Genomic DNA, 113,202 nt, shown 5'->3' on the forward strand with positions numbered 1-113,202 from the left:
GCCGGTGGTCGCCCGCCGGCCGAGGCCGGGCGGCGCGGCCCGCATCGCGGGCCGCCTTGATTCTTAAGAGGACTATTGGGCAACTTCGTGCGGCCGCCCGTGGTTCCGGCTGAACTCGATAACCGCCAGGGCCTTGTCGTCGTGGCGCTTACTCCTGGGCCACCGCCGCCCATCCGGGTCGCCGGCCTCGGTGTCGTGCACGAAATCCACGAGGCTACGGGGATCGGTGCGGGCTAGGTCCATCGCTGCCTGCCAGTCTGGCGGCTGGTGGTAGCGCTGCACTCCAGCGGATACCCCATCGGTCATCACGACGACCGCTTCAAACTCGTCTCTGCGCCACTGCGCCCGGACGGCCTGGTGTGCTGCGGCTGGGGCAGCTTCCGCGATCCAGTACCCACCGGGCCGGTTGCGGTGGGCGCGTTCCTCGTCGACAAGCTGCCGCCACTGGTTGCCGTCGCCAAAGCCGAACCCACCGCGTTCGGCGATGCGTTCCCGTTGCTGTCGGGCTACCTGCTTGAGGCGGTCGTCTTCGACGCGGCGAATCCTCCCCTCGCGGGTAAGACCGATGACCGGGCTGTCGCCGAGGACGAGCACGTCTACGGCCTGGTCGTCCCACCGAACGATGCTGACCGTGGTGGAGGGTGCCTGTCCGGGGATCAGCTGATGCCGTTCGGCAACGGCGCTGATGGCGTCGGCAAGCAGCTGCCGAAGGCCGCCGCCCTGGTGCCTCAACCGGTGCGCAATCTCCCGGCCCAGGATTTCGGCAATCCATCCCCCGTCGCGCTCGGCCGCCTCGGGTTGGGAGGCTCCGTCGAGGACCACGACAGCGTGCGGAAGCGTGAAGACCCGGTCCTCACTCGGGCGGTCCGGGCCTGGTCGCTCCGCAGTACGGACGGCTACTGGTGCACTCGCGGCGGACATAGCAGCTCGCTCCTGGTCACCGTTTCGCCGTCATGGTCGCTGATGACGACCATGGAGAACGGCCGGGTGCCGACTTGGGCATAGAGGTCAGAAAGGTTGCGGGCCAGGTAATCGACGGCGCCAGCCGACCCCAGGGCGTGCACACCGGCCACGACAAGGAACAGGCGATCAGAGCCGGGCACGGGCAGACGGCCGACGTGGGCAACGCCGGACCATCGTTGTTCGCCGGCCAGGTCCATCGGTGACTCGTAGACACGCCCTCCGTCGCGCTCACGGATGGTCCACCCGGTGGGCCGGGTGGAGGCTTTCATGCTCGGCCGGGGGTGAGCCCGCCCCAACGAGATCGCGATCATCGATCCGACCACGATCCCCGAAGGTGGTCTCCTGCGCTGCGACTCCGTCATGCGCCGGAGCCTAGTGACGCCACGCCACCAACGCTGGTTGATCTCGCCATCCGCCCGCACCAGTGACGCCGAATTCCAAGTGGCATTAGCCCGGCTGGCTGCCGACGGTGAGGCCGTCGACGCTGGAGCGCAGGAACGCTTCGATGGCGACGTACGCGGTGGGTTGGTCGAGCGCGGAGCGGACCTTGGCAACCTGGTTCTCGCGATAGCACGCGAAGGCTCGCCTAACCGATCGGTACTCGCCTTCCGCCGCAGTCCCCAATTGGACCGGGGCGGGAGGCACCAGCGGATTTCGCTTCCGCCGCAGGGCGAGGGCGTCTACTCGTCCAGCGGTTCGTCGCTCCACCGGAACGACGCCTCACCGCCGCGCACATGGAGGACGAAGTCGGCAACCTGCTGACCATCCGGCTTGACCAACGAAACCATCCGGCAGATCCGATCCTGGATGGCCTCCCAGGCTTCACCGTCCAGGTCACCGTCCGAGTCGACCAGCTCGACCTCGCGTTGGAAGAGCGGTGCCAGGTCCGCGAAGCCCAGTCCCGCCTCGAACTGCCCGGTGGACCAGGGCTGATCGACGCTGTGCACGCGGATTTGGGCGACGATCTCCTCTCCCCGGCGGAGATGCCAGAGCGAAACGTCCTTGTGGTCATCAGACATGGCCGATCCTAAGGGCACGCAGATTCCGAGACCGTTCCGGAGGTTCTTGCGGGGATGCGGTTCGGGTCGCCCTCCTCCGTCGGACAGCTTGGCTGCACAGCCGCCCCTCGTCACGGCAGTTCCAGCTCCCAAGCCTCGAATGGCGGCTCGACTATGTACTCCTGGTCGCAGTAGCGGCGGATGTACTGCGCGGCGCGCCACTCGGCATCATCTGCGTTCGTCACCTGGCCGTGCTCGTCGATGTCAAGCACGCTGGAGAAGATCGTCATGACCTGCTCCAGCGTCGAGCCGAACTGCATCAAAGCAGGCCGGTAGTCAATCCCGTCCAGGAGGTCCAGGCAGAGCGTGCCAACGCATCGGCGGTGCCCCTGCCTTCAAAGATCAAGACTGAGGTCAGCTGGCGTCGGTGGCTGTCGTTGACCTGCTCGTCGTGTCGTCGTCGGCCTTCCTGCGTCTGCGGGCCGTCTGCCGGTGTCGTTACTGATTCACACGCCGACGCGCGGGGTGGGGTGTGGGTTGCTGGCCGGCTGACTTTCCGCCCCGGCCCCATCGGGGCCGGGGCGGCGGCTCCGGAGGAGCCGGTTGCCGCGCCCCGCCCCGCGCCGCGCGGAGCGCGCTTGATCTCAGTACAGAACAATTCGGCAACGCGTCCCCGTGAGCCCAGCAGGGAAGGCCAGACAGAACGACGGGTGACCGGTCCCGCTTCACCCCTGCGACCGCAAGGCCCAGGTCACCAGGAGATGCGGGGCAGTGTGCAGACACAAGCAGCCAGCAAGCCCCGGCAGGCAGGCTGCGAGAGTGCGATTGCGCTGGACACTGCCTCTCCGCCGCGCCCTACCTCTTCTTCACCTCATACCTCAGCCCACCAGGGTTTCCGCCACATCTCTCATGCTGCCGACTACCGCGTCGGCCCTGGCGGCCTCGAACTGCCGGTGCTTGTGGGGCTTGTTGGCGTAGCCGATGACCGGCACCCCGGCCGCTGCGGCGCCCTCAATGTCCGACAGGGAATCTCCGACCAGCACACACCTGCCAGGATCAGCGGCAAGTGCCGACACGGCCGACAGGATCACGTCTGGACTCGGCTTCATCTGCTCCGGCTCGGCATGGGCGCGCCCAAAGACCGCGGCGACGTGGCCGGCCAATCGGTGAGCGGCAAGGTAGCTCGCGATCGCCGGAGCGGAGTTGTTGCTGACGATCGCCACCGGCATTCCGGCCTGCTTCGCGGCAACGATGACCTCCCGGCCGTACGGCGTCGGCTCCGAGCTGGCTGCGGCGCGCAGCTCCGCGGCGCACAACGCATCTTCCATGGCGACCACAACCGACGGCTCACCGTTGCTGCCTGCCCAGCGCAGCACTTCCAACGGGTCCGTCTCCTGCGCCACCTCGGCCGGCACGTCGACATCCAAGCGGTGAAGCAGCTCGACCAGCTCGGCGGCGATACGCGGTGCCGGGTAGCCGGCAAAGATGTCGCAGACCGGGCCGTCGAAGTCCAAAAGCAGGGCCGTGCTCCTGGCGAGGAGCTCCCCAAGCCGGGTGTTCATCTGTCGTACCGGTAGGCGATGGTCGTCCAGATCGAGTCGAACCACTGCCGGGACGCCTCGATGAACTGATTGCCGTGTGAGGCGTCGTCATCGGTCACGGCGTAGTGGAACAGCGGCACGTCCTTGCCCATCAGGTCGTAGATCGCTGTGGGCTCGCCCTTGATCGTCACGGTTCGCTCGACGGCGGGATAGAAGCCGAAAAAGACTTCCTCCCGGTTGAGCAGGTAGAGCTTGAATTGCGGTGACGTGCGGTGCATCCGCACCTCGACGCTGGCGGCCGGCACCAAGCCGAGGTCGGCCAGCTCGGTGACCTGGTCAATGATGCCTTCCACCGCTCGCCGGGTGATGCGGTCCGCCCGGTCCCGCACGGCCGGGTCATCGGCTTGGGTCTCGGCACGGGCCGGAAGCGCCATCGGCGCCGCCGTGTCCGACACCAACACGCGGATTGCGATCGACTCCGGAGCGAGTCGGCCGGCGCGAACCTTGTCCAGCACCTCGGCCAGGGCATCGCGCAGCGTCTCGCCGGAGAAGCCGGCGAAGTCGATGGTGACGTGCGGCCGCTCGAACGCGGCTTCGATGTGCGGGCGCAGCTCCACGGGCCGCTGCGTCTGAGCGCGGACGAACGCACCACTTCCCTGTCGGGTGATGATCAGCCGCTCTGAGCGTAGGGATTCCAGTGCGCGCTTGACGGTCTCCCTGGCCACTCCGTAGCGGGCGGCCATCTCGGGTTGCGACGGCAGTTTGTCGCCCGGCGCCAACCGGCGCGTGAGGATCGCCGCGCGGATCTTGTTCGCGATCTGCTGGGACGCCTGCTTGGGGTCGTCCGGGTCAAGTTCGCCCAGGTAGTCCAGCTTGTCAGCCACCCATCCAGGCTACATCTGGCTAGCCAAGCAAGGAAAGTTCCGTCCTTGTGGTTGACTTGGCTAGCCAAGCTGGCCTAATCTTCATCTGCGCCTACATGGCTAGTACGGCAGCCACCGACGCCGCTGTGGGCGGGGTGGACGCGAGGCGGCCGTGCGCTTCGCGCGCCGCTCGGCGCTGCCCAGCAGCACGGCGCCGGCGGCGCGCGATCCCGCCTGTGGGCGGCACAACGGCGTGCCGCCCACAGGCGGGATCGCGCATTGATCTGCCGGTTCGGTCGGGCGCGAGTCCGGTCGGCTCCGGCGCTGGCATCACGAGTTGGTCCTGCTGCCGTACTCGCCGCTCGGCTGCGGTGGCAGGGCCGGGTGGTCCTGCCGACACCCGCACGGCAGGACCACCCATCCATCTGGCACCTGAACGAGAAAGGCGGAACCGATGCGCAACCTGCTCCGACGGATCTTTCTCCGCTCCGAGGGCAACCGACCAGGACCACTCGAAGACCTCGCCCAGCACGCCGACGCCTGGTCACCACACGCCAGCCGGTGGGCCGAGAGCGGCCCAGCGGTCGGGCACGTGCCGGCGGCGGACACCCGTAAGCCGCCGCGTCTGCCACTGCTGCCCTGGCAGGTACGCCACCGGCGCTTCTCACCGACCCGCTGGGGACGGCAGGGCGTCGACCCGGCAGAGGTGGACGCCTTCCTCCAGCGGATCGCCGACGACCTCACCACCATGTACGCCCAACTCGCCAACAGCCGCGACGAAACCCTGCGAATCAAAGACGCCCTGCGCGACTGGCAGAGCCGCCAAGCCCGCAACACCTACGAATACGCACGCCGATGACCGACCCAAACACCCGCTGGGTAATCCACCTCCCCGTCACCGCAACAGACCTACCGCGAGCCCGCATCCTCGCCCGTACCGCAGCCCGCGCCCTGTCATTCCTGGCCGAACTCGACCCCGGCGAAACAACCGTCTCCGCCGAAGACACCCAGAGCGAACACCACCGCGCCTTCTGCGACCAACTACTCCCCGGCGGCCGACGCTGCATCCTCCGCGCCGAACACCTCCACCCCTGCACCGACCGCCCACCACGCCCAGCCCACAACGGCCGCCCATACGGCACCCCGCGCCACCGCTGACCGCCCTCAAAGCAATTGAGACAGCCCATCGCGTCGCAGATCTGATGCTTCCCCGGGTTTCGGAGCCGTGTTGGTTGGCGTCAGGCCACGGATAGGTTGGCCGGGTGGAGCCTCTGTCTGTTGAGGATGGTCGGGCAGGATGCCGGGCATGCAGGTGATCACGGCTGCCCGGGCCGGAAGCGTCATCGGTGCCGCCGTGTCCGACACCAGCACGCGGATTGCGATCGACTCCGGAGCAAGTCGGCCGGCACGGACTTTGTCCAGCACCTCGGCCAGAGCATCGCGCAACGTCTCGCCGGAGAAGCCAGCGAAGTCGATGGTGACGCGGCCGCTCGAACGCGGCTTCGATGTGCGGGCGCAGGCACAAGACGCTACGGGTCACCCTGGAGACGTACGTGCACTGGTGGTTCAAGCGGGACCGGCCGCGTGGCCTCGTCGGAAAGGCTCTCCAGGCGGCTGCAGCCAAGCCGAATCAGGGCGCCATCCCGTTTCAAGATCAAAAGCTAGCTTGTACTGACGATGTACCAGTTGATCACGCGGGAGGAAGAATGCCCGGTAGGGGCGCGTAGTGAGTGGAGCCGAGGGGACTCGAACCCCTAACCCCTGCCTTGCAAAGGCAGTGCTCTGCCAGTTGAGCTACGGCCCCTCAAGCGGACGGAGCCGCCGGGTTCTGACAGTGTGACGCGAGGGCGTCGGAGGTGAACGTCTAGCGCAGGTCGGGGGCGCTGGTCGCCTCGGTCCAGAGGGCGCGCTCGTCGTTCGACTCTTTGACCTTCTTGGCGATGACGGCAGCGACACCGAGCACGCCGGCCACGATCAGAATCTTCTTGAACATCGGGCTACCCCTAGCGCTCGACGACCGCCGGATGGTGCGTGAAGTGGGGCTAGCTGGAATCGAACCAGCGACCTCAGAGTTATCAGCTCTGCGCTCTAACCGACTGAGCTATAGCCCCCTGCGACGGCGCTTACGGTATCGCACCGCCCGAGCCGGTCCCAAATCGGGGTCCGGATCTTGCCGTCTGCCGTCCTCGCCGACGACCTTACCCCCGGCGAGAGCACCGGGGCGACCGTGTTTCGTACGGCCGCCCCGGTGGCCTCGACGTCGCTAGTCGCGCTCCGCGAGGGTCAGCTCGACACCGCCGACCAGGTCGGCGCAGACGTTGTAGACGAACGCGCTGAGCGTGGCGAGGGCGGTGAAGAGCACCACGTTGATCAGGCCGACCAGCGCCGAGGTGCCGATGACGCCGGTGGCGGTGATCGCGAAGCCGCCGCCACTACCGTTGTTGAGAGTGTCGGCCACGGTCGAGTTGACGCTCTCGAAGACGCCCATCGCGTCAAGTGCCAGGTAGAGCACCGACGTTGCCACGATGATCACGAAGAAGAGAACCAGCGAGACCGCGAAGGCGAACTTCATGACCGACCAGGGGTCGATCCGCTTGAGGTTCAGCCGGGCCCGGCGCGGGCCGCGGCCGGCCGCCGAGCCGACCGAGTTGCGGGCCGCGCGGACGGCCTCGGTCACCCGGGCCGCGCCGACCGCAGACGGCGCCGACCCCCCGGAGGAGGGCACGCCCTGCGGCAGTCCGCCGCCGGCGACACCGAAGCGGGTCCCTTCGAACCGGCTGCCGGCCGAACCGACACCCGCCTGGGTGGTGTCCCGCGTCGGCACCGAGGTGCCGGCGGTGGGGCGAGCCGGGGCCGGGGTCGTACCGGCTGAGGGCGCTGCCACGGTCTTCTCGGTCTCCTTCGACGGCTCCCCGGACTGGTCGCTGGGACGGTCCGGCGGCGGTGCCATGCCGGGAGCGCGGGTGAACTTGGGGGCCGGCGCCTCGCCGGGCACCGTGGCACGACCGACGGCCGCCTGCCCGGTCGCGGCGTTACCACCGTCGGCAGAGCTGTCGCCCTGCCCGGAAGCCGCGCCGGGGCTCACGCCCGGCGCCTTGTCAGCGCTGCGCGTGGCGTCGTCGTCCGGCTTGGCCGGGGCCCCCGCGTTCCCCGACTTCGCCTGGGTCTCCGTCATCAACTAGTCCTGTTCGTCAGGCTCGTCGGCATTGCGAGCAATCGCCACGATGGTCACACCCTCTGGGAGGTCCATGAGTTTGACCCCCATTGTGTTCCGATCCCGGGTCCGCCGTACAGGCTCGACGGGCGTGCGGATGACTCCGCCGTTGCTGGTGATGGCGAAGAGCTCGTCGTCCGGGCTCACCACCACGGCGCCGACCAGGCCACCACGGCGCTCCGTGATCTTCGCAGTCAGTACGCCTTTACCTCCCCGGCCCTGGACCGGGTATTCCTCGATAGGGGTCCGTTTTGCGTATCCGCCGTTGGTGGCGACCAGAACGTCCAGGCCCTCCTGGACGACCTCCATGGCGAGCAGTTCGTCGGCCTCGCTGAAGCGCATGCCGATGACGCCGGAGGTTGCCCGCCCCATCGGGCGCAGCGCCTCGTCGGTGGCGTTGAAGCGGATCGCCTGGGCGTTCTTGGAGACCAGCAGGAGATCGTTCTCCGGTGCCGCCAGCACGGCGCCCACCAGCTCGTCGCCCTCGCGCAGGTTGATCGCGATGACGCCGCCCGAACGGTTGGAGTCGAACTCTTCCAGGCGCGTCTTCTTCACCAGGCCGTTCTTCGTCGCCAGCACCAGGTACGGCGCGACCTGGTAGTCCGGGATCTGGATGATCTGCGCGATCCGCTCCTCCGGCTGGAACGCCAGGAGGTTGGCCACGTGCTGACCCTTGGCCACCCTACTTGCCTCAGGCAACTCGTACGCCTTGGCCCGGTAGACGCGTCCCTTGTTCGTGAAGAACAGGATCCAGTCGTGGGTGGAGCAGATGAAGAAGTTGCTGACGATGTCGTCCTGGCGCAGCGTGGCGCCGCTGACGCCCTTGCCGCCGCGACGCTGCGAGCGGTAGAGGTCGACCTTGGTCCGCTTGGCGTACCCGGTGCGGGTGATGGTGACGACCACGTCCTCGCGGGCGATCAGGTCCTCCATCGAGACGTCGCCCTCGAACGGCACGATCTTGGTACGCCGCTCGTCGCCCCAGCGGGCCACGATCTCGCCGAGCTCCTCGGAGATGATCTGCCGCTGCCGCTCCGGCTTGGCCAGGATGTCCTTGTAGTCGGCGATCTCGAGCTCGAGCTTGGCCAGCTCGTCGAGGAGCTTCTGCCGCTCCAGCGCCGCCAGGCGCCGCAGCTGCATGTCCAGGATCGCGGTCGCCTGGATCTCGTCGATCTCCAGCAGCCGGATCAGGCCCTGCCGGGCGTCCTCGACGGTCGGCGAGCGCCGGATCAGGGCGATCACGTCGTCGAGCGCGTCGAGCGCCTTGCCCAGACCGCGCAGGATGTGGGCGCGCTCCTCGGCCTTGCGCAGCCGGAACGCGGTCCGCCGGCGGATCACCTCGAGCTGGTGCTCGACGTAGTACCGGATGAACTGGGCCAGGTTGAGCGTGCGCGGCACCCCGTCGACCAGGGCCAGCATGTTGGCGCCGAAGGTCTCCTGCAGCTGAGTGTGCTTGTAGAGGTTGTTGAGCACCACCTTGGCGACCGCGTCGCGCTTGAGCACGATCACCAACCGCATACCGGTACGCCCGGAGGACTCCTCGCGGATGTCGGCGATGCCGGCGAGCTTGCCCTCCTTGATCAGCTCGGCGATCCGCTCGGCCAGGTTGTCCGGGTTCACCTGGTACGGCATCTCGGTCACGACCAGCGAGGTACGCCCCTTGGCGTCCTCCTCGACCTCGATCACCGCGCGCATCCGGATCGAGCCACGGCCGGTCCGGTACGCGTCCTGGATGGCCTGGGTGCCGACGATCAGACCGTAGGTCGGGAAGTCGGGGCCCTTGACGATCTCCATCAGCGCGTCGAGGGTGGTCGCCTCGTCGACGTCCGGGTTCTCCAGGCACCACTGCACGGCCGCCGCGATCTCCCGCAGGTTGTGCGGCGGGATCTTGGTGGCCATGCCGACGGCGATGCCCTCGGAGCCGTTGACGAGCAGGTTCGGAATCCGCGACGGCAGGATGCTGGGCTCCTTGGCCCGGCCGTCGTAGTTGTCCTGCATGTCGACGGTGTCCTCGTCGATGTCACGCAGCATCTCCATGGCGAGCGGGTCGAGCTTGCACTCGGTGTACCGCATCGCCGCCGCCGGGTCGTTGCCCGGCGAGCCGAAGTTGCCGTTGCCGTCGATCAGCGGGTAGCGCAGCGACCAGGGCTGCGCCATCCGGACGAGGGCGTCGTAGATCGCCGAGTCGCCGTGCGGGTGGAACTGGCCCATCACGTCGCCGACGACCCGCGAACACTTCACGTAGCCGCGGTCCGGGCGGTAGCCGGAGTCGAACATCGCGTAGAGGATCTTGCGGTGCACCGGCTTGAGGCCGTCCCGCACGTCCGGCAGCGCCCGGCCCACGATGACGCTCATCGCGTAGTCGAGGTACGAACGCTGCATCTCGACTTCGAGCCCGACCGGTTCGACCCGGTCGTGCGTGACGACCGCGGCGATTTCCTCGGGGACCTCAGGATCGTTGGGGGAGGTGCCGGGTGTATCGGTCACTGTTAACCCTTATCAGACTCAACGCCGCTTCTCGGCTGTGGATAACGGCTGTGGAAAGCGCTGTAGCTGTGGATAACTCTGTGGAAATCGCGACCACGCGACCGCCGTCAGATGTCCAGGAAGCGGACGTCCTTGGCGTTGCGCTGGATGAACGAGCGACGTGCCTCCACGTCCTCGCCCATCAGCACGCTGAAGAGCTCGTCCGCGGTTGCCGCGTCGTCCAGGGTGACCCGGCGCAGCGTGCGGCTGCCCGGGTTCATGGTCGTCTCCCACAGCTCGGGGTAGTTCATCTCCCCGAGGCCCTTGAAGCGCTGGATGTCGTCCGGCTTGGCGTTCGGCTTCTTCAGCTGCCGCAGGGCGATCAGGCCGTCGCGCTCCCGGTCGGAGTACGCGTACTGGGCGTCGTCGCCCTTCCGGTTCCACTTGATCTTGTAAAGCGGCGGGGCGGCCAGGTAGACGTGGCCGAGCTCCACCAGCGGACGCATGAAGCGGAAGAGCAGCGTCAGCAGCAGCGTCTGGATGTGCTGGCCGTCGACGTCGGCGTCGGCCATCAGCACGACCTTGTGGTAGCGCAGCTTCTCGATGTCGAAGTCGTCGTGGATGCCGGTGCCGAGCGCGGTGATCAGCGCCTGCACCTCGGCGTTCTTCAGCACCCGGTCGATGCGGGCCTTCTCGACGTTGAGGATCTTGCCGCGGATCGGCAGGATCGCCTGGGTCCGCGGGTCGCGCCCCTGCTTCGCCGAACCGCCGGCGGAGTCACCCTCGACGATGAAGACCTCGGACTCGCGCGGGTCGGTCGACTGGCAGTCGGCCAGCTTGCCCGGCATCGAACCGGACTCCAGCAGCGACTTGCGCCGGGCCAGCTTGCGCGCCTGCTGGGCGGCGATCCGCGCCCGGGCCGCCTGGCTCGCCTTCGTGATGATCTGCTTCGCCTCGGCCGGGTTGCGGTCGAACCAGTCGATCAGCCACTCGTTGCAGACCCGCTGCACGAAGCTCTTCACCGGGGTGTTGCCGAGCTTGGTCTTGGTCTGCCCCTCGAACTGCGGGTTGGCCAGCTTCACGGAGATGATCGCGGCCAGCCCTTCCCGGATGTCCTCGCCGGAGAGCTTCTCGTCGTGCTTGAGGAGCTTCTTGTCGGCGCCGTACCGGTTGACGACACCGGTCAGCGCGGCGCGGAAGCCCTCCTCGTGGGTGCCGCCCTCGATCGTGTTGATCGTGTTCGCGAAGGTGTAGACCGACTCGCCGTACGACTCGTTCCACTGCATCGCGATCTCGACGGACATCCCCTCCTCCTCGGAACCGAACTCGACCACGCTCTTGTGGATCGGGTTCTTCGAGGCGTTGAGGTGCCGGACGAAGTCGGCGATGCCGCCCTCGTAGCAGAACGTCACCTCACGCGGCTCGCCGTCGTCCTCCTGGACCCGCTCGTCCCGCAGCACGATCTTGAGGCCGCGGTTGAGGAAGGCGTACTCCTGGATCCGGCGGTAGATCGTCTGGAAGTCGAAGTCGACCGTCTCGAAGATCTCCGGGTCCGGCCAGAACGAGACCATCGACCCGGTGCGGTCGGTCGGCTCGCCCTTCTCCAGCGTCCCGGGCTTGGAGTAGTCGTAGCGCTGCCGCCAGACGAAGCCGTCCTTGTGGATCTCGACCGCCATCCGGGTCGAGAGGGCGTTGACCACGGAGACGCCGACGCCGTGCAGACCACCGGAGACCGCGTACGCCTTGCCGTCGAACTTGCCGCCGGCGTGCAGCACGGTCAGCGCGACCTCGACACCCGGCTTCTTGAGCTTGGGGTGCAGGTCAACCGGGAATCCGCGGCCGTTGTCGGTGACCTGGACACCGCCGTCGGCGAGGAGCACCACCCGGATGGTGTCGCAGTGACCGGCCAGGGCCTCATCGACGGCGTTGTCGACGACCTCCCAGACCAGGTGGTGCAGACCCCGTTCACCGGTCGAGCCGATGTACATACCGGGGCGCTTGCGTACCGCCTCCAGACCTTCAAGAACGGTAATCGAACCGGCGCCGTACTCCTGGTTGTTCTGCCCTGCCACCCTCGGCCACTTTCTCGCGTCTCTCAAGGCGCGCGTGAAGCGCGCCGGGCGCGGGTTCGGCGGGACGGTCCGCGACGTCGGCAGAGGGGCTGCCACCAGCGGCTTTCCCGCCGGTGCGGCACTTCTGCCGGGCGCCGCGGTCGCCCGCGGATCGCATTCGGCTTGGACCCGGCCCGAACACTGGACCCGGGCGTTGCCGCCCGTGTCGTCGTTCGATGTCGAATCTTCAGTCTCTGCGGTCAATCCTACTGTGCCGGGACGACCAAACTGCCACTCGGCACCCCATCTGCCGGGTCTCAGACGTTCGTAGCGGCCCGAACCGCTCTCCCCGCGAGTCCCCCTACACGAGCCGAGGGCTTCCCGTACCTTTCCGGTCCCGGACGGGTCACTGCCCGCAACCGCTGCCGCCAGACCCGACATGGACTTTCGTTAACCGGTACGGTGCCGTAGTTTGTCGCCCGCCGTCCGGTCCGGCCAAGATCAGGTGCTGGCGCGCCTCGGTTCCCCCGGCTCGGCAGCGGGCGGCCCGCCTCGGGCTCAGCCGGCTCGGCACACCGGACGATCGACCGCACCCGGTTCGACAACACCAGGAGAGGTGACCTGCGATGGGGCTGGACAATGTCGCCGTACGCTGGCCGCGCACCGGCGAGCGCTATGAACCGGTCCCGCCGGAGGAGTTCGCCGACTTCGACGAGATCGCCCAGATGCCGACGGTGCCGCCGGCCACCGCCGCCCTTGCCGTGGCGATCGCCCGCAGCTCGACCGTGCGGGCCACCCCCTACAGCCGCCTGGTCGACCTGCTTCTCGGCCTGGAGAACGTGCTGCACGCCACCGATGCCGACGCCGACGCCGAAGACCCGGTGATCGACCCGGACGGCTGCGGCTGGATCGCCGACGGGCTCGAACGCTTCGCCGTCGCCCACCGCGCCCACGGCGAGATCGTCACCTTCGACTCGGTCGGGGAGGTGCTGCGCGCATCGCTCGCCGACGGACGCCTCGCCGAGCAGCAGTTGCGCTGGCTCGACGCGCGGCTGCACGCCCTGCGCGACGCCGTCGGCAACCCGCCCGGCTGGAACTTCGCCCGCACCGAGATCAGCGTCCTGGGCGCCTTCTACCGCCGCTGCGCCGACTCCGGCTTCGCCGTCTACGCCAGCCGACCGTCCGCGTAACCCTCCGCGAGCCGGCTGCGGCGGGCCGGGCGGATCGGGTCAGCCGTACGTGTCGCGGGGGCCGCGGCCGCGTACCCGGCGTGGGCCGCGCGACCAGGACGGCGCCGCCGGGCCGTGGATGTTGAGCCGGGTGACCACGTTGTGCCCGACCTCGCGGGCGATCTTCTGCAGCAGGGCGGCGCTGAGCAGCCGCAGCTGGGTGGCCCAGGCGGTCGACTCCGCCTCGACGGTCAGCACGCCCTCCTCCAGCTTCACCGGGCGGCTGTGCGTGGCGATCTCCGCGCCGACCACCCGTCCCCAGGCGCCGAAGACCGTCGCCTCCGCCGTCGGCTGCTGCCAGCCCCGGGCCTTGACGATGCGGGCCAGCACGGCACCGAGCAGTTGCGGGTCGCGCGGATCCGGTCCCGGCCCGGAGTAGCCGCGCAGACGGCGCTCACCGCCCTCGCCGCCACCGCGCGTCGTACGCCGTCGCGGTGCGGCTGCCTGGCGGCGTGCCTTGGCCGCGTCCAGTACCGCCCGGGCCAGCTCCGGCCCCGCCTGGTTCCCGTCGGCAGTCGCCCCGGCTGCGGCAGCTCCGGCCTCGGGTGAACCTGGCGCCGGCGATCCTGGCGCGGATCCGCCCCGCCCGGACGAATCCGCGGCGGCCGCATTCCCTACGGAGGCGCCTGTCCTGGAGGCGCTTGGTGCCGGGCCGCCCCGGGTCGTCCGGTCGGCGGCTGCGCCGGGGGTGTCGGCGTCGCGGCGCGGGCGCCGCGCCCCGGTGGCGTCATTCGACACGGGTCACCGTCCCCTGCTCCACCTGGTAGCGGGTGCCGCGCAACGCCACCGGCAGGTCGTCGTCGACGGCACAGGTCACCAGCAACTGTGCCGCCCCGCCGACGAGCTCCGCCAGCCGCTCGCGCCGGCCGGCGTCCAGCTCGGCGAAGACGTCGTCCAGGGCCAGCACCGGCTCGATGCCGTCGGCCCGCAGCAGGTCGTACGCGGCCAGCCGCAACGCCAGGGCGAAGGACCAGCACTCGCCGTGACTGGCGTACCCCTTGGCGGGCAGCGGACCGAGGGTGAGGGTCAAGTCGTCGCGGTGCGGGCCGACCAGGGTGGTGCCCCGGTCGATCTCCGCGCTGCGCGACTGGGTCAGCGCCGCCGCCAGGCCCGCTTCCAGCGCCGCCCGGTCGCCGCCGACCGGCTCCAGCTCGAACGAGGGCCGGTAGGCGATCCCCGCCGCCCCCTGCCCGGCAGCCACCGCGTCGTACGCCTTGGCGACGTGCGGCGTCAGGGCCGTCACCAGCTCCAGTCGCCCGGCGAGCAGCTCGGCGCCGTACCGGGCCAGCTGGGCGTCCCAGACGTCCAGGGTCGAGAGGTCACCACCGCGCGTGCCGCCGGTGCGGCGCGCCAGGTACGACGTGCGCAGCAGCGCGTTGCGCTGCTTGACCACCCGTTCGTAGTCGGCGCGCACCCCGGCGTAGCGGGGCTGGCGGGTCACCAGCAGCTCGTCGAGGTAGCGGCGCCGCTCAGCCGGGTCGCCGCGGACCAGCTCCAGATCCTCGGGGGCGAAGAGCACCATGCGCAGCGCGCCGAGCACGTCGCGGGCCCGCCGGGCCGGGGAGCGCCCGATCCGTGCCCGGTTCGCCTTGCCGGGCACGATCTCCAGCTCGACCAGGAGCTCCCGGCCCTCGTGGGTCACCGCGCAGCGGATCACCGCCGCCGTGGCGCCCATCCGCACCAGCGGCGCGTCGGTTGCCACCCGGTGGCTGTCGAGGGTCGCGACGTACCCGAGCGCTTCGATCAGGTTGGTCTTGCCGACCCCGTTGGGCCCGACGAAGACGTTCGGGCCGGGTTCGAGCTCCAGCGACACCCGCTCGTAGGAGCGGAAGTCGACCAGTTCGAGCCGGCGAACGTACACGCCGGGGTCAGTGCTTGGTGACGGCGTGGCCGCCGAACTGCTGACGCAGCGCGGCCACCGCCTTCATCGCCGGGGAGTCGTCCTGGCGGGAGGCGAAGCGGGCGAAGAGGGCGGCGGCGATGACGTTCATCGGCACGGCGAGCCGGACCGCCTCGTCGACCGTCCAGCGACCCTCGCCGGTGTCCTCGGCGTAGCCGCGCAGGCTCGCCAGCTCCGGGTCCTCGTCCAGGGCGTGGTCGAGCAGGTCCAGCAGCCAGGAGCGGACCACGGTCCCCTCCCGCCACGACTTGAAGACCCCGGGTACGTCGGTGACGAGCTCGGACTTGGCCAGCAGCTCGTAGCCCTCGGCGTAGGCGTGCATCAGGCCGTACTCGATGCCGTTGTGCACCATCTTGGCGTAGTGCCCGGCGCCGACCGGCCCGGCGTGCACGAAGCCGAACTCACCCGCCGGCTTGAGCGACTCGAAGATCGGCATCAGCCGTGCGACGTGCTCGTCGGAGCCGCCGACCATCAGGGCGTAGCCGTTGTCCCGGCCCCAGACCCCGCCGGAGACACCGGCGTCGAGGTAGCCGATGCCCAGAGCGTCGAGCCGCTCGGCGCGCGGGCCGTCGTCGCTGAAGCGGGAGTTGCCGCCGTCGATGATGAGGTCACCGGGCTCGAGCACCGCGCTGAGGGCCTCGATGGTCTCGTCGGTGACGCCGGCCGGGACCATCACCCAGACGGCGCGCGGCGCGGCGAGCTTCTCGGCCAGCTCCGTGAGGGTGGCGACGTCGCTCACCTCCGCGTTCTGGTCGAAACCGACCACCTCGTGGCCGGCCGTGCGCAACCGCTCGCGCATGTTGCCGCCCATGCGGCCGAGGCCTACGAGACCGAGCTGCATCTGTCTTTCCTCCGTGTCGGGTGGTGGATCAGCGGGTGACCCGGATCGGCATGATCAGGTAGCGGTACCCGGGAATGACCACCCCATCCTCGCCCGCGGGAGAAATCACCGCGGGCTTGAACGCGTCGACGAAAGAGAGCTGCGCGTACGCCGCGCCGAGGTTCTGCAGACCGTCGATCAGGTACTGCGGGTTGAAGCCGATGGTCAGCGCCTCGCCGGTGAAGGTGGCGTCCATCGCCTCGCTGGCGCGCGCCTCCTCGGTGCCCCCGGCTTCGACGACAAGTCCGTCCGCGCTGAAGCTCAGCAGCACCGGGGTGGTCCGCTCGGCGACCAGCGCGACCCGCTTGACCACCTCGATCAGACCGGCGACCGGTACCCGGGCCTCGGCGTTGTGGGTGGCCGGGAAGAGTGAACGCACCGGCGGGTAGTTGGCGCCGTCGAGCAGCCGGCTGGTGGTGCGCCGGGTCCCGCCGGAGAAGCCGATCATGCCTTCGCCGGCGGCCCCCTGGGCGAGGGCCATCGTCACCTCGCCGCCGAGCGGCCCGAGGGCCTTGGCGGTGTCGTTCAGCGTCCGGGCCGGCACCAGGGCGTTCAGGCTGATGTCGGGGTCGTCGGGGCTCCACTGCATCTCGCGCAGTGCCAGCCGGTAGCGGTCGGTGGCGAGCATCGCCAGCGTGCTGCCGGTGAGTTCGATCCGCACGCCGGTCATCATCGGCAGCGTCTCGTCGCGGCCGGCGGCGACCGCGACCTGGGCGACGGCCGAGGCGAACGCGACGGCGTCGATGGTGCCGGCGCTGGCGGGCATCTCCGGCAGGCTCGGGTAGTCCTCGACCGGCATGGTCGGCAACGTGAAGCGGGCGCTGCCGCAGACGAGTTCGAGGCTGGAGCCGACCGCGGCGATGTCCACGGGCTTGGCGGGGAGCGCCTTGGTGATCTCGGCGAGCAGCCGACCGGAGACCAGGGCGGAGCCGTCGGCGTCCCCCTGCACCTCGACGGTGACCTGGCTGGAGACCTCGTAGTCGAAGCCGGAGACGTGCAGGTTGCCCTCGGCGACGCGGAGCATCACCCCGGCGAGCACCGGGATGGAGGGGCGACTGGGCAGGCTCTTGGCCGTCCACGCCACCGCATCGGCGAGCGCGTCGCGTTCTACTCGGAACTTCATGCTTGCCTCCGCCTTGACGTCGACGACAACTCTCTCATGCCGGCGGCCACCTGACCGATCCCCCGGACAGCGTGGGTCACCCTGGAACCTTAGGGCGCGTGACCGGCAGCCGTGTGCCCGGCCCCGGTGCTGCGGGGTCCGCCGGGCCCACGGCGGACCGTGCGACCGGCAATCCACAGAAAGCCCAACGGTGATGATTGGTTTTTGTTTCTTTAGAAGATAAAACTCATCGTCTTCATAGCTGCTGTGCAAACTGTGGAGAACCCGTGTTCGTGCAGGCCAGCGGGTTATCCACCGGTGGTTTACCTGTGGAGAAACATGGGAAAAACTCGGTGGTTGGTCCACAGGCGCCGCCGCCGCCGCGGTTGTCCACCGCTGTCCACCGGTTATCCACCGGTTATCCACCGGGTTTCTCCCCAAGGCTGTGGACACGTGAGTCGGGCTTCCGACGCGTTGTCCCCAGAACCTTCAACAGGATGTCCACACCCGACCTCGCGCCGGTGGACAACGCAATGCGGATCGAGCAACTTCCACAGGCTTGTCAACAGGACTTCTCCACATCTTGTGGATAAGTGTCGCTGTCTGAGACCGGATATCCACCGGTGGGGAAAACCACCTGTGTACAAGCTGTGGATATGTGGACGGGCGCAAGAGCGTTTTTGGGGGCCGACAGGCCGCGAAGCACCTGCTCACAGCGGGAGATGGCCGCTGCGGCACCCGGTCGGCCGGCCTGTGGATCTTCACATCCCGGGTTCCGCCACCGTGCCAGCGCGGCTCGGAGCCGTCCCGACGTGTCGGGGATCTCCTGCGTTGACGGACACCGTGTGCGCCGATGACGGCTGCTTGGTCCGCAACGACTCACGCCCGACCACCGGACAATCGCCGGGCGGGGCCCGGGGCGACCGCGGACGAGCCATGGAACGACCACAGGCCCGGCGGGCGGCCGGGCCTGTTCGGGACGTGCGGACCTCCGCGGTGGACCTACCGGAGGCCGGAGGATCAGGAAGTCTGCTTTATGCGGTTGGTCAGTTCGGCGATCTGGTTGTAGAGCGAGCGCCGCTCCGCCATCTGCTGCCGGATCTTGCGGTCGGCGTGCATCACAGTGGTGTGGTCGCGACCGCCGAATGCCTGCCCGATGCGGGGCAGCGAGAGGTCGGTGAGCTCCCGGCACAGGTACATGGCGACCTGGCGGGCGTTGACCAGCACCCGGGAGCGGGAGTGGCCGCGCAGATCCTCCAGGCTCACCCCGAAGTACTCGGAGGTGGCCGCCATGATCTGGTCGGCGTTGATCTCCGGTCCGGAGCCGTCCGGGATGAAGTCCTGCAGGACCTCCTCGGCCAGCGACAACTCGACCGTCGAGCGGGTCAGCGACGCGAACGCGGTGACCCGGATGAGGGCCCCCTCCAGCTCCCGGATCGAGTTGGAGACCCGCGAGGCGATGAACTCCAGCACGTCCGGCGGCGCGTACATCCGCTCCTGGGCTGCCTTCTTCTGCAGGATCGCGATGCGCGTCTCCAGGTCCGGCGGCTGGATGTCGGCGAGCAGCCCCCACTCGAAGCGGGTCCGCATCCGGTCCTCGAGCGTGGCGAGCTGCCGGGGCGAGCGGTCCGAGCTGATCACGATCTGCTTGTTCGCGTTGTGCAGCGTGTTGAAGGTGTGGAAGAACTCCTCCTGCGTCCGCTCCCGGGTCTCCAGGAACTGGATGTCGTCGATCAGGAGGATGTCCACGTCCCGGTAACGGCGCTGGAAGGCGCTGGTCTTGTCGTCGCGCAGCGAGTTGATGAAGTCGTTGGTGAACTCCTCGGTGGAGACGTACCGCACCGACTTCGCGTTGCCCAGCGTGGTGGCGTAGTGCCCGATCGCGTGCAGCAGGTGGGTCTTGCCCAGCCCGGAGTGCCCGTAGATGAAGAGCGGGTTGTACGCCTTGGCCGGCGACTCCGCCACGGCGACCGAGGCCGCGTGTGCGAAGCGGTTCGACGATCCGATGACGAAGGTCTCGAACATGTACTTCGGGTTGAGCTGATTGCCGCCGCCGCCCGTGGGCCGTCGCTCCGGAACGCGGTGATCCCCGGGTACGGAGAGCCGCCCCGGACCACTGTCCCCGCTGCGCGTCGGCCGCTCGGCCATCGGCCGGTCGCGGCCCATGGCGTGCGCCGGGTTGTGATCGTCCTGCCGGTAGCGCGCGGAGGGCTCGGACTCGGCAGGCTCGCGCCGGGGTGGGGTGGGGCGCGAGGGATAGGCCGGGTTGAAGAGTGTCGCCTGGCCCTCCCGGCTGGCGGGGATGAGACCGGGCCGTACCTGCTCCTCGATCAGATCCGGGCGGCGGTTCGGCTGCGGCTCGTGCTCGGCCGGGGGTCCTTCTCCGCGGGGGTGTTCCTCGCCACGGGGCCGGGCGTACCCCGGGGCGGGGTACTCGTCGCGCCGCGCTTCGTCGAAGCGCGGGCGGGCGGGAGGCTCGGCTGCCGCGGGCCCACCGGTGTAGTCGTACTCGGCGGTGGGTTCGGGGTAGCCGCCGGCCACGCCGTTGTAGATCGTTCCCGGGCTGGTGCCGGCGCTGTCCTCGGTGGCGCGCACGGTGACCGCGACCTGGATCTCGCGGCCGAGCCGGCGGCTGAGCGCCTCGGTGATGGCCGGGCGCAGTCGCGACTCGATCACGTCACGGGTGAAGGCGTCCGGGACGGAGAGCAGAGCGGTGTCCTCGACGATCGCGCGGAGGCGGGTCAACCGGAGGTAGGCACGCTGCTGGGCGGAGATGATCTCGTCGGCGAGTTCGTCGGTAGTCGCGGCCCACACCGCGGCGAAATCGATCGCTCCGGCCACCGTCCGTGCACCCCCTCGCCCTGCTTCTCGGTCACCGCTGATTCGCCGACCGGCTGCTACGTGTCACGGCCCGCGGGGCGTTGCCGCCTCTGGTCAAGCCTGCGCCGTCCACAAGTTATCCACAACCTGTGCACAGGCCGATTGTGACCGACGACCGACCATGTGTGGGACCCCGCCCCCACCCGAACGACCCGCTGAAGCGCGTTCACCTTCCTGAACGATCCACTGCCCTGTGAGGTCTTGCCCGGCAGCGCCCTGCGTGGTCTTGCCCGGCAGCGCCCTCGCCTCCGGACGCGTACCGCAATCGGGCACGGTAACAGCGTCGGCGGCACCGCTTCAACCGGTCCGATCCTCGGAAACCTGCCGGAAACGGGCCTTTGTCGATCAACCGTCCCCGTTCTCCCGCGCTGCTCACGGTGTCTATCGGCAAAAGGCGCCTCGAGGTGTCGCGTTGACGGTGATTGCTTCGCTGCGTAGGCTTGTGCGGCTGCTCTGTGACCCTCTGCTAGGGTGATGAGTGCTTGCTGCCCCGGACCATCTGAGCTGAACGCACTCGGACCGGCTCTCGACCGCTCAGGACCGACCCCGTCGGATCTGACCGGCCTCAGCCGACCGCGTCAGGACCTCCAGGACGCGTACGGGTCATGCCGACCCTCAGGCGGCTACGGGCAGCGAACAGGCCACCTGTCGAGGTGGCTTGCGAGACCACACAGCTGATCCGGGCGGTCCCACCGCCCGGGGGGTATGAGAAGACGGAGAGCCTGACGTGAGCAAGCGCACCTACCAGCCGAACAACCGTCGGCGCGCCAAGACCCACGGCTTCCGGCTGCGCATGCGCACCCGGGCCGGCCGCGCCATCCTGTCGACCCGTCGTGCCAAGGGTCGCACCCGACTGTCGGCCTGACGCCGACGCCGGGCCGATCCGGGAGACCAAGGCAGTCGTGCTGGCCGCCGCGCAGCGACTGCGGCGCAGCAGCGACTTCGCCGCAGCGTTTCGTGGTGGGCGCAGAGCCGCCCGCGGCACGCTGGTGGTGCACCTGAAATCGGCTGACCCCGGCCTGACGCACGAAGTGGAGCCGGCGCGGAGCGCCGACGTGGAGTACGTCTCCACGTCGCCCCGCGCCGGTTTCGTCGTCTCCAAGGCCGTCGGCAATGCGGTCGTACGCAATCGGGTCCGCCGTCGTCTGCGGCATCTGGTCCGCGAACGGCTCGGCGAACTGAGCGCCGGCAGCATCCTGGTGGTGCGGGCGCTCCCCGCCGCGGCCGACGCCTCGTACCTCCGGCTCGGCGCGGATCTCGACGCCGCCCTCGCCGCAGCCCGCTCCGAACGCGGTCGTGGCCGGCGGTCCCGGTGAGCGGTTCCGACTCGCAGGCCCCGCGGTCGCTCGGTGCCCGCATCCTGATCGGCCCCATCGTCGCGTACCGTCGCTGGATAAGCCCGGCGTTGCCGGCCCGTTGCCGCTTCTACCCCTCATGCAGCTCCTACGCCCTCGAGGCGATCAGCCGTCACGGTGCGCTGCGGGGGACCGCGCTGGCAGGCAGGCGACTGCTGCGCTGCCATCCCTTTCACCCAGGTGGACATGACCCGGTTCCGGAGCCGGGCGGCCGCCGCCGCGTCGACGTGAGTGGAGACCCGAATTGAATCTCGACTGGATCTACACGGCGATCTCGTGGATCCTGCTGCGCTGGCATGACCTCTGGGATCTGATCATCCCGGACCGGGCCGTGCTCGGCACCAACTGGTCGTGGATCCTCTCCATCGTCTTCCTGGTGGTCACGCTCCGGGTCATTCTCTTCCCGCTCTTCGTCAAGCAGATCAAGTCGCAGCGGGCGATGCAGGCGCTCCAGCCGAAGATGAAGGAGCTCCAGGAGAAGTACAAGGACGACAAGGAACAGCTCCAGGCCAAGATGATGGAGCTGTACCGGACGGAGAAGGCCAACCCACTGATGGGTTGCCTTCCGATGTTCCTGCAGGTCCCGGTCTTCCTCGGCCTCTTCTGGATCCTGCGGCGGCTCGATCCGGGCCGCACCGACGCGAACATCACCCTCTACGGCTGGACCGCCGAGCAGTTCCACGACGCCTCGGTCGCGCAGCTCTTCACCGCGCCGATCTCGGCGACCTTCGGCTCCTCGGCCGAGGAGCTGGCGGTGCTGGGCGCCAACGGCACCGTCGTCAAGATCATTGCTGGTGTGCTGGTCCTGGCCATGATGGCCACCACCTTCCTCACCACTCGGCAGATGATCATGAAGACCGGCCGGGCCGAGGACCCGCAGCAGGCGATGATCCAGAAGCTGATGCTCTACGGCATCCCGCTCTCGCTGCTCGTCTCCGGTGCGATCTTCCCGATCGGTGTGGTCATCTACTGGGTCACGAACAACCTCTTCAGCCTCGCCCAGCAGCAGTGGGTGCTGCGCAAGTACCCGCCGCCGCCCACGGCCAAGAAGACCACCGGCGCCGGCAAGTCCGCCCCGGCGGGCAAGGCGAAGAACGGCAAGGCCCAGCCGGCCAAGGCCGGACTGCTCGGCCGCAAGGCCCCGGTGCAGCCGGAGCCGAAGCCGGTGAACAAGGCGCTCGCCCCGAAGCCCGGAGCGAAGCCGGTACGCCCCAATCAGAAGCGCGGATCCACCAAGCGCAAGGGCTGAGACTGCCGTCCGGCCGCCCCACCAGCGGGGCGGCCGGACGTTCTCCGTGAGGCCGGTTCCGCAGCGACGGAGCGCCGAAATCCGGAATCGATCGCGCAGAGTGCGAGCAGGGGCGAAACTGCCCTGACAGACCTGCCCGCGGAGCCGGCCACCACCGTCGGACGCGGGAAACCAGTGGGCCCCCCGGGCCCGCGTCCGAACGAGTACGGAGATGACACCGTGACCGACACCAGCACCCCGCGCGCCGACGACTCCCCCAGCGAGGAGACCGAGGCGATCACGGAGCAGCGCGGCGCCGGCCTGGACTCTGCCGAAGCCGGCGAGATCGAGGAGATCGAGGAGATCGACGCCACGGCTGACGAGGACGACGAGGACGACGACGCGGAGGCCGACGAGGAAGCCGGCACCGCGGCGGCGCCCAAGCGCTCCCTGGCCGAGAAGGACCTCTTCGCGCAGAGCGAGATCGCCGCCGACTACATCGAGGGGCTGCTCGACATCCTCGACTACGACGGCGACATCGACGAGCTGGTCGCCGGTGGCCGCCCGGTCGTCGAGGTGGTCGGTGGTGACGTGGAGGCGCTCGTCGGCCCGCGCGGCGCCACCCTGGAGGCGCTCCAGGAGCTCTCCCGCCTGGCGATCTTCCGGCAGACCGGCTCTCCGAGCCGCCTGCTGCTGGACATCGGCGGCTACCGCGCCGAACGCCGCAAGGAACTCGGTGCGGTGGCGAAGAACGCGGTGGAGAAGGTCAAGGCGCACGGCGAGCCGGTACGTCTGGAGCCGATGTCGGCGTTCGAGCGCAAGTGCGTGCACGACGTCGTCAACGCGATGTCCGGGGTGCAGAGCGAGTCCGAAGGCGTCGAGCCGAACCGCCGCATCATCGTCCGCCCGGCCGACTGACCGCGGCATGACCTACGAAACAACCGCCGTCCCGCCCTCCGACGCCGAGCCGAGCCCCTCGGCGCCGGCCGCGGAGGTTCCCCTGCCGGCGCCGGACACCGCGGACCAGCCGGCCGCCGAGACCGAACTTTCGTCGGCGCAGGCCGAGATCGTGCTCCCGGAGGAGCTCACCGAGGCCGCGCAGGCGCTCTTCGGTGACCGCCTCGAACTGGCTTCCGCGTACGCGCAGCTGCTCGCCACCGACGGTGTGCTGCGCGGTCTGATCGGGCCTCGCGAGGCGCCGCGCATCTGGGATCGGCACCTGCTCAACTGTGCCGCGGTGGCCGAGGTGATCCCGCCGGAAGTCACCGTCCTCGACGTCGGTTCCGGTGCCGGGCTGCCCGGCCTCGTGCTGGCGATCGCCCGGCCGGACCTGAACGTGGTGCTGATCGAACCGCTCGCCCGGCGGACCAGTTTCCTGCTGGAAGCGGTGCAGCAGCTGGGTCTGGCGCGCACGGTGCGGGTGGTGCGCGGCCGCGCCGAAGAGGCCGCGGCCGGAACGACCAACGCCGGTGTGATCACGGGTGACATCGTGACCGCGCGGGCGGTGGCGCCGCTGGACCGGCTCGCCGGGTGGGCGCTGCCGTTGCTGGTACGCGGCGGACGGGTGCTGGCGCTCAAGGGCGCCACCGCGGCCGACGAGGTCGCCGAGCACACCGCTGCGGTGGAACGCCTCGGTGGCAGTGCCCCGGTGGTGCACCGCTGCGGTGTCGGCGTGATCGATCCGCCGACCACCGTTGTGGAGTTCGTGCGCGAACGGATCGTCCACCCGCCCGGTGCACGGCCGGCGAAGAAGTCCCGGGCGAACCGGCGCGGCGCTCCGGGGCGCAACCGCCGCTGACCGACGCCTTGTTGGGCGCTGGGGCGTACGGCATGGCGGTCGTACGATCGGCCCGTCGGCGCAGCGTCGGTTTGCTGGAGTCAAGTACCGGATGCCGGGCACAAGCCTGGCATCCGGTCCGGCTTTCAGGGGACGGGAAGCGTGTTCCGGGTGAGGGCTGGCGGGACACGCAGCCGGCGGTTGCTGCTCTTCCCTGCTGCGGCCGTGGTTGCTTCCGTTTTTACGCGAGAGCCGATCTGTGACCGCAAGTGCGAGCACTATGTGCCGATGCGGCCAGCGTGGAGACCAGGTGGTACTGGCCTCATCGCCCGATGTGTCGTGGACCTGATCCGCCCGTGCGCCGTAGGCTGACCGCGCGTCGATAATGTGGAGCGGGTGGGCAGCGTGATGGTCAGCCCCTCGCCGCTCCTGCCGGACCGGCCGACCATCCGCAGCGGGTAGGGATGACAGGGTGCATCACGACGGTAGATATGACGAGCCAGAACTGACACGCGGCTATTCCCCTCAGGCTTCGGTTTCACGTGAAACCGAAGCCCACCCGGACGCAATTTCCGGTAGCGCCGTCCAGCCGCAGGCCATCGCCGGGGTGCAGCACGCGCCGGCGCCGGAGCAGCGGCTGCCGCCGGACGAGGTCGCCATTTCGGCGCCCTCGGTTGACGAGGCCACGCCGGTGTCGAATACGGCGGGCCAACAATCGGACGCGTACGTTTCACGTGAAACGGAAATGCGTCATGATGATGATCCACCCCTTGCTATGGAGGCGATGCGTGCCGTGCAGATTCTGAATCCCAGCGGCGAGGTGACCATGCCCCGCCCGCAGCGGACTCGCGTCATGTGCGTCGCGAACCAGAAGGGTGGCGTCGGCAAGACCACGACCACCGTCAACCTGGCGGTGGCGCTGGCGCTGCACGGCAACCGGGTGCTGGTGGTCGACCTCGACCCACAGGGCAACGCCTCGACCGGGTTGAGCGTGCCGCACCACACCGGCGTTCCGGACGTCTACGACTGTCTGATCAACGGCATGGCGCTGGAAGAGGTGGCGCAGGGCGTCGAGGGCATCCCGAACCTCTGGTGCGTACCGGCGACGATCGACCTCGCGGGTGCCGAGATCGAGCTCGTCTCTGTGGTCGCCCGTGAGTCGCGGCTCTCCCGCGCCATCGAGGCGTACCCGGGTCACTTCGACTACGTCTTCATCGACTGCCCGCCGTCGCTGGGGCTCCTGACGGTCAACGCGCTCGTGGCGGCCCAGGAGGTGCTGATCCCGATCCAGTGCGAGTACTACGCCCTGGAAGGGCTCAACCAGCTGATCAACAACATCAACCTGGTACGCCAGCACCTGAACCCGCGGCTCGACGTCTCCACCATCCTGCTCACCATGTACGACCGGCGGACACGCCTTGCGGACGCCGTGGAGCAGGACGTGCGCAACCACTTCGGCGACAAGGTCCTGCAGGCGGTCATTCCGCGCAACGTCCGGGTCTCCGAGGCGCCGAGCTACGGCCAGTCGGTGATGACGTACGACCCGGGATCCCGCGGTGCGATGAGCTACTTCGCCGCGGCCCAGGAGATCGCGGAGCGAGGGGCGATGGCACCGGTGGGCCGCAATGCGTAGTGGTGACGAGTCGCTGGGAGGCGTCGTATGAAGAACCGTCCGCGGGGTGGCCTTGGTAGGGGCCTCGGCGCGCTGATTCCGACGGCTCCGGTGCCCGTCGCCGCCGAAGCCGGCGGAGGGGTCGCCACGGCGGAGCCGCCGACCGGCGGACCTGCTGCGGCCTCGGCCTCGGCCTCGGCCTCGGTCCCGGTCGCGGCTCCGGCGTCCCCGGCTCCGGCCGCTCCGCCGGCCGTCGAGACGTTCTCCCCTGCCGAACCGGCCGGAGCGCAGCTCGCCCCGGTGCCGGGCGCGCGGTTCGCCGAGATTCCGGTTTCGTCGATCATCCCGAACCCGAAGCAGCCCCGGCAGGTCTTCAACGAGGAAGCGCTGGAGGAGCTCAAGGTCTCGATCCAGGAGGTCGGTTTCCTTCAGCCGATCGTGGTGCGGGCCCTCGACGACGAGAAGTACGAACTCGTCATGGGAGAGCGACGCTGGCGCGCCGCCCAGGAGGTCGGCCGGGAGACGATTCCGGCGATCGTGCGGGACACCCGCGACGACGCCATGCTGCGGGACGCTCTGCTGGAGAACATCCACCGCGCCAACCTCAATCCGCTGGAAGAGGCCGCCGCCTACCAGCAGCTGCTGGAGGAGTTCGGTGCCACGCACGAGGAGCTGGCCCGGCGAATCGGCCGCAGCCGCCCGCAGATCTCCAACACCATCCGACTGCTGAACCTGCCGCCGCAGGTGCAGAACCGGGTGGCGGCAGGTGTGCTCTCGGCCGGGCATGCGCGTGCGCTGCTGGCGCTGGACGACGCCGCCGCCCAGGAGGAGCTGGCGCGCCGGATCGTGGCGGAAGGACTCTCGGTGCGTTCGACCGAGGAGATCGTCCAGCTGGCGCTCGCAGACGGCCCCGCGAAGACCCCGGCCAAGCGGCGGGCCAAGCCGCACGCTCCGGCGCTGACCGACCTCGCCGATCGACTCTCGGATCGGTTCGACACCCGGGTGAAGGTCGACATCGGCCGCAGCAAGGGAAAGATCACGATTGAGTTCGCGACGGTGGACGACCTGGAGCGGATCGTCGGGCTGATCGGCATCGAGGAGGAGTCAGAGCTGCCCGAGGAGTGATTCCCCGGAGTCGCCTGCCCTGGCAGGTGCGAACTCCGGCAGCGAAGAACGGCGGGCCGCGCAGTCAGATGCGGCCCGCCGTTTCGTCTGCGGGGGCGGGCCGACGCTCAAGCCCGGAATGGCGAGCTTCGGTTTCACGTGGAACCGGGGCGGCGGCATCATTGTGCCGACGCCCGACGCCCGACGCCCGACGCCCGACGCCCGACGCCCGACGCCCGACGCCCGACGCCCGACGGGCTGCGTGCTCCGGCGACAGCGGGGTGATCAGCCGGTCCCGCGCCGGACGCGTTCTTCGTGCGAGCCGGCAGCCACGCACGGCGTTGGTGCCTCGCTCTGGCGATCTCCCGTCTCGCGTCGCCGGTATCACCGGATCCACGCCTGCCTTCGTCGAGCGGGCGTGTCAGTGGCGGAGCCGCGTTTCACGTGAAACGCGGCAGCCTCCGCCCGGTGGCGAGTCGTCGGATCGAACCCGGCCGAGCCGGATCAGCATCGACAGCGCGTATTCCCGCGGAGAGGTCTGGGACGGCAAGCCCTCCCTGCCGGTCAGCCGCACATGGTTCTGCGGCCATACCGGTCCCGACCCCAGGATGCCGGTCAGCCGCGATCGGGCCCCGGCAGAGCCGCGATTCGGCCGGTGGCGTGCGGGCGAAGCAGCGCCTGCGGAGAGCATCGGCGCACCACCGGCCGCCGGAGCTGATTTCCGTCCGATCGAGGGCCGGCGGCCCTGGGAAAGTCCGGCCGGTTTCGGGCTCGCGGCCGCACCGAAGAGGGGTCATGTTCGTTGGATGTTCGGGATCCCCAGCGGCGGCAGAGTTGTCCACACAAGTTATCCACAGGCAGCGTGGTTTCACGTGAAACCCCGCGTGAAAGCGGGTGCGGGCCTGTGGATTACTTCGTGGATTACCGGGTTTTCCGGCGCTCAGGGGCGAAGTTCACGGGCTGAGCGATGGGGACAACCGTCTCCGGCTGGGCTAGGGTCACCTCGTGTCCGACACCCCTCCTCTCCCTGCTTTCAGCACCTGGCCCTCGTTCCCCTTCGAAGGGGATTTCCGCGTCAAGAAGCTCGACGATCCAGTAGCGGTCGAGCCGGACCGGAGAGGCGAGGGAGACCGTGAGTGCCTGAGTTGCCAGACTCCCGACGACGCATACATCTGGGTCGGTGAGCGCTGGCGGGTGCGTGCCATGGACCGCCCTTCCGGGCTGCCGATGGTGCTGATCCTGGAGACCCGGTCCCACTACGATCTGGGCGACCTGCCCAACCTGCTCGCCGCCGAGCTCGGCGTCATGACGGTACGTCTCGAACGGGCGATCCGATCTCTCGACGGTGTGGCGCGGGTACACGTGAACCGCTGGGGTGACGGCTCGGCGCACCTGCACCTCTGGTTCCTCGCCCGCCCGTACGGGCGTCTGCAGCTGCGGGGAACGTTCCTGTCGCTCTGGGACGACATTCTCCCGCCGATCTCCGAGCAGCGGTGGCGTCAGAGTCTCGCCATGGTTGCCGCCTGGCTGGCGGACTTCGAGGGCCGGCCGGTCGCCGAGCCGCCCCGGATCGAGTGGCAGGCGCCGGCGAGTTTCGCGTCGAGGGACGCCGCAGCCGCGACGGATCGCGCCCGGGAAGCGGATCGCGCCCGGGAAGCGGAGGCTGCCGGGGAAGCGGACGCTGCCGGGGAACGGGGAGCGTGGACGGACGCCGGGGTGACGGGAAGCGAGTCGTCGCAGAACGCTCTGCCCGAGCCGGCCGAGAGCGGGCCGGAGGTTCGCATCCCGGCTCAACGCGCCGGCCTGGCCGACGACCCGGTCGACCCGGTCGACCTGGGCGACCCCGAGAGCGTCAGCCCGGACCGGGGCGCTGGTCTGCCCGACCGCGCCTCCGGTTACACCGCGCCGACGCCCCGCAGCGAAGGCTGACAACCGCCAAGAGCTGCCACCGCCAGAACGGCCAACCGCGGAGCGTGCGGACTCGCGGGGCGGCGGCTGCGCCCGGCCGGGACTGTCAGAGGTCCCGGTCGGCGGCCCGCGCCACCATCGTCGCCAGGACCCGGCCGAGGTCCAGCCCGGCGGCCTGCACCGCGAGCGGGAGCAGCGACGTCTCGGTCATCCCCGGCGAGACGTTGACCTCGAGCACGTGCGGTGCCCCGGCCTCGTCGACGATCAGGTCGACCCGGGAGAGATCCCGCAGGCCGAGCGCCTGGTGTGCGGCGAGCGCCGTCTCGGCCACCGCGGCCGCCACCGGCTCGGCGAGCCGGGCCGGTGTGTGCCAGGTGGTGAGGCCGGCCGTGTAGCGGGCCGCGTAGTCGTAGCGGCCGTTGCGGGGAACGATCTCCACGGCGGGGAGCGCCTGCGGTCCGTCGCCGAGGTCGATCACGGAGACGGCGATGTCGACACCGGGCACGTAACGCTCCACCAGGGCGGTCGAGTCGTACGCGAAGCAGCCGACCATCGCGGCGGGCAGGGCGGCGGCGTCCCGGACGACCGCGGCGCCCAGGCCGGAACCGCCCTGGGCGGGCTTGACCATCAACGGCAGCCCGAGGTGGTCGACGATCCGGTCGAGCACGGCGACCGCGCCGAGCTCCGAGAAGCGGTCGTGCGGCAGCGCCACCCAGTCCGGGGTGGGGATGCCCGCCTCGCGCAGCACAGTCTTGGCGGAGGGCTTGTCCCAGGCCCGCCGCGAGGCACGCGCATCGCAGCCGACGTAGGGCACACCGCAGAGGTCGAGCACGCCGCGCAGCGAGCCGTCCTCACCGGCCGCGCCGTGCAGCGCGATCACCACCGCGTCCGGCGGATCGGCGGCCAGCGTCGGCAGGAGCGTCGCGTCCACGTCCCGCAGCTCGGCGTCGATCCCGGCCGAGCGCAGCGCGTCGAGGATGCGACGACCGGAGCGCAGTGACACCTCGCGTTCGTAGGAGAGGCCACCGGCGAGGACCACTGACCGCAGGTCACGCCGCTGTCCGGACGAGTCGTGACCGACGGCGCTGTCGGCGCGGAGAGACTCCGCTGAGGTCGTACCCATGGGCCTGATCATGCCAAGTCGGGACCGGGCACGTCCGCGCCGGCCTGTCCGCGGCGGCCGACCGGGCCCGGCACGCCTCCGAAGACCTGACGCATCGCGAGCTCCTGCTCCATCACCCCGGCGAGGCGCCGCACCCCCTCCCGGATCCGTTCCGGCGAGGGGAAGGAGAAGTTCAACCGCATGAAGCCGTGCCCGGAGCCGTCGGCGTAGAAGCCGGTGCCCGGCACGTACGCGACCCGCGCGGCGATCGCCCGCGGCAGCATCGCCTTGGAGTCCAGTCCGTCCGGCAGACTGGCCCAGATGAAGAGCCCGCCGTCCGGCCGGGTCCACGTGGTCCCCTCCGGCATCAGGTCACCGAGCGCGTCGAGCAGCGCGTCGCGGCGTTCCCGGTAGATCTCCCGGTAGATCTTGAGCTGGTCCCGCCAGGGCATGGTCGTCAGATAGGTGGTGACGGCGGCCTGGGCGTACGCGCTCGGGCAGAGGATCTGCGCCTCGCTGGCGATGACGAGCTTCTCGCGGACGGCGTGCGGCGCGAGGATCCAGCCGACCCGCAGCCCGGGGGCGAAGGTCTTGGAGAAGGTGCTCAGGTAGAAGACGCCGTCGCGGCGCCGGGCCCGCAGCGGCCGGGGCGCGTCACCGGAGAAGCCGAGCTGACCGTACGGGTCGTCCTCCACCACCAGCAGCCCGGCGCGTTCGCAGATGTCGAGCACCCGCTCCCGGCGCTCCTCGCTCAGCGTCACACCGGTCGGGTTCTGGTACGTCGGGATGGTGTACAGGAACTTCGCTCGCCGGCCAGTCCGGGCGACCTCGGCGATCGCGGCCTCGAGCGCCTCGGGAACGAGCCCGTCGTCGTCCATCGGCACGTGCACGACCTGGGCCTGGGCGGCCTGGAACACCCCGAGTGCGCCGACGTAGGTCGGCCCCTCGGCGAGCACCACGTCGCCCGGGTCCAGGAAGAGGCGGGAGACCAGGTCCAGCGCCTGCTGGCCGCCGACGGTCACCACCACGTCCTCGGGCGAGGCGCCGCAGCCGACGTCGATGCCGGAGAGGGACATCACCTCGCAGATGCGTTCCCGCAGCGCCAGGGTGCCCTGGCCGATGCCGTACTGCAGGGTGTCCACGCCCTGTTCGGAGCCGAGGCGGCCGAGCATGTCGCCGACCGCGTCCAGCGAGAGCGCGGCGATGTACGGCGCGCCACCGGCGAGCGAGACGACCTCCGGACGGCTGGCCACGGCGAAGAGGGCCCGGATCTCCGACACCGTCATGCCGCGGACCCGCCGGGCGTACCGGTCGGTGTAGTCGTCGAGCGTCGTGCCGGTCACGGACATCACCTCGAATGCAGGGGGCTGTCGGTCGATGGTAGTCCTCCGATCACGGCGCACGCCCCGGCTATTCGGTCGGAGGCGCAGGTCACGCGGGCCGGTACGACCGTCCGCCCACCTCCTTGGTGCGTCCGCTCCCGGGGTGCCGTGGCAGGGCGTACGATCGCTCGTCGAGGACCGTGCCGGGCGGCCGGCGTCGGCGCGGACGGGTGCTGGATTCGAACCAAGGGTGGCGCGATGTCCCGACGGCTGGTCAGTCTGACCCTCGACACGTTGGAGGATCTGCCGCGTTCCTGCCGGGCCTGCGTCTACTGGGAGCTCGACCCGGTCGCCGCGGATCGTGCCTGCGCGGCGGGTGACCCCGGGCTGGAGAAGGAAGCCTGGGTGTCGCAGACTCTGCTGGAGTGGGGCTCCTGCGGCAAGCTCGTCTACGTCGACGGGATGCCCGCCGGGTTCGTCATGTACGCCCCGCCGGCGTACGTCCCGCGGTCGATGGCCTTCCCGACCTCACCGGTTTCGGCGGACGCGGCGCTGCTGACCACCGCCCACGTGGTGTCGTCGTTCGCCGGTGGCGGGCTGGGCCGGATGCTGGTGCAGGGCGTTGCCCGGGACCTCACCAAGCGGGGCATCAAGGCGATCGAGGCGTTCGGCGACGCCGAGGCCGATGCGGGGAGCGAGGCCCGGGGGCGCTGCCTCGCCCCGGCGGACTTCTACCTGTCGGTGGGCTTCAAGACGGTACGGCCACATCCGCGTTTCCCCCGGCTGCGCCTGGAACTGCGCACGGCGCTCTCCTGGAAGTCCGACGTCGAGTACGCGCTGGAGAAGCTGCTCGGGTCGATGAGCCCGGAGACGCTGCTGCGGCCGGTACGTCCCGCGGTCAGTCCGGCCGGCAGTACGGTCTCCGCCCGCAGCGACTGAGTCGATTCCCTACTCGGCGTGGGTGCCGGCGGTCAGCCGGGCGCGTAGTTCGCTGACGTCGATGGAGCCGGTCGGTACGTCCTGTTCGATCGGGAAGTACATCCGCTGCACGCCGGCGATGATGGACTCCACCACCCGGTCGCGGAACCGGGGGTCGATCAGCCGGGCGCGGTCCCGCGGGGAGGTCAGGTAGCCGACCTCGGCGCGGATGGCGGGCATCCGGGTGAAACGCAGCAGTTCCCAGCTCTTGGCGTGGGTGCGGCAGTCCAGCAGTCCCGTGCGGGAGACGATCTCGCGCTGCACCAGCCCGGCGAGCCGCTCGCCGGTCGCCGAGGTGACGCCGTTGTCCGTGCCGAAGTGGTAGCAGGCGACCCCTTCGGCGTCCGGGTTCGGATGGTGGTCCAGGTGCAGCGAGATGAAGACGTCGGCGCCGACGTCGTTGGCGAGCGCGGCGCGGGCGGCGTCGTCAGGCCCCTCGGCGAGGGCCGGCCCGCGGGTCAGGTGTACCCGCATTCCGGCGGCGGCGAGGCGCCCTTCCAGCCGGCTGGCGAGGTCGTGGACGATCTCGGCCTCGGTCCAGCGCTGCGGCCCGTCGCTGACCACCACTCCGGGATCGCTGCCGCCGTGCCCGGGGTCGATGACGACGACCCGGCCGACGAGGGTGGTGCCGGACTGGCGCAGCGCGTCGGACTCACGCAGCCACTGTGGCCGGCCGCCGATCACCTTGCGCCCCAGCCGGCGGAGCGCGTGCATGGTGTGCGGTCCGCAGGTGCCGTCGGGGGTCAGTCCCACCTCGCGCTGGAACTGTGCCACCGCCCGGGCGGTGCGCATGCCGTAGATGCCGTCGGAGCGGCCCGCGTCGAACCCCATCTCCAGCAGCCGTTCCTGCAGCACCCGGACGTCGTCGCCGGTCAGCGGCGCCGGGATGGCGTGGTAGAGGGTGCGGGCGCCGAGGTGCCAGCGGGCGGCGTCCAGGGCCCGCCAGGTCTCCGCGCCGACCCGGCCGTCGACACTGAGGCCGCGGCTCTGCTGGAAGGCCCGTACGCCTCGTTCGGTGGCGGCGTCGAACTCGTCACCGCCGCCCTCGTCGAGCAGCTGGACGCTGGTGAGGATGCTTCGGATCTCGCGTACCGCGGGTCCTCGGGCGCCGAGGCGGATCGGTCGCACGGAAAACCCCCTCGTGGATACGGATTCGACTCCCCGGCGTGGGACTGCCGCGCCGCTGCGGCTCGGCAGCGGCGAGCAGCAGACGTCGGGATGAGCGTACCGTGACGGCCCGGTTGTCGAGGGTGGTTGCGGGTCGGAGCCCGGGCGTGGGCGGAGTGTCGTCGGACCAGTTGATGGGCCTGCTCCATGGCCGACGTGACCGCAGACGAAAGCACCGGCGCCCGGATCCATCAGGACCGGACGCCGGTGCGGTGCGCGGGTGGCGCTGCCTCGGCGATTCCGCCGAGGGCCGAGTGCGAGGTTGCCCTACAGTGCCGACTCGACCAGCTTGACCAGGTCGCCCTTGGGCTTGGCGCCGGCGATCGACTGCACCGGCTCACCGTTCTTGAACATGGTCAGCGTCGGCACCGACATGATCCGGTAGTTGCGCGCGACCTCCGGGTTCTCGTCGATGTTGAGCTTGACGATGCTGACCTGGTCGGCCATCTCGCCGGCGATCTCCTCCAGCAGCGGAGCGATCTTCCGGCACGGCGCGCACCACTCGGCCCAGAAGTCCACCAGGACCGGCTTGTCGGACTTCAGTACGTCGGCCGCGAAGCTCGCGTCCGTGACCGCCTTGATTGCTCCCACGATTACCCTCCTTGGGGGTACTACTTCGAGTCGTTCAGTCCTGCAGGGTGGCGATGAACCGCTCGGCGTCGAGCGCCGCCGAGCAGCCGGTGCCGGCGGCCGTGATGGCCTGACGGTAGGTGTGGTCGACGACGTCGCCCGCGGCGAAGACGCCCGGCACGCTGGTCCGCGTCGAGGGGGCCTGGACCCGGACGTACCCCTCGTCGTCGGTGTCGACCTGGTCGCGGAAGAGTTCGCTGCGCGGGTCGTGGCCGATCGCCACGAAGACCCCGGTCACGTCGAGGATCTTCTCCTCGCCGGTGCGCACGTTGCGGACCCGTACGCCGGTGACCTTGCCCTCGGCGCCGAGGACCTCCTCGACAACCGAGTTCCACTCGACCTTGATCTTTTCGTTGGCGAGCGCCCGCTCCGCCATGATCTTGCTGGCCCGGAACTCGTCCCGCCGGTGGATGATCGTCACCGAGGCGGCGAAGCGGGTCAGGAAGGTCGCCTCCTCCATCGCCGAGTCACCACCGCCGACGACCACGATGTGCTGCTCCCGGAAGAAGAAGCCGTCACAGGTCGCGCAGGACGACACGCCGTGGCCGAGGTACTCCTGCTCACCCGGCACGCCCAGCGGCCGCCAGGCCGAACCGGTGCTCAGGATGACGGACTTGGCCCGGTACGCCGTCTCGCCCACCCAGACCGTCTGCACCGTGTCGGTGCCCGGCACGCCGGTGTCGACCAGCTCGACCCGGGTCACGTCGTCGGTGACGAACTCGGCACCGAAGCGCTCGGCCTGCTTACGCATGTTGTCCATCAGCTCGGGGCCCATGATGCCGTCCGGGAAACCGGGGAAGTTCTCGATCTCCGTGGTGGTCATCAGCGCGCCGCCGGACTGCACGCCCTCGATCACGAGCGGGTTCAGGTTGGCGCGCGCGGCGTAGACGGCCGCCGTGTAACCGGCCGGCCCCGAGCCGATGATGATCAGGTTGCGGACCTCGTCCACTGCCGTCTCCCGAGTCTCTGTGTGTGGCTACCGGCGAGCGCGCCGGATGCCGGTGGGGTTCACCGATGGTGAGCACCGCCGGTTGACCTCCAGAACGCATCGTACGAATCCGCAATTCCCGGATCGGTCGTCGGTGCGCCATCTCACGCCACGTTCCGGCGGCGATGTGTGGTGTCACCCTACCCGGGCCCGCCGGCGGACGTCGGCGTCAGAACCGAGGCCACAGGCCGGTCCGGTGGCGAAAGCCCAGCGTTCGCCGCGGCCGTCGACGAACTCGACGATCACCGCCGGAGCGCCCTCGAAGTTGGCGTAGTCGACGGCGACCACGGTGACCGCGCCACCGCCGTGTTCCGCCGCGACAGCCGTCAGACAGGAGGCGAGGGCGGCCTGCCCGCGGAGCCGTTCGAGCGGTGAGCCGAAGGTCTGCACGCCGACCGGTGGCTGCGGATCGGCCGGATCCGGTGCGGCGTCCGGACCGAGCGAGGCGCCCTCGGTCGGTCCCGGCGGCACGTCGGCCGCACGGCGGGCGGGCACCCCCAGCGGGAGCGTAGCCGCTGTGTAGTCGCGGCCGGAGGCGATGAGCCGATCGGCGCCGGGTGCCGTGACCTCCGCGGCGGAGCTGGTGGTGCCGGCCGCGTCCTCGCCCGGCCCGCGCAGCTGCCCCAGGCCGAGCCCCACGACCGCCAGCGCCACCACGGCCACCGCCACCGGTGCCGCCAACCGGGCCCGTCGACGCCGGCGGGTGTCCCGTCCTGTCGTGGCGGGGGTGGCACCGACCGGGCGATTCGGCGGACGGTTGTCGGCTGCCCGGCCGATCCGGGCCCCGTCGTGACCGCCCGCCCCGAGCTGCCGGCCGGAGTCGGCCGCCGACGCGGACTCCTGCCCGGCCGGCGTCGCGGTGGTGAGCGGCCCGGCTTCCGCGAGCACGCCGGTCAGCCGAGCGAAGACGTCCGGCGGCATCGGGGGCGCCGACGCGCCGTACGCGGCGAGCTCCGCCGTCACCGCCGCCAGCGCCACGACCGTCTCCCGGTACGCCCGCTGCCACTGCGGATCGTCGCGCAGCAGCCGATCGACCTGCGCCGCGCGCGCGGGATCCAGTGCCCCGCCGGCGTACTCGGCGAGCAGGTCGTGGTCGACCTCGCTGAACCGTCCGGCCGTCACCGGGCCTCCCGACTGGTCTCCTGCGTGTGCTGCTCCGCTGCCGGTTCGACGTCCTCGGCGCCGGCGCGGTTCCCGGCGGTGTGGCCGGTCACGGCGGGCGGCGCCGGCGGGCGGGCCCGCAGGTGGCCGAGACGCACGGCGAGCCGGGCCCGGCCGCGGGCGCACCGGCTCTTGACCGTCCCCTCGGCGACGCCGAGCAGCCGGGCCGCCTCGGCGACCGGGTAGCCGTGCACGTCGACCAGGATCAACGCGGCCCGCTGCTCCGCGGCGAGTTCGGCGAGCGCCTGGCGCACCAGCAGCCCGGTGTCGTGGTCCAGTTCGGGGGCGGCCGGCTCCCGGGCCGGGTGGCCGAAATCGTCGCGCTGCTGCGGCAACGGCACCGTCGGATGGGCCTGCCGTCGCCGCAGACGGTCAAGGGCGGCGTTCACGACGATCCGGTGCAGCCAGGTCGTCACCGCAGACTCGCCCCGGAAGCGGCCGGCGGCGCGGTGGGCCGAGAGCAGGGCGTCCTGCAGGGCGTCGGCGGCCTCCTCGCGGTCACCGGTGGTGCGCAGCGCCACCCCCCAGAGCCGGTCGCGGTGCCGCCGCACCAGCGTCGCGAAGGCCAGCGGGTCGCCGTCGGCGTGCGCCCGCAGCAGCGCCGCGTCGTCCCGAGGATCGTCGGCCGGGGCCGTCGGGACGGCCGGGTCCGTCTGATCAGCCGGCCCGGTCGGGCCCTCTTCGTCCCCGACGATCAATCCACGCTCCTGACCTCGCGGTGCCCGCGCCGGCCGGCGGCGGGATCACTGACCCCGGACGATGATTTCCTGTACGCCGACCTGGAAGCCCCCGTCGGAGGTGGCCGGCAGCTCGGTGAACCAGAGCAGCAGGTAGCGGTACTCCTGGTCCGGGTCGAAGTCGCTGAACGTCATGGTGGTGCCGTCGTGCCGTTCGTACGCGCCGACCGGCGTCTTGCGGTAGCTCTGGAACAGCTCCTGGTCCCCGGCGGTGGTGGAGGGCGGGTTGATGCTGCCGGAGTAGAGCTCGGCGGAGGCGCCGGCGGCGGAGAGCTCCGCGGTGACCGACTTGACCATGCGCGGTTCGCCGAGGTCGATGAAGATGCCCATGCCGGCCTTGACGTTGCCGAACTTCGGGCTGAAGTACTTGTGCGTGAACCAGCCGCCGTCGGTGTCACCGTCGACGACCTTTTCGATGTCGCGCAGCTCGTCGCGGTCGCCGCCCGGCGGGTCGACGACGCGGACCTGGTCGGCGCCGATGGCGATCTGGACGATCTGTGCCGGGCTGCTGTCGCCCGGGGTCTCCGACGGGTCGGTGCCCGCGCTGGTCTGCGCGACCGGTCCCGGTGCCGGGTCGTCGCCGGGGGTGAGCACGGTGACGCCGACCAGCAGCGCGATCAGCGCGGCGGCGACGCCGCCGCCGATGCTCAGCAGCAGTTTGCGGTTACCGAGCTGGCCCAGCGCCGACGGCTCGTCGTCGACGGCCGCCGCGAACCGCAGCGGGCCGCCCTCCGGTTCGGGCTCCTCGGCGAGCGCGTCGAGGCTGCCCAGTTCGGCGGCGAGCGCCTCGGCGGTGGGCTGCGGCGCCTGCGGGTCGAGCAGGGCCGTCGTCAGCTCGTCCAGGTAGGACGGGATGCCGGCGCGTACCTGGCGGGGGGCGGCGGCACTGCCGCTGCCGTCGCGGATCGCGTCGGCGACCGCGGCCCGGCCCTGGCCGGCGGTGGCGCCGAGCATCGGCGCCTCGGCGTACGGCCAGCGTCCGGTCAGTGCGAAGTAGAGGATCCCGCCGACGGCCCGGACGTCGGTCTCCTGGGTGTCGACCACGTCGGAGCGGCCGTCGGCGAGCACCACCCGGCCGTCATCGCTGATCATCACGGTGCCGGGGTGGACGTTGCCGTGCACCATGCTCGTGGCGTGCACCGCGCTCAGGGCGGCGGCGACCGCGTGGGCCACGCCGGCGGCGTGCGCAGGGTCGAGCACGCCCTCGGCGACGATCTCCCGCAGCGACCGGCCGCTGACCCACTCGCGCACCACGTACGCGCGTTCACCCTCGTCGATGGCGTCGTAGACGCCGGCGAGGTTGGGGTGCACGACGCGGCTGGCGGTCACGGCGGACTGGAGCATCGCAGTGGCGGAGTCGCCACCGGGGTAGCGCAGGATCACCGCGACCGGTCGCCGGAGCACGACGTCGACGCCGCGCCACACCTGCCGGCCGGCGCTGTCGTCGTTGATGTGTTCGGCGAGCTCGTACCGCTCGGCGAGGATCTCGCCGACCTCGGGAGCACCGAAGGTCATCAGCGATGGGGCGCTGTCGCCCGCTCCCTGACCTTCGCCGACCTGGGTCACCAGTCCTCCCTCGGTGCTCGTGTCAATCGATGGGCGTCGTGCGACCGGCGCCGGTGCGGCGCCCGTCCGCGGCCTCTCCGGCGCGGCGTTCCCCGACCGACGGTCGGTACTGCCCCCGATCCGTCCAGAGCGACCTTACCCGCGCGGGCCGGATCTCCGACATCCATCTTCGTGCCCATAACGGCGGCGTGCCAGTTGAGCAGCGAGAATGTCGTGTCGGCGGCTTCCGTCAGCGGCCGAGGCGGCTGCGGACCATCCCGATCACCTCGGTGATCTCGCTGATCCGCAGCAGCATGGCGAGGCCGAGATAGGTGAGGCCGACCGCGGCGCCACCGACCAGGATCTGCACGACGGATTCCCAGAACACGGGTGCGTCGCCGCCGGGCAGGAGCTTCACCACCACGGTCCCGACCACCGCCGAGAGGCCGGCGGCGACGATCACCTTGCCGAAGGTCCGGGTGATCTGCCCCATCCCGAGGCTCCCCATCCGGGGTCGCAGCAGCCAGGCCGAGAGGACCGCGGCGGCGACGTACGAGACGGCGTTGCCGATCATGGCCGCGCTGGCGGCGAAGCTCGCGGAGAGGGCGGCGAAGAGCCCGATCAGGACCAGCACCCGGACCACCACCACCGGAATGTTGATCAATGCCGGGGTGCGGGTGTCGGGCAGCGCGTAGAAGGCGAAGGTGAAGAGCTGGCTGATCGCGAAGGGCACCAGCGCCAGACCGGCGATCATCAGCACCGGCACGGTGGAGCGGGCGTCGTCGGCCGTGAAGGCGCCGCGCTGGAAGAGGGCGAAGACCACCGGAGTGGCGAGCACCCAGTAGCAGACCGCGATCGGGGCGAGGACGGCCGTGACCGTCCGGGTGCCCCGCGAGAGGTCGGCGGCGAGGTCGGCGAAGCGGCCGTCCGCGGCGGCGGCGCTCATCCGCGGCAGCAGCGCAGTGATGATCGAGACGGCGACGATGCCGTGCGCCATCATCATCAGCAGATAGATGTTGTTGTAGCTCAGCGCGCCGGCCTCGCCCCGGCCGGTGGCCCGGTTGACCAGGTTGAACACGGCGATCACGCCGATCTGGCTGACCGCGACGTAGCAGAACATCCAGGCGCCCAGGTGGCCCAGTTCCCGCAGCCCGAGAGCGCCGAAGTCGAACCGCCACTTCCAGCGGAAGCCGACCTTGCGCAGCGCCGGGAAGAGCCCCGCGGCCTGGACCGCGACGCCGAGCAGCGTGCCGCCACCGATCAGCACGATCTGACCGATGGTCATCTGGTTCGGGTCCAGCACGCGCGCGCCGTAGACGAGCACGTAGATCCCGCAGACCGCGATCACCACGATGTTGTTCAGGATCGGCGCCCACATCGGGGCGGCGAAGTGGCCGCGGGTGTTGAGCACCGCGCTGATCAGCGCGCTCAGCCCGGTGAAGAAGAGCATCGGCAGCATGAACCGCGACAGGGCGGTGATCAGGTCGGGGTAGTCGCGGGTGGTCTCGTCGCCACCGGCGACCAGCCAGGTCAGAAGCGGGGCGGCCACCACCGCCAGCAGCGCCGCGACGCCGAGCGCCAGCACCGCCAGGGTGAGCAGGCGCTGCATGTACGCCTCACCGCGGTCGGCGTCGGCCTTGCGGCGGCGCACCAGCACCGGCACCAGCACACTGGTCAGCACCCCGCCGAGAAGGAATTCGTAGACCATCCCGGGCAGGATCTGCGCCGAGGTGTACGCGTCACCGATCGCCTTGCCGAGCGCGGCGGTGATCGCCATCGTCCGCAGGAAGCCGGTTCCCCGGCTGACCAGGCTGCCCATCGCCATGACGGCGCTGTTGGCGGCGGCACTGCCCTCGGCGACCTGCTCCGGTGGGGGCGCACCCTCCAGCGCCGGGCTGTTCGGCGGCTCCGCGGAGATGAACGTGGCACCGTCGTCGGGTGGCAGTGGGCCCCCGGCGCTGGCATTGGCGCTGCGGTAGAGACCGCCGCTCATCGAGCCTCCCAGGGTGCACCGATCCGATCGTTGAAGACCTTAGTCACTTTCCGCAGTTCGGTTGGGTGTGACCCGGTCCGCCCGTCTGTGCGCCCGCCGCCGCCCGGCGCCCCCGCGCCCGATAGGCTGGCGGTCCCATGTCCGAAGCCTCCGCACGCCCCGCGCCCGCCGGTGCCATCGCACCCGACGGCGGCAGTGGCGACACCCCGTCCGCGCCCGACCGGCGCCGGCTCACCGCCGCCCAGCGCAACGCCGTGGCCGAACTCCTCCGGGTCTCCCCGGTCGCCGACGAGCTGGGCCGCCGCTTCGCGCAGGCCGGCCACGAGCTGCACCTGGTCGGCGGTTCGGTACGCGACGCCCTGCTCGGCCGCCTCGGCGACGATCTCGACTTCTGCACGGACGCCCACCCGGACACCACCTTGCGGCTGCTCAAGGGCTGGGCCGAGGCGATCTGGGAGACCGGCCGGGAGTTCGGCACCATCGGCGCGCAGCGCGACGGTCTCCGCTTGGAGATCACCACCTTCCGCGCCGAGTCGTACGACCAGGTCAGCCGCAACCCGGTGGTGGCGTACGGCACGAATCTGATCGACGACCTCAAGCGCCGGGACTTCACCGTCAACGCCATGGCGGTCAGCCTCCCCGACCACGACTTCACCGACCCGTACGGCGGGCTCGACGACCTCGCGGCGCGGATCATCCGTACGCCCGGCACGCCGCAGGAGTCATTCGGTGACGATCCCCTGCGGATGCTGCGGGCGGCCCGGTTCGCCGCGCAGCTGCGCTTCACCGTGCACCCCGAGGTGCGTGCGGCGATGCAGCGGATGGCCGCGGACCTGGATCGGATCACCGCCGAGCGGATCCGGGACGAGTTCACCAAGCTGCTCTGCGGCGCCGACCCGGTGACCGGGCTGCGGCTGCTGGTCGACACCGGGCTGGCCGACCGGTTCCTGCCGGAGCTGGCCGGCCTCAAGCTGGAGATCGACGAGCACGCCCAGCACAAGGACGTCTACGAGCACACGCTCACCGTGGTGAGCAACGCGGTGGCGCTGGAGTCCGACGGCTGTGACTTCGTGCTGCGGATGGCGGCGCTGATGCACGACATCGGCAAGCCCGCCACCAAGGCGGTCGGTTCGGACGGGCGGGTCAGTTTCCACCACCACGAGGTGGTCGGCGCCCGGCTGACCAAGCACCGGATGAAGGCGCTGCGCTACCCGAAGGACGTCACCTCGCAGGTGGTGAAGCTGGTCGGGCTGCATCTGCGCTTCTACGGTTACGGCCGTGGTGAGTGGACCGATTCGGCGGTGCGCCGCTATGTCACCGACGCCGGTGAGCTGCTGCCACGGCTGCACAAGCTGACCCGGTCGGACTGCACCACGCGCAACCGGCGCAAGGCGGCGGCGCTCGCCGCCGACTACGACGCGCTCGAGGAGCGGATCAGCCGCATCGCCGCCGAGGAGGATCTCGCGCGGGTCCGGCCGGACCTCGACGGTAACGCGATCATGGAGCTGCTCGGGGTGCCGCCGGGGCCGGTGGTGGGCCAGGCCTGGCAGCACCTCAAGGAGTTGCGCCTGGAACGCGGCCCGCTGGACCGCGACGAGGCCGAGGCGGAGCTGCTGCGCTGGGCGCGCGAGCGCGGCATCGCCGGCTGATCGCAGAACGAGGGCGCAACTGCGGCGTCGCCGGCTCGACCGCGAAACGACGCGTCCGTCGGGAGGCGTTCGCCGTACGAAGAGGCCGGGACGGCGCTTGCCGCAGGGAGATAGAAGCAATTCGGGAAATGCCTCCCGTGTACCGCTGTCAATTACTTGACGAAACGCGATCATCTGGCCGTTCGGACGAGGCGAGCACTTCCCGGATCGTCGATAGTGGAAAGATCATCAAACCCTCTGTTCGCCCCCGCATCACCGGTGTCATTCATCCCGGGGATCGGCTGGGCGGACTTCGTCCATCCCATGGGGAGATCTTTCTGTGAGACGCCGAGGCGTTATGCGCCGCTCGGCGGGGGCCGGGCTCGCGCTCGCCCTCGTCACCTCGGTCCTGTCCGTCACCACCGGTGGCGCGGCAATGGCAGACCATGCAGCTCCGTACGACCTGTCCGGTCTGGAGTTGCGCGAAAAGCTTCGTACCGAGTCCCCCGTGGACCGGACCGCGCCCCGTGACCGCACGCCGAAGACCGTGCCGGGCCGCTACATCGTCAAGCTCAAGGACGGCACGGCCGCCCCGAGCGCCACCCGCGGCACCGTGCAGGCGTTGACGAAGTCCAACGGCGGCAGTGTGCGGAAGGTCTTCACCGGCGCGCTGCGCGGTTACTCCGCCGACCTCACCGCCGCCGAGGCGAAGCGGATCGCCGCCGATCCGGACGTCGCGTACGTCGAACCTGTCCGCAGGTACTCGATCAGCGGCACCCAGAAGAATCCCCCCTCCTGGGGGCTGGACCGCATCGACCAGACCGGCACCAGGCTCAACGGCGCCTACCGGTACCCGGGAACGTCGGCGCGGGGTGTCACCGCGTACATCATCGACACCGGCATCAACGTCGCGCACCAGGACTTCGGCGGCCGGGCGAGCAACGGCTTCGACGCCTTCGGCGGCACCGGTGACGACTGCAACGGTCACGGTACCCACGTGGCGGGCACGGTGGGCGGCAGGAGCTACGGCGTCGCCAAGGATGTCAAGCTCGTCGGCGTGCGCGTGCTCGACTGTGACGGCACCGGGACCACCGAGGGTGTCGTCGCCGGCATCGACTGGGTCACCGCCAACGCGAAAAAGCCCGCCGTGGCGAACATGAGCCTCGGCGGTGGCGAGGACCCCGTCCTGGACGACGCGGTCAAGGCCTCCATCGCCCGCGGCGTCGGTTACGTCGTCGCGGCCGGCAACGACGCGCACGACGCCTGCTACTACTCCCCGGCGCGGGTGCCGGCGGCGATCACGGTCGGCGCCACCGACAAGCTGGACATCGTCCTCAACTCCTCGAACGTCGGCGGCTGCCTGGACATCTTCGCCCCGGGCGCCGGGATCACCTCCGCCTGGATCGGCAGCGGCACCGCCAAGAAGAGCGCCTCCGGTACGTCGATGGCCGCGCCGCACGTGACGGGCGCGGCAGCGATCCTCCTGGCCCAGAACCCGGGCTGGTCGCCGCGGCAGGTGCGCGACGCGGTCGTCAAGAGCGGCATCGCCGGCGCGGTCTTCGGGACCTTCGGCAGCATCGACCGGCTCCTGCACGTCGGGGCCGTGCCGGTCAAGCGGAGCTCCGTCGGCCTGCGGGCCCGGTTCAACGAGAGTCTCGTCGTCGCCCCCAGCGGCGGCAAGAAGGCGCTGGTGCCCCGCAGTTGGGTGCTCGCCAAGGGCGAGAAGTTCGACATCGTCCCGGCCGGTGGCAGCTGGGTCGCGCTGAAGTCCAAGGCGAACAACCGGTACGTCGTGGCCCCGAGCAGCGGCAAGAAGCCGCTGATCGCCAAGACCAAGTCCATCGTCGGCTCCGCGAAGTTCAAGCTGGTCCACAACATCGACGGCAGCATCAGCCTGATGGCGAAGGTCAACCGCAAGTGGGTCACCGCCGGCAAGAACTCGCTGATCGCCAACGGCACCCGGATCGGCACCCGGCAGCGGTTCGACATCGACGCGCCGAACCCGGTGGTCAGCCTCCGCGCCACGGTGAACAAGAAGTACGTCACCGCCGATGGCTCCGGCACGAAGCCGCTGATCGCGAAGCGGGGGTCGGTCGGCCGCTGGGAGAAGTTCGAGCTCGTTGACCTCGGCAACGGTCTGGTGGCCCTGCGCTCGATGGGTAACAAGCGCTTCGTGGCCGCGCCGAGCTCCGGACGGAAGCCGCTGCAGGCGAAGGTCTCCTCCCTCGTCCTCTCGGCGATCTTCTTCATGCCGGGCACCGATCAGAACGGCAACATCGCGCTGCTCGCCGTGGTGAACGAGCGGTGGGTCCGGGCCGAGGGCGGCGGTGCGAAGCCGCTGATCGCCAAGACGCACTTCGACGCCAGGCTCAGCGCCCGGGAGTACTTCACGGTCAGGGCCGCGTAGCCGGTCGCACCGCTCCGGAGCCCGCCGGCACCGCTCCTCGGGGGTGGCGCCGGCGGGCTCTGGTGTTTTCGCGGCCGGGGACGCACGAGGGCCGGGGTCCGATCGGACCCCGGCCCTCGTGTCTGTCGTCGGTCAGTTCACCGCGGTCTCGCCGCCGGTCACGGCCTTGTGGTTGTCACCGGCTCCGTTGCCGCCGTTCTGCGTGGCGCCGAGTTTGCCGAGCAGGCCGGCCAGGTCGATACCGGTCAGGTCGGTGCCGAGCTGCAGCCCCTGGGCGACGTTGTTCGCCACCGACTTGGTCAGCGACGAGGCGCCGTCGGTGGAGATGACGGTCATCTTGTCGATGCCGGCCATCGGGGCGCTGGCCGCCTCGACCACCTGCGGCAGCATCTTCACCAGCAGGTCGAGGACGGCGGCCTCGCCGTACGCGTTGAAGGCCTCGGCCTTGCGGGCCATCGCCTCGGCCTCGGCCTGCCCCTTGGCCAGGATCGCGGCGGCCTCGGCGGTGCCTTCCCGCTCGATCGCCTCGGCGATGGCGGTACGACGCCGCTGCTCGGCCTCACCCTCCTTGGCGCCCTCGATGGCGTTCGCCTCGGCGAGCGCGGCACGGCGGGCCCGCTCACCCTCACCCATCAGGCGGGCCTGCTCGGCGGTGGCCTGAGCGGCGGCGATGGTGGCCTGGCGCTGCGCGTCGGCGGCGAGCACGGCGGCGGCGCGATCCGCCTCGGCCTCCTGCTCCACCTTGTACCGGGCCGCGTCGGCGGGCTTGCGGACCTCGGTGTCGAGCTGACGCTCCTTGAGTTCGGCGTTGCGCTCGGCGACCTTCTGCTGCTCGGAGAGGATCGCCTGGTCCCGCTCGGCCTGGGCGAGCGGGCCGGCGGCGGCGGACTTGGCCTTGGCGGCGTCGATCTCGGCGGCGATGCCGGCCTGCTTCAGCGCCAGGTTGCGGTTCGCCTCGGCGATCGCCTCCTCGGCGAGGAGGCGCTCCTGCTCGGCGGCCTGCCGGGCGCGGGCCTCGGCGATGGAGGCGTCCTTGAGCACCCGGGCGGCTTCCGGACGGCCGAGGTCCTGCAGGTACGACCCCTCGGCGATGATGTCCTGCAGCTGGAAGGTGTCGAGCACCAGACCCTGGTTGGTCATCGAGTGCTCGGCCTCCTCGGCCACCGCGCTGGCGAAGGCGGCCCGGTCGCGGATGATCTCCTCGACGGTGAGCCGGCCGACGATGGAGCGCAGCGCGCCGGCGAGCACCTCCCGGGTGAACTCCTCGATCTCGTCCTGCTGGTGCAGGAAGCGCTGGGCGGCGGCCCGGATCGCGTCCTCGGTGCCGCCGACCTTGACGATCGCGACGCCCTGGAGGTTGGCGCGGATGCCCTGCTTGCTGACTGCGCCGGTGATCTCGACGTGGATGCGGCGGCTGGAGAGGTCCAGGGACTGGATCTTCTGCACGACCGGCAGCACGAAGACCGACGCGCCCATGACGACCTTCTGGCCGGAGTTGTCGGTGGAGCGGACGCCGTCGACGGTCTGCGTGGTGCGGCCCTTGCGGCCGGTGACGATGAACGCCTCGTTCGGCCCGGCGACCTTGATCCGGGAGAGGACGAAGAGGACCAGGATGAGCAGCAGCGCGACAGCGCCGCCGATGGCGATGACCAGTGGCATTAGCTTCCTTCGATGAGGTGGGGGGTCTGCTCGACCAGAACGCTGGTGTCGGAGGGGGCGGCGACGACGAAGATGCCCGCTCCCGTGGGGATCGCGCTGTCCGCCTTCGCGTTGAGCTTGACCGGCTGGCCGCCCACGCGGACGCGGACCTCGCCGTATCCGTTGGCCGGGATCGGGGTGACCACCACGCCGAGGGCGCCGATCAGGTCGTTGCGGGTCGGGGTGGCGTCGGTGTTCATCCGGTCCGCGGCCCGGCCGAGCCGGAGCGCGAAAGCGGCGGTGGGGACGGCGGCGACCAGCCCGATCCCGGCCGCGGCGGCGACCAGGACCGGGCTGGAACCACCGATGAGTTCGTTGGCGATCGCCGCGCCGAAGCCGAGGGCGCCGGTGAAGCCGGCGAGCGCCTCCGTGGAGATCCCGCCCTCCCCCGAACCGATCTCAAAAAATTCGAGACCGAAGAGGGAGACGATCAGAAGGGCGATGCCGATCCCGCCGATGATGAGAAATACCAAGGTTCCCGAGGCCACGCCTGGCATGGTAGTGATGGCCTGCAATAGCCACGGGAGGCGCGGGGTCGTCGGATCAGAAATCGTCGTCGAAGCTGACGCTGCCGGTCACGCCGACCTGATAGGCCGAGACCCGCCGTTCGAAGAAGTTCGACAACTCCTGGACGTCCTGCAACTCCATGAAGGCGAACGGGTTCCGGCTGCCGTAGAGCGGCGCGATACCGAGCATGGCCAGCCGCCGGTCGGCGACGTGCTGCAGGTATTCGCGCATGTCGGCCGGGGACATCCCGGAGACGCCCTGTTCGAGCAGGTCCACGGCGAACTGCACCTCGCACTCGACGGCCTCGGACATCATTTCCCGGACCTGCTGCTCCATCTCCGCGTCGAAAAGCTCCGGCTCCTCGGCTCGTACGGTGTCGACCACGTCGAAGGCGAAGGCCATGTGCATCGACTCGTCGCGGAAGACCCAGTTCGTGCCGGACGCCAATCCGTGTAGCAGACCGCGGGAGCGCAGGTAGTAGACGTACGCGAAGGCGCCATAGAAGAAGAGGCCCTCGATGCAGGCGGCGAAGCAGATCACGTTGAGCAGGAACGCCCGCCGGTCGTCGCGGGTCTTCAGCTCACGCAGCGCGAAGACCGAGTCAATCCACTTGAAGCAGAATTCCGCCTTGCGCGCGATCGAGGGGATGTTCTCCACCGCGGCGAAGGCCTCGGCGCGATCCCGCTCGTCGGGGACATAGGTGTCGAGCAGGTTCAGATAGAACTGGACGTGCACGGCCTCCTCGAAGAGCTGTCGGGACAGATAGAGCCGTCCCTCCGGGGAGTTGACGTGCTGATAGAGGTTGAGCACCAGATTGTTGGCGACGATCGTGTCGCCGGTGGCGAAGAACGCCACCAGCCGCGACACCAGGTGCTGCTCGGCGGGGGTGAGCCGGGCCAGGTCGGCGAGGTCGGCGTGCAGGTCGACCTCCTCCACGGTCCAGGTGTTCTTGATCGCGTCCTTGAAACGGTCGAAGAAGTGCGGGTACTTCATCGGCCGCAGGGTCAGGTCCATTCCGGGGTCGAGCAGCATCACTGGCAGGCCTCACACGAGTCGGGGTTTTCCAGGGAGCAGGCGAGCGTGTCGTCACCGCTGACGACGGGCTGGATCACCGGGGCATCCGCCGGGGCGATGGAAACGGTGGCCTGCTGGATGCGCGTCGCCGGGCGTGAGCGCAGGTAGTAGGTGGTCTTCAGCCCGGCTTGCCAGGCGTAGAGGTACATCGAGGAGAGCTTGCCGATGGTCGGCGCGGCCAGGAACAGGTTCAGCGACTGCGACTGGTCGATGAAGGGCGCCCGGGCGGCGGCGAGGTCGATGAGCGCGCGCTGTGGCAGTTCCCAGGCGGTGCGGAAGAGTTCCCGGACGTCGGCCGGCAGGTCGGTGAGGCCCTGCACCGACCCGTCGGCGCGCTTGATCTGCTCCCGGACCGGCGCCGTCCAGAGCCCACGAGCCTTGAGCTCGCGTACCAGGTAGGTGTTGATCTGGAGGAACTCCCCCGACATGGTCTCCCGCTTGAAGAGGTTGGAGACCTGGGGCTCGATGCACTCGTAGCAGCCGGCGATCGAGGCGATCGTCGCGGTCGGCGCGATCGCCACCAGCAGCGAGTTGCGCAGGCCGTGCGCGGCGATCGTCGCGCGCAGCGCCGCCCACCGTGCGGTCTGCGTCGGCTCCGCGCCCCAGAGGTCCGGGTGCAGCTCACCCCGTGCCGCACGGGTCTGGGCGTACGCCGGATGCGGGCCGAACCGTTCGGCGAGGCCGGCGGAGGTCTCCAGCGCGGTCAGGAAGATCTCCTCCTGGACCCGGGTCGACAGCTCCTTCGCCGCGGCGGAGTCGAAGGGCAGGCGCAGCGTGAAGAAGGCGTCCTGCAACCCCATCAGCCCCAGCCCGACGGGGCGCCACCGCGGGTTCGACGCCGCGGCCTGCTCGGCGGGGTAGTAGTTGATGTCGATGACCCGGTCCAGGAAGACGACCGCGGTCCGGACCGTGGCGCGCAGCTTCTCCCAGTCGATGCCGTCGGCGGTGACGTGGGCGGCGAGGTTGACCGAGCCCAGGTTGCAGACCGCTGTCTCCCCGTCGTTGTTGACCTCCAGGATCTCGGTGCAGAGGTTCGACAGGTGGATGACGTTGCCGGGTGCCGCGGTCTGGTTGGAGAGCCGGTTCGAGGCGTCCTTGAAGGTCATCCAGCCGTTGCCGGTCTGCGCGAGGGTGCGCATCATCCGGCCGTACAGTTCGCGGGCTTTGACGGTCCGGACGGCGCGGGGCTCCGCGGCCCGGTATGCGGCGTCGAACTCCTCGCCGTAGAGGTCGGGCAGCTCGGGCGCGTCCGACGGGTCGATGAGCGACCAGTCGGCGTCGGCGGCCACCCTCCGCATGAACTCGTCGGGGATCCAGTTGGCGAGGTTCAGGTTGTGGGTACGCCGGGAGTCCTCGCCGGTGTTGTCGCGCAGTTCGAGGAATTCCTCGATGTCGGGGTGCCACGGCTCCAGGTAGACGCACGCCGCGCCCTTGCGCCGGCCGCCCTGGTTGACCGCGGCCACGCCGGCGTCGAGGGTCTTCAGGAACGGCACGATGCCGTTGGAGCGACCGTTGGTGCCGCGGATCAGGCTGCCCCGCCCGCGTACCCGGGACCAGGAGATGCCGATGCCGCCGGAGAACTTCGACAGCTTCGCGACCTGGTGGTAGCGCTCGTAGATGGAGTCCAGTTCGTCACGGGGGGAGTCGACCAGGAAACAGGACGACATCTGGGTGTGCCGGGTGCCGGAGTTGAACAGGGTCGGCGAGCTGGGCAGGTACGCCAGGCTCGACATCAGCCGGTAGAAGGGGATCGCCTCGTCCGGCGTCCGGGACAGCCCGCACGCCACCCGCATCAGCCAGTACTGCGGGGTCTCCACCACCAGCCGCGTCTCGGGGTGGCGCAGCAGGTACCGGTCGGCTACCGTCCGCAGCCCGAAGTACTCGAAGCGCAGGTCGCCGCCGGGGTCCACGGCGGCGTCGAATTCGCCGGCGTGCCGGGCCACGAAGGCGGCCGTCTCGTCGCCGACCAGGCCCAGGCTGTGGGCGTACCGGATCGACTGGCTGAAACCGGCGACGCCCTGGCCGTGGACCTCCTCGGCGACGTACGCCGCGAGGAGCCGGGCGGCGAGCCTGGAGTACTGCGGCTCCTCGCCGATCAGGTCGGCGGCGGTCTGGATCGCCAGCCGGTCCAGTTCGGCGGTGGTGGCACCGTCGTAGAGACCGTTGATCGTCTTGGTCGCCACCCGGAGCGGGTCGACCTCGTCGAGGTCGGCGACCCACCGCTGCACCGCGGTGACGATCCTGTTCACGTCGACCGGTTCGATGCCGCCGTCGCGTTTGCGGACCTGCATGACGGGCCGGCGCTGCTGCGGCGCGGCAATCTTGTCTGGACTGAGTGTCACGAACTCTCTCCTCGCGAGCCCATGGCCGTCTGCGCGCGCGGAGAGGACACCGTCATACCCGGGCAGTCGAAAGGCCCGGGGCGGAGGCGTCGGCCGTCCCGCGCGGCCTTCGACCGCCGTACGCCCCGATGGCGTACGGCGCGCTGGCAGGTCTTCGGACTCGCGGGCGTGACCTGACGGTCGCCTACCGGCCGTCGCTTCCCAGACCCGGACCGGTCCAGTGCTCGATGACGGCTTTCGTTCCCACTCACCGCTGCGGGGCAGTTCCGGTCTCACACCGTATTCCCTCTTGCCTCGTCCGTCTGGTGAAAGACGGCCGAACCAGCTGCGGGTGTCACCATATATGGGATCGGCCGGGAAACAGCAACACCACATGCTGTGTCATGTGTTGCCGTGGGCATTCGCAGGGCGGTGCCGGGCAGGTGCCGGCCGATCCTGTCCCGTCAGGCGGTTTCCCGTCCGGTCGGCGACGAGGGGTGGCGCGCGACCCCGCTATGCTCGACGGCAGCGCTGGTTCGCCCCGGCTGCTTCCTGGGTGGGGCGTCGTAAGAGGGAACCCGGTGGGAATCCGGGACTGTCGCGCAGCGGTGAGTGGGAACGAAAGCCGTCATCGAGCACTGGGCAGCGCAGCCTGGGAAGCGACGGCCGGTAGGCGACCGTCAGGTCACGCCCGCGAGTCCGAAGACCTGCCAGCACGCACACGCCCACCGGTGTGTGCCGCCGTCGGCCTCGCGGGTGGGGTCGGACGCGCCGTGCCCCACCCTGCGGTGAGGTGCCGCCGCGCTGCCCTGATCCGTGAAGCCGCCATCTCGCGGAACGGATGAACACGAGCATGACGCAACCCGGCCGGCCGCCCGCGGCCTCACAGCTGACCCTGTCGCAGATCATGGATCAGCACCACACCAACCTGATGGGCACCGTCCACGGCGGGCGCATCCTCAACCTGATCGACTCGGCCGCCGGCGTGGTCGCCGCCCGCCACTCCGACGGGCCCGCGGTCACCGCCGCGATGGACGAGACCGTCTTCCTGCGGGCCGTGCGGATCGGGGACGTGGTCCACCTGGACGCGCGGATCACCTGGGCCGGCCGCAGTTCGATGGAGGTGGCGGTGCGGGTGACCGCCGACCGGTGGGACCGGGCGGTGCCGCCCACCACCGTCGTCACCTCCCACCTGGTGATGGTCGCGGTCGACGAGGGGGGACGTCCTCGGCGGGTGCCGCCGCTGCTGCCGCAGACCGCGGAAGACCGCCGGGCGTTCCGGCAGGCCGAGATCCGGCGCCGGCACCGCCTTTCCCTCCGCGACGCTCTCGCGCGCTCGGTACCGGAGGAGACCGCCGCCTGATGCCCCACGCGCAGATGGCGAGGGCCGGATCCGTCACGGATCCGGCCCTCGTGAGGTCACGCGCGCCGCTCAGGGCGCGCCGACGTCAGCGCTCGATGGTGCCCGGGATGGAGATCACGGTTTGCCGAGGGCGACGACGTACCGGTCGTGCAGTTCGGCCGGGAACGGGTGCCGCTCGATGATCCGGCCGCTGAGGTCGGAGACGATCGCCTTCCTGCCCTGAAGGCGGACGAGCCGGTCGTTCCCGGCCCAGTAGACGTCGGCCACCGCCAGGTCCTGGATCACCTCGCCGGTGGCGACCTTCACCAGCTGCGGCGTCTCCTGGCCCTGCACCACCACGTGGCGCCCGTCGGGCGACCAGGCGTACGCGCCGGTCACGTCACCGCGGACCGGGAGCAGGCGGGTCGGCGCCCCGGTGTCGGCGGAGAAGAGCTGCAGACCTCTGCGCGGATGCCGCCGGGCCTCCGAGAGCTGTGCGAAGTGGTCGGTCTGCGGGTAGGCGACCTCGGTGCCGTCTGGCATCCAGGTGAAAACGCAGGAGTCGGTGCAGGAGAAGGACTCCGGTGCGGTGGGGCCGCCCACCAGGAAGGTGCGTAGGCGGGCGGCGCGGGCATCCAGCACACCGAGGTGCTCTTCGCCGCGCTCCTTGTCGCGCAGTGTCAACAGCAACCGGGTGCCGTCGGGTGACCAGGACGGGGGTGCCATGGGCCGGGCGGGCAGGCGCACCCAGCGCACCCGGCCGGTGGGCACGTCGAGCACGCCGATCTCCCGGGGACGGTCGGAGTTGCTGACGGCGGCGAGGTCGCCCCTCGGCGCAGCCAGCACCGCGTCGTAGTCGGTGAGTGCGATGTATCGGCCGGTGGCGCGGTTGAGGATCAGCGCCTTGCTCTGCCGGTCGCCGGTGGTGGCGTCGAAGTACCGGGGCACGTCGGCGCCGGCGAGGACGTACCCGCCGGGAAGTTCCAGCGGGCGGGTCCACCAGTCCTCCGGCGGCGGGCTCATGTCGACTGCCACCGGTTCCGGCTCGACCGGGGCCGGTTCCCCGGAGTCTGTCCCGCGCCAGGCGGCGTAGCCGGCGATCATCAGCGTGATGGCGAGACCACCGGCGGCCAGGATCTTCGGCAGCCGGCGCGCCGGCGCGCCAGGGCCGCGGTCTGTGGCGGAGCCGGACTCGGCGATGTCGTCTGGATTGGACACGCCCGGATCATGGCACCCTTCCCGGCCCGCGGTGGTCCCGTCGGGCCGTACGTGTCCGCACGGCGGCCGCGTTGCGGTGGGGGACACGGCCGGGCGGTGCGCAGATGGCGAGGGCCGGATCCGTGGCGGATCCGGCCCTCGTGGTGTCACACGCGTCCGCGCGGGACGCGGTGGCGTCAGCTTTCGATGGAACCGGCGATGAAGTCCTCGACGGCCTGGTGGGCGTCGTGGTCGGCGTACTGCACCGGCGGGGACTTCATGAAGTAGGACGAGGCCGAGAGGATCGGGCCGCCGACCTTGCGGTCCAGGGCGATCTTCGCGGCGCGGACGGCGTCGATGATGACGCCGGCGGAGTTCGGCGAGTCCCACACCTCGAGCTTGAGCTCGGCGTTGAGCGGGACGTCACCGAAGGAGCGGCCCTCCAGGCGGATGTAGGCCCACTTGCGGTCGTCCAGCCACGGCACGTGGTCCGACGGACCGATGTGCACGTCGCTCTTGCCCATCTCGTGCGGGATCTGGGAGGTGACCGACTGGGTCTTCGAGATCTTCTTCGAGACCAGGCGGGTGCGCTCCAGCATGTTCATGAAGTCCATGTTGCCGCCGAAGTTGAGCTGGTACGTGCGCAGCAGCTCGACACCGCGGTCTTCGAAGAGCTTCGCCAAGGCGCGGTGCACGATGGTGGCGCCGACCTGGCTCTTGATGTCGTCACCGACGATCGGCAGACCGGCGTCGGTGAACTTCTGCGCCCACACCGGGTCGGAGGCGATGAAGACCGGCAGCGCGTTGACGAAGGCGCAGCCGGCGTCGATCGCGGCCTGGGCGTAGTGCTTGGCGGCGTCCTCGGAGCCCACCGGCAGGTAGGCGACGACCACGTCGACCTGCGCGTCGCGCAGCGCCTGGGCGATGTCGACCGGCTCGGCGCCGGACTCCTCGACGATCTCGCGGTAGTAGTGGCCCAGACCGTCGAAGGTCGGACCGCGCTGCACGGTGACGCCGGTCGGCGGCACGTCGCAGAGCTTGATGGTGTTGTTCTCGCTGGCGACGATCGCCTCCGCGAGGTCCATGCCGACCTTCTTGGCGTCCACGTCGAACGCCGCTACGAACTCCACGTCCGATACGTGGTAGTCGCCGAAGGTGACGTGCATGAGACCCGGGACGCGGTCATTCGGGTCAGCGTTGCGGTAGTACTCGACGCCCTGCACGAGGGACGAGGCGCAGTTGCCCACACCGACGATGGCGACGCGAACGGAGCCCATCGCGTTTGCCTCCTTCTTTCTGGTCACGGCCGCTCATTCCTGGACACTCCAGGCGGAGGCGGGTTCTTGTCTTCTCGTCGGCCACCGGCAGTCCCGTTGTCCAGGACGGCCGGGGCTCGGCCGGAGCGCTCGTTGGCGATGAGCTCCTCCAGCCAGCGGACCTCGCGCTCGCAGGCGTCGAGACCGTGGCGTTGCAGTTCAAGCGTGTACGCGTCGAGGCGTTCGGCTGCCCGGCCGAGCACGTCGCGCAGGCCTTCACGCCGCTCCTCGATCTTGCGGCGGCGACCCTCGAGGATTCGCAGGCGGGTCGCCTGGTCGGTCCGGGCGAAGAACGCGAAGTGCACGCTGAAGCCGGTGTCCTCGTACGTCTCGGGGCCGGTCTGGGCGATCAGCTCCGCGAACCGTTCCTTGCCCTCGGCGGTGATCTCGTAGACGACCCGTCCGCGCCGGCTGGTCAGGGGCGGGACCTCGTCCGAGGTGACCGGCGCCGCCTCGGCCTCGGTGATCCAGCCGGCCGCCTGCATCCGGCGCAGGGTCGGATAGAGGGAGCCGTAGCTGATGGCCGCGCGGATGGTGCCGAGCTTGGCGGTGAGCTCCTTGCGCAGCTCGTAGCCGTGCATGGGCGATTCCTGTAGGAGTCCGAGCAGGGCGAGTTCGAGCACCGTGCCGCCCTCCTCCGGGTCCGCTGCGTACCTTCGTCACGATGTATCGAGGCGATACATCGCACCGTAAACCCTCGCCACGGATCAGGCAAACCCATCGCAGTGCGGGGGCAAAACTACTCAGAGTTACCCTCCTCGCCTCGTTCCGCCCGACGGCGTACCCTTTCCCGCGTGCGCACGTCTCGCCAGGTGGTCGACTACTCGCTGCAGAAGCGAGCGGTCCTGCGTGAGCTGCACTCCGGTCGCATCGGCACGCACGACGTCTGTGACGCCTCGCCGTACCTGAAGAACGCCGCGCGGTTCCACGGCGAGGCCACCGAGGAGCGCTGCCCGGTCTGCCGCGGGGAGAACCTGACATACGTCCATTACATTTACGGCGACGAACTGAAGACCTCGGCCGGACAGGCGCGTACCCGGGCGGAACTCTCCGTCCTGGCGATGACGCTGCGTGAGTTTCAGGTATTCGTGGTGGAGGTGTGCCGAAGTTGTGACTGGAACCATCTCGTCGAGCAGTTCCTGCTCGGCAGGGACGGACTGGCAGCCGAAGGCGCCGGAACCGACGTGCCGGAGGCCGCAGCCGCCGGCACGGACCCTGGTCCCACGTCCGGGACCCGCCGCGACTCACGAGCGCGACGGTGACCCTGGTCCGGAGCATCACGACAGTACGAGCACAGGCGAGGCGCTCAGCCGCCCCGACCGTCTGGCTCACGGCAACCCGGTGGCGGCGTCATGGCGCGGGCCCCGAGACAGCAGGGTGTGAGGAATGAACTCGTACGGCGATCCCAATACCCCTTACGGGCGCGCGCAGACGCCCCGTGAGGAGGAGGAACCGCAACCGGGCCCTGATTCGTACGGCCGTCCCGGCGGCGCCGGGCGGGCCTCCGTGCCCCCGGCGGGCACCGGCGGGCGCGCTTCGGTCGGCGGCGGCTCCGGCCGTGCGCAGGTCGGCGGGCCCGGGCGGGCTCAGGTTCCTGGTGGGCCGGGCCGGGCTCAGGTTCCGGGCGGTGGGCCGGGTCGGGCGCAGGTGCCGGGTGCGGTTCCCGGGCGGGCTCAGGTCCCTGGTGGGCCGGGCCAGGCCCAGGTGCCCGGCGGTGCGCCGGGCCGTGCACAGGTGCCGGGTGCGGTTCCCGGGCGGGCTCAGGTTCCCGGTGCGCCGGGCCGGGCCCAGGTGCCCGGCGGTGCCGGCCGGGCATCGGTGGGTGCCGCCGCGGTGGGCGCCGCCTCCGTCGGCGGTGCCGGCCGGGTTGGCGCACGGGCCGCCGTCTCGCCGGACGGTGGCGCGCCGGGCGGCCCCGGCGGACCGACCGGTCCGGGCCGCGGCGGTCGCGGTGGCGGGGCCGGCAAGGACCCGCAGGCGCTGAAGCGGGCCAAGCGCCGCAAGCGCCTCAACTTCGTGATCGCCGGCTTCGCAGTGCTGATCATGATGGCCGGGTTCGGGGTCGTCGGTCTGACCTACTACTCCACCGGCGTGGTGCTGCCGCAGCACCAGAACCCGCCGCTGGCGACCAGCATCTACTACAGCGACGGCAAGACCGTGCTGGCGAAGCTGGGCCAGGAGAACCGGGCCTTCGTCAAGATCGAACAGCTTAAGCCGTACGTCGCGTTCGCGGTTGCCGCGGCCGAGGACCGCAAGTTCTACGAGCACTCCGGTGTGGACTACGTGGGTATCGCCCGGGCCGCCTGGAACAACGTCACCGGCGGCACCCGGCAGGGCGCCTCGACGATCACCCAGCAGTACGCCCGCAACGCGTACGACAACCTGCAGGACAACACGTACTCGCGCAAGCTCAAGGAGGCGATCCTCGCCTCCAAGCTCAACGACCAGTTCGACAAAGACGAGATCATGCAGCACTACCTGAACACGATCTACTTCGGTCGGGGTGCGCACGGTATCGAGGCGGCGGCGCAGGCGTACTTCAAGAAGAGCGCCACCAAGCTCACCGTGGGCGAGGCGGTGGTCCTCGCCGGCATGATCAAGCAGCCGGAGCCGGACGCCAACCACAAGAGCTACGACCCGGAGCTCAACTACGACGAGTCCGTCGGCCGCTGGAACTGGATCCTCGACGGCATGGTGGGCAAGGGCTGGCTCAAGGCCGAGGAGCGGCCCACCGAGTTCCCGAAGACCCGTCCGCGGGACAGCACGGGCCCGGGCCTGGACTACGGCGTGGAGACCCCCGTCGGCAACGTCGTCAACTACGTGCGGCAGGAGCTCATCGAGAAGGGGCTCTGCACCAGCAAGGCCGACGAGGTCACCGAGTCCAAGCCCGGCTGCAGCCAGGCGCTGATGACCCGCGGCTACCGGATCGTCACCACCATCGACGTCAAGGCTCAGAAAGCGGCGCAGGCGGCGGCCCGGCGGGCCGCCAAGACTTCGCCCATGCAGGGGCAGCCGAAGAACCTGATGGCGGCCATGGTCGCCATCGAGCCGAAGACCGGCCGGGTGCTCGCCTACTACGGTGGTGAGAGCGGTGTCGGCACCGACTTCGCCGGCCGGAACGTCGACAGCAGCGGCAACCTGACCGGTGGGCACCCGCCGGGCTCGAGTTTCAAGATTTACACGCTGGCGGCGGCGCTGGAGGCGGGCAAGTCGCTGCAGTCCCGCTGGAAGTCCGACCCGTTCAAGCCCGAGGGCGTCGGTTACACCGTGCGCAACGCCGGAACCGACACCGACAAGACCACCTGCGGCAACCAGTGCACATTGGACATCTCCACAGTGCACTCCTACAACGTGCCCTTCTATCACATCACCGAGGAGATCGGTCGATCGAAGGTCATCGAGATGGCCCGCAATGCCGGCATCACCAAGATGTGGAACACCGAGAGCAGCCCGGCCAAGGTCTTCGACCTTGACGGCGACAAGATGGAGACCCTCGAAGGGGCCTTCTACGACCCGATCGCCTACGGCCAGTACCCGGTCACGGTGCTCGACCACGCCAACGGCGCCGCCACCTTCGCCAACCGCGGCAAGTACATCAGGGCGCACTTTCTGATGACCATCGAGCAGATGGACCAGAGCACCGGTGAATGGCATCTGATCGGCGGCGAGCAGCGCAAGGTAACCGAGAAGATCCGCCCCGAGGTCGCCGACGACGTCAACGCCGTCCTGCAGAAGATCCCGGGCTACGGCGGCGACAACCTCGACGGCGGCCGGCCTGCAGCCGGCAAGACCGGAACCTGGGAACTCGAGCGCCAGCCGGGCGAGAACGCCCACGCCTGGATGGTCGGCTGGACCCCGCAGATCGCCACGGCGGTCTGGGTCGGCAACGTCAAGGACGAGAAACCGTTGCGCGACAAGGCCGGCCAGAAGATCTACGGAAGCACGCTGCCGTCGGACATCTGGAAGCAGTTCATGAACGTCGCGCTCGACGGCAAACCGGTCGAGCAGTTCCAGCCGGCGGCGAACATCGGTGACCCGGATGCCGGCAACGCCCCGGAGCAGAAGCCCGAGCCGCCGCCGAGGAACCAGGGGCGCCCCGGCGGTGGTGGCCGCGACGACGACGAGCAGGAGTGCAACCCGCTCAACCCGTTCTGCAACACCGAGCCCGACATCACCCCGGGCGGGGACGCGGGCGGTGCCGGCGGTGGTCTGCCCACCCCGGCCGTGACCGTCGCACCCACCCCGGAGCGCCGGGAGTGACCCGGAGGGCGTGACCGCAGCACACCTCGAATCAGGGGGCCGGATGCCGGCCCCCTGATTCCGTTCCGGTGCTCGACGCGGCCTTTGTGGTGTCAGGCTCGTGGTGTCCGCCGTTCTGCGGCAGGATGCCTGCCATGAGCACGCAGGCCACGCCGAGTGGGCATGACGGGACCGACCAGCCGGCCCGCTCCGACGGCTTCGTCCGGGGCATCTCCGAAGCCATCGGCGGACCACTGGGCGAACACGCCGCCACCGACGGCCGCGGCAACCGGTTCTGGACGGCGACCCGCATCGTGCTCGCGCTCGCCTGCCTGGCGCTCGCCCTGCACTGGGTGCAGAAATCCCCCTGTCAGGACGGCGCCTGGCAGAACAACTCCCAGTACACCCAGTTCTGCTACACCGACGTGCTCGCCCTCTACTACGCCGAAGGGCTCAACGAGGGGAAGGTGCCCTACCGCGACCACCCGGTGGAGTACCCGGTCGTGACCGGCTACTTCATGGGCGCGATCGGCCTGCCGGTGCATGCCGTCGGGGACGCGAACCCGCAGATGAACCAGGTGCAGTGGTTCTACAACATCAACGCGGTGGTGCTCTCGGCGCTCGCCGTCGTCACGGTGGCGGTGATCCTGGCGCTGCGCCGCCGCCGCCCCTGGGACGCGGCGCTCTTCGCCCTCGCGCCCGCGCTGGTGCTGACCGCCACCGTCAACTGGGACTTCCTCGCCATCGGACTCGGCGCCGCCGGTCTATACGCCTGGGCGCGCCGGCGGCCGGTGCTGGCGGGCGTCCTGCTCGGCCTGGCCGGCGCGGCGAAGATGTGGCCGCTGTTCATCCTCGGGCCGATCCTGGTGCTGGCACTGCGGGCGCAGCGACTACGCGCCGCGCTCATCGCGCTCGGCTCGGCCCTGGCGACCGTGTTCGTGGTGAACCTGCCGGTGGCGGTGCTCTACCCCGAAGGCTGGGGGCGGTTCTTCGAGCTGAACACCACGCGCGCCATCGACTGGGGCACGTTCTGGTACATCGGCCGCTACCTCGACGGCAAGGTCAACAGCGGCGCGGTCGGCGACCAGGGCCCGTTCCAGTGGCTCAGCGCCAACATCCCCACGCTGAACAACCTGGCGTACGCCATCTTCGCCCTGGGCTGCCTGGCGGTCGCCGTGCTGGCGCTGCGGGCACCGCGCCGGCCGCGGCTCGCCGCCCTCTCCTTCCTGGTGGTGGCGATCTTCCTGCTCTCGGCGAAGGTCTGGTCGCAGCAGTTCGTGCTCTGGCTGCTGCCTCTGATCGTGCTGGCCCGCCCCCGCTGGGGCGCCTTCCTGGCCTGGCAGATCGCCGAGGTCTGCTACTTCCTGGCCTTCTACGGCGAACTGCTGGGTGTGCAGACCGGTGAGCCGGTCATCCCGGAGGGGGTCTTCGTCCTCGCCGCCGCGCTGCGCTGGATCACCGTCGCGGTGCTCTGCGGCTTCGTGATCCGCGACATCCTGCACCCCGAACACGACCCGGTACGCGCCAACTACGCCGACGACCCGGACGGCGGGGTGCTCGACGGGGCGCCGGACGCCCCCTGGCTCGACCGATGGCGCCGGCCCGGAGTCTCGAACCGGGCCCAGCCCGGCGTGCCCGTCGCGGTGACGGTGGCCAAGGGCTGAGCGGGCAGCCGGCGTCAGCACCGGCGGCCCCATCGCCGGAGCCGGCCGGTGCCCTACCCGAGCAGTCGGTCAGTCGAGGCGGTAGACGATGGTGTCGCCTTCGTCGATGCGCCGGATGCCGAGATGGTCGACCGGCAGGTTGATCGCCGTCTCCCACGGCGTGCCCCCGACCCGGTCGCGGAGCACCACGACACTGCGTACGCCCATCGCCCGCAGGTAGGTGACGCTCTCCTGGTCGGGGAAGGCCAGGGTGACCCGCCGGGTCTCGTCGAGCCGCCGGGGCGTGAAGCCGCTGCCGCCGTTGACGACGTCCTGGAAAGCGGAGGTGGACCAGAGCATCACCAGCTGGTCGATCCCCGAGGAGCTCGGCAGGACCAGCATCGGTCCCGGAGTGGTGCGCAGCGCCGCCGGCTGCTCCGGCACCGTCGGATGCGGGGTGACGTTCACGCCTTCGACGATCACCAGCAGCAGCGGCAGCAGGGTCGCCAGCCGCAGCCAGGGACCCGGCCACGGCGGGATCCGGGTGGCGGCGAGCTCGCGTACCCGCATCGCGAAGGCGGTGACCGCGCCGGCGGCGAGCAACGCCAGGAAGAGGGTGGTCCAGAGCATCATCCGACCCGGGGTGCGCAGACCGCTCCAGCCCGGCAGGTACTCCACCAGCAGCAGATAGGTGTAGGTGCCCCCGAAGAACTTGGTGCCCATCGCCAGGATGCCGGTGACCAGCACCCCGGCCAGCAGCAGCAGGCGGTGGCGCAGCGCGAAGACCGAGAAGAAGAGGCCGCCGAGCGCCAGGGCATAGAGCGCGAAGCCGCCCAGCAGCGTCATCTCCGGCGCCCAGGTCAGCGTCGAACGGGCGCCGGTGTGCAGCTCGCCCCAGAGCTGGGACTCCGCCGGCGCGATGAAGAAGCTGCGTAGCGAGGGCGAGAAGAGGTCGATCTCGGCGGGCGAGCGCTCCGCGTACGGGTGGGCCTCGGTGACCTTGAAGAAGGGGATCGAGAGCAGGGCGCCGCTGATCGCGAAGACCAGTCCGCCGCCGAGGTCGGCGATCAGCAGCCGCCGTCCGAAGGGCCGGGGCGCTCGGTTGATCCAGAACCGCCGGACGTACCAGGTGACGAGGCCGGCGAGCGAGAGCGCGGCCAGGATGTAGACGAAGGGCAGTCCGATGCCGAAGCCCAGGCTGATCTGCCAGGTGGCGACGAGCCAGCCGGCGATCGCCCAGCCGGCGTGGCTGCGGGCCGGCCGGTAGCCGTACCGCAGCGAGTAGCCGTGGCCGCGGGCCAGCATCGCCAGCGCCAGCGGGATCCCGCCATTGGAGACGACGTGCAGGTGCCCGGCCTGGGAGAGCAGCCACGGCGCGTACGCGAAGCCGACACCGGCCACCGCGCCACCGATGCGTCCGGCTCCGAGCTGGCGGGCCAGCACGTAGGCGCCGAAGGTGGCCAGAGCGTGCGCCAGCACGAAGATGATGTTGTAGCGGAGGAGCGCGGCCTCCGGGCCGGTGCCGAGCATGCCGGCCGGGGCGTAGCCGAGCAGAGTGTCGGAGAAGGCGAAGCTCCACGACTCCGGGTAGAAGGTGTTGGCGTGCCAGAGCATGCCGGGGTCGGCCAGCAGGATGTGCCCGGACCAGGCCATCTGCCACGCCTGCAGGCTCGGGTCCCAGTAGTCCTGCGGGATGGTGTGCAGCGGGTACCGCAGGGTCGGCCAGGTCATCAGGACCGCCAGCGCCAGCGAGGCGAGGGCGGCCAGGGTCCACTCGTGGGCCAGGAACCGTCCGCCGGCGCGCCGGGCGCGCTCACCCCGTCCGGGGGGCGGCTCCTCGGCCGACGCGAACGCCGACCAGCGCTCCTCGGCGGAGTCGTCGCCGTCGGCCGCCGGTTTCCCGTTCTCCGCGGCCGGGGTGGTCTTCTCCGCGGCGGGCTTCGTCTCCGCCGCGGTGCCCGCTGCCGGCTCCGTCGTCTCCGCCGCGGTGCCCGCTGCCGGCTTCGTCGTCTCCGCCGCGGTGCCCGCAGCCGGCTTCGTCGTCTCCGCCGCGGTGCCCGCTGCCGGCTTCGCAGCCGGCTTCTGCTGGGGTGTGGTGCGCTCCTCGTCGCGGGCGCTGCCGTCGCTGGTCTTCGACTGGTCGGTGGTCATCCGCGAGGTTTCCCGTCGGTCAGCCGCTCCCGCAGGAACGCGATGTCGGCACCCTGTCCGGCGGCGCCCCCCGGTGTTTCGACGATCACCGGGGCGCCGGCCGCCCGGATCACCGCCACGACCAGCTCCGGATCGATCTGCCCCTGGCCGAGGTTGTCGTGCCGGTCGGCGCCCGAGCCGAACGCGTCCCGGGAGTCGTTGGCGTGGATCAGGTCGATGCGGCCGGTGATCGCCTTCACCCGGTCGACCAGGTCGAGCAGCTCCTCGCCGCCGGCGTGGGCATGACAGGTGTCCAGGCAGAAGCCCACGTCGTACTCCCCGACGGCGTCCCAGAGGCGGGCGAGCGCGTCCAGCCGCCGCGCGCAGGCGTTCTCGCCGCCGGCGGTGTTCTCGATCAGCACCGGGGTCGCGAAACCACCGGACTCGGCGGCGTAGGCGAAGGTCTTGCGCCAGTTGTCGAAGCCGGTGGCGATGTCCTGCCCGGCGTTGACGTGGCCGCCGTGCACGATCAGGCCCCGGGCGCCGATCTGCGCCGCGGCGTCGGCGTGGCCGACGAGCAGCTTGCGGCTCGGGATCCGGATCCGGTTGTTCAGCGTGGCGACGTTGATGACGTACGGGGCGTGGATGTAGATCTCCACGTCGGCGGCGCGCAGCCGATCGGCGTCCTCACGCGGCGGGGGCGCTTTCCACCCCTTGGGGTCGGCGAGGAAGAACTGCACGGCGTCGGCCGATCTGACTGCCGCCTCGGCCAGCGGGTCGGCCGGATCGACGTGGGCTCCGATGCGCATGCACGCGAGCCTACGTCCCGGTGCCGACAGGGCGGGGATCGGTCGCGCTCCGGTGCGGGTGTTTCGTCGTCACCGGCGGGGCCGGGCGTCGTTAGCCTTCAATGAATCGATGTTCCCGCCTCGCGGTCGGCCGCGGGCACGTGGCACCACCGGGGCGGGGCCGGCCGTACGCGAGCCGCCGCAGACCGACCACGGGAGGGGCCGATGCGATCGTCGTCGCGCCGCACCGTCGCGGTCTTCGCCGCCCTGGCGCTCCTTGCGCTCGGTACGCCGCTGCCGGCCGCAGGCGGCGCGCCGGCCGCGGCCGGGCAGCGCGACGAGATCGTCTTCCGGGACGGCGGCACGGTGCTCGGCGTGCGCTGTTCGGCCGTGCCGGAGGTCTCCACGGTGACGGTGCCGCCGGAGGCGACCCTGCGGCTGGTCAACCGCACCGGCGGGCGGGCCCGGCTGGTCATTGACGACGAGGTCGCCGGGGAGTTGCCGGCGGGGGCGGCCGGCGAGGTGCTGGTGCGCCGCGGGCCGGTGCGGGTGGTGCTGGAGCCGCTCTGTCTCTTCGCCGCCGGGACGCCCCTGTCGGTACAGGTGGTGCCGGAGTTGACGGCGCCGACAGTGCTCGGGGCGGCTTCCGGGCCGGGTCCGGCGGCCGGCACGTCCGGTGGAGCTGGGGGCGGCGTGGCGGCCTCGGCCGAGCCGGTGGGGTGGATCGAGCCGGCCCGGGATCGCGGGCCGCTCGGCCTGCTGGCGCTGGTGGCGACGGTCTGCGTGATCGGAGTCTTCGCCGGAGCAATTCGGGCTATTTTGGCACAACACCCTACAAGACCTGTTGTAACGTAAGATAACAACACGATAAGCTCCGCGGGGCGCCCATCGGTCCAACCTCACCGGTGTGGTCGTTCCTCCCCAGGTCCCACCCAACGAATGCGGACGGGGCGTCCCGCGGCTCACCCCGAACGGGCCCGTTTTCTCGCCGACGGCGAAGGAGGCGGGCCCGATTCGTGCCGGCGGGCCCTCCCGTGCCGGGCACCGTCCGGCCGTGGTCGTTGGGGCACTGCGACGGCCGTACGGCGGTTCGGGGCGGCTGCCGGGGACATGATCGTCAAAGCCCGCTATCCTGGTCAGGTTGTCCGCTTGCGCACCGGGTTCCCCCGGAAGGCGGCCCGGGCAGCGACGCACGACCTCCTGCCACGGAACGTCCGTGGCCGTTAGCCCATAGGAGGTGAGTTGTCTTGCGTCACTACGAAGTAATGGTGATCCTCGACCCCAGTCTCGAGGAGCGCACCGTCGCCCCGTCGCTCGACACGTACCTGAACGTGATCCGGACCGCGGGTGGCTCGGTGGAGAAGCTCGACGTGTGGGGCCGCCGGCGCCTCGCGTACGAGATCGAGAAGAAGGCCGAAGGCATCTACGCCGTCATCGACCTCCAGGCAACGCCGGAGGCCGTGGCCGAGCTGGACCGTCAGCTGCGACTCAACGAGTCCGTGCTGCGCACCAAGGTCATCCGCCCGGAGACGCGTTAATCACGTCTTCCGGTTCCCCCGGATCAGTCTCGTCGTCTCTGTCGTACGGCCCTGAGAGCCTGACGGCAGAGACAGATGAGCGCGCGAGGAGATGGTCATGGCAGGAGACACCACCATCACGGTCATCGGCAACCTGACCGATGACCCCGAGTTGCGGTTCACCCCTTCCGGTGCCGCGGTCGCCAAGTTCCGGGTCGCTTCGACGCCCCGTTACATGGACAAGGCTTCCAACGAATGGAAGGACGGCGAGCCGCTGTTCCTCTCGTGCACCGTCTGGCGGCAGGCCGCCGAGCACGTTGCCGAGTCGTTGCAGCGGGGCGCCCGGGTGGTCGTAGTGGGCCGGCTGCGTCAGCGGTCCTACGAAACCCGCGAGGGTGAGAAGCGCACCGTCATCGAGCTCGAGGTCGACGAGATCGGCCCGTCGCTGCGGTACGCCACGGCGAAGGTGCAGAAGATGTCGCGCTCTGGCGGTGGCGGCTTCGGCTCCGGCGGCGGTGGTGGACAGGGTGGCGGCGGAGGCAACTTCGACGACCCCTGGGCCTCGGCCGCACCGGCGACGTCCTCCTCTTCGCGGTCTGGTTCGGGCGGCGGAAACTTCGACGAAGAGCCCCCGTTCTGATGGCTAGAGATCGCAAACCAGGAGCAAGAGCAATGGCTAAGGCTGCGGCACTGCGCAAGCCCAAGAAGAAGGTGAACCCGCTCGACAAGGACGGGATCACCTACATCGACTACAAGGACACCGCGCTGCTGCGCAAGTTCATCTCCGACCGCGGCAAGATCCGCGCTCGGCGGGTGACCGGGGTCACCTCGCAGCAGCAGCGTCAGATTGCCCGTGCGGTCAAGAACGCCCGTGAGATGGCGCTCCTGCCGTACACGAGCACGGCCCGCTGAGAGGAGGCACCGATATGAAGATCATCCTTACGCAGGAGGTGTCCGGTCTCGGTGCCCCCGGCGACATCGTCGAGGTTCGTGACGGCTACGGCCGGAACTACCTGCTTCCGCAGGGCTTCGCGATCGCCTGGAGCAAGGGCGCGGAGAAGCAGGTTGCCGTGATCCAGCGGGCCCGTTCGGCCCGTGAGATCCGCGACCTGGACCACGCCAACGAGGTCAAGGCGCAGCTGGCGGGCCTCGATGTCCGCCTCGCCGCGCGTGCCGGCGACGGTGGCCGTCTCTTCGGCTCCGTCACCCCGGCCGAGATCGTCACCGCGGTCAAGTCCGCGGGCGGCCCCGTGCTGGACCGGCGTCGTCTCGAGCTGCCGGCTCACATCAAGTCCCTCGGTTCCTACCCGGTCAGCGTCAAGCTGCACCCGGAGGTCACCGCGAAGTTCAACCTGAACGTCGTACAGGGCAAGTAGCAACACGACCGAAGGGCCGCACCCGTCAGGGGTGCGGCCCTTCGGCGTTCGCAGGTGGCGTTCTCCCAGGCGTTGCCGGGTGCCGGTGGCGGATGCTCCGGGGCGTGCTCAGGCCGGCGGGTCACCGGTGACCGCATTCACCAGCAGCATGGCGACCGCGCCGCCGACCACCGCCGCCGCCACGCCGACACTCGCCGGCCGCCAACCGGTCGCCACCCGCTGCAGCAGTAGCGCCACCGGCAGGCTCATCGCCAGGGCGAGGCCGAGTCCCGGGACGGCGGTCAGCACCACGCCGACAGCCTCGCCGCGGGTGGGTCCACAGGCGCCGGTACAGGCTCCGGTGCGGGTCAGTGCCCAGCCGAGCGGCACCAGGAGCAACAGCGCGTAGCAGGTGAGGGTGTAGCCGACCGTGACGTGATGCCCGCGCCCCACCAGCGTGAACGGCGGTCGGCGAGCGGCCCGGGTCGTCGGCGGGCGACGGTGCCGCCCCGCGTGCGCCGGTCTGCGCTCGGTCGGACTCTCCTGCCGGGTGCCCACGTGATCCACGTTCCTCGGGTGCCTTCCGATTCGCCGCCAATCTCCCCAATTCAGTTAAGTGCTGCTATACCCGGCGAGATACGCGTGGCGAGAGGGAAAGTCTGGTGGAAATTTCCCCTCCACAGCTGTGAATTAAGGAAAGCCCAGGTCAGGAGGGGTGGTGGCAGTGTCGGTCGGAACTTATCCACAGCTTGTGCACAACGCTGTGCACAAGCGCCCCGGTGTCTGTCCACAGGTTCTCCGCAGCCCTGTCCACCGCGTCGGTTGAGTGGCCCCGCCAGCTTCCGTAGGGTTACCCGTCGCCCCCTCATCCGCCGGCGACCCCCCGATTCCGGCCGCGGCACAGGGCGCAGGCCGCGTCGCAGCAGGGCGCAGCACAGTTGTCGTACCCGGGCGGTTGTCTGGACACCGAGGCAGTGGAGGGGGACCGCATGTCCGTCAGCGAGGACACCCGGCCCGAAGGTTTCGCCGGGGCGTCCGCGGCACCGGCAGCGGCCCCGCCCCAGCGCGACGGCCAGTTCGACAAGACGCCGCCCCAGGACATCGCCGCGGAACAGTGCGTGCTCGGCGGCATGCTCCTGTCGAAGGACGCCATCGCCGACGTGGTGGAGATCCTCAAGTCCAACGACTTCTACCGGCCGGTCCACGCCACGGTCTTCGACGCGATCCTCGACCTCTACGGCCGGGGTGAGCCCGCCGACGCCATCACCGTCGCCGCCGCGCTCGCCGATTCCGGCGACCTGAACCGCATCGGCGGCGCGCCGTACCTGCACACGCTCATCGCCAGCGTGCCGACGGCGGCCAACGCCTCCTACTACGCGCGGATCGTCGGCGAACGCGCCGTGCTGCGCCGACTGGTCGAGGCCGGCACCCGGATCGTCCAGCTCGGCTACGGCTCGGCGGCCGGTGGCGGCCGGGACGTGGACGACATCGTCGACCTGGCGCAGCAGGCCGTCTACGACGTCACCGAGCGCCGGGTCAACGAGGACTTCGCGGTCCTGGCCGACATGCTTCAGCCGACGCTGGACGAGATCGAGGCCGTCGGTGCTTCGGGCGGGATGATGACCGGCGTCCCCACCGGCTTCACCGACCTGGACCGGCTCCTCAACGGCCTGCACGCCGGCCAGTTGATCATCGTTGCCGGCCGGCCCGGTCTCGGCAAGGCGCTCGCCCTGGACACCCCGCTGCCGACACCGCAGGGCTGGACCACGATGGGTGAGGTCCGCGTCGGCGACCGGCTCCTCGCGGCGGACGGACGGCCGACGACGATCACCGCCGCCTTCGATGTGCTGCACGACCGCGCCTGCTACGAGGTCGAGTTCTCCGACGGCTCGGTGATCGTCGCCGACGCCGAGCACCTGTGGAAGACGACAGCCGCGCAACCGCCGCTGACCGCCGCCCCGCCCGCCGACGGGCAGCCGTCGACGGCCGGGCAGGATTCGCCGACCGGCCAGGTCGTGACCACCGCCCAGATCGCGGCGACGCTGCACACCGCCGACCAGCGGCTGAACCACGCCGTCGAGAACGCCGCTCCGCTGCTGCTGCCGGAGCGGGAGCTGCCGGTGCCGCCGTACGCGCTCGGACGCCGGCTCGGCACGGAGGCGGCAACCGAGGCCGGCGACGTGGCGCCGGCGGCAACCGAGGCAGCGGAGCTACCCGAAGGGCCCGAGGGCCCGCACATCCCGGCCGTCTACCTGCGGGCCGCCCAGGGGCAGCGCCGGGCGCTGCTCGCCGGGCTGCTCGATGCCGGCGGCACGGTCGGGCCGACCGGCGAGATCCGCTTCACCGCCCACGGGCCCCGACTGGCCGAGGATGTCCGGGAACTGATCGTCAGCCTCGGGTACCAGTGCGGCCCCGTCACCGCGGTGCCGGGCGGTCCCGCCGGGCAGCCCGTCTCCGCCCTGGAACTCGTCACGACCGACGAGGTGTTCCAGGTGGAGGAGAAGCGCGCCGCGCACCGCAGCCGAGGCCGGGCCATCCCCCAGACCCGATCGCGGTACGTCGTGGCCGTACGGCCGGTGCCGAGCGTCCCCGTGCGGTGCGTGACCGTGGACAACGACGAGCACCTCTACCTCGCCGGCCGAAGCATGATCCCGACCCACAACAGCACCGCCTCGATGGACTTCGCCCGCAACGCGGCGATCCGGGCGAACCAGGCGGCGGCGATCTTCTCGCTGGAAATGAGCAAGGTCGAGATCGTCATGCGACTGCTCTCGGCCGAGGCGCGGGTGCCGCTGCACGTGCTGCGCTCGGGTCAGCTCTCCGACGACGACTGGACCAAGCTGGCCCGCTGCATGGGGGAGATCAGCGAGGCGCCGCTCTTCGTCGACGACACCCCCAACATGAACCTGATGGAGATCCGGGCCAAGGCCCGGCGGCTCAAGCAGCGGCACGACCTGAAGATGATCGTGGTCGACTACCTGCAGCTGATGAGCTCGCCGAAAAAGACCGAGAGCCGCCAGCAGGAGGTCGCCGAGTTGTCCCGAGGGCTCAAACTGCTCGCCAAGGAGGTCGAGTGCCCGGTGATCGCGGTCAGTCAGCTGAACCGTGGCCCCGAGCAGCGCACCGACAAGCGGCCGCAGCTCTCCGACCTGCGTGAGAGTGGATCGATCGAGCAGGACGCCGACGTCGTCATCCTGCTGCACCGCGACGACTACTACGACAAGGAGTCGCCGCGAGCCGGTGAGGCGGACTTCATCGTCGCCAAGCACCGTAACGGACCGACCGACACCATCACGGTCGCCGCGCAGCTGCACCTGTCCCGCTTCGTCGACATGGCGATCGTCTGACCGCAGCCGGACGACGCCGCGAGCTGGTGCCGGCGGGCCGGGACGCCTGTGGCGGACCGGCCCGCCGGTGACGGGTCAGTCGAAGAGTTCGCCGAGGAAGCCCTTGCGGCGCTTCTGCCGGTAGTGACCCCGGTAGCCGTGGTGCTGCTGGCCGTACGCCGGCGCCGGCGGGTAACCCTGCTGGGCGTACCCCGGCTGGCCGTAGCCGGGCTGGGCGTAACCGGGCTGGGCGGGTGGCGGCGGAGGCGGGGTGTAACCCGGGGCCGCGGCCGGCGGGGCGGGCTGAGCGGAGGGCTGGCCAGCGGGCTGCGCCTGGTTCCAGTTCGCCTCGGCCTCGAAGAGTTTCTCCAGTTCGCCGCGGTCGAGGAAGATACCGCGGCACTCGGTGCACTGGTCGATGGTGACGCCACTGCGCTCGTAATTGCGCATGTCGCCATGACACTTCGGACAGGTGAGCTGCATCTGCCAGACGATACCGCCCCGAGTCACCCCTGAGCCTGAAGCACGTCGACGACTTCGGCGTCCGGCACCTCGTGGAAGTCTTCGTAGTAGCGGCTGACCGCGCCGAAGTCCGCAGGCCGCTGCGCGCAGATCACCTCGTCGGCGACGCCGACCAGAGCCTCGTACGCCGGGACCGAGCCGACCGGCACCGCCACGATCACACGACGGGCGCCGAGTTCCCGGGCCACGCCGACAGCGGCGCGGGCCGTGGCACCGGTGGCCAGGCCGTCGTCGACGACGACGGCCACACAGCCGCGCAGGTCCAACGGGGCACGGCCGGCCCGGTAGAGCCCCTCCCGCCGCTGCAGCTCCGCGGACTCGGCGCGGACCACCTCGTCGATCTGCCCCGGTTCCAGGCCGCTGGCCGGGATCTCGTTGCGGACCTGCACCCCGCCCGGGCCGATCGCGCCGAACGCCACCTCCGGCGCCCAGGGCACCCCGAGCTTGCGTACGACGAGGACGTCCAGCGGGGCGCGCAGCCGGTGCGCGACGGCGGCGGCAACCGGCACACCACCCCGGACCAGGCCGAGAACGACGACGTCAGTGTCGCCGATCAGAGCGGTGAGCCGGTCGGCGAGCTGGGCGCCGGCCGCGGTCCGGTCGCGGTAGGTCGTCATGACTCAGGTGTACGCCAGCGCGGCCGCCGCCGCCGGTGAAACCGCCGATGGCGGCGACAGAACCCGCACCGGCGCCGATTCGCGGCACCCGTCCGTTCCCGGGCCAGACCCTTTCCGAGCCGTCTGTTCCCGAGCCGGCCCTTCCTGCGGGTGCGCGAGTCGTCAGGACCAGAGCGCGGCGGCGAGCGCCAGCCCCGTGCCGGCTGCCACCGAGGCGGCGGCGACGCTGAGTACGGCGTTGCCCAGCGCCGCCCGGGTCTCACCCCGCTCGTGCAGACGTACGGTCTCGTACCCGAAGGTGGAGTAGGTGGTCAGCGCGCCGCAGAACCCGGTGCCCAGGAGAGCGACCAGCGGATCGTCGGCCGCCGCGAACCCATTGTCGCCGGCCCTGTTCGCACCAGAGGCCGCAGCGCCGATCACGAAGCCGAGCAGGAGGGAGCCGGTCACGTTCACCACCAGCGTCCCCCAGGGAAACCCGCCGCGGTGGCGGGCCTGCACGGCCCGGTCGATCAGGTAGCGCAACGGTGCGCCGACCGCGGCCCCGAGCGCGATCAGCAGGGCGGTCACCCCGGCCTCGCCGGTCGGTCCGCCGACGCGCCGGCGGTGAGGCGGCGGGTGACCGTCAGCCCGCACCAGACGGCGGCGAGGGCCGCGACGAGGGTGCCGGCGAGGTACGCCAGCGCCGTACCGGGCCGTCCGACGGCGATCGCCTGCTGGGCCTGCACGGCGTAGGTGGAGAAGGTCGTGTAGCCGCCCAGGACGCCGACGCCGAGAAATGGGCGCAGCAGCCGGTGGGTGGTGCGGACCTCGGTGATCAGCACCATCAGCACGCCGATCAACAGGCACCCGGAGACGTTGGTGACGAAGGTGGCCCAGCCGAAGTCGCCCGGTGCGTTGGGCCAGACGACTGCGAGGGCGTGCCGGGCCAGCGCGCCGAGCATCCCGCCGGCGGCGATGGTGGCGAGCAGTGCCAACGTGCCCGAGGGCAGTTCGGCGCGTTCTGTCCGATCGCGCAGGTCGACGTCGGAGTCGACGGGCGGCTCTTGCGGTTGCAGCGTGCTCTCCCCTGCCGGCCCGGCCGGGCGACTCCCCGGCCGCACCCGCCCCGCGGCCGCCCGGTCCGTCGCCACGCCGCGTCGGGCCGTCAGCGGACCAGCACGACCTGGGGTACGCCGGCCGCTGCCGGCCGATGGCGGCGTAGCACCGGCACCCACATCAGGAAGGCTATCGGGTAGAGCAGGTAGCCGAAGCGGGTGGCGGGCATCAGCAGGGAAGCGGCGAGCAGGCCGTACCCGCAGACCAGCGCGGCGCGGGCGGCGTCGGTGGCGGGCCGGCGCACCAGCCATCCGGCGCCGGCGGCGAGCAGCAGGAGCGCGCCGATGATCCGCCCGCCCGGCAGGTACGTGGCGATCAGGTGACCGGGCAGGGGGGACGCGGCGGGGCTGCGGACCAGGCCGTGGCCGAGCGGAAATCGCAGCACGTTCTCGGCGAGCGCGGCGGCGTCGACGAACTGGGCGGGCAGCAGCACCATGATCGGCAGTCCCAGGCCGCCGGCGGCCAGCCGGGTCAGCGCCCGCCGGCCCTGGGTGGCGGCGTGGATGGCGAGCACCAGCACGACCGGCCAGGCGATGAGTTTCAACGCGGCGGCGAGGCCGACCGCCAGCCCGGCGGCCCCGTGGCGGCGGTGGGCGGTCAGGGCCAGGGCCAGCAGGCAGAGCGCGACGACAGGCAGGTCGTCACCGCCGGTGGCGAGGGCGAGCGCGCCCGCCGGCAGGACCGCGACGGCCTGCACAGCCCGGATCAGCGGGCCCGTCGGCGTACCCGCACGGCGCAGCAGCAGCACGGCCGACGCCAGCAGCACGGCGGTGACGACGGCGAAGGCGACGCGGGCGTCACTCCACCAGACGGTCCCGGCCAGCGCGCGGGGCAGGCCGAAGAGCGCCATCCCCGGCTGGTACGGCATGTACCCGCTGAGCTGATCCGCGACGGGCAGCGCAGCGATCTCGGCCCGGCTCAGGTAGGGCGTGCCGGTCTCCAGCAGCCGCTGCCCGGCGTGTTCGACGACGCGTACCTCCTCCTGTGCGTGGCCGGGCAGGCCCGCGGCCCGGCGGCTGCTCTGCCACAGCAGCGGCAGCCCGGTGGTGGCGGCGACAGCGAAGAGGGTGAGCCCGGCCCGGCCGGGCTGGCCGGTGAGACGTGGTGCCCGGCCGCGCCGCCGGGCGGCAAGCTGGGCGAGGACGACCACGGTGGCGATCAGGTAGCCGGGCGCGGCGGTGAGCCCCCAGATCCGGTGCGGGGGCAGCGCGGAGACGACACCGATGCCGACGGCGAAGAGGGTGCTGCAGCCGTAGAGGGCCGCATCGGCGGCGAGGCCGCCGGTGGAGCGGTCCAGCCGGTCCCGGCACCCGCGTACGGCGCGCGGCACGGCTGCGACCCTCACGCGGGCCAGTTTGGCAGATTATCGTGGCGTTTGCCGTCTTCCGGTGACTGCCTCGGCGGCAGCCGGATGACCGGGGCCCCTTCGTGCAGCGCGGCTGCCAACCGTCCACGGTGGCCGTCCGTGCCGCGCTGCAGCACGGCCAGGAAACGCTCCGCCGGCATCGAACGGCCGAAGAGATGGCCCTGGCCGGCGGCGCACCCGAGCTGCCACAAGGTCTGCCGCTGCCGTTCGCTCTCCACCCCCTCCGCCACCACCGTCAGGCCGAGACTGCGGCCGAGATCCACGGTGGACCGGACGACCGCGAGGGCCTGGACGGAACTCTCCATCACCGCGACGAAGCTGCGGTCGATCTTCAGCTCGTGGACCGGGATGCGGGAGAGCAGCGACAGCGACGAGTAGCCGGTGCCGAAATCGTCCAGGGCCAGCCGGACGCCGAGGGCCCGCAGCCGGGCCAGCACTTCGTCGACGACCTCCAGCCGGCTCAGCGCCAACGTCTCGGTCAGCTCGAGATAGAGCGACCCGGGGGCGACTCCGTGCGCCAGCAGCCGGGCGTGCACCGCGTCCGGGAAGCCGGTGTCGAGCAGGCTGCGCGGCGAGACGTTCACCGCCACCGGCGCGTCGAAGCCGGCCTCGCGCCACTGCCGTACGGCGTCCAGGGCCTGATCCAGCACCGCCGCGGTGAAGGCGGGTAGCAGCGCCGAACGCTCGACGGTGGCGATGAACCGCAGCGGTTCGATGGCGCCGTGCACCGGGTGCCGCCAGCGGGTCAGCGCCTCGGCGGCGATCAGGTCGCCGGTGCCCAGGTCGACGATCGGCTGGAACTCGACGATGAACTCCCGGTTGTCGACCGCGCGGGCCAGGTCGCCGCCGAGCCAGAGCCGGCCGAGGTCGGCGGTGTCCTGCGCCGGCGCGTACGTGCAGATCCGCTGGCCCGCCCGCTTCGCCTGGTACATCGCCACATCCGCCCGGCGCAGCAGCTCGTCGATCCCGCCGGCGCCGGTGCCGGCGGCGATGCCGCCGCTGGCCTCGACGCCGACCCGGATCCCGTCCACCAGGAAGGGCTCCCGCAGCCCGGCCAGCACGACGTCGGCCCGCACCGCGGCCAGCGCGGGCGCCGGCAGCCCGACGAAGAGCACCGCGAACTCGTCACCGCCGAGCCGGGCTACCAGGTCCGCCGGGCCGGCCGCCGCTCGCAGCCGCTCGGCGACCTGCACCAGGACCTGGTCGCCGGCGGTGTGGCCGAGGGTGTCGTTGACCTCCTTGAAGTGGTTCAGGTCGATCAGCAGCAGGGCGATGACGCCGCCGCCGTGCCTGCGGTCCAGCATCCGTTCGCCCCGCTCCAGCAATGCCCGGCGGTTGGGCAGCCCGGTGAGCGCGTCGTGGCCGGCGGCGTGGGCGTGCCCGTCGGCCGCGCGGGCCAGTTCGGCGTACGCCTGGGCGTTGCAGACGGCGGTGCAGAGTGCGGCGGCGAAGGTGCGCAGGGTGTAGCGCTCGCGTTCGGAGAGGGCGACCGGGCGGTGGAAACGCAGCCGCAGGATGCCGACGTCGGTCTCGCCGTCGACGCCACGCAGCCGGGTCTCGATCTGGGCCGGGGCATCCGAGACGAGCCGGGCGCTCGGTCCGTCGTAGCTGATCCGGCCGCCGCTGCCCTGGACGGTGCGCTCTGCGGAGGTGAGCTCGATCTCGACCTGATCGGCGGAGAAGAGTTCGCCGGCCTGGTTGACGGCGGTGGTGAGGACCCGGTCGAGGTCGATGACGTTGAGCGCGTCCGTGGTGCGTGCCAGCCGTTGCCAGGCCTGCTGTTCGGCGCGGCCGCGTACCCGGTGGGAGTAGGCCAGGTGCAGGCTCAGCACCAGCGCGGGCAGCGCCGGCAGCAGGCGGGGGTCGACGAAGAGCACGACGAGCGTGCCGAGGGTGGCCAGATAGCGGAATCCGGTGCCGAGCAGCCGCAGGTCCCAGTCGGTGCGCAGCAGGGTCGGCAGTGGCGTGCGGGAGACGAGGGCGATCACCTGGAGGGTGATGAGTTCGTCGGCCACCACCGCGACCAGGTACCCGACGGTGGCGGCGGCCAGCAGGTGGGCCAGGGTGTCCGGGCCGCTGCCGTAGCCGGCCAGGGCCAGCCCGGCAGCGGTCGCGACGAGGGTGTTCTTGCCGATGCTGAAGGCCGTCTTGAGTCGCGAGAGGCGGGCGATGCCGGCCGCCGCGGCGACGCCGACGGCGGTGCAGAGAATCACCCAGTGGGTCGGTGCGACGAAGAGCCCGAGGACGATCGCTGTCTCGCTCCAGGTCACCGAGTAGTGCGCCGAGCGGAGCCGGAAGCCCGCCTTCATCGTCGTGCAGATGGCGATCATGGAGGTGATCGTCAGGAGGACGATGAGGTCGTTCGCCTGCGCCGGCTGCCGGATCGCGATGACCAACGCCAGCACTGTCGCGGTGCCGGCCGCCGCGACGACGAGACCGACCAGCGTTCGTACCGCCTGGTCGGTCTGGTTGTCATGGTGCTCGAGCGGATTCACGTCACTCCACCGCAACGTGCGACTTCGGCCCTGTCGGACGGTGATGCGGGGCGCGCGAAGAGGCCGTCCCGCGGCACGGCCGTCAGTCCCACTCCAGGCCACGCATGGCACGCCCCTTTCCCGTTGGCTGATTCCGCCGGCGCGGCTTCAGCCGGTGTGGAGGATCGCTTGGTGTGCCGAGATTAGGAGCGGCGTGCGGCAGCGGGGCGGATGATGCGCCGCTTTGTGCAATATATGTGAGATCTATCCATGGATGTCACGGTCTGCGACTCGGACGGTCCGTACGGTGATCCTCGCCCTCGCCGGCGGGGTAGCGCAAGATCGGAGATTCGGACCCGCGGTGACGACCGGTGGTCGTCGGAGCCGCCCGATAGGCTCGACGCCGTGACCGAGCAGCCGACCCACCCATCCGCGCAGCGGCCTGCGCCGGCGCTGCCGACCCACCCGTCCGCGCCGCGGCCCGCTCCGCCGCAGCTGAGTCATCTGGACGGTGCCGGCGCGGCCCACATGGTCGACGTCTCCGGCAAGGCGATCTCCGTCCGCCGGGCGGTGGCCGCCGGCCGGCTGCGCACCACCCGCGAGGTGGTGGAGCTGCTCCGCGGCGACGGACTGCCCAAGGGCGACGCGCTCGCGGTCGGCCGGCTCGCCGGGATCATGGGCGCCAAGCGCACCGCCGACCTCGTTCCACTGTGCCACCCGATCGCGTTGCACGCCGTCAGCGTTGAGCTGGAGCTCGGGACCGAGACCGTCGAGATCACCGCGACGGTCCGCACCGCCGACCGCACCGGCGTCGAGATGGAGGCGCTCACCGCGGTCGCCGTCGCCGGTCTCACCCTGATCGACATGGTCAAGGCCGTCGACCCGGCCGCCTCCGTCGAGGCGGTCCGGGTGCTGCGCAAGGAGGGCGGCAAGACCGGCGAGTGGGTCCGGCCCGAGGAGCGGCCGTGATCCGCGCCCACGTCGTCGTCGCCTCCGACCGCGCCGCAGCCGGCGTCTACCCCGATACCAGCGGTCCGCTGCTCGCCGCCGGGTTGAGCGCCCTCGGCTGCGAGGTGACCGGACCGCTGGTGGTGCCCGACGGCGAGCCGGTGGCCGAGGCGGTCCGGGCAGCGGTCGCGGCGGACGCCGACGTGGTCGTCACCAGCGGCGGCACCGGCATCACCCCGGGCGACCGGACCCCGGAGGTGACCCGCGCCCTCCTCGACTACGAAATTCCCGGCATCGCCGAGGCCATCCGGGCCCACAGCGCGCAGGCGGTGCCGGCCGCAGCGCTCTCCCGTGGGCTCGCCGGAGTCCGCGGACGGACCCTGGTGGTGAACCTGCCGGGCTCCACCGGTGGGGCCCGCGACGGCCTCGCCGTGCTCGGGCCGATCCTCGGCCACGCGGTCGACCAGCTTCGGGGCGGCGACCACGGCCACCCGGCCGGCCAGCCACGCGGCGACGACCAGGGTGCCGGCGGCGACCAGCCGCGCGGCGGCGACCATTGATCAGCAGGAGGCCAGTGCAGTGAGCACCGACACCGCGGTCGCGCCACCGTCCGGGCCGGCCACGCCGCCGGTCGACTGGAACCGGGCGCGTGCCCTCGTACACAGTGCCGGCCGGGCCGCGGCCCCACCGGTGCGGCACCTCGCACCCGCCGACGCCGACGGCTGCACCCTCGCCGCCGGGCTGGCCCCCGTCACCGATCTGCCCGCCTTCCCCACCTCCAGCGTGGACGGCTGGGCCGTGCGCGGGCCGGCACCGTGGCGGGTGGTGGGGCGTGTCCTCGCCGGCGCGCCGGCCCCGGCGCTGACAACCGACGGTACGACCGTCGAGATCGCCACCGGCGCCATGGTCCCGGCCGGAACCGCGGCGATCCTGCGGATCGAGGAGTCGACCCGGACCGCCGACGGACTGGTCACGGGCGTACCCCGGCCGGCGCCGGAGTGGCGGCTGCCCGGCGAGGAGGCGCGCGCCGGCGAGGAGCTGGTGCCGGCCGGCACCCCCGTCGACCCGGGCGTGATCGGGCTGGCCGCCTCCTGTGGCCTGGACACCCTGGCGGTGCGCCGCCCGCCCCGGGCTGCCCTGCTGGTCTTCGGCGACGAGCTGCTCACTGCCGGGCCGCCCGGCGCGGGCCGGGTCCGCGACGCCCTCGGCCCGTCGGCGCCGGGCTGGCTGCGCCGCTACGGTGCCGCGGTGGCCCCGGCCGACGTCGTCGTCCCGGTCGCCGACACCCGAGCCGCGCACGTCGCGGCGCTGCGCGCCGCCCTCGACGAGGCGGAGCTGGTCTGCACCACCGGCGGCACGATGCACGGCCCGGTCGACCACCTGCACCCGGCGCTGGCCGAACTCGGCGCCGAATACGTCGTCAACACCGTGGCGGTCCGGCCCGGCTTCCCGATGCTCCTGGCCCGGCTCACCCGCGCCGACGGAGCCGTCCGCTTCGTGGCGGGACTGCCCGGCAACCCGCAGTCGGCTGTCGTCGCCCTCGTCTCGCTGGTGGCACCGCTGCTGGCCGGAATGCAGGGGCGAGGACTGCCGCACCTGCCGCGGGTGACCCTAGCCGCGGCCGTACCCGGCCGCGGGGCCTACACCCACCTGGCTCTGGTCCGGCTCGACGGCACCGACGGCCGGGCTCATCCGGTGCCCCACGTCGGCTCGTCGATGCTGCGCGGGCTCGCCACCGCCGACGGTTTCGCGGTGATCCCGCCCGGCGACGCCGGCAAGCCGGGCGATGAGGTGTCCCTGGTGCCGTTGCCCCTGCTGCCCGGGGAGCGGCTGCGATGAACGCCCCGGGCACCGGCGGTGTCGCCCTGGTCGCGGTCGGCGTCGAGGCGCTGGACCTGGCCGCCCACGAGGCGGCCGTCGCCGACGTGCGGGCCGGCGCGGTGGTCTCCTTCCAGGGCGTGGTGCGCGACCACGACCACGGTCGGGGCGTGCTGCGGCTGGAGTACGAGGGGCATCCCAGCGCCGAACAGGTGCTCCGGGAGATCGCCGAGGAGTTAGCGGCACTGCCGGAGGTCTACGCCGTCGCCATCTCCCACCGCGTCGGAGAGCTGGAGATCGGGGACGCGGCGCTGGTCGCGGCGGTCAGCACCGCGCACCGGGCGGCGGCCTTCACCGCCTGCGCCCGGCTGGTCGACGAGGCCAAGGCGCGGCTGCCGATCTGGAAGCGGCAGTTCTTCGCCGACGGCACCGAGGAGTGGGTGAACTGCCCCTGATCCGCGCTGCGGCCGGGTGGCTCAGCGGCGGGCGAGGAGGGCGGCGGCAGTCGACCGTTCACCGTAGAACGCGGGCTCCGCGCCGGGCCGCCACGGCAGCGTCGTGACGAGCACGATCAGGGTGAGGACCAGTGAGTTCTCCAGGACCGCCCCGAAGAGCCCGTCCTGATAGTGCGAGACCTCGGGGAGCTGGTGCTCGTACGGCCAGATCGGCGAGATGACGAAGAGCAGGTACAGCCCGCCGGCGCAGAAGAGGTGCCGCAGCCCGATCATGGTCGGCCACCAGCGGCCGATACGGGGGCCGGTCAGAGCTGCCACACCGCTGCCCGGCACCCGTAGCGGCAGGCCGCGGGCATCCCAGCGCCGTACACCGGTGTCGGCGAGCACGATGAGGGCCGGGATGACCCAGACCAGGTGGTGGGTCCAGGAGATCGGGCTGATGATGTTGCCGGTCAGCCCGACGAGGGTGAAGGCGGTCAACTCGTCGCCGTCGGCGCGGGCGGCGCGCGCCCGGTCCAGACCGAGGACGAGCACGAGGACCGCGAAGACGAACCAGAGCAGGGTCGGTGTCTCGATCATGTCGTAGAGCCGGGCGAGCAGCCCGGCCAGCGACTGGTTCGGCGTCATGTCCGCCGCCCCCACCCGCTCGGTCTGCCAGATGACCGTCCCGAAGTACGCGGTGGATTCCGCCGGCATGACGGCGAAGACACCACAGCCGACGGTCAGGGCGGTACCAACTGCCGTCCACGCTGCCCGCCACTGGCGGGTGAGCATCAGATAGAGGATGAACAGCGCCGGAGTGAGCTTGATGGAGGTCGCCAGTCCGATTCCGACGCCGGCCCAGGCACCGCTGAAGAAGAACCGGCGCAGCCCGCCGTCGTCCGGGCGGGCCGGCAGGCCGCGCCGCGACCGCCAGCGCAGGGCCACCAGGTCGGCCAGGACGAGCGCGAAGAGCAGCAGGTTGACCTGGCCGTAGCCGAGCGTCTCGCGGACCGGCTCCAGGGCGACGGCGAGCGGCACGGCCAGCGCCACGACGAACCAGAGCGGCTGCCCCAGCCGGGCGGCGATCGGGTGCAGCAGGGCGATCATGACCGCGGTGAGCGCGGTGAGGCTCGCCAGCAGGTTGACCAGGGCCGCCACCGGCATGGAGAGGGTCGCCATCGGCAGCATCAGCAGTGCGGCGAAGGGCGGATAGGTGAAGCCGAGGGTCGTCTGCGGTGCGACGAATTCGTAGAGCGGATTGCCGTTTGCCCACCACACCATCGCGCCGTGGTAGATCTTCATGTCGAAGAACGTGTACTGCCGGCCGAACGCGCCGACGGCGAGCCAGGCGAGATACGTGGCGAGGGCGACGAGACCGAGGCGGACGAGAGTCCGGCGATCTGCGGCGAGTAGCCGGCGACGGATCCCGCTCAGGCGGGCCCGCCGTCCTGAGACGGTCGCCGGCATGGCGCGTACACCCCCGTACCACGTTCGTGCTGCCCGTCCAGGTCCGGTTCGGAGCCTAGAGCGTCGCACCACCTCGGGGCCTCCAGTGTTATCCGACCGTGTCCGATCCCATGCACGATCGACACTTCATCCCATGTTGCCGCCCTGCGCGGCATTTCGGGGTGGTTCGCAGTACTTGGCGCGGCGCGTCGGACGGTACGGGGGTGGGCGCCGGTCGTGGATCAGCCGGGCAGCATCCGGGCGGTGCTCGCCGAGACCTTGGCGATACGGGCGTCGCGGCGGGCGCTGCGGACGGCACGCGCCATCGACTTGCGGCTGTGCCGGACCCGGTGCCCGGCACGCCAGCGCAGCCCCGGCTTGCCCTCGGTGTCGAGCGCGGCAAGGAGCAGGCCGCCGACGAGTCCGAGGTTCTTCACGAAGTGGATCTGATCCTGGCTCTTCTTCTGCGGGTCGCTCTCCTCCCAGAAGGCGTGCCCCGCCAGGGTCGTCGGCACCAGGCTGCCGGCGAGGGCGGTCGCGGCGAGCCGGGGAAAGTGCCCGGTGGCGAGGAGCAGGCCGCCGACGAGCTGGACGCCCGCGTTGATGCGCACCAGCGACGCGGTGTCGGTGGGGATCCGGGGCGAGGCCCTCTCCAGGGTGGGGGTCAGCGGGTCGGTCACGCGCGCCGCCCGCTCAACGAAGGGTTCGGGGTTGTTGAGGGTGCGCGCGCCGTTGATCACGAAAGCGGCGCTGAGCAGGGTCCGAGCAACGGTACGTACGGGTCTCATGGATCCAGTCATACCCGTTGCCCGATGGATTATCCCGGCAATGTCCCAACTGGCCTGTCGCAGGGCGGAGACATGCGTCAATGGATCCGATGTGCCTGGCGGAGCCCCGCGGCGCGTGAGCCGCGGTAGCGTCACCCGGTGACCACTCTCCGGTTGCGGCCGGAAGGGCCGGCCGACGCGGCGCCGATCCGGCAGGTGCTCGCCGCCGCCTTCGCCCGGCCGGACGCCCGCAGGCCGCCCGAGGTCGGGCTCGTCGAGGATCTGCGCGCCGGCGACGCCTGGCTGCCGGGGCTGTCGATGGTCGGCGAGTCCGGCGGTGAGATCGTCGGTTACGCCCTGCTCAGCCGGGTCCGGGTCCGTCCCACGGCGGTGCCGGCGCTGGCGCTCGGCCCGGTCGCGGTGGCACCGCACCGCCAGCGGATCGGCCACGGTACGGCGGTGGTGCAGGCGGTGCTCGACGCCGCGCGGGAGTTCGACGAGGAGCTGGTGGTGGTGCTCGGCGCGCCGGCCTTCTACCGCCGGTTCGGCTTCGTCCCGGCCCGGCGCTTCGGGCTGACCAGCCCGTGGTCCGGTCTCGGCGACCCGTGGCAGGCCCTGCTGCTGACTCCGGCCGGCCCCGACGGCCCGGCCGTGCGCCCCGGCGAGGTGCTCTTCCCGGCACCGTGGGGCCAGGTCTGACCGTAATGCCGCTCACGCCGGCTGGGTCCGCGGGTATGCCGGCTCACGCCGGCTGGGTTTGCGGGTATGCCGGCTACGCCGGTTGGGTCCGCGGGTATGCCGGCTACGCCGGTTGGGTCCGCGGGTATGCCGGCTACGCCGGCTGAGTCCGCAGGTAGCGGCCGAAGTGCGGCACGGTGAAGGCGACCGTACCGCGCTCGCCGGAGTAGATCAGGCCCTTCTTGATCAGCGCGTCGCGGGCCGGGGAGAGGCTGGCGGGTTTCCGGCCGAGCGCCCGGGCGATCTCCGCGGTCGGCACGGCGACGTCCATGTCGTCACGGGTCTGACCGGTCGACTCCGCCCCGGCCAGGGAGAGCCCGGCCATCGCCCGCATGTACTCGCGCTCAGCCGGGGTCGCCCGCTCGAAACGGGACCCGAAGAAGCCCACCGCCAGCTCCGCCTCCGCCTCCGGTGCGGCGACCCGTACGTCCGCGTCCGTGATCGGCGAACGCGGCGCGTGATCCCAGGTCGCCTTCCCGTACGCCTGCACGAAGTACGGGTACCCGCCGGACTTCTCGTAGAGGACGTCGAGGGCCTTCTGCTCGTACTCGACCTCCTCGCGGCCGGCCGGCGCGCAGAGTGCCTGGTCGGCGGCGACCCGGTCGAGGCGGTCGATGCGCTGGTAGCGGAAGAGTCGTTCGGAGTAGGACTTCGCGGCGCTGAGCACGGCGGGCAGGTGCGGTAGGCCGGCGCCGACGACGATCAGCGGCGCCCCGGACTGGGAGAGTTCGTGGCAGGCGGCGCAGAGCGCGGAGACCTCCTCCGGCCCGAGGTCCTGCATCTCGTCGATGAAGACGGCGAGCCCGGTCCCGACGTCGGCGGCGACGTCGGCGGCGTCGCCGAGGAGTTCGACCAGGTCGATCTCGATGTCGCCGGAGTCGGCGCGGCCGACGCTCGCGGCCACGTCGATGCCGGGCTGCCACCGGTCGCGCAGCCGGGGGCTCTTGCCGCCGATCGGCGCGCGCTGGGCGAAGGCCTTGAGGACGCCGAGGAAGTCGTCGATGCGGTCCGGGGCCCGGTGGTGCGGGGCGAGCTCGCGGACCGCCATGTGCAGGGCGGCGGCCATCGGGCGGCGCAGCGACTGGTCCGGCCGAGCCTCGATCTTGCCGGTGCCCCAGAGCCGGCCGATCGCCGCCGAGCGCAGTGTGTTGAGCAGGACGGTCTTGCCGACGCCGCGCAGTCCGGTCAGGACCAGGCTGCGTTCGGGCCGGCCCCGGGCGACCCGTTCCAGGACGACGTCGAAGACGTCGAGTTCTCTGCCCCGGCCGGCGAGTTCGGGTGGGCGCTGGCCGGCGCCGGGGGCGTAGGGGTTGCGGACCGGATCCACGTATCGCACCGTATCGGGCCATCTAGCGACAGAGCTAGATGTGGGTAGATCCCGGCATCGGCGTGTCCGATCTCGACATGAAACTAGGGGTGTCTAGCGAAATCGCTAGACACCCCTGGTTTGGGCTATCGCCGGATCAGCGCTTCTTCATGCAGAGCACGAAGTCGCGGGCGTCCAGCGGTGAGTCGTAGGTGTAGTACACCTCGGTCGCGGCGTAGTCCTTGCAGGCGTCCTTGTCGGAGGTGCCCACGACCCGGGCGAGGACCTCCATCGTGCCGGGGGCGCAGGCCTCCTTGCGCAGCTTCGGGCTGATCGACGTGCCGTCGTTGACCAGGCAGTCGCCCTTGACCGCGAACATGGCGTCACCGGGGTTGGTCGTCGGCGTCGTGGCACTCGGCGACGGGCTCGGGGACTCCGACACCGTGGGCTCGGCCGACGCGCTCGCCTCCGCGCTCACCGACGGCTGCGGGTCCGCCTCCTCCTCGGCCATGAAGCCGATCGCGGCGAGTCCGGCACAGCCGAGGCAGCTCAGCAGAGCGAGGATCCCGACGACGATGAGGGTGATTTTGAGGCCGTTCCCCTTCTTCGGCGCCTCGGCGCCGTACTGCGGAGCCCACGGCCCGCCGGGCTGGCCGGTGCCCGGCTGCTGCTGCCACGGCTGGCCGGCGGCCGGTTGTCCCCAGGGCTGACCGGCCGCGGGCTGGCCTGCCGCGGGCTGGCCGCTACCCGGCTGCCCCCACGGCTGGCCCGGCGCGGGCTGACCGGCCGGCGGCTGGCCCCAGGGCTGGCCCGGTGCGGGCTGGCCGGCGGGGGGCTGTCCCCAGGGCTGGTTCGGGTCCGGGGCGCCCGGGTTGGGAGCCGACTGGCCCCACTGCTGACCGGGCTGGTTCGGCGGCGCCGCGTGCAGGGGCAGTGTCGGTGGTTCGGGGTCGGCGTTGTACGGGTTGGCCGGAGGCGGCGGGAACCCGGAGCCGGACGACGGCGTGGCCCCCGACTGGCCGTACGGGTCTTCGGGATTGCCGGAGCCGGCCGATCCGTATACAGACATGCGTTTCCTCAGTTCGTCGTTCGGTAGGGCTTGAGGCAGAGGACAAAATCGAGGCTGGTCAGCGGGCTGCGGAAGAAGTACCAGTTGGTGTAGCCCTCGACCTGCTCACACTTGGCCTGGGCGTCCTGCTCGCCCTCGGTCGCGCCGTCGAAACGGCGCAGCACCTGATACGTGCCGGCGCGGCAGGCGCTGATCCAGAGACCCGGTGTGTCGGTCTCCGCCTGATCGATGCGCACGCACTGGCCGGCGGCGGCGAACCGCCCGTCGGTGGAGGCGACATCGACTGGAGCGCCGTCCGGATCGGGCTGCGCCTCCTGGTCCGGCTCGCCGTCGGCCGTCGTGGCCGGCGCCGAGTCGTTCGAGTCGATCAGGACGAGCAGGGTTGCGGCCGCGCCCGCACAGGCCAGCGCGGCGACCATGAGCAGGGTGGCGATCAGCGCGGTGCCCCGCAGGGAGGGCCGACCGCGATGTGCATTGAGATCGGCCATTCGCCCTCCCCGCGCGGTGTGGTTCGCACCGGCGCGCTGCGTCCGGCGTCGACGCAACGGTAGTCGCCCCGGCCAACCCCCCCACCTGCCGGATCTGCGCCCGCCCTTCCCCTTCGGAGAGTGACGATCCGGCTACGGTTTCACCCCCCGATTGAATCCGGTCCTCGAGGCTGTCCTACCGCCGATACGATCCCACCCCATGTCCGCCGTGACCGTCTCGGTGGCGGCTCTCCTCGGCGCCGCCGCCGGCGTACTCGTGCCCCGGACCGCCTACCGCCTCGGCGTCGTTGCCGGTACGCCCGCCCGGGCCGGTTGCGAGCACTGTGGACGGCCCTTCCGCGCCGGCCCCGGTGGTTGGCTGGGGCCGGCGACCTGCCGGGGCTGCCGAGCACGGCTCGGGCCGCCCACCACGTTCACCGTCACCGTCGCCGGGCTCGCCTACGGGCTGCTCGCACTCCGGTTCGGCGCCGACCCGGTGCTGCCCGCCCTGCTCGCCGCCGTGGCGATCGGGCTCCCGCTGGCCTGTGTCGACCTCGCCCGGCTGCGGCTGCCCGACCCGCTGATCGCGGCCCTCGCCCTGGCAACCGCCGCCGGGCTGGCGCTCGCCGCGGCCGGTACGGGAACAGCCGTCCCGCTGTGGCGCGCCGGCGCGGCGGCGATCGTCTGCGCCGGGGCGTACCTGCTGCTGGCGCTGCTGCCCGGCTCCCGGCTCGGATTCGGCGACGTCAAACTGGCCGCCGTGCTCGGCCTGCCGCTCGGCTGGCTCGGCTGGCCCGCGGTGCTGACCGGCCTGCTCCTGCCGCATCTGCTCATCGGTCCGGTGGCGCTGGTCCTCCTGCTGACCCGCCGCGCCGGACGGCGGACCGCACTGCCGCTCGGGCCCGCGATGCTCGCCGGCGCCCTGGCCGCGTTCCTGCTCCACCCCCGCTGACGCCGGGTCAGAGCAGCCGCAGCTGATGGTCGCGGGAGCGGCGCGGTTCGCTCGGCCCGAGCCGTTCCAGCAGGCCCGGATCGATCGAGTCGAGGAACGGCGTCGGACGGCACTCCCGCTCGACGCCCTGGCGTACCCGCCGGCGGACGTGGCTCAGGTAGAGCCGGTCCTGCGCCCGGGTCAACCCGACGAAGAAGAGCCGTCGCTCCTCGGCGATCTCCTCCTCGGTCGCGGTCTGCCCCGGCCAGCGCAGCGGCAGCAGGCCGTCCTCACAGCCGACCAGGAAGACCACCGGGAACTCCAGGCCCTTCGCCGCGTGCAGGGTCAGCAGCGTGACCGCTTCGGCGCGCGGGTCCAGCGCGTCCACCTCGGCGTCGGTGAGCAGGCTCGACAGGAAGAGCGCGAGGTCGTCCTCGCAGCGGCGCGCCAGCGGCATCAGCAGATCGACCGCGGACCGGACCTCCTCCGGCCGTACCGCGCCGGTGGCGTCCAGCGTCGGCACCGAATAGCGCTGCGCGACCGTACGCCCGGCCCGGCGCAGCCGCTCCGCCAACGGCCCGCCAGCCGCGTCGGCGTGCCGCAGCTCCTCGGCGAGCGCCTGCACCCCCGGCCGGTCGCGGATCCGGTCGTGCGAGCGCTTCTGCACCGGAATGCCGGCCCGCACCAGCGCGTCAAGGATCGCCCGGGCCTGCGAGTCGGTGCGGTAGAGCACCGCGACGTCGGAGAAGGACGCCGACGCCGTCCGCCCGTCCATCCGTCCGGCGTCCATCGAACGGTGCGAGAGGCCGCCGACCAGCTCGTCGACAGTACGGACCACGAAGTCCGCCTCGTCGGCGACCGTCGCCGCCGGATAGACCCCGACCAGGGCCGCCTCCGGGTCCAGCCGGGCCGGGTCCAGCCGCCGTCCCCGGACCAGCGACGACGGGGCGATCGCCTGCACCGCCGCGGCGAGGATCGGCGCCGACGAGCGGTAGTTGCGGGTCAGGCGTACCAGACGGGCGTCGACGAAATCCTGCGAGAAGCGCAGGAAGTAGCCGACGTCCGCGCCGCGGAACGAGTAGATCGCCTGATCCGGGTCGCCGATCGCGCAGAGGTTGCCGTCGGCCGGGCTCAGCAGCCGCAGCAGCTGGTACTGCTCGGCGTCGACATCCTGGTACTCGTCCACGAAGATCCACTGCCAGCGGTCCCGGTAGCGCTTCACCAGCGCCGGATGCTCCGCCAACAGCCGTACCGGCAGGGTCACCAGCTCGTCCAGGTCGACCAGGTCGCGCTTGCGCAGCAGGCGCGCGTACGCCACGGCGTCGGCACCGGCCTCGGCGCGCAGTTCGGCCCGCTCCCGCTCGTCGGCGACCCGGAAACCGGCAGCCAGTCCCGCCGCCCGGTGGTTTTCCCGCAGGATCGTCAGCCCCACCGAGTGGAAGGTGCCGACCGTGATGTCCTCGGCGAACGTCCCGAGCAGTCCGTCGAGGCGTTCGCGCAGCTCCTCGGCGGCGCGCCGGGTGAAGGTGATCGCCAGGCAGCGTTCCGGGAAGACGTTCAGCTCCGCACAGAGGTACGCGATCCGGTGCGTCAGGGTCCGGGTCTTGCCGGTGCCCGGCCCGGCCACGATCAGCATCGGGCCGCCGGGAGCCGAGGCAGCCACCCGCTGCATAGCGTCGAGGCGGTCGAGCAGCCCGGTGCCGACCTCCTCCATCCCCGCCAGCATCGGCTCGAACGGCTCATGTGGCGACGGCGGCACCGCGATCGGCGGTGGTGGCGGCGGAGGTGGCGCCTGCTTCGTCGTACGCCGCTGACCGCGCGGGGCGCGCGGCGTCGCCGGTGCCGGCGGTGCCGCCGGGGCGGCCGTCTCCCCGGCGCGCTGACGCGGCACGGGCACGTCGAAGAGCGCCTCGGTCTGCCGGGCGCCGCCGGCCGGTGGCAGCTCCGCCGGTGTGAAGAGCCGGATCACGCCGTACTCGCCGTCGTAGCCGGCGACCCGCTCGACCTGGCCGCGGCGCAGCCGGCCGATCGCCTCGGCGAGCTGCTCCCCGCCGGCCCGGCCGACCTCGTCCAGCGGCGAATCGGTCAGGATCCGCAGCTCCGGGCCGAGCGCGGCGAGCAGGTGGTTCAGTTTCCCCTCGACGGTCTTGGAGCGGGCACCCACTCCGTTGAGCTCACCGAGGATCTCCGCCAGCGGCACCAGGTGGGTGACCGCCGGGGCGTGCGCCGGCCGGTACCCGGCCGGCCGGTCGGCCAGCTCCTCGATGCGGCTGAGCACCCCGACCGTCACCGGCTTGCCGCACTCGGCGCAGGTGCCGCCGGCGGCCCGGGTCTGCTCCGGGGTCCAGTTCACCCCGCACGCCCGGTGCCCGTCGCCGTGGTACTTCCCCTCCTCTGGGAAGAACTCCACCGTGCCGGCCAGGCCGTCGCCGGTGCGCAGCGCCTCGCGTACGGCGAAGTAGTCCAGCGCGGTGGCGAAACGCGTCGCCTCCCGGGCCAGCGCCGGCGGCGAATGGGCGTCGGAGTTGGAGACCAGCCGGTACCGGTCGAGGCCGGCGACCCGCCAGTTCATCTCCGGGTCGGAGGAGAGGCCCGTCTCGACGGCGAAGATGTGGTCGGCGAGGTCGGCGTAGCAGTCGGCGATCGTGTCGAAGCCCGACTTGGAGCCGAGCGCGGAGAACCACGGCGTCCAGATGTGCGCCGGGACGATGTAACCGGCCGGGTCGGCCGTCAGCGTGATCTCCAGCAGGTCCCGGGAGTCGAGCCCGAGGATCGGGCGCCCGTCCGAGCCGAGGTTGCCGATCCGTCCCAGGGCGGCGTTGAACCGGCCGACCGCGTCGAGGTCGGGCAGGTAGACCAGGTGGTGCACCTTGCGGGTGCGGTCACCGCGCTTGTAGATCGTGGAGATCTCGGTGCTGAGCATGAAGCGCACCGGTGCGGCCTCGGCCAGCCGGGCCGGCGCCGCGCGCAGCAGCTCCTGCTCCAGCTCCGCATCGAGGCGGTAGAGCCCCGGTTCGGCGGGGACCAGCGTCTCGCAGAGGTGGTCATACCACGCGGGATGGGTGAAGTCGCCGGTGCCGAGCAGCGCCACGCCCTTGCGGCGGGCCCAGTGCCCGAGCGTCGGCAGGGTCAGATCCCGGCTGCAGGCGCGCGAGTACTTCGAGTGGATGTGCAGGTCCGCCACGAACGGTGCGGCACCGACGGTGGCGCTGCCGGGGGTTGCGGCGCTGAACGAGGGCACGCCGCATCCTGCCACGAGTCGATCCGGCGCGCTCCGCCGCCACGCGCGGGCGTGAGGAGCGCTATACGGCCCGCAGTTCGACCAGGGCGACCTCCGGCGGCGCGCCGACGCGGACCGGCGGACCCCAGAAGCCGGCCCCGTTGGTGACGAAGAGCTTCGTCCCGTCGACCTCGCCCAGCCCGGAGACGACCGGCTGCTCGAGCCGGACCAGCAGGTTGAACGGGACGATCTGCCCGCCGTGGGTGTGCCCGGAGAGCTGCAGATCCACCCCGTAGCGGGCCGCCTCGTGGGCCTGCACCGGCTGGTGCGCCAGCAGCACCACCGGCCGGGACGGATCCCGGTCGGCGAGCGCGGCGGCGTAATCCGGGCCGGCGGCCACCCCGACCCCGTCGGCGGAGACGTCGTTGACCCCGGCCAGGTCGAGCACCCCGGCCGGCGTACGGATCTCGGCGCGCTCGTTCTGGAGCACCCGCAGACCGATCCGGTCGAGTTCGGTGACCCACTCCTCCACGCCGGCGTAGTACTCGTGGTTGCCGGTGACGAAGTAGCTGCCGTAGCGGGAGCGCAGGTCGCGCAGGGGTTCGGCGGCCGGCCCCAGTTCGGCGACGGGCCCGTCGACCAGGTCGCCGACGATCGCCACCAGGTCGGCGTCGAGCCGGTTGACCGCGGCGACGATCCGTTCGGTGTGCGCCCGGCCGAGCAGCGGTCCGAGGTGGATGTCGGACACGGTGGCGATGCGCAGCCCGTCCATGCCGCGGGGCAGCTTCGCCAGTGGCACCGGCACCCGGTGGATGCGGGGCGCGCCGGTGGCGGTCCGCACGCCGTACCCGGTCAGGCCGGCGGCGGTGAGCCCGGCGAAGATCGCCGCGCCGCGGGCGAGCAGCAGGCGACGCTGCGGATCCGGGGCGGCGCCGTCGCGGTCGGCCCCGGTGGGCGGCGCCGCGCCGTCGGAGGTGCCGGCATCGGCGGGACCGGTGGCGCTGTCGGTGGGCGCGTCGCCCGGGCTGCCGGGCTCCGCGTCCCGGCCGGCGGGGACGGGCGCCTCGCCGGGTCCGGCCGGCTGCGCGGCAGTGCCGGCTTCGGCCACGGCCACCCGTACGGGCATCGCGTCAGCGGCCGGCGCGGCGACCGTGGTCCGGCGTCGCGCCTGCCGGCGCAGCGTCAGCCGGGCCACCAGCATCGGCAGCTCCAGCACCAGCAGCACGACCAGCAGGTAGAACATGACCGCGATCCAGAGGTAACCGGGCCAGGCCAGCCAGCTCAGCTGCTCCACGCCGCCCATCGTGCCGATCATGGTGGCTGGAACGAGGAGCGTGAGCAGGAGCGCGGCGATGCCGCCGGCGCGGCGCAGCGGACCGGGGCGGGTGGTGTCGCGGACGAGCCGCCACCAGATATAGAGGTGGATGAGGCCGAGCAGCACCACCACCGTGCCGACGAATGCCAGCGCAATCACCCCGTCCAGGCTCTCGTTCAGCCGCCCGCGAAGGGAGGCAGCACGTCGACCGTGGCTCCACCGGGCAGCGGCGTGTGACGATCATGCCAGGTGGTGCCGTCGACCAGAAAACTCGCCACGGTCAGTACCGCCGCGAGTTTCGGGCCGTGGCGGCGGGAGAGCACGGCGATCAGATCGTCGAGTCCGCAGTCGGCGGGAAGCAGCTCCTGGCCATCGGCGGCCGGCACCGTCCCGGCATCGGCCGGTGGCCTCTCCGCGGCGCCGACGGCAAGCGTCTCCTCGGTGCGGCCGGCGGCGGCGCGGGCGCCGGCGTAGTACCGGACGATGACCGGCACGCGCTCAACCACCGATCGCCGACATCGGCCGCGACGGTTGCAGGAACGACGGATCGTCGATGCCGTGCCCGGCGCGCTTGCCGGCCATCGCGGCCCGCCAGCGCCGGGCCAGCTCCTCGTCGTCGGCGCCGGCGCGCAGCGCCCCGCGCAGGTCGGACTCCTCGGTGGCGAAGAGGCAGGCGCGCACCTGCCCGTCGGCGGTGAGCCGGGTGCGGTCGCAGTCACCACAGAACGGCCGGGTGACGCTGCCGATCACGCCGACCCGCAGCCCGTCGCCCCCCGCCACCAACCAGGTCTCGGCGGGTGCGCCGCCGCGGGGGGCCGGGTCGGGCAGCAGGGTGAACTCGGCCCGCAGCGCGGCGAGGATCTCGGTGGCCGTCACCATCCGGGCGCGGTCCCAGCCGTGCTGGGCGTCGAGCGGCATCTGCTCGATGAAGCGCAGCTCGTAGGAGTTGGCCAGGGCGAAGCGCAGCAGCGCGGGCGCCTCGTCGTCGTTGACCCCGCGCAGCAGCACCGAGTTGATTTTCACCGGCCGCAGACCGGCCTCCCGGGCGGCCGCGAGTCCGGCGAGCACGTCGTGGTGGCGGCGGCGTCGCGTCAACGCGGCGAACCGGTCGGCGTCGACGGTGTCGAGGGAGACGTTGACCCGGTCCAGCCCGGCGTCGCGCAGCGCCGTCGCGGTCCGCGCCAGCCCGATGCCGTTGGTGGTCAGCGAGAGGGTGGGCCGCGGACGCAGCGCCGCCGCCGCGGCCACGATCGCGGGCAGCCCCGGTCGCAGCAGCGGCTCACCGCCGGTGAAGCGCACCTCGGTCACCCCCAGCTGCCGCACCGCGACGGTGATCAGCCGGATCACCTCGGCGTCGGTCAGCAGGTGCGGGGCGGGCAGCCAGGGCAGCCCTTCGGCCGGCATGCAGTACGAGCAGCGCAGATTGCACCGGTCGGTCAGCGAGACCCGCAGGTCGGTGGCGACCCGGCCGAACCGGTCGACCAGGGCCGAGCCGGCCGCAACGGGGGAGTTCATCGTTCGACGTTAGCGCGTCACCCCGACAGCGCGGCCTGAGCCGTGCGGACGACCGCGTCGCGATAGACCGCGCCGAAGGCGGCGGTGTGCACCAGCAGCAACCGCAGCTGGTGCACCGGCAGCCGGGCCTGCCAGCCGTCCGCCAGCGGCCACTGCTGCTGATAGCCGGCCAGGATCCGGTCCAGGTAGGGCGCGCCGCCGAAGAGTGCGAGGTCGGCGAGGTCGGTCTCGCGGTGCCCGCCCTGGGCAGCCGGGTCGATCAGCCGGACCCGGCCGTCGGCGGCCCAGAGCAGGTTGCCCGGCCAGAGGTCACCGTGGATGCGGGCCGGCGGCTCGTCGCCGCCGTACTCACCGAGGCGGTCGACCACCCGCTCGACCAACGCCGCGTCAGCGGGGCCGAGGGCGCCGTTGTCGACACTGCGCCGCAGGTACGGCAGGAGCCGGCGCTGGGCGAACCACTGCGGCCACGGTCCCGCATCGAGGGTGTTGTCCTGCGGCAGGACGCCGATGAAACCGGTCCAGTCGGCGCCGAACGCCGGTGCGCCGCTGCGGTGCAGTAGCGCCAGCTCCCGGCCGAGGCGCAGCGCCGCCTCCTCCGACGGGGCGCCCGCTTCGATCCACTCGAGAGCGAGCAGGTCCCGGGTGGCGACCAGCACCTCCGGTACGGCCACCGCCCGCGACTCGCCCAGCCAGCGCAGCCCGGCCGCCTCGGCCGCGAAGAAGCCCTCCGGCGCCGTACCGGCGGGCCAGGTCTTGGCGAACAGCGAGGTGCCGTCGTCGAGGGTGAGCCGAGCGGCGGCACAGCTGTCGCCGCCGCCGACGGGTGTCTCGCGGATCCGCTGGTGGGTGAGGAAGATCGGCAGCTGGGTGGGGTGTTCCCGCAGGTGGGCCAGATCCATCAGCGCAACATAGCCTTTTGCGGCGAACCGCGGATCGCGGACCCGGATTCAGGTAAGGATGAGCCATGGCCGAAGTCCGCATCCGCTCGTACGGTCCGGCCGACCGCGCGGCCGGCCTGCGGCTCTGGGGCGAGCTGGTCCGCCAGGAGCAGGAGCTGTACGGCGAGGAGTCGTACGGAACCTCCTTCGAGGAGTATCTGACCCGGCTGGAGCTCTCCGGAGTGTGGGTCGCCGACCATGATCCGGACGGCGTGATCGGGCTGGCCGGGCTGGTGCTCGACGGTGCCCGTGGCCGGGTCGAACCGGTGGTGGTGACGGCCCGGCACCGCGGGCGCGGCGTCGGCCGGGCGCTGCTGCGACAGGTCGCCGAGCACGCCGGCCGCCGTGGCCTGCGACAGCTGCTGGTGGCGCCGCAGACGCGCAACCAGGCCGCGCTGCGCTGCCTGCACGCCGCCGGCTACGACCGGCTCGCCGCTGTCGAGCTCGCCATGGACCTGGGGGATGCCCGAAGGTCGGCCGCGCCGCCGGTCGGGCTGCACGACCTGCAGTTCCGGTCCTGATCCGCGCCCCCGTCGGGCCGCGCGGCCGGTGGAGAAACCGCACCGTACGGGTCGTTCCCGCAGTGCGCGAGCCGCCGGCAGCCTGTGGACGGCGCGCGTGTCGTCCACAGGGTCTCGGCACGGGGTGGCCGGCGCAGCAGGCTGACGACCATGACATCCATCGACAAGGCGAAGCTCGCCGTGCGAAGTCCGGCGGACCTGATCGCCGCCGTGCCCTACCTGCTCGGCTTCCATCCCGCGCAGAGCCTGGTGGTGACCGCGATGCGCGGCGAGCGGCTGGTCTTCGCCGCGCGTTGCGACCTGCCGCACGGCGACCCGGCTCTGCGGCAGAGCGCCGACTATCTGGTGGCGGTGCTGCGCCGGCAGCAGTCGGAGGCGGTCCTGCTGCTGGGCTACGGCGCGCCCGAGGAGGTGACCCCGGCCGTCGACGCGGTGCGCGCCGCCTGCGCCGACGCGGGGATCGTCGTCTTCGACGCCCTGCGGATCACCGGGTCGCGCTACTGGTCGTACCTCTGCGACGAACCGTCCTGCTGCCCGGCCGAGGGGGCGCTCTTCGACCCGGCGGCCTCGGCGGTGGCGGCGGCTGCCGTCTTCGCCGGCGAGGTCGCCCTCCCCGACCGGGAGAGCCTGGTCGGGGAGCTGGCGCCGCTGACCGGCAAAGCCCGGGAGGCGATGCGACTCGCCACCGCCCGCGCCGAGGAGCGGCTCGTCGAACTGCTCGCGGGTGCCGGCCGCCGCGATCTGCCGGGCGACTGGGCGCTGCGCGCGGCGGGCGCCGACGCGGTGGCGGGCGCGCTGGCGCGGCGGGACGCCCCGGAGCGGCTCACCGACGACGAGGTGGCCTGGCTGAGCCTGCTCCTGGCCCACGTCCCGGTACGCGACCACGCCTGGGAGCGGATCGACGACGACGAGCGGCAACTGGCGCTCTGGACCGCACTGCTGCGCCGGGTCCAGCCCGACCTGGCGGCGGCCCCGGCGGCGCTGCTCGGCTTCGCCGCCTGGCGGGCGGGGCGGGGAGCGCTCGCCGCGGTGGCGGTGGAGCGGGCGTTGCAGGCCTGCCCGCAGTACTCGCTGGCGCTGCTGCTGGACGAGATCCTGCGCAACGGTGTGGCGCCCGCGGTGCTCGACGGGTGGCCGCAGTTCGATCAGCCGGCCGGCAGCCGTACCCGCTGTGATCCGGTGTAGACGTTCATGGTGGCGCCGCGCAGGAACCCGACCAGGGTCATCCCCGCCTCATGGGCCAGGTCGACCGCGAGGGTGCTCGGCGCGGAGACGGCCGCGAGCAGCGGCAGCCCCGCCATCCACGCCTTCTGGGTCAACTCGAAGCTGGCCCGCCCGGAAACCATCAGCAGCCGGCCCCGCAGTGGCAGTTGTCCCTCACGGACGGCCCAGCCGACGACCTTGTCGACGGCGTTGTGCCGCCCGACGTCCTCCCGTACCACGATCGGCTCGCCATCGGCGGTGAAGATCCCGGCCGCGTGCAGCCCGCCGGTCCGCGCGAAACCCCGCTGCGCGGCGCGCAACCGCTCCGGCAGCGCCGCCAGCACCGTCGCGTCGACGGCCAGCGCGTCATCGGCCACGGCGAACCGCGACCGGGTACGCACCGAGTCGATGCTCGCCTTCCCACAGACCCCGCAGGAACTCGTGGTGTAGAAGTTCCGGCTCGGATCGACCGCCGGGGCCGGCACGTCCGCGCCGAGCACCACATCCACCACGTTGTAGGTATTCGGCGTCTCGGCGCCGGCGCAGAGCTGTGCCGTACGGACGTCGGCGGCGTCGCGGATCACGCCTTCGGTCAGCAGGAAGCCGATGGCCAGATCGAGGTCGTGCCCGGGGGTGCGCATCGTCACGGCGAGCGGAGCGCGCCGCCCCGGCCCGGCCGCGCCGACCCTGATCTCCAGCGGCTCCTCGGCGGCGAGGCTGTCCGGCCGCCGGGTGGCCACCCGGTCACCGCCCAGGTCGATCCGCAGGATTTCGCGTCGGTCACCGGCTCGTCCCATGCCGCCATCCTGCCTGTTGCGGCCCCGCTCAGGGCGGACGGCCGCGTCGGCGCGGGCGTACGAGTACTTCCACGGCCGCGTCGGCGCGGGCGTACGGATGCGTCCATGGCGGCCCGACACGGGCGTCGGCCGTTACCGTGGCGGGGTGGAGGGCTACGCGGCGGTGGTGCTCGCCGGTGGTGCGGGCCGGCGCCTGGGCGGGGTGGACAAGTCCCGCCTGCCGGTCGGCGGGCGGCCCATGCGCGAGCACGTCCTCGACGCGGTCGCCGACGCCAGGCCGCGGATCCTGGTGGGGCCCGGTCCGGCGCCCGCCGGGGTGCTTGCGGCCCGTGAGGAGCCGCCCGGTTCCGGTCCGGTGCCGGCCACCGCCGCCGGGCTGGCGCTGCTCGGTCCCGAGGTGGCCGAGGTGGCGCTGCTCGCGGTCGATCTGCCGCTGCTCACCGCCGCGGCGGTGACCGCGCTGCGGGTACGGCTGGCGGTCGGCGACTGCGACGGCGTCTGCTACCGCGACGACCGGGGCCGGCGCCAGCAGCTCTGCGGGGTGTGGCGGGTCGCCGCGCTGCGTGCCGCGTTCGACCGGCTGCGGCACGAGCGCGGCCCGGAACTCGCCGGGGCATCGATGCGGGCGCTGCTGGCCGGGCGCACGATCGCCGAGATCGACCCGACTGGAGACGGCCCGCCCCCCTGGTTCGACTGCGACACCGCCGAGGACGTACGCCGGGCGCAGGGCTGGTCGGCCTGAGTGGTGCGGCCGCCGCGGAGACGGGGGAGTGCCCTCGCCTCGGGTTGAGTTTCGTCGCCGCACCCTGGGTAGGGTGTGGCTGACGGACGGAGGCGATCATGACCGCAGCACACCCCTCGGTGCCGGCGGACGACGCGCCGGGAGAGCCCGGAAACGAACCGGCGCCGGCCCGGCAGGCGGCGCCCGCGCAGCCCGAGTCGATTCTGCTGGACGAGCCGAGCACCGCCGATCTGCGCGTCAAGGTGACCGAGGCCTGGCAGGAGTTCGCCCGGGCGCTGGCGGCGTGCCTGCCGAACCTGCCGGTCGGCGGCCGTATCGATCTGACCCTGGACCCGACGGCCTCCGGCACCGACGACGCCGTCTACTCGATCCATGTGGAGGCCACGCAGGAGCAGCTGCTGCTCGCGCGGGCCGTGGGCAACTCGGTGCTTCCCGAGGGCTTCCGGCTCGACCGCTCCGCGGTCGCCGACATGGTGGCGCTGGGCTGGTCACCGCCGGGTGTGGTGACCGGCTCCGCGGAGCACTTCGGCCTGCTGGTCTCCGCCGCCGACGCGACCCGGCTGGCGGCGACGATCTCCCGGACCCTGCGTGACGTCTACGGCGCGCCCCACCCGGCCTTCCTGGTCTACCTGGTGCGCGACCGCGCGGACGAGCCGATCCCGGTGGGGCCGCTCGGCCTGGCGCGGGCGGACCTGCCGCACGACCTCGACGGTGAACTCGACGAGGCGCTCGCGGCCGCGGTGCGGATCGCCGAGCCGGAAGCCGGCGACGTCGCCGAGCTGGCCGAGGCGGTCCACACCGTCGTCTCCACGATGATGAAGTCGAACGCCGACCAGGTGCACGTCGACTCCGACGGCGACATCAACATCCGGGCCGGCTCGGCGATGGTCTTCGTCCGGGTCCGCGACAACCCGCCACTGGTCGACGTCTTCTCGCCGGTGCTGACCCAGGTCGAGCCGACCGAACGGCTCTACGTCAAGCTCTCCGAGCTGACCAACCGGATGCCGATCGGGCGCCTCTACTGCACCGACGACACCGTCTGGGCCTCGATCCCGGTCTTCGGGCGCAACTTCCAGCCCGCCCACCTGATGCTCGCCGTGCAGGTGATGACCGGCCTCGCCGACGAACTCGACGACCGGCTGCACGGCGAGTTCGGCGGCAAGCGCTTCTTCGGCGAGGAGAAGCCGGTACGCGCCGAGGGCGAACACCGCACCGGCATGTACCTCTGACCACGCGGAGCACCCACCTCGCGACGCTGCGGCGACCTCCTGTCGCGCCGGTTCGGCGTACCGGTGGGGCTGGCTAGAATCTGTGCCCGCCGTCGCGTTGATGATCGGCGGGACCAAGCGAAAGAGCGGGCATGGCTGTCTACAGCACACAGCGGCTGCGCGGACTTCGGGTGGTGGTCACCGGTGGGGGAACCGGAGGGCACACCTATCCGGCGCTGACCACGATCCGGACCCTCAAGGCGCGGCTGTCCGATGCGGGCACCGAGCCGGAACTGCTCTGGGTGGGGGTCTCCCACGGGCTGGAGGCCCGCATCGCCCGGCAGGAGGGCATCCCCTTCAAGGCGATCACCACCGGCAAGCTGCGCCGATCGCCGAACCTCAAGGAGATCGGCCGCAACATCGCCGACGCCTTCCGGATCCCCTTCGGCCTGCTCCAGGCCGTCGCCGTGGTCGTCCGCACCCGTCCGGCCGTGGTCCTCTCCACCGGCGGGTACGTAGCGGTGCCGATCGGGGTGGCCGCCTGGCTGACCCGCCGGCCGCTGGTGATGCACGAGCAGACCCTGGCGCTGGGGCTGGCCAACCGGATCCTGGCCCGGCTGGCCACCCGGATCCTGCTCAGCCACGAGTCGTCAGTCGCGCACCTGCCGGCCCGGGCGCGTTCCCGCGCGGTGGTGACCGGCAACCCGGTACGCCCCGAGGTCTTCACCGGCGACCCGCGCCGCGCCGCCGCCCGGTACGACTTCGAACCCGGCCTGCCACTGCTCTACGTCACCGGTGGCGCGCAGGGCGCGGTGCAGGTGAACAACCTGATCGCCGAGATCCTGCCGGACCTGCTGCCGTACTGCCAGGTGCTGCACCAGTGCGGCGAGTACTCCTTCGACCGGATGCGCCAGCTCGCCGCCTCCCTGCCGTCGCACCTGGCGCACCGCTACCGGGTGGTCGACTACGTCCACGACGAACTTCCCGATGTGCTCGCCGCCGCGGACGTCGTGGTGGCCCGCAGCGGCGCGGGCACCGTCGCCGAGCTGACCGCGCTCGGCAAGGCCTGCGTCTTCATCCCGCTCATTCCGACCAGCGGCGACGAGCAGCGGCGGACGGCCGCCCACCTGGCCGCCGACGGCGCGGCCCGGATGCTCGCCGCCGGCGACGCCACGCCGGCGCGGCTGCGTGCCGAGGTGCTCGCGCTGATGCAGGACCCGGCGCTGCGCGAACAGCTGGCGCGGGCGGCGGCGCGGCACGGCCGGCCCGCCGCGGCGGCGGCCGTCACCAGCGAACTACTCGACGCCGCCGGCCGCGGCTGACCGCGACCGCCGGAGCCCTGCATCGTCCGGCCGTCAGGCGGCGCCCCCGCACGGCCCGGCCGTCAGGGCGAGTTGTTCGGCCGTCAGGCCGCGCCCCCGCATCGCCGGGATGTCAGGGCGAGTTCCCGCCGGTGTCAGGCCCGCTCGGGCGGGTGGGTGTCGGTAGCGGCGACCGTCGGCGACTCCACCAGGCGGGAGAGCACGATGGTGCTGCGGCTCGAGGTCACGAAAGGCTCGGCGCGCAGCCGCTCCAGCGCCTCCTCCAGGTGCGCGATGTCCGCTGCCCGCAGGTGCACCAGCGCGTCCGCCTCGCCGGAGACGGTGTAGGCGCCGACCACCTCGGGATGCCGCCGGGCGGCGGCCCGGATCTGCGCCGGGGTGGTCCGGCCCGCGCAGTACAGCTCCACGAATGCCTCCGTCGCCCAGCCGACCGCGGCCGGGTCGACGACCGCGGTGAAGCCGCGGATGATGCCGGCCGCGCGCAACCGGTCGACCCGCCGCTTCACCGCCGGCGCCGAGAGCGACACCCGGGCGCCGATCTCCGCGAACGACGATCGGGCGTCGGCCACCAGCAACGCAACGATCCGCTGATCTACCTCGTCCATCTGCAACGTTCCACCCTCGTTACGCAATGCCCACGGCTGTTTTTGCTGGTGTGACCGTACCTAGCCTTGAGGTTCGTGACGGAGCAGAGGACACCACCCATGACGCGCGAGTACCTGATGTGCCCGCCGCAGCACTTCGCCGTGGAGTACGCCATCAATCCGTGGATGGACCCCGCGGTGGAGGTCGACCGCGAGCTGGCAGGCAAACAGTGGGAGCTGCTGCGCGTCACGCTCACCGACCTCGGCCACACCGTCCACGTGCTCCCGGCCCGCGCCGGGCTGCCCGACATGGTCTACGCCGCCAACGGTGCGTTCTCGGTGGACGGCACCGTCTACGGTGCCCGGTTCCGGCATCCACAGCGCCGCTCCGAGGCCGCCGCCCACCACCGGTTCTACCTCGACCGCGGCTGGACCTACATCCCGGCGAGCGAGACCAACGAGGGAGAGGGCGACTTCGCGTACGTGCCCGGGGTGGCCGGCGGGGTGATCCTGGCCGGCTACGGCTTCCGCACCGATCCGGCGGCGCACGCCGAGGCGCAGGAGGTGCTCGGCCGTCCGGTCGTCTCGCTGCGGCTGGTGGATCCGCGCTTCTACCACCTCGACACCGCCCTGGCGGTGCTGGACGAGCACCGCATCGCCTACTTCCCCGGCGCGTTCTCCACGGCCGCACAGCGGGTACTGGCGCAGCTCTTCCCCGACGCGGTGCTGGCCGACGACGCCGACGCGCTCGCCTTCGGCTTGAACCTGGTCAGCGACGGCCGGCACGTGGTGCTCAACAGCGCCGCGACCGGTTTGGCGCAGCGGCTCGCCGCCGCCGGGTACCGGCCGGTCGCAGTGGAGCTGACCGAGCTGCGCAAGGGCGGCGGCAGCGTCAAGTGCTGCGTCGCCGAACTCCGCCCGGCGCCACCGCAGACCTGATCAGCCGCCGCCCGCGCCCGGCATCGCACCGCCGCCCGCGCCTGGCCGCCGCGGCACCGCCCGCGGCCGGCGCCGGGCCGGGATCAGCCGAGCGCGGCCAGTTCGTTGACGAGCACGTTGGCGTGCACCCGGCCGTCGCGCTGCACGTTGCGCAGGTACCACTTCTGCTGCGGCGTACGGACCTGGTTGAACTGCCACGACCCGCGCGGGCTGTCGATCTGGCCGATCCGGCCGAGCGCCAGGTTGATCTGCTGCGGGTCGGAGGCGGGCCCGGCCAGCCGGATCGCCTTGTCCAGCACCTGCGCCGCGTCGTACGACGCCATGGCGTACGTGGTCGGCGAGGTGTTGTAGGCCTTGCGGAAGGACGAAACGAAGCGCCGGTTGGCCGCGTTGTTGATGTCGGTGGAGTAGTTGAGGGCGGTCTTGATCCCGGCGCTCTCCCGATCCTTGAGTTCGTCGAGGACGCTGCCCTCGGTGAGGAAGCCCGGACCGTAAATGGTCTTGGCGTAGCCGGCGGCGCGCAGCTGCTTGACGAACTGCACCGCGGCCGTGCCGGAGTAGTAGCAGAAGATCGCGTCCGGGCGCTGCTGCAGGGCGCTGTTGATGGCGCCGCGGAAGGCGGTGCGGCTCGGTTCGAGGTCGCCGGTCGTCCAGACCACGGTGCCGGAGAGGCGGGAGTCACCGATACCGAAGGCCTCCCGGAAGCCCTCCACGATGCCCATCGTGCGCAGGTCCTCCGGCGCGACGATGACCACCCGGCCGCCGGCCGGCAGCTCCCGGGCGATGTACGGGGCGAGGGCCCGGCTGGGCTCGTCGAGCACGTAGGAGGTGCGCCAGATGTAGACGACGCTCTGCAGGCTCGGTGCGGAGGCGTTCGAGGCGATGAGCGGCACCCGGGCCTGCTCGACGGTGTCGCGCACGGCGCTGAGTGCGGCGGCGCCGGCGATGCCGGTCAGGGCGTGCACATTCTGCTGCAGCAGCCGCTCGACGGCGCTGCGCGCGGAATCCGGAGTCTCGCCCTCATCGGCGGTGATCAGCTCGACCCGCCGGCCGCCGAGGAGCTGGTCCTGCCCGTCGAGGAAGAGCCGGAAGCCGTTGCCCATCTCGTCGCCGACCGGCTTGTGTCCCCCGTTCTGGGGCGTGATCAGGCCGATCTTGATCGGTTGGGCCGCGGTGTCGTCGTCGCCACCCCATCCGCAAGCGCCGGCGAAGCCGGCCACGCCGAGGGCGCCGAGCGCCTTGAGTACCCGTCTGCGGTCCATCTGCGACACCGGTCGTCCCTCCCAAGCGTTTGCCGGGCGGCCTCGCAGCCCCCACGGCGTTGTACCCGTTTTGGCAGGCCGCGTCAACGACTAGCGATCATCGTGCATCGACTGCAACGCGGTGACGACGGTGGACCAGCTGGGGGAAAGCGGATCGATCAGGCCGAAATGCTCGCATTCGGGCAGTTCGATCAATTGGACGTCGGCGTCCGCGGCGCGGGCCGCCGCCACGTAGGAGCGGCTCATCGCCGGCGGTACCTGTTCGTCGCGCAGGCCGTGCACGACCACGGTCCGGACCGGGATCGGCGTCAGCGCCACCGGATCGGTGGCGGCGTACCGCCCGGGGAGCTCCTGTGGACCGCCGCCGAGCAGCGCCGCGACGGCCCCGTCGTCCAGGTCGTCGCGGTACGCCCGGGCGAGGTCCGCCACCGGGGCCAGCGCCAGCACCCCGGCGACCAGCTCCGGTGCCCGGGCCGCACACCAGAGCGCCAGCTGCCCGCCCGCGGAGTGCCCGAGCAGCAGCACCGGCGCGTCCGCGCGGAACCGGGGCAGCAGCGCCGCGGCCGCCGCCGGTGCGGCGCGGACGGCGTCGAGCGCGTCGTCGAGGGTGCCCGGCCAGCCGCCGCCCGGCGAGCCGGTGCGGCGGTACTCGATCTGGGCCACCGGGTAGCCGAGCGCGGCCAGCGCGGCGGCGAGCGGGCCGGTGTGGGTCCGGTCGTACTCCGCCCGCCAGAACCCGCCGTGTACGACGATCACCAGCGGCCGGGAAGCGCCGCCGTCGACGGCGGCCGGCGCGCGCAGGTCGAGCACCTGGTCCGGATGCGGGCCGTAGGCGACGGTCCGGTCGGCGGGCGGCGCGGGCCGGGTCAGCACGGCACGGGGATCGGGCACGCCGACGACGGTAACCGGTACCGGCGGGCGGAGGTACCGGGTGTTGCGGGAAGATGGCGGGATGACCGAAGCCACACCGTCACCCGAGAAGAACGACGACGACACCACTTCGGCGAGCGGCAGCCGCTCCGGAACCGTCGTGGTGGTCGGGCCGGACGGCCGCCCTCTCGGCACCGTCCAGACCGACGGCGAGTCCGGCGGCAACGAGGACCCGGCCCGCCTCATCGAGCAGCCCGCGAAGGTAATGCGGATCGGCAGCATGATCAAGCAGCTGCTGGAGGAGGTGAAGGCCGCCCCGCTCGACGAGGCGAGCCGGCACCGGCTGCGCGAGATCCACGAGCGCTCGATCGTCGAGCTGGAGGACGGACTCGCGCCGGAGCTGCGCGACGAGCTCAAGCGCATCTCGCTGCCCTTCGCCGAGGAGGCCACGCCGAGCGAGGCGGAGCTGCGGATCGCCCAGGCCCAGCTGGTCGGCTGGCTGGAAGGGCTCTTCCACGGCATCCAGGCCGCGCTGGTCGCGCAGCAGATGGCGGCCCGGATGCAGCTGGAGCAGATGCGTTCCGGCGGCCGGCAGGCACTGCCGAGCGGACCGGGTGGTCTGGTGCCGGGCATCGGCGGCATGCCGGGCGCTCCGGGCCCCGGCGGCAACGACGGCCACAGCACCGGCCAGTACCTCTGACCGGAGCAACGCCCGGCCGGCACCCGGGCAGCGCGGGTCAGCCGGCCGGCAGGCAGCGGTCGAGGTAGGCGGCGACCCCGTCGGCGTGGTTCGCCGCGGTGACCTCGTCGGCGATCGCGAGCACCGCCGGGTGCGCGTTGGCCATGGCCACGGCGCGCCCGGCCCAGCTCAGCATCGGGATGTCGTTCGGCATGTCCCCGAAGGCGAGCACGCCGGCCGGGCCGATACCGCGCTGCTCGCAGTACCAGGCCAGCCCGGCGGCCTTGGTGACCCCGGCGGCGGAGATCTCCACCAGCCCCGAGTTGGAGGAGTGGGTGGCTTCGGCCAGCCCTTCGATCGCCTTCGAGACGAGCTCCACGAAGGCGTCCGGGGTGTGCAGGTCGGAGCGGGCCAGCAGCTTCACCGCGGGCGCGGCGAGCAGCTCCTCGGGGGTGGTCACGGCCCGGACGGCCTCGTGGTCGGCATCCCAGCGGACCGGGTACTCCGCCTCGTGCCGCAGGTGCCGCCCCTCGGCCACCTCGACGGCGAAGCTCACCCCCGGCACCGCCTCGCGCAGCCGGCGGGCCACCTCGCCGAGCAGTTCCGGCGCGAGCGGATCGGCCCGCACCACCGAATCGGTCAGCGGGTCGTAGACGACCGCTCCGTTGGCGCAGACCGCCGGCAGCGGCGTGCTCAGCTGCGCGTAGACCAGCGGCAGCCAGCGGATCGGCCGGCCGGTCACCAGCACCACCGGGATACCGGCAGCGCTCACCCGCGCCAGCATCTCGTTGGTACGCGCACTGATCGTGTGGTCGTCACCGAGCAGCGTGCCGTCGATGTCGGTGGCCACCAGCCGGGGTACGTCGCTCATCCGCGGGACAGTAGCCGATCGAGGTAGACCGCTACCCCGTCGTCGTCGTTGCGCAGGGTCACGTCGTCGGCGACCGCCCGTACGCTCGGGTGGGCGTTGGAGACGGCGACCCGGCCCCAGCCGGCCCAGGCGAACATCGGCAGGTCGTTGGGCATGTCCCCGAAGACCAGCACCTCGGCCGGGTCGATGCCCAGCGCCCGGGCCACCACGTCCAGGCCGGTCCCCTTGTCCACCCCGGGCGGGGTGATCTCGATGAAGCCCAGCCCGGCCTGGGTCACCGTCGCCTGCTCGGCGGGCACCAGGTCGCGGGCGATCTCCAGCAGGTGGTCGACGTGGTGCGTGCCGGTCCGGACGAACGCCTTGATCGGGTCGGTGGAGAGGCAGTCGGCGCGGCTGCGGACCTCGAACCGCTCCGGGTACGGCCAGGTCGGGTCGAAATCCCCCCAGAGCGGCGCGTCGTGGGTGTCCATCGCCTCGACGAAGACGGTGAGCGGTCCCACCTTCGCCTCCAGCCGGGCCAGGATCTCCGTCAGCGTCGCCGCGGAGAGCCGCTCGTCGCGGAGCACCACCGGCGCTCCCGGCCCGCTCTGGTCGACGACCCGGCCGCCGCCGGCGAGGACCAGGAAGTCGGCGGCGCGGATGTCGTTGCGGGTGAGCTCGGTCAGCCGCGGACCGCGGCCGGTCGCCGCCACCACCGGAATGCCGGCGTTGCGGACCTGGTCCAGAACCTCGTGGGTGTAGGCGGAGACGGTCTCGTCGCTGCGTACGAGGGTGCCGTCGAGGTCGGTGGCGATCAGCTTGGGCAGACCGGTAAGGGGCATCTGGTTCCTCCTCCTACCCGCCGCGCACCGGGGAAAGTGCTGCTCGACCCGGATCGTGCGACGGGCAGCAAGGGTATCTCGCCCGAAATGCACCGGCCACGGCTTCGGCGGTGAACACCGAACGACACGACGTCCGCCGTCGTCCCTTCCGCGGTCGGAGCGCGCGCAGTGCCGGATTCGGTTAGCGTCAGGACATGCCTATCCGTACCGCATCCGCACGTTGGCAGGGCGATCTCGCCGCAGGTTCCGGCACCATCCGCACCGGCAAGGGCGGCTACGAGGGGAACTACTCCTTCAAGTCGCGTTTCGAGGAGGGGGAGGGCACCAACCCCGAGGAGCTGATCGGCGCCGCGCACGCCGGCTGCTTCTCGATGGCCTTCTCGAAGTTGCTCGCCGAGGCCGGCTTCACCCCGACGTCGGTCGAGACCACCGCCAAGGTGCACCTGGACAAGACCGACGCCGGGATGACCGTGACCCGCATCGAGCTGGAGACCCTCGGCGAGGTCCCCGGCATCGACGAGACGACCTACCAGAAGCTCGCCGAGGAGGCGAAGGCGAACTGCCCGATCTCCCGGCTGCTCGCCCCGGGCGCGCAGATCTCGCTGAACGCCGGGCTCGCCGCCTGATCCACCACGACCCTGCCGGCCGCCGTCGCGCCGGCAATTGATCCACTGCCCGGTCCCGGTACGACGTGACGCCGTACCGGGATCGGGCACAATTGCCTGCGTGCCGGTGGAGATGAGTCGGGAACGCTTCGAAGAGCTGGTCGGCGAGGCGCTCGACGAGGTGCCCGAGGCCCTGCTGCGGCTGATGGACAACGTGGTGATCCTCGTCGAGGACGAGCCGCCCGCGGGCGAGGCGGAGCTGCTGGGCCTCTACGAGGGGCACGCGCTCACCGAACGGGGCTGGGACTACGCCGGCGTCCTGCCCGACCGGATCTTCATCTACCGCAATCCGACCCTGCGCTGCTGCGACTCGGAGGAGGACGTGGTCGAGGAGGTGGCGGTCACGGTCGTCCACGAGATCGCCCATCACTTCGGCATCGACGACGCCCGGTTGCATGACCTCGGCTGGGCTTGAGCCCCGATTTTCCCCGCTATCGGCAATGATCCGATCACTTGATCGGCGACCCGCAGGAGCACTGATGGCCGCAGCCACCCCAACCGGCGACGATCCCGGCTCGGTGGAGATCTGGCCGATGAAAGACGACGAGGCCGACATCTCCGCAGTCCTGTCGATCTACCAGGAGGGGCTCGACGGGGGCCTGGCGAGCTTCGAGACGCAGGCGCCGGACTGGGAACGTTTCGACGCGGCCCACCTGCCCGCGCACCGGTTCGTCGCGGTGGACGCGGTCAGTGACGCGGTACTGGGCTGGGTCGCCGTCGCCCCGATCTCGGCCCGGGCCGTCTACGCCGGTGTGGTCGAGCACTCCGTCTATGTCGGTGCCGCGGCCCGCGGACGCGGTGTGGGGAAAGCCCTGATGGCAGCCCTGATCGAGTCGGTCACCGCCGCCGGGATCTGGACCCTGCAGGCCGCGGTCTTTCCGGAGAACACCTCGAGCCTGGCCCTGCACCGGGCGGCCGGATTCCGGGTGGTCGGCGTCCGGGAGAGGATCGCCCGCCGCGACGGCGTCTGGCGCGACGTACTGCTGCTGGAACGCCGCAGTCCGGAGATCGACTGACCGTTCCGGGGCCGGGAAGGGCGGTCTTCAGTCCGGCCGGCCGGCCCGCAGCCCTGCCAGCCACCGGGCCGCCTCGGCGTAGTCGGCGTCGGTCAGCCCCGGCGCCACGACCGGCTCGGTGTCGTCGCCGCCGGCCCACCGGTGCCGCGGGTACGACCCGAGGAAACGCAGGTCGGCGCAGACCCGCCGCAGCCCCTGCAGGGCCTCGCCGAGCCGTGCCTCGCCGACGTGTCCGGCGCAGTCGAGGAAGAAGACGTACCGGCCGAGCCCTTCACCGCTGGGACGGGACTCGATCCGGCTCAGGTTCACGCCCCGGACGGCCAACTCGGTCAGGACCGACAGCAGCGCGCCGACCCGGTCGTGGGAGATGTAGACCGCAAGCGACGTGACGTCGTCGCCGGTCGGCGCCGGCGGTGGTCCGGGCCGGGAGACGAGCACGAAACGGGTTACGGCGTCCGGATGGTCGGCGATCCGCTCGGCGAGCCGCACCAGCGACTGCCCGTCGGCGCCGATCGGCGCGCAGATCGCGGCGTCCTGCTCGCCCTTGGCGGCGGCCTGCGCGGCGGCCCCGTTGGAGAGCACGTCGATCACCACCGCCTCCGGCACGTGGCGGCGCAGCCAGCCCCGGCACTGGGTGGAGGCCTGCGGGTGGGCGGCGACGCTGCGTACGGCGGCCAGGTCGATCCCGGGGCGGGCGGCGAGGACGAAGTCGACCGGGATCACCACCTCGCGGACGATCATCAGCGGATCACCGTCGATCATCTCGTCGAGGGTCACGCCGACCGCCCCGCCGACGGAGTTCTCCAGCGGCACCAGAGCGGCGTCCGCCGTGCCGGCGCGCACCGCCTCCAGCGCCTCCGGCACGCTGCGCACCGGCCGGTGCCCGGGCGCGTCGGAGACGAGGCGCAGCGCCTGCTCGGAGAAGGTGCCCTCGGGTCCGAGATAGACGTAGCGGGTCGCGGGGTTTGCCGGCATGTCGTTCAGCCTACGCATCGCCCTCGTCGGCGGTGGCGCCGTCGCAGGCGAGCGCGGCGATCCCCGGGGGCGCCTCGGCGCGGATCTGCGGGGTGCAGAGATCGGTGCCGGCGGTCACCACCCGCAGGGCGTCCGGTTCGCCCCTGGTGATCACCTGGAGGGAGCCGTGGCCGGGTGCGCTCAGGACGGTGAACTGCCAGCCGGCGGCGCAGAGCGGACCCGAGGTGACAGTCACGGCGGTGTCCGGTCCGAGGACGCCGCGAGGTCCGCGCAGCAGCGCCAGCAGGGTCTGGGCGTCGGGCTTTCCGGCGCAGTCGCGGGCCGGCGGCCCGGTGCGCGACGGGGTCGGCACCGGGGCGCCGCTGGGCTGCCCGCCGGGAACGGCCGGAGCACCCGGAACGGCGGGGCCGGGCGCCGACGGGACGGCCGGCGCGCCCGCGGCGGGAGGCGGGAACGTCGGTGCCGGGCTGATCGTGGGCGTCGGGGTTGCCTGCTCCACACCCGGCGCGGGCGTGATCGGGGCGACCGCCGGGGGCGTGCCGCAGCCCGCGAGCAGGGCCGCCAGCGCCGCCGGGGCGAGCAGCATCGGCAGGGTGGGACGCGGTGCGGTACGACGCGGCATGGGCGGCGATCCTCGATATCGACGAACGTGGAAGTCGATTATCACCGAGGGGGCGAGCAGGGTCAGCAGGAGGCGACAGGCTCGCTGACCCGGTGCCCGGCGTCGCGCAGCGCGGCGATCGCGTCGGCGACGCGTACCGACGGGACGAGCAGGTAGTCGGTGTCGAAGGTCGAGAAGGCCAGGTTGTCGACGCGGGCCTCGGCCAGCGGTACGGCGAGCCGGGCCAGCACGCCGGTGGCGACCACGTCCAGCGGGCCCGGCACGGCCAGGCAGCGCCACGGCGTCTCGACGATCGCGTCGGCGGGTACCTGCCGGGACGGGCAGATGATCGACACTCCCTGCGCGGCTCGGGTGACCGAGACGACGTCGTTGCCGGAGTGCACGTCGAGCAGGCCGGCGGGGATCGGCGCGCCGGTGGGCAACAGGCACACGGCGTACTCGTCCGGTAGCAGCACGATATCCAGCATCAGGGCACCCTACGGGCACGACCCGGCCGAGCCCAACCGATCTGCGGCGATCACCACATAATCGGCGCGAGGTCACACCTCTGCCAGGAAGGTGAGGGAGCCGGCGACCTCGCCGCGGCGGAGCACCGGTGTCGAGATGGCGTCGAGGGTGCGGTCCCGGTCGGCGCCGTTGCCGCGGCAGACCCGCAGCAGCCCGCGGGCCAGCCGGCCGGAGGAGAGGGCGAGCAACGGCGGGATCTTGTCCACCTCCTGCTCGGTGAGGTCGCAGCGGGAGGCGGTGAAGTCCAGCAGGCGCAGGCCGCCGGCGAGCAGCGGGCGGCCGATGATCTCGGCGGGGGAGCCGAAGCCGAGGACCGCGCAGCCGCTGGCCGAGATCGCCGAGACTGTCGTCCGGGCGTCGATCAGCAGGCAGGGCTCCTCGGCGTCCCGGACGGTGCTGCCCCAGTCGCCGAGGCCCCGAGGGCAGGGCGGCACGTCGTCGGCGAGGGTGAGGACCTCCGAGAGTGCGAGCTCGAGATGGGCCACCGCGCCTCCTGTCAGACCTCTGGGCCGTCGACGTCAGCCGTCATGCACGCAGGCGACAACCCGGGTGCCCGCCAGCGCGCCGGCGTCGCATGGTGAACGTGACGTTACCGTGGGCTCGGTCGCTTGTCAGCGGCCGTTCGGCCCTGGGCGTACCACCCGTAGTCGTACGTGGAGGGTTGGCCGTCGGGCTGCCAGGTGGTCGGCCGCTCGGCGACGCGGGAGAGCTTCTGGGCGGTGGCCGCGCTGATCCGGTTCCCGCCGGCGACCAGCAGGCGGTCGAGGTTCTGGTGCGGTGCCACCAGGCAGCCCTTCGGCAGGCCGTAGAAGGTGATGACTCCGGCGCCGACGAAGGTCAGTGCCGGGGTGACGGGGACCTGGAGTCCGACGGCGGCGGAGATGGCCTTGCCGGCCCGTTTGGCGTCGCGTACGGCGTCGGCCACATAGGGCGGCCTTCTGCCGTCGATCTGCACGACGTCACCGGCGATCATGACGCGCGACCGGCCGTGGTCGACGACGGTGACGGCGAAGACCCCGCCGGGCCCGATGGCCAGGAAGCCCGTCCGGTCCGCGGCTCCGGGCTGGTCGAAGGGGGTGAACTGCTCCGCGAGCGGCTTGACATGCGGCCACGCGACGACGTGCCACGCGGGCCCGAGGTGCTGGAGCTGGTCGATGGCCCGCGCTCCGGCGGCCTCCATCCGGCGTACGTCACGGTCCACCCGACGGCGTCGGGCCCAGTCGAAGGGGGTGGTCGTGCGCTGCAGCGGACTCTCGCCCACGTCAGGCAGGAGTCGGTTCTGGGGGCGGGTGGGGAAGATGGACATCTCGGACCTCCGGCAAAAGGTTCCGTTGCGTCAGGGTGCCACTACCCTACGTGCGGCGTGCCGAGGGGGGAACTCGGATCGCAGCATGAGTATGGATCAATGTCGCCGGGGCCGCATCCATCCTCCGGCGCGGCGGCATCCCATGACCTACGCTGCGCTGGTGACCCACTACGTCGACAGCGAGGTCGGACGGCTCGGCACCGTACTGCTGCACCGCCCCGGTCCCGAGTTGGCGCGTCTCACTCCGCGGAACAACGACTCGCTCCTCTTCGACGCCATCCCATGGGTCGCGCGGGCGCAGGAGGAGCACGACGCCTTCGCCGCGGCGCTGCGCGACCACGGCGTCGAGGTCCTCTACGTGGCGGAGCTGCTCGCCGAGACCCTCGCCGTGCCGGCGGCCCGCGAGGAGCTGACCGGCAGCGTCCTCGCCGACCCGCGGCTCGGCGACACGCTGCGCCGCCGGGTCGCCGACCACCTGACCTATCTGGACCCGGCGGCGCTCGCCGAGGTGCTGATCGCCGGGCTCGCCCACGAGGAGCTGCACACCACCCGCTCGCGCCCCGGCGGGCTGGTCTACACCCTGATGGACCGGCACGACTTCGTCATCGACCCGCTGCCGAACCTGCTCTTCACCCGTGACTCGTCGTTCTGGGTGGACGACCGCGCCGGGGTGACCAGCCTGGCGATGCCGGCCCGTCGCCGGGAGACGACCCTGACCAGCGCCATCTACCGGCACCACCCGCGCTTCGTCGGCACCGACTTCGTCTACCGGCCCGACCTCGAGCATCTGGAGGGCGGCGACGTGCTCCTGCTGGCGCCCGGCGTGCTCGCCGTCGGCGTCGGCGAGCGGACCACCCCGGCCGGCGCCGAGCGGCTGGCCCGGCAGGTCTTCGCCGCCGGTCTCGCCCACACGATCCTGGTGGTGCCCGTCGCCCAGGAACGGGCGACCATGCACCTGGACACCGTCTGCACCATGGTCGACGTCGACGCGGTGCTGATGTATCCGAACGTCGCCCACAGCCTGATGGCGTACACCGTCGTCGCGGGCGAGGATGGCGAGCCGCAGGTCGACGGCCCGGCGCCCTTCCTGCGGGCGGCGGCCGACGCGATGGACCTGGACGTGCTGCGGGTGATCGACACCGGGCTGGACCCGGTCACCGCCGAGCGGGAGCAGTGGGACGACGGCAACAACACCCTCGCCATCGCCCCCCGCATCTGCGTCGGTTACGAGCGCAACGTCGAGACCAACGCCCAGCTGGAGCGGGCCGGCATCCAGCTCATCCGGATCTCCGGCTCCGAGCTGGGCACCGGCCGCGGCGGCCCGAGATGCATGTCCTGCCCGCTGGTCCGCGAACCGCTCGCCACCGTCCGCCCGGCGTGAGATGTCGCGTCAGCGCAGCGTGAGCTGCCGGCCGAGCAGGCCCTGCCGGGCCCGGCGGGCGGCCGCGTCCAGCGGACCCTCGACGGTCAGCGCCTCGGCGTAACGCTTCGCCACCTCCGTGAGCGGCCCCTCCCAGTGCGCGGCGGGCAGCTCCTCGGGCAGGTCCCAGACCGGCACGAGCCGCCCGTGGGCCCGGAACATCCCGGCGAAACGCGTCCCCTCGCCGAGCGTCAGCGTCCCCGCGGCGGCGAGCCGGGAGAGCGCGTCGAGAGCGGCGTCCTCCCCCTGCGGCAGCACCCAGCGCACGTGCGCCTTCTCCGGCACCCGGCACCAGTACGCGGCCGGCGCCGACTCCATCCGCACCGTCGGGTAGATGGCGGCGTTGGCGCGCTCAAGCGACGCCTGAACGGAGGGATCGTCGGTGGCGCCCGGGTCGAGCCAGAACTCGAACCCGGAGTGCATGGTGATCTCCAGCGGCCCGTCGATGAGGATGTCCTGCAGCCGCGGCCCGGGACCGGGCAGCGGCGGGACGGCGACCTGGTTGCCGGGTTCGGTCCGCAGCGCGCAGAGCAGCGCCTCGGCCAGGTCCCGGGAGACATCACCGGACTGGTCGTGGCGCTGCAGGCCGAGGAAGACCCGCCCGTCCGGCTTGGTCATCGCCGGCGCGGCCATCGGCAGCACGGTGGCGAGGGTGACGGGCCGGTCGCCGTACTCGGCCACCAGCTCCGGGCTCAGCCGCAGCGGGGCCGACGCCGCCGGCACCAGCTCCCGCAGCGCGATCCATTCCGGTTCGTCGGCCAGCCCTTCGAAGGGGCGGGGCGAGAAGAGGTCGATGACCTTCTCGCGCTTGGGTGCGGTACCGGCCGACCGGGAGTTCTTCCGACGCTTGCTCACGGGCAGAGAGCCTAGGCGGTCAACCTGAACGGGGTGGGCGGCGGCCCGCCCGCACCGGGGTACCGGGGGCTCAGGCGGGGATCGGACCGGCGACCGGGACCAGGCCGGCCCGCCTCGTCTCCGCCGGTGCGACACGCCACCGGGCCCAGACGCTCTGCCCCAGCCCGTCCCGCTCCACCCCCCAGCGGTCGGCGAGCGCGGTGACGATGCGCAGGCCGCGCCCGTCGACGGAGTCGTGACCGACGGTACGCATCAGGGGCGGCCCGGTCGCGCCGCCGTCGGTGACCCGGATCTCGGCCTGCCGGGTGCCCTCGGCCGTCAGCAGCCGCCACGTCACCCGGACCACGCCACCGGGAAGGGCGTCGGCGTGCCGGACGGCGTTGCCGACGAGCTCGGCGAGCGCGGTGACGACGTCGGCCAGCAGCGCCGGCGGGAGCAGTCCGGTGAACTCCTCCGCGAGGCGGTGCCGGGCCGTGCGGGCACCTCGTGCGTCGTGGGGGACCACCACGCACCACGAGCGTTCCACCGTCTCTGCCACGTCGGTCGCCTCCCTGTCGAGGCCGGCTGCCGTGCCGGCTGTTCACCGCCGTCATCGACGGCTCAGCCACTGGGCAGGCGTACCTCCGCGACCGTACCGCCGCCCGGGCGGGGGCGGAGACAGATCCATCCGTTCTGTCGTTCCACGATCCGCCGCACCAGATATAACCCGAGGCCGGTGCCGGGAAACCGCCGGCGGTCACCGGATTCGCCCTGCCAGAACCGGTCGAACGCCCGCTCGACGTGCTCCGGGCGGATCCCCACCCCCCGGTCGGCGACGGTGAAGGTGACCGTCCGCTCGTCGGCCGCCGCCCGGATCCGCACCGGGGTGTCCCAGGCCGAGTACTTCGCCGCGTTCGTCACCAGCTCGGTCAGCACGGTGGCCGGCGTCCCCGGGTCGCCGAGCACCGGCGGCAGACCGGGGGGCAGCTCCAGGGCGATGCGCTCCCGCAGGTCCGCGGGGAGCTCGTCCACCGCGGTACGCAGCGCCGCCGCCAGGTCGTACGACCCGGCCACTGCCCCGGCGGCGGGTTCGGCGGCGTCGGTGGAGGCGAGGAGCCGGTCCACGAGCCGGGCCAGCTCGCCGGCCCGCTGCCCGATCACCTCGGCGGCCCGGCGTCGTTCGGTCTCGTCGAGGGAGTCCCAGTGCCGGGTCAGGGTGTCGGCGTACCCCTTGATCACGGTGACCGGCGTACGCAGCTCGTGGCTGGTCATCGCGAGGAAGAGGTCCCGGTCGTGGGCGCGCAGGTACTGCTCGGTGATGTCGCGGAAGCTGACGATCCGCCGTCCGTCGGGGCCGGGCAGCCGGTTGGTGGTGACGGTGATCCAGTTGCCGTTGGGCAGCTGCTGGTCGGCTACCTCACCCGGCGCCGGTGGCGCGAACGGCAGCGGCTGCTGCAGCACCTCGGCGGCGGTGCGACCGGTGATGGTGGTGGCGGCGGGATTCCAGAGCTGCACCAGCCCGCTGCTGTCCACCACCGCCAGCCCTTCGGTGAGCGCGGCGAGCAGTCGGCCGTCCCCCTGCGCCGGCAGCCCGTTCTGGTCGCCGTACAGGTGCGCGATGCAGGCGGCGAAGTAGGCCAGGATCCGCTCGTGGTCGGTGGCGCGCAGCTCGGGACCGGCCGGGTAGACGGTGTGCAGGCTGCCGACGAGCAGTCCGCCGATCTCGACGCGGGTAACCAGCATCGGTCCCAGCCCACGGCCGGTGAATTCGGCGGCGAGATCCGCCGGCAACGAGCCGACCGGTACCAGCCGCACCCGCTCGCCGGCCATCAGCACCGTCGGGTGCGCCTCGGAGGGCGGCACCGGACGT

At 71.7% G+C, this 113,202-nt stretch carries 106 protein-coding genes, 2 tRNA genes, 1 pseudogene and 2 riboswitches (1 of these 111 only partly in view); of the genes and pseudogenes, 42 read left to right on the forward strand and 67 right to left on the reverse strand.

The genetic code is table 11. The annotated features are described in order from the left end of the window. Window positions 1-72 precede the first annotated feature (72 nt). The 6 genes from ACK8GG_RS16205 to ACK8GG_RS16230 all read right to left on the reverse strand — a co-directional run bounded on the left by ACK8GG_RS16205 (window position 73) and on the right by ACK8GG_RS16230 (window position 4,386). Entirely contained in the window at window positions 73-822 is a 750-nt protein-coding gene (locus ACK8GG_RS16205; RefSeq protein ID WP_440356711.1) for a protein phosphatase 2C domain-containing protein, read from the reverse strand. 74 nt (window positions 823-896) lie between these two features. Beyond that, entirely contained in the window at window positions 897-1,325 is a 429-nt protein-coding gene (locus tag ACK8GG_RS16210; protein WP_440356712.1) for a hypothetical protein, read from the reverse strand. Window positions 1,326-1,643: 318 nt separating this feature from the next. After that, window positions 1,644-1,982, reverse strand: coding sequence for a hypothetical protein (locus ACK8GG_RS16215; RefSeq protein ID WP_440356713.1), 339 nt, complete (start codon window positions 1,980-1,982; stop codon window positions 1,644-1,646). A 110-nt stretch (window positions 1,983-2,092) separates the two neighbouring features. Next, window positions 2,093-2,320, reverse strand: coding sequence for a DUF7677 family protein (locus ACK8GG_RS16220; RefSeq protein ID WP_440356804.1), 228 nt, complete (start codon window positions 2,318-2,320; stop codon window positions 2,093-2,095). 519 nt (window positions 2,321-2,839) lie between these two features. Then, window positions 2,840-3,523, reverse strand: coding sequence for an HAD family hydrolase (locus tag ACK8GG_RS16225; protein WP_440356714.1), 684 nt, complete (start codon window positions 3,521-3,523; stop codon window positions 2,840-2,842). Continuing rightward, window positions 3,520-4,386, reverse strand: coding sequence for a GntR family transcriptional regulator (locus ACK8GG_RS16230; protein WP_440356715.1), 867 nt, complete (start codon window positions 4,384-4,386; stop codon window positions 3,520-3,522). The genes ACK8GG_RS16225 and ACK8GG_RS16230 overlap by 4 nt, the downstream gene beginning before the upstream one ends. 433 nt (window positions 4,387-4,819) lie before the next feature. Here ACK8GG_RS16230 and ACK8GG_RS16235 point away from each other — a divergent pair, with 433 nt between their 5' ends. Then, window positions 4,820-5,224, forward strand: a complete 405-nt coding sequence (locus ACK8GG_RS16235; protein WP_440356716.1) for a DivIVA domain-containing protein — start codon at window positions 4,820-4,822, stop codon at window positions 5,222-5,224. Further along, a complete protein-coding gene (locus ACK8GG_RS16240) occupies window positions 5,221-5,523 on the forward strand; it encodes a hypothetical protein (protein WP_440356717.1) in 303 nt (100 codons plus the stop codon). Before ACK8GG_RS16235 ends, ACK8GG_RS16240 begins: the two co-directional genes overlap by 4 nt. Before the next feature lie 165 nt (window positions 5,524-5,688). Here the strand turns inward: ACK8GG_RS16240 and ACK8GG_RS16245 are convergent. The 7 genes and pseudogenes from ACK8GG_RS16245 to gyrB form a co-directional block, all read right to left on the reverse strand. Next, window positions 5,689-5,887 (reverse strand): annotated as a pseudogene (locus ACK8GG_RS16245) (GntR family transcriptional regulator); the annotation flags it as partial. A 209-nt stretch (window positions 5,888-6,096) separates the two neighbouring features. Beyond that, window positions 6,097-6,169 (reverse strand) — tRNA-Ala (locus ACK8GG_RS16250). 60 nt (window positions 6,170-6,229) lie between these two features. Continuing rightward, entirely contained in the window at window positions 6,230-6,358 is a 129-nt protein-coding gene (locus tag ACK8GG_RS16255; protein ID WP_440351307.1) for a DLW-39 family protein, read from the reverse strand. A gap of 44 nt (window positions 6,359-6,402) precedes the next feature. Further along, a tRNA-Ile gene (locus ACK8GG_RS16260) sits at window positions 6,403-6,476 on the reverse strand. Between the two features lie 152 nt (window positions 6,477-6,628). Then, window positions 6,629-7,540 (reverse strand): DUF3566 domain-containing protein, encoded by a 912-nt coding sequence (locus ACK8GG_RS16265; protein WP_440356718.1) that lies wholly within the window; start codon window positions 7,538-7,540, stop codon window positions 6,629-6,631. A gap of 3 nt (window positions 7,541-7,543) precedes the next feature. Beyond that, complete coding sequence (gyrA, locus tag ACK8GG_RS16270) at window positions 7,544-10,063, reverse strand: DNA gyrase subunit A (RefSeq protein WP_440356719.1); 2,520 nt, start codon at window positions 10,061-10,063, stop codon at window positions 7,544-7,546. Between the two features lie 107 nt (window positions 10,064-10,170). Further along, on the reverse strand, window positions 10,171-12,114 hold the full coding sequence (gene gyrB, locus ACK8GG_RS16275) for a DNA topoisomerase (ATP-hydrolyzing) subunit B (protein WP_440351304.1): 1,944 nt from the start codon (window positions 12,112-12,114) through the stop codon (window positions 10,171-10,173). A gap of 605 nt (window positions 12,115-12,719) precedes the next feature. Between gyrB and ACK8GG_RS16280 the strand changes: the two genes are divergently transcribed. After that, window positions 12,720-13,283, forward strand: a complete 564-nt coding sequence (locus ACK8GG_RS16280) for a hypothetical protein (protein ID WP_440356720.1) — start codon at window positions 12,720-12,722, stop codon at window positions 13,281-13,283. A gap of 39 nt (window positions 13,284-13,322) precedes the next feature. On the opposite strand, the gene ACK8GG_RS16285 is transcribed toward ACK8GG_RS16280, so the two are convergent. From ACK8GG_RS16285 to dnaA, 5 genes are all read right to left on the reverse strand, one after another. Then, on the reverse strand, window positions 13,323-14,060 hold the full coding sequence (locus tag ACK8GG_RS16285; protein WP_440356721.1) for a DciA family protein: 738 nt from the start codon (window positions 14,058-14,060) through the stop codon (window positions 13,323-13,325). Then, complete coding sequence (gene recF, locus ACK8GG_RS16290; protein ID WP_440356722.1) at window positions 14,050-15,183, reverse strand: DNA replication/repair protein RecF; 1,134 nt, start codon at window positions 15,181-15,183, stop codon at window positions 14,050-14,052. The genes ACK8GG_RS16285 and recF overlap by 11 nt, the downstream gene beginning before the upstream one ends. A 7-nt stretch (window positions 15,184-15,190) precedes the next feature. After that, window positions 15,191-16,063 carry a phosphogluconate dehydrogenase (NAD(+)-dependent, decarboxylating) gene (gnd, locus tag ACK8GG_RS16295; RefSeq protein ID WP_440351300.1) on the reverse strand — a complete coding sequence of 291 codons (873 nt, stop codon included), beginning with the start codon at window positions 16,061-16,063 and terminating at the stop codon, window positions 15,191-15,193. 28 nt (window positions 16,064-16,091) lie between these two features. Continuing rightward, window positions 16,092-17,225: a DNA polymerase III subunit beta gene (dnaN, locus tag ACK8GG_RS16300; protein WP_440351299.1), complete on the reverse strand. Its 1,134-nt coding sequence runs from the start codon at window positions 17,223-17,225 to the stop codon at window positions 16,092-16,094. Between the two features lie 999 nt (window positions 17,226-18,224). Continuing rightward, complete coding sequence (gene dnaA / locus ACK8GG_RS16305) at window positions 18,225-20,045, reverse strand: chromosomal replication initiator protein DnaA (protein WP_440356723.1); 1,821 nt, start codon at window positions 20,043-20,045, stop codon at window positions 18,225-18,227. A 766-nt stretch (window positions 20,046-20,811) separates the two neighbouring features. On the opposite strand from dnaA, the gene rpmH reads away from it, so the two are divergent. The 9 genes from rpmH to ACK8GG_RS16350 all read left to right on the forward strand — a co-directional run bounded on the left by rpmH (window position 20,812) and on the right by ACK8GG_RS16350 (window position 29,089). Next, entirely contained in the window at window positions 20,812-20,949 is a 138-nt protein-coding gene (gene rpmH, locus ACK8GG_RS16310) for a 50S ribosomal protein L34 (RefSeq protein ID WP_067300964.1), read from the forward strand. A 37-nt stretch (window positions 20,950-20,986) separates the two neighbouring features. Then, window positions 20,987-21,400 carry a ribonuclease P protein component gene (rnpA, locus tag ACK8GG_RS16315; RefSeq protein ID WP_440351298.1) on the forward strand — a complete coding sequence of 138 codons (414 nt, stop codon included), beginning with the start codon at window positions 20,987-20,989 and terminating at the stop codon, window positions 21,398-21,400. A gap of 41 nt (window positions 21,401-21,441) precedes the next feature. After that, window positions 21,442-21,687, forward strand: coding sequence for a membrane protein insertion efficiency factor YidD (gene yidD, locus ACK8GG_RS16320; protein ID WP_440351495.1), 246 nt, complete (start codon window positions 21,442-21,444; stop codon window positions 21,685-21,687). Beyond that, window positions 21,684-22,688 (forward strand): membrane protein insertase YidC, encoded by a 1,005-nt coding sequence (yidC, locus tag ACK8GG_RS16325; RefSeq protein ID WP_440351297.1) that lies wholly within the window; start codon window positions 21,684-21,686, stop codon window positions 22,686-22,688. Before yidD ends, yidC begins: the two co-directional genes overlap by 4 nt. Window positions 22,689-22,862: 174 nt before the next feature. Then, window positions 22,863-23,585, forward strand: a complete 723-nt coding sequence (locus ACK8GG_RS16330) for a Jag family protein (RefSeq protein WP_440356724.1) — start codon at window positions 22,863-22,865, stop codon at window positions 23,583-23,585. 7 nt (window positions 23,586-23,592) lie between these two features. Then, entirely contained in the window at window positions 23,593-24,465 is an 873-nt protein-coding gene (gene rsmG, locus ACK8GG_RS16335) for a 16S rRNA (guanine(527)-N(7))-methyltransferase RsmG (protein ID WP_440351295.1), read from the forward strand. Window positions 24,466-25,102: 637 nt separating this feature from the next. Continuing rightward, window positions 25,103-26,077 carry a ParA family protein gene (locus tag ACK8GG_RS16340; RefSeq protein ID WP_440354729.1) on the forward strand — a complete coding sequence of 325 codons (975 nt, stop codon included), beginning with the start codon at window positions 25,103-25,105 and terminating at the stop codon, window positions 26,075-26,077. A gap of 27 nt (window positions 26,078-26,104) precedes the next feature. Next, the gene (locus ACK8GG_RS16345; protein WP_440356725.1) at window positions 26,105-27,181 is read left to right on the forward strand and encodes a ParB/RepB/Spo0J family partition protein; all 1,077 of its coding nucleotides are present in this window, start codon (window positions 26,105-26,107) and stop codon (window positions 27,179-27,181) included. A gap of 984 nt (window positions 27,182-28,165) precedes the next feature. After that, complete coding sequence (locus ACK8GG_RS16350; protein WP_440356726.1) at window positions 28,166-29,089, forward strand: hypothetical protein; 924 nt, start codon at window positions 28,166-28,168, stop codon at window positions 29,087-29,089. A gap of 85 nt (window positions 29,090-29,174) precedes the next feature. Here the strand turns inward: ACK8GG_RS16350 and ACK8GG_RS16355 are convergent, their stop codons facing one another. Both ACK8GG_RS16355 and ACK8GG_RS16360 read right to left on the reverse strand, forming a co-directional pair. Next, window positions 29,175-30,191 (reverse strand): D-alanine--D-alanine ligase family protein, encoded by a 1,017-nt coding sequence (locus tag ACK8GG_RS16355; RefSeq protein WP_440354590.1) that lies wholly within the window; start codon window positions 30,189-30,191, stop codon window positions 29,175-29,177. Between the two features lie 8 nt (window positions 30,192-30,199). Further along, on the reverse strand, window positions 30,200-31,513 hold the full coding sequence (locus ACK8GG_RS16360; RefSeq protein ID WP_440351290.1) for an aminotransferase-like domain-containing protein: 1,314 nt from the start codon (window positions 31,511-31,513) through the stop codon (window positions 30,200-30,202). A 237-nt stretch (window positions 31,514-31,750) separates the two neighbouring features. Between ACK8GG_RS16360 and ACK8GG_RS16365 the strand changes: the two genes are divergently transcribed. Further along, window positions 31,751-32,431, forward strand: coding sequence for a GNAT family N-acetyltransferase (locus tag ACK8GG_RS16365; RefSeq protein ID WP_440351289.1), 681 nt, complete (start codon window positions 31,751-31,753; stop codon window positions 32,429-32,431). Between the two features lie 9 nt (window positions 32,432-32,440). Here the strand turns inward: ACK8GG_RS16365 and ACK8GG_RS16370 are convergent, their stop codons facing one another. The 7 genes from ACK8GG_RS16370 to murJ form a co-directional block, all read right to left on the reverse strand. Further along, window positions 32,441-33,598 (reverse strand): N-acetylmuramoyl-L-alanine amidase, encoded by a 1,158-nt coding sequence (locus ACK8GG_RS16370; RefSeq protein ID WP_440351288.1) that lies wholly within the window; start codon window positions 33,596-33,598, stop codon window positions 32,441-32,443. 306 nt (window positions 33,599-33,904) lie between these two features. Next, window positions 33,905-34,228, reverse strand: coding sequence for a thioredoxin (gene trxA, locus ACK8GG_RS16375; protein ID WP_440351287.1), 324 nt, complete (start codon window positions 34,226-34,228; stop codon window positions 33,905-33,907). A gap of 34 nt (window positions 34,229-34,262) precedes the next feature. After that, window positions 34,263-35,216, reverse strand: a complete 954-nt coding sequence (trxB, locus tag ACK8GG_RS16380; RefSeq protein WP_440351286.1) for a thioredoxin-disulfide reductase — start codon at window positions 35,214-35,216, stop codon at window positions 34,263-34,265. Window positions 35,217-35,390: 174 nt separating this feature from the next. Further along, window positions 35,391-36,377 (reverse strand): RsmA family anti-sigma factor, encoded by a 987-nt coding sequence (locus ACK8GG_RS16385; protein WP_440356727.1) that lies wholly within the window; start codon window positions 36,375-36,377, stop codon window positions 35,391-35,393. Then, window positions 36,374-37,015 carry an RNA polymerase sigma factor SigM gene (gene sigM / locus ACK8GG_RS16390; protein ID WP_440351494.1) on the reverse strand — a complete coding sequence of 214 codons (642 nt, stop codon included), beginning with the start codon at window positions 37,013-37,015 and terminating at the stop codon, window positions 36,374-36,376. Before sigM ends, ACK8GG_RS16385 begins: the two co-directional genes overlap by 4 nt. A 144-nt stretch (window positions 37,016-37,159) precedes the next feature. Further along, the gene (locus ACK8GG_RS16395) at window positions 37,160-38,719 is read right to left on the reverse strand and encodes a protein kinase family protein (protein WP_440351284.1); all 1,560 of its coding nucleotides are present in this window, start codon (window positions 38,717-38,719) and stop codon (window positions 37,160-37,162) included. Between the two features lie 229 nt (window positions 38,720-38,948). Then, on the reverse strand, window positions 38,949-40,691 hold the full coding sequence (gene murJ / locus ACK8GG_RS16400; RefSeq protein WP_440356728.1) for a murein biosynthesis integral membrane protein MurJ: 1,743 nt from the start codon (window positions 40,689-40,691) through the stop codon (window positions 38,949-38,951). A 137-nt stretch (window positions 40,692-40,828) separates the two neighbouring features. On the opposite strand from murJ, the gene ACK8GG_RS16405 reads away from it, so the two are divergent. Together ACK8GG_RS16405 and ACK8GG_RS16410 are read left to right on the forward strand one after the other, a co-directional pair. Continuing rightward, on the forward strand, window positions 40,829-42,340 hold the full coding sequence (locus tag ACK8GG_RS16405; RefSeq protein ID WP_440351282.1) for a CCA tRNA nucleotidyltransferase: 1,512 nt from the start codon (window positions 40,829-40,831) through the stop codon (window positions 42,338-42,340). Window positions 42,341-42,659: 319 nt separating this feature from the next. Then, complete coding sequence (locus ACK8GG_RS16410) at window positions 42,660-44,726, forward strand: S8 family serine peptidase (RefSeq protein ID WP_440354593.1); 2,067 nt, start codon at window positions 42,660-42,662, stop codon at window positions 44,724-44,726. Between the two features lie 132 nt (window positions 44,727-44,858). On the opposite strand, the gene ACK8GG_RS16415 is transcribed toward ACK8GG_RS16410, so the two are convergent. The 4 genes from ACK8GG_RS16415 to ACK8GG_RS16430 are packed head-to-tail and all read right to left on the reverse strand — an operon-like array spanning window position 44,859 to window position 50,296. After that, on the reverse strand, window positions 44,859-46,385 hold the full coding sequence (locus tag ACK8GG_RS16415; protein WP_440351280.1) for a flotillin family protein: 1,527 nt from the start codon (window positions 46,383-46,385) through the stop codon (window positions 44,859-44,861). Beyond that, window positions 46,385-46,921: an NfeD C-terminal domain-containing protein gene (locus ACK8GG_RS16420; RefSeq protein ID WP_440351279.1), complete on the reverse strand. Its 537-nt coding sequence runs from the start codon at window positions 46,919-46,921 to the stop codon at window positions 46,385-46,387. The genes ACK8GG_RS16415 and ACK8GG_RS16420 overlap by 1 nt, the downstream gene beginning before the upstream one ends. 46 nt (window positions 46,922-46,967) lie before the next feature. Beyond that, window positions 46,968-47,963, reverse strand: a complete 996-nt coding sequence (locus ACK8GG_RS16425) for a ribonucleotide-diphosphate reductase subunit beta (RefSeq protein WP_440351493.1) — start codon at window positions 47,961-47,963, stop codon at window positions 46,968-46,970. Then, complete coding sequence (locus ACK8GG_RS16430; RefSeq protein WP_440356805.1) at window positions 47,963-50,296, reverse strand: ribonucleoside-diphosphate reductase subunit alpha; 2,334 nt, start codon at window positions 50,294-50,296, stop codon at window positions 47,963-47,965. Before ACK8GG_RS16430 ends, ACK8GG_RS16425 begins: the two co-directional genes overlap by 1 nt. A gap of 179 nt (window positions 50,297-50,475) precedes the next feature. Continuing rightward, window positions 50,476-50,688, reverse strand: a riboswitch (cobalamin riboswitch). Window positions 50,689-50,841: 153 nt separating this feature from the next. Next, window positions 50,842-51,055: riboswitch (cobalamin riboswitch) on the forward strand. Between the two features lie 124 nt (window positions 51,056-51,179). Between ACK8GG_RS16430 and ACK8GG_RS16435 the strand changes: the two genes are divergently transcribed. After that, entirely contained in the window at window positions 51,180-51,689 is a 510-nt protein-coding gene (locus tag ACK8GG_RS16435; RefSeq protein ID WP_440356729.1) for an acyl-CoA thioesterase, read from the forward strand. A gap of 114 nt (window positions 51,690-51,803) precedes the next feature. Here ACK8GG_RS16435 and ACK8GG_RS16440 read toward each other — a convergent pair whose 3' ends face one another. The 3 genes from ACK8GG_RS16440 to ACK8GG_RS16450 form a co-directional block, all read right to left on the reverse strand. After that, window positions 51,804-52,886: a TolB family protein gene (locus tag ACK8GG_RS16440; RefSeq protein ID WP_440356730.1), complete on the reverse strand. Its 1,083-nt coding sequence runs from the start codon at window positions 52,884-52,886 to the stop codon at window positions 51,804-51,806. Window positions 52,887-53,062: 176 nt separating this feature from the next. After that, window positions 53,063-54,142, reverse strand: a complete 1,080-nt coding sequence (locus tag ACK8GG_RS16445; RefSeq protein ID WP_440354731.1) for an inositol-3-phosphate synthase — start codon at window positions 54,140-54,142, stop codon at window positions 53,063-53,065. A gap of 23 nt (window positions 54,143-54,165) precedes the next feature. Continuing rightward, on the reverse strand, window positions 54,166-54,804 hold the full coding sequence (locus ACK8GG_RS16450; protein ID WP_440351277.1) for a PadR family transcriptional regulator: 639 nt from the start codon (window positions 54,802-54,804) through the stop codon (window positions 54,166-54,168). A gap of 171 nt (window positions 54,805-54,975) precedes the next feature. Here ACK8GG_RS16450 and ACK8GG_RS16455 point away from each other — a divergent pair, with 171 nt between their 5' ends. From ACK8GG_RS16455 to ACK8GG_RS16465, 3 genes are all read left to right on the forward strand, one after another. Continuing rightward, window positions 54,976-55,443: a DUF5318 domain-containing protein gene (locus tag ACK8GG_RS16455; protein WP_440354594.1), complete on the forward strand. Its 468-nt coding sequence runs from the start codon at window positions 54,976-54,978 to the stop codon at window positions 55,441-55,443. A 124-nt stretch (window positions 55,444-55,567) separates the two neighbouring features. Further along, a complete protein-coding gene (locus ACK8GG_RS16460; protein ID WP_440356731.1) occupies window positions 55,568-58,441 on the forward strand; it encodes a transglycosylase domain-containing protein in 2,874 nt (957 codons plus the stop codon). A gap of 134 nt (window positions 58,442-58,575) precedes the next feature. Continuing rightward, window positions 58,576-60,084, forward strand: coding sequence for a glycosyltransferase family 87 protein (locus ACK8GG_RS16465; RefSeq protein WP_440354596.1), 1,509 nt, complete (start codon window positions 58,576-58,578; stop codon window positions 60,082-60,084). Between the two features lie 69 nt (window positions 60,085-60,153). On the opposite strand, the gene ACK8GG_RS16470 is transcribed toward ACK8GG_RS16465, so the two are convergent. Next, a complete protein-coding gene (locus ACK8GG_RS16470; protein ID WP_440356732.1) occupies window positions 60,154-62,214 on the reverse strand; it encodes a hypothetical protein in 2,061 nt (686 codons plus the stop codon). Further along, a complete protein-coding gene (locus ACK8GG_RS16475; protein ID WP_440351272.1) occupies window positions 62,211-63,002 on the reverse strand; it encodes a deoxyribonuclease IV in 792 nt (263 codons plus the stop codon). Before ACK8GG_RS16475 ends, ACK8GG_RS16470 begins: the two co-directional genes overlap by 4 nt. Window positions 63,003-63,206: 204 nt before the next feature. On the opposite strand from ACK8GG_RS16475, the gene ACK8GG_RS16480 reads away from it, so the two are divergent. The 5 genes from ACK8GG_RS16480 (at window position 63,207) to rplI (ending at window position 65,874) form a co-directional block, all read left to right on the forward strand. Next, window positions 63,207-63,836, forward strand: a complete 630-nt coding sequence (locus tag ACK8GG_RS16480) for a hypothetical protein (RefSeq protein WP_440356733.1) — start codon at window positions 63,207-63,209, stop codon at window positions 63,834-63,836. 392 nt (window positions 63,837-64,228) lie between these two features. After that, complete coding sequence (gene rpsF, locus ACK8GG_RS16485) at window positions 64,229-64,519, forward strand: 30S ribosomal protein S6 (RefSeq protein WP_440351270.1); 291 nt, start codon at window positions 64,229-64,231, stop codon at window positions 64,517-64,519. A 97-nt stretch (window positions 64,520-64,616) separates the two neighbouring features. Next, window positions 64,617-65,138 (forward strand): single-stranded DNA-binding protein, encoded by a 522-nt coding sequence (locus ACK8GG_RS16490; RefSeq protein WP_440351269.1) that lies wholly within the window; start codon window positions 64,617-64,619, stop codon window positions 65,136-65,138. A 32-nt stretch (window positions 65,139-65,170) separates the two neighbouring features. Next, window positions 65,171-65,410 (forward strand): 30S ribosomal protein S18, encoded by a 240-nt coding sequence (rpsR, locus tag ACK8GG_RS16495; RefSeq protein WP_440351268.1) that lies wholly within the window; start codon window positions 65,171-65,173, stop codon window positions 65,408-65,410. Between the two features lie 14 nt (window positions 65,411-65,424). Beyond that, complete coding sequence (gene rplI, locus ACK8GG_RS16500; protein WP_440351267.1) at window positions 65,425-65,874, forward strand: 50S ribosomal protein L9; 450 nt, start codon at window positions 65,425-65,427, stop codon at window positions 65,872-65,874. Between the two features lie 108 nt (window positions 65,875-65,982). Here the strand turns inward: rplI and ACK8GG_RS16505 are convergent, their stop codons facing one another. Further along, the gene (locus tag ACK8GG_RS16505) at window positions 65,983-66,420 is read right to left on the reverse strand and encodes a hypothetical protein (RefSeq protein WP_440356734.1); all 438 of its coding nucleotides are present in this window, start codon (window positions 66,418-66,420) and stop codon (window positions 65,983-65,985) included. Window positions 66,421-66,827: 407 nt separating this feature from the next. Between ACK8GG_RS16505 and dnaB the strand changes: the two genes are divergently transcribed. Then, window positions 66,828-69,200, forward strand: a complete 2,373-nt coding sequence (gene dnaB, locus ACK8GG_RS16510; RefSeq protein WP_440356806.1) for a replicative DNA helicase — start codon at window positions 66,828-66,830, stop codon at window positions 69,198-69,200. A 75-nt stretch (window positions 69,201-69,275) separates the two neighbouring features. Here dnaB and ACK8GG_RS16515 read toward each other — a convergent pair whose 3' ends face one another. The 6 genes from ACK8GG_RS16515 to ACK8GG_RS16540 all read right to left on the reverse strand — a co-directional run bounded on the left by ACK8GG_RS16515 (window position 69,276) and on the right by ACK8GG_RS16540 (window position 75,274). Then, window positions 69,276-69,662, reverse strand: a complete 387-nt coding sequence (locus ACK8GG_RS16515) for a TFIIB-type zinc ribbon-containing protein (protein WP_440354600.1) — start codon at window positions 69,660-69,662, stop codon at window positions 69,276-69,278. A gap of 23 nt (window positions 69,663-69,685) precedes the next feature. Further along, the gene (locus ACK8GG_RS16520) at window positions 69,686-70,318 is read right to left on the reverse strand and encodes a phosphoribosyltransferase (RefSeq protein WP_440356735.1); all 633 of its coding nucleotides are present in this window, start codon (window positions 70,316-70,318) and stop codon (window positions 69,686-69,688) included. A gap of 162 nt (window positions 70,319-70,480) precedes the next feature. Beyond that, on the reverse strand, window positions 70,481-70,885 hold the full coding sequence (gene crcB / locus ACK8GG_RS16525; RefSeq protein ID WP_440356736.1) for a fluoride efflux transporter CrcB: 405 nt from the start codon (window positions 70,883-70,885) through the stop codon (window positions 70,481-70,483). Beyond that, on the reverse strand, window positions 70,882-71,373 hold the full coding sequence (locus tag ACK8GG_RS16530) for a fluoride efflux transporter FluC (RefSeq protein ID WP_440356807.1): 492 nt from the start codon (window positions 71,371-71,373) through the stop codon (window positions 70,882-70,884). The genes crcB and ACK8GG_RS16530 overlap by 4 nt, the downstream gene beginning before the upstream one ends. Before the next feature lie 89 nt (window positions 71,374-71,462). Further along, window positions 71,463-72,758, reverse strand: coding sequence for a glycosyltransferase 87 family protein (locus ACK8GG_RS16535; RefSeq protein ID WP_440356737.1), 1,296 nt, complete (start codon window positions 72,756-72,758; stop codon window positions 71,463-71,465). Further along, window positions 72,755-75,274 (reverse strand): putative bifunctional diguanylate cyclase/phosphodiesterase, encoded by a 2,520-nt coding sequence (locus ACK8GG_RS16540; protein ID WP_440356738.1) that lies wholly within the window; start codon window positions 75,272-75,274, stop codon window positions 72,755-72,757. Before ACK8GG_RS16540 ends, ACK8GG_RS16535 begins: the two co-directional genes overlap by 4 nt. 474 nt (window positions 75,275-75,748) lie before the next feature. Between ACK8GG_RS16540 and moaC the strand changes: the two genes are divergently transcribed. From moaC to ACK8GG_RS16560, 4 genes are read left to right on the forward strand one after another with little or no spacing between them, the layout of a single operon-like run. Beyond that, the gene (moaC, locus tag ACK8GG_RS16545; RefSeq protein ID WP_440356808.1) at window positions 75,749-76,222 is read left to right on the forward strand and encodes a cyclic pyranopterin monophosphate synthase MoaC; all 474 of its coding nucleotides are present in this window, start codon (window positions 75,749-75,751) and stop codon (window positions 76,220-76,222) included. After that, the gene (locus ACK8GG_RS16550; RefSeq protein ID WP_440354605.1) at window positions 76,219-76,761 is read left to right on the forward strand and encodes a MogA/MoaB family molybdenum cofactor biosynthesis protein; all 543 of its coding nucleotides are present in this window, start codon (window positions 76,219-76,221) and stop codon (window positions 76,759-76,761) included. Before moaC ends, ACK8GG_RS16550 begins: the two co-directional genes overlap by 4 nt. 19 nt (window positions 76,762-76,780) lie before the next feature. After that, window positions 76,781-78,040, forward strand: coding sequence for a molybdopterin molybdotransferase MoeA (locus ACK8GG_RS16555; RefSeq protein ID WP_440356739.1), 1,260 nt, complete (start codon window positions 76,781-76,783; stop codon window positions 78,038-78,040). After that, the gene (locus ACK8GG_RS16560; protein WP_440351258.1) at window positions 78,037-78,474 is read left to right on the forward strand and encodes a molybdenum cofactor biosynthesis protein MoaE; all 438 of its coding nucleotides are present in this window, start codon (window positions 78,037-78,039) and stop codon (window positions 78,472-78,474) included. Before ACK8GG_RS16555 ends, ACK8GG_RS16560 begins: the two co-directional genes overlap by 4 nt. A gap of 21 nt (window positions 78,475-78,495) precedes the next feature. Here the strand turns inward: ACK8GG_RS16560 and ACK8GG_RS16565 are convergent, their stop codons facing one another. Together ACK8GG_RS16565 and ACK8GG_RS16570 are read right to left on the reverse strand one after the other, a co-directional pair. Beyond that, on the reverse strand, window positions 78,496-79,923 hold the full coding sequence (locus tag ACK8GG_RS16565; RefSeq protein ID WP_440351257.1) for a glycosyltransferase 87 family protein: 1,428 nt from the start codon (window positions 79,921-79,923) through the stop codon (window positions 78,496-78,498). Between the two features lie 221 nt (window positions 79,924-80,144). Continuing rightward, a complete protein-coding gene (locus tag ACK8GG_RS16570; protein ID WP_440351256.1) occupies window positions 80,145-80,690 on the reverse strand; it encodes a DoxX family protein in 546 nt (181 codons plus the stop codon). 138 nt (window positions 80,691-80,828) lie between these two features. Between ACK8GG_RS16570 and ACK8GG_RS16575 the strand changes: the two genes are divergently transcribed. Beyond that, a complete protein-coding gene (locus ACK8GG_RS16575) occupies window positions 80,829-81,368 on the forward strand; it encodes a GNAT family N-acetyltransferase (protein ID WP_440354608.1) in 540 nt (179 codons plus the stop codon). Between the two features lie 133 nt (window positions 81,369-81,501). On the opposite strand, the gene ACK8GG_RS16580 is transcribed toward ACK8GG_RS16575, so the two are convergent. The 3 genes from ACK8GG_RS16580 to ACK8GG_RS16590 all read right to left on the reverse strand — a co-directional run bounded on the left by ACK8GG_RS16580 (window position 81,502) and on the right by ACK8GG_RS16590 (window position 84,270). Next, complete coding sequence (locus tag ACK8GG_RS16580) at window positions 81,502-82,734, reverse strand: DUF8462 domain-containing protein (protein ID WP_440354609.1); 1,233 nt, start codon at window positions 82,732-82,734, stop codon at window positions 81,502-81,504. A 136-nt stretch (window positions 82,735-82,870) separates the two neighbouring features. After that, a complete protein-coding gene (locus tag ACK8GG_RS16585; protein WP_440356740.1) occupies window positions 82,871-83,782 on the reverse strand; it encodes an LppU/SCO3897 family protein in 912 nt (303 codons plus the stop codon). 8 nt (window positions 83,783-83,790) lie between these two features. Then, window positions 83,791-84,270 (reverse strand): LppU/SCO3897 family protein, encoded by a 480-nt coding sequence (locus ACK8GG_RS16590; protein ID WP_440354611.1) that lies wholly within the window; start codon window positions 84,268-84,270, stop codon window positions 83,791-83,793. 199 nt (window positions 84,271-84,469) lie between these two features. Between ACK8GG_RS16590 and ACK8GG_RS16595 the strand changes: the two genes are divergently transcribed. Next, window positions 84,470-85,201 (forward strand): prepilin peptidase, encoded by a 732-nt coding sequence (locus ACK8GG_RS16595; protein ID WP_440356741.1) that lies wholly within the window; start codon window positions 84,470-84,472, stop codon window positions 85,199-85,201. 7 nt (window positions 85,202-85,208) lie between these two features. Here the strand turns inward: ACK8GG_RS16595 and ACK8GG_RS16600 are convergent, their stop codons facing one another. The 5 genes from ACK8GG_RS16600 to ACK8GG_RS16620 all read right to left on the reverse strand — a co-directional run bounded on the left by ACK8GG_RS16600 (window position 85,209) and on the right by ACK8GG_RS16620 (window position 92,129). Next, on the reverse strand, window positions 85,209-88,421 hold the full coding sequence (locus ACK8GG_RS16600) for a UvrD-helicase domain-containing protein (protein WP_440356742.1): 3,213 nt from the start codon (window positions 88,419-88,421) through the stop codon (window positions 85,209-85,211). Window positions 88,422-88,482: 61 nt separating this feature from the next. Continuing rightward, window positions 88,483-89,871, reverse strand: a complete 1,389-nt coding sequence (locus tag ACK8GG_RS16605; RefSeq protein WP_440354735.1) for a metallophosphoesterase — start codon at window positions 89,869-89,871, stop codon at window positions 88,483-88,485. A 20-nt stretch (window positions 89,872-89,891) separates the two neighbouring features. Continuing rightward, window positions 89,892-90,209, reverse strand: a complete 318-nt coding sequence (locus ACK8GG_RS16610; protein ID WP_440356743.1) for a MoaD/ThiS family protein — start codon at window positions 90,207-90,209, stop codon at window positions 89,892-89,894. 4 nt (window positions 90,210-90,213) lie between these two features. Then, window positions 90,214-91,230, reverse strand: a complete 1,017-nt coding sequence (gene moaA / locus ACK8GG_RS16615) for a GTP 3',8-cyclase MoaA (protein ID WP_440354615.1) — start codon at window positions 91,228-91,230, stop codon at window positions 90,214-90,216. 17 nt (window positions 91,231-91,247) lie between these two features. Next, entirely contained in the window at window positions 91,248-92,129 is an 882-nt protein-coding gene (locus ACK8GG_RS16620; protein WP_440356744.1) for a fructosamine kinase family protein, read from the reverse strand. Between the two features lie 65 nt (window positions 92,130-92,194). Between ACK8GG_RS16620 and ACK8GG_RS16625 the strand changes: the two genes are divergently transcribed. Both ACK8GG_RS16625 and ACK8GG_RS16630 read left to right on the forward strand, forming a co-directional pair. Further along, window positions 92,195-92,689 (forward strand): GNAT family N-acetyltransferase, encoded by a 495-nt coding sequence (locus ACK8GG_RS16625; RefSeq protein WP_440356745.1) that lies wholly within the window; start codon window positions 92,195-92,197, stop codon window positions 92,687-92,689. Window positions 92,690-92,839: 150 nt separating this feature from the next. After that, on the forward strand, window positions 92,840-93,874 hold the full coding sequence (locus ACK8GG_RS16630; RefSeq protein ID WP_440351245.1) for a DUF4192 domain-containing protein: 1,035 nt from the start codon (window positions 92,840-92,842) through the stop codon (window positions 93,872-93,874). Here the strand turns inward: ACK8GG_RS16630 and fdhD are convergent. After that, entirely contained in the window at window positions 93,835-94,689 is an 855-nt protein-coding gene (fdhD, locus tag ACK8GG_RS16635) for a formate dehydrogenase accessory sulfurtransferase FdhD (RefSeq protein ID WP_440351244.1), read from the reverse strand. The genes ACK8GG_RS16630 and fdhD overlap by 40 nt on opposite strands. Window positions 94,690-94,834: 145 nt before the next feature. On the opposite strand from fdhD, the gene mobA reads away from it, so the two are divergent. The 3 genes from mobA to ACK8GG_RS16650 all read left to right on the forward strand — a co-directional run bounded on the left by mobA (window position 94,835) and on the right by ACK8GG_RS16650 (window position 97,961). Beyond that, window positions 94,835-95,431, forward strand: coding sequence for a molybdenum cofactor guanylyltransferase (gene mobA / locus ACK8GG_RS16640; RefSeq protein ID WP_440356746.1), 597 nt, complete (start codon window positions 94,835-94,837; stop codon window positions 95,429-95,431). 98 nt (window positions 95,432-95,529) lie between these two features. Continuing rightward, window positions 95,530-96,660 (forward strand): T3SS (YopN, CesT) and YbjN peptide-binding chaperone 1, encoded by a 1,131-nt coding sequence (locus ACK8GG_RS16645; RefSeq protein ID WP_440351242.1) that lies wholly within the window; start codon window positions 95,530-95,532, stop codon window positions 96,658-96,660. Window positions 96,661-96,791: 131 nt separating this feature from the next. Beyond that, entirely contained in the window at window positions 96,792-97,961 is a 1,170-nt protein-coding gene (locus ACK8GG_RS16650) for a UDP-N-acetylglucosamine--N-acetylmuramyl-(pentapeptide) pyrophosphoryl-undecaprenol N-acetylglucosamine transferase (protein WP_440354619.1), read from the forward strand. A 134-nt stretch (window positions 97,962-98,095) separates the two neighbouring features. On the opposite strand, the gene ACK8GG_RS16655 is transcribed toward ACK8GG_RS16650, so the two are convergent. After that, window positions 98,096-98,572, reverse strand: coding sequence for an Lrp/AsnC family transcriptional regulator (locus ACK8GG_RS16655; protein WP_440351240.1), 477 nt, complete (start codon window positions 98,570-98,572; stop codon window positions 98,096-98,098). Window positions 98,573-98,641: 69 nt separating this feature from the next. Here ACK8GG_RS16655 and ddaH point away from each other — a divergent pair, with 69 nt between their 5' ends. Next, entirely contained in the window at window positions 98,642-99,484 is an 843-nt protein-coding gene (gene ddaH, locus ACK8GG_RS16660) for a dimethylargininase (protein WP_440354620.1), read from the forward strand. 83 nt (window positions 99,485-99,567) lie between these two features. Here the strand turns inward: ddaH and ACK8GG_RS16665 are convergent, their stop codons facing one another. Further along, window positions 99,568-100,755, reverse strand: a complete 1,188-nt coding sequence (locus tag ACK8GG_RS16665) for an ABC transporter substrate-binding protein (protein ID WP_440356747.1) — start codon at window positions 100,753-100,755, stop codon at window positions 99,568-99,570. An 81-nt stretch (window positions 100,756-100,836) separates the two neighbouring features. Then, complete coding sequence (locus ACK8GG_RS16670; protein ID WP_440351237.1) at window positions 100,837-101,637, reverse strand: alpha/beta hydrolase family protein; 801 nt, start codon at window positions 101,635-101,637, stop codon at window positions 100,837-100,839. 61 nt (window positions 101,638-101,698) lie between these two features. Here ACK8GG_RS16670 and ACK8GG_RS16675 point away from each other — a divergent pair, with 61 nt between their 5' ends. Continuing rightward, complete coding sequence (locus ACK8GG_RS16675) at window positions 101,699-102,316, forward strand: bacterial proteasome activator family protein (RefSeq protein ID WP_440351236.1); 618 nt, start codon at window positions 101,699-101,701, stop codon at window positions 102,314-102,316. Between the two features lie 37 nt (window positions 102,317-102,353). Here the strand turns inward: ACK8GG_RS16675 and ACK8GG_RS16680 are convergent, their stop codons facing one another. Both ACK8GG_RS16680 and ACK8GG_RS16685 read right to left on the reverse strand, forming a co-directional pair. Beyond that, entirely contained in the window at window positions 102,354-103,166 is an 813-nt protein-coding gene (locus ACK8GG_RS16680; RefSeq protein ID WP_440351235.1) for an HAD family hydrolase, read from the reverse strand. Then, window positions 103,163-103,987, reverse strand: coding sequence for an HAD family hydrolase (locus ACK8GG_RS16685; protein ID WP_440351234.1), 825 nt, complete (start codon window positions 103,985-103,987; stop codon window positions 103,163-103,165). The genes ACK8GG_RS16680 and ACK8GG_RS16685 overlap by 4 nt, the downstream gene beginning before the upstream one ends. A 194-nt stretch (window positions 103,988-104,181) precedes the next feature. On the opposite strand from ACK8GG_RS16685, the gene ACK8GG_RS16690 reads away from it, so the two are divergent. From ACK8GG_RS16690 to ACK8GG_RS16700, 3 genes are all read left to right on the forward strand, one after another. Further along, window positions 104,182-104,613: an OsmC family protein gene (locus ACK8GG_RS16690; protein WP_440351233.1), complete on the forward strand. Its 432-nt coding sequence runs from the start codon at window positions 104,182-104,184 to the stop codon at window positions 104,611-104,613. Window positions 104,614-104,719: 106 nt separating this feature from the next. Further along, window positions 104,720-105,067, forward strand: a complete 348-nt coding sequence (locus tag ACK8GG_RS16695) for a metallopeptidase family protein (RefSeq protein WP_440351487.1) — start codon at window positions 104,720-104,722, stop codon at window positions 105,065-105,067. A gap of 118 nt (window positions 105,068-105,185) precedes the next feature. Further along, window positions 105,186-105,668, forward strand: a complete 483-nt coding sequence (locus ACK8GG_RS16700; RefSeq protein ID WP_440354736.1) for a GNAT family N-acetyltransferase — start codon at window positions 105,186-105,188, stop codon at window positions 105,666-105,668. Between the two features lie 27 nt (window positions 105,669-105,695). Here the strand turns inward: ACK8GG_RS16700 and pheA are convergent, their stop codons facing one another. The 5 genes from pheA to ACK8GG_RS16725 all read right to left on the reverse strand — a co-directional run bounded on the left by pheA (window position 105,696) and on the right by ACK8GG_RS16725 (window position 109,078). Then, the gene (gene pheA, locus ACK8GG_RS16705; RefSeq protein ID WP_440351232.1) at window positions 105,696-106,643 is read right to left on the reverse strand and encodes a prephenate dehydratase; all 948 of its coding nucleotides are present in this window, start codon (window positions 106,641-106,643) and stop codon (window positions 105,696-105,698) included. A 10-nt stretch (window positions 106,644-106,653) separates the two neighbouring features. Then, window positions 106,654-107,265 carry a hypothetical protein gene (locus ACK8GG_RS16710; RefSeq protein ID WP_440351231.1) on the reverse strand — a complete coding sequence of 204 codons (612 nt, stop codon included), beginning with the start codon at window positions 107,263-107,265 and terminating at the stop codon, window positions 106,654-106,656. A gap of 62 nt (window positions 107,266-107,327) precedes the next feature. Then, window positions 107,328-107,732 carry an ACT domain-containing protein gene (locus ACK8GG_RS16715; protein ID WP_440351230.1) on the reverse strand — a complete coding sequence of 135 codons (405 nt, stop codon included), beginning with the start codon at window positions 107,730-107,732 and terminating at the stop codon, window positions 107,328-107,330. A 72-nt stretch (window positions 107,733-107,804) separates the two neighbouring features. Next, window positions 107,805-108,257 carry a hypothetical protein gene (locus ACK8GG_RS16720; RefSeq protein ID WP_440351229.1) on the reverse strand — a complete coding sequence of 151 codons (453 nt, stop codon included), beginning with the start codon at window positions 108,255-108,257 and terminating at the stop codon, window positions 107,805-107,807. 104 nt (window positions 108,258-108,361) lie between these two features. Beyond that, window positions 108,362-109,078, reverse strand: coding sequence for a hypothetical protein (locus ACK8GG_RS16725; protein ID WP_440351228.1), 717 nt, complete (start codon window positions 109,076-109,078; stop codon window positions 108,362-108,364). Between the two features lie 157 nt (window positions 109,079-109,235). Between ACK8GG_RS16725 and ACK8GG_RS16730 the strand changes: the two genes are divergently transcribed. After that, window positions 109,236-110,459, forward strand: a complete 1,224-nt coding sequence (locus ACK8GG_RS16730; protein ID WP_440351485.1) for an arginine deiminase — start codon at window positions 109,236-109,238, stop codon at window positions 110,457-110,459. A 9-nt stretch (window positions 110,460-110,468) separates the two neighbouring features. On the opposite strand, the gene ACK8GG_RS16735 is transcribed toward ACK8GG_RS16730, so the two are convergent. From ACK8GG_RS16735 to ACK8GG_RS16745, 3 genes are all read right to left on the reverse strand, one after another. Beyond that, entirely contained in the window at window positions 110,469-111,353 is an 885-nt protein-coding gene (locus tag ACK8GG_RS16735) for a DUF5926 family protein (protein WP_440356748.1), read from the reverse strand. A 70-nt stretch (window positions 111,354-111,423) separates the two neighbouring features. Beyond that, on the reverse strand, window positions 111,424-111,891 hold the full coding sequence (locus tag ACK8GG_RS16740) for an ATP-binding protein (RefSeq protein ID WP_440351226.1): 468 nt from the start codon (window positions 111,889-111,891) through the stop codon (window positions 111,424-111,426). A 62-nt stretch (window positions 111,892-111,953) separates the two neighbouring features. Then, on the reverse strand, window positions 111,954-113,202 hold the 3' portion of the coding sequence (locus tag ACK8GG_RS16745) for a sensor histidine kinase (RefSeq protein ID WP_440356749.1). Its footprint extends 212 nt past the window's final position; 1,249 of the gene's 1,461 nt are visible here — the last part of the coding sequence; its start codon lies off the right edge, out of view — the gene reads right to left on this strand; the stop codon is at window positions 111,954-111,956.

It is taken from the genome of Melissospora conviva (genome assembly GCF_049523535.1).
Classification (GTDB): Bacteria; Actinomycetota; Actinomycetes; order Mycobacteriales; family Micromonosporaceae; genus Melissospora; species Melissospora conviva.

What these genes read in the sequence shown, in the direction of transcription:
- ACK8GG_RS16210 (WP_440356712.1), bottom strand. Translation starts at nt 1,325, where the DNA reads ATGACGGAGTCGCAGCGCAGGAGACCACCTTCGGGGATCGTGGTCGGA.
- ACK8GG_RS16215 (WP_440356713.1), bottom strand. Translation starts at nt 1,982, where the DNA reads ATGTCTGATGACCACAAGGACGTTTCGCTCTGGCATCTCCGCCGGGGA.
- ACK8GG_RS16225 (WP_440356714.1), bottom strand. Translation starts at nt 3,523, where the DNA reads ATGAACACCCGGCTTGGGGAGCTCCTCGCCAGGAGCACGGCCCTGCTT.
- ACK8GG_RS16235 (WP_440356716.1), top strand. Translation starts at nt 4,820, where the DNA reads ATGCGCAACCTGCTCCGACGGATCTTTCTCCGCTCCGAGGGCAACCGA.
- ACK8GG_RS16240 (WP_440356717.1), top strand. Translation starts at nt 5,221, where the DNA reads ATGACCGACCCAAACACCCGCTGGGTAATCCACCTCCCCGTCACCGCA.
- ACK8GG_RS16255 (WP_440351307.1), bottom strand. Translation starts at nt 6,358, where the DNA reads ATGTTCAAGAAGATTCTGATCGTGGCCGGCGTGCTCGGTGTCGCTGCC.
- ACK8GG_RS16265 (WP_440356718.1), bottom strand. Translation starts at nt 7,540, where the DNA reads ATGACGGAGACCCAGGCGAAGTCGGGGAACGCGGGGGCCCCGGCCAAG.
- ACK8GG_RS16280 (WP_440356720.1), top strand. Translation starts at nt 12,720, where the DNA reads ATGGGGCTGGACAATGTCGCCGTACGCTGGCCGCGCACCGGCGAGCGC.
- gnd (WP_440351300.1), bottom strand. Translation starts at nt 16,063, where the DNA reads ATGCAGCTCGGTCTCGTAGGCCTCGGCCGCATGGGCGGCAACATGCGC.
- dnaN (WP_440351299.1), bottom strand. Translation starts at nt 17,225, where the DNA reads ATGAAGTTCCGAGTAGAACGCGACGCGCTCGCCGATGCGGTGGCGTGG.
- rsmG (WP_440351295.1), top strand. Translation starts at nt 23,593, where the DNA reads ATGACCTACGAAACAACCGCCGTCCCGCCCTCCGACGCCGAGCCGAGC.
- ACK8GG_RS16345 (WP_440356725.1), top strand. Translation starts at nt 26,105, where the DNA reads ATGAAGAACCGTCCGCGGGGTGGCCTTGGTAGGGGCCTCGGCGCGCTG.
- ACK8GG_RS16355 (WP_440354590.1), bottom strand. Translation starts at nt 30,191, where the DNA reads ATGGGTACGACCTCAGCGGAGTCTCTCCGCGCCGACAGCGCCGTCGGT.
- ACK8GG_RS16365 (WP_440351289.1), top strand. Translation starts at nt 31,751, where the DNA reads ATGTCCCGACGGCTGGTCAGTCTGACCCTCGACACGTTGGAGGATCTG.
- murJ (WP_440356728.1), bottom strand. Translation starts at nt 40,691, where the DNA reads ATGAGCGGCGGTCTCTACCGCAGCGCCAATGCCAGCGCCGGGGGCCCA.
- ACK8GG_RS16405 (WP_440351282.1), top strand. Translation starts at nt 40,829, where the DNA reads ATGTCCGAAGCCTCCGCACGCCCCGCGCCCGCCGGTGCCATCGCACCC.
- ACK8GG_RS16415 (WP_440351280.1), bottom strand. Translation starts at nt 46,385, where the DNA reads ATGCCACTGGTCATCGCCATCGGCGGCGCTGTCGCGCTGCTGCTCATC.
- ACK8GG_RS16420 (WP_440351279.1), bottom strand. Translation starts at nt 46,921, where the DNA reads ATGCCAGGCGTGGCCTCGGGAACCTTGGTATTTCTCATCATCGGCGGG.
- ACK8GG_RS16425 (WP_440351493.1), bottom strand. Translation starts at nt 47,963, where the DNA reads ATGCTGCTCGACCCCGGAATGGACCTGACCCTGCGGCCGATGAAGTAC.
- ACK8GG_RS16430 (WP_440356805.1), bottom strand. Translation starts at nt 50,296, where the DNA reads ATGCAGGTCCGCAAACGCGACGGCGGCATCGAACCGGTCGACGTGAAC.
- ACK8GG_RS16435 (WP_440356729.1), top strand. Translation starts at nt 51,180, where the DNA reads ATGACGCAACCCGGCCGGCCGCCCGCGGCCTCACAGCTGACCCTGTCG.
- ACK8GG_RS16445 (WP_440354731.1), bottom strand. Translation starts at nt 54,142, where the DNA reads ATGGGCTCCGTTCGCGTCGCCATCGTCGGTGTGGGCAACTGCGCCTCG.
- ACK8GG_RS16460 (WP_440356731.1), top strand. Translation starts at nt 55,568, where the DNA reads ATGAACTCGTACGGCGATCCCAATACCCCTTACGGGCGCGCGCAGACG.
- ACK8GG_RS16465 (WP_440354596.1), top strand. Translation starts at nt 58,576, where the DNA reads ATGAGCACGCAGGCCACGCCGAGTGGGCATGACGGGACCGACCAGCCG.
- ACK8GG_RS16470 (WP_440356732.1), bottom strand. Translation starts at nt 62,214, where the DNA reads ATGACCACCGACCAGTCGAAGACCAGCGACGGCAGCGCCCGCGACGAG.
- ACK8GG_RS16475 (WP_440351272.1), bottom strand. Translation starts at nt 63,002, where the DNA reads ATGCGCATCGGAGCCCACGTCGATCCGGCCGACCCGCTGGCCGAGGCG.
- ACK8GG_RS16480 (WP_440356733.1), top strand. Translation starts at nt 63,207, where the DNA reads ATGCGATCGTCGTCGCGCCGCACCGTCGCGGTCTTCGCCGCCCTGGCG.
- ACK8GG_RS16490 (WP_440351269.1), top strand. Translation starts at nt 64,617, where the DNA reads ATGGCAGGAGACACCACCATCACGGTCATCGGCAACCTGACCGATGAC.
- rpsR (WP_440351268.1), top strand. Translation starts at nt 65,171, where the DNA reads ATGGCTAAGGCTGCGGCACTGCGCAAGCCCAAGAAGAAGGTGAACCCG.
- rplI (WP_440351267.1), top strand. Translation starts at nt 65,425, where the DNA reads ATGAAGATCATCCTTACGCAGGAGGTGTCCGGTCTCGGTGCCCCCGGC.
- ACK8GG_RS16515 (WP_440354600.1), bottom strand. Translation starts at nt 69,662, where the DNA reads ATGCAGCTCACCTGTCCGAAGTGTCATGGCGACATGCGCAATTACGAG.
- ACK8GG_RS16520 (WP_440356735.1), bottom strand. Translation starts at nt 70,318, where the DNA reads ATGACGACCTACCGCGACCGGACCGCGGCCGGCGCCCAGCTCGCCGAC.
- ACK8GG_RS16560 (WP_440351258.1), top strand. Translation starts at nt 78,037, where the DNA reads ATGAACGCCCCGGGCACCGGCGGTGTCGCCCTGGTCGCGGTCGGCGTC.
- ACK8GG_RS16565 (WP_440351257.1), bottom strand. Translation starts at nt 79,923, where the DNA reads ATGCCGGCGACCGTCTCAGGACGGCGGGCCCGCCTGAGCGGGATCCGT.
- ACK8GG_RS16570 (WP_440351256.1), bottom strand. Translation starts at nt 80,690, where the DNA reads ATGAGACCCGTACGTACCGTTGCTCGGACCCTGCTCAGCGCCGCTTTC.
- ACK8GG_RS16585 (WP_440356740.1), bottom strand. Translation starts at nt 83,782, where the DNA reads ATGTCTGTATACGGATCGGCCGGCTCCGGCAATCCCGAAGACCCGTAC.
- ACK8GG_RS16590 (WP_440354611.1), bottom strand. Translation starts at nt 84,270, where the DNA reads ATGGCCGATCTCAATGCACATCGCGGTCGGCCCTCCCTGCGGGGCACC.
- ACK8GG_RS16595 (WP_440356741.1), top strand. Translation starts at nt 84,470, where the DNA reads ATGTCCGCCGTGACCGTCTCGGTGGCGGCTCTCCTCGGCGCCGCCGCC.
- moaA (WP_440354615.1), bottom strand. Translation starts at nt 91,230, where the DNA reads ATGAACTCCCCCGTTGCGGCCGGCTCGGCCCTGGTCGACCGGTTCGGC.
- ACK8GG_RS16620 (WP_440356744.1), bottom strand. Translation starts at nt 92,129, where the DNA reads ATGGATCTGGCCCACCTGCGGGAACACCCCACCCAGCTGCCGATCTTC.
- ACK8GG_RS16625 (WP_440356745.1), top strand. Translation starts at nt 92,195, where the DNA reads ATGGCCGAAGTCCGCATCCGCTCGTACGGTCCGGCCGACCGCGCGGCC.
- ACK8GG_RS16630 (WP_440351245.1), top strand. Translation starts at nt 92,840, where the DNA reads ATGACATCCATCGACAAGGCGAAGCTCGCCGTGCGAAGTCCGGCGGAC.
- fdhD (WP_440351244.1), bottom strand. Translation starts at nt 94,689, where the DNA reads ATGGGACGAGCCGGTGACCGACGCGAAATCCTGCGGATCGACCTGGGC.
- ACK8GG_RS16645 (WP_440351242.1), top strand. Translation starts at nt 95,530, where the DNA reads ATGACCGCAGCACACCCCTCGGTGCCGGCGGACGACGCGCCGGGAGAG.
- ACK8GG_RS16650 (WP_440354619.1), top strand. Translation starts at nt 96,792, where the DNA reads ATGGCTGTCTACAGCACACAGCGGCTGCGCGGACTTCGGGTGGTGGTC.
- ACK8GG_RS16675 (WP_440351236.1), top strand. Translation starts at nt 101,699, where the DNA reads ATGACCGAAGCCACACCGTCACCCGAGAAGAACGACGACGACACCACT.
- ACK8GG_RS16680 (WP_440351235.1), bottom strand. Translation starts at nt 103,166, where the DNA reads ATGAGCGACGTACCCCGGCTGGTGGCCACCGACATCGACGGCACGCTG.
- ACK8GG_RS16685 (WP_440351234.1), bottom strand. Translation starts at nt 103,987, where the DNA reads ATGCCCCTTACCGGTCTGCCCAAGCTGATCGCCACCGACCTCGACGGC.
- ACK8GG_RS16690 (WP_440351233.1), top strand. Translation starts at nt 104,182, where the DNA reads ATGCCTATCCGTACCGCATCCGCACGTTGGCAGGGCGATCTCGCCGCA.
- ACK8GG_RS16700 (WP_440354736.1), top strand. Translation starts at nt 105,186, where the DNA reads ATGAAAGACGACGAGGCCGACATCTCCGCAGTCCTGTCGATCTACCAG.
- pheA (WP_440351232.1), bottom strand. Translation starts at nt 106,643, where the DNA reads ATGCCGGCAAACCCCGCGACCCGCTACGTCTATCTCGGACCCGAGGGC.
- ACK8GG_RS16710 (WP_440351231.1), bottom strand. Translation starts at nt 107,265, where the DNA reads ATGCCGCGTCGTACCGCACCGCGTCCCACCCTGCCGATGCTGCTCGCC.
- ACK8GG_RS16715 (WP_440351230.1), bottom strand. Translation starts at nt 107,732, where the DNA reads ATGCTGGATATCGTGCTGCTACCGGACGAGTACGCCGTGTGCCTGTTG.
- ACK8GG_RS16725 (WP_440351228.1), bottom strand. Translation starts at nt 109,078, where the DNA reads ATGTCCATCTTCCCCACCCGCCCCCAGAACCGACTCCTGCCTGACGTG.